This window comes from Mesorhizobium sp. LSHC420B00 (assembly GCF_000503055.1).
Taxonomy (GTDB): Bacteria; Pseudomonadota; Alphaproteobacteria; order Rhizobiales; family Rhizobiaceae; genus Mesorhizobium.
In genome coordinates, this window is record NZ_AYVY01000006.1 from 115343 (window position 1) to 210234 (window position 94892).

At 60.1% G+C, this 94892-nt stretch carries 88 protein-coding genes and 10 pseudogenes (1 of these 98 cut by a window edge); 37 read left to right on the forward strand and 61 right to left on the reverse strand.

The genetic code is table 11. The features are described 5' to 3' along the window. The 8 genes from X760_RS51810 to X760_RS51845 form a co-directional block, all read right to left on the reverse strand. Positions 1-133, reverse strand: the beginning of a protein-coding gene (locus X760_RS51810; RefSeq protein ID WP_023718630.1) for a MocE family 2Fe-2S type ferredoxin. Its footprint begins 176 nt before the window's first position; the window shows 133 of its 309 coding nt (coding positions 1-133); the start codon lies at positions 131-133; its stop codon lies off the left edge, out of view. A gap of 11 nt (positions 134-144) precedes the next feature. Next, positions 145-1104: a sugar phosphate isomerase/epimerase gene (locus tag X760_RS51815; RefSeq protein ID WP_023718631.1), complete on the reverse strand. Its 960-nt coding sequence runs from the start codon at positions 1102-1104 to the stop codon at positions 145-147. Beyond that, positions 1101-2105 (reverse strand): Gfo/Idh/MocA family oxidoreductase, encoded by a 1005-nt coding sequence (locus X760_RS51820; protein WP_023718632.1) that lies wholly within the window; start codon positions 2103-2105, stop codon positions 1101-1103. Before X760_RS51820 ends, X760_RS51815 begins: the two co-directional genes overlap by 4 nt. Before the next feature lie 86 nt (positions 2106-2191). Further along, positions 2192-3037, reverse strand: a complete 846-nt coding sequence (locus X760_RS51825; RefSeq protein ID WP_023718633.1) for an ATP-binding cassette domain-containing protein — start codon at positions 3035-3037, stop codon at positions 2192-2194. Between the two features lie 127 nt (positions 3038-3164). Further along, positions 3165-4184 (reverse strand): ABC transporter permease, encoded by a 1020-nt coding sequence (locus X760_RS51830; RefSeq protein WP_023718634.1) that lies wholly within the window; start codon positions 4182-4184, stop codon positions 3165-3167. Continuing rightward, on the reverse strand, positions 4184-5224 hold the full coding sequence (locus X760_RS51835) for an ABC transporter permease (protein ID WP_051409653.1): 1041 nt from the start codon (positions 5222-5224) through the stop codon (positions 4184-4186). Before X760_RS51835 ends, X760_RS51830 begins: the two co-directional genes overlap by 1 nt. Positions 5225-5337: 113 nt before the next feature. Further along, positions 5338-6303 carry a sugar ABC transporter substrate-binding protein gene (locus X760_RS51840; protein ID WP_023718636.1) on the reverse strand — a complete coding sequence of 322 codons (966 nt, stop codon included), beginning with the start codon at positions 6301-6303 and terminating at the stop codon, positions 5338-5340. A 97-nt stretch (positions 6304-6400) separates the two neighbouring features. Next, the gene (locus X760_RS51845) at positions 6401-7447 is read right to left on the reverse strand and encodes a sterol desaturase family protein (protein WP_023718637.1); all 1047 of its coding nucleotides are present in this window, start codon (positions 7445-7447) and stop codon (positions 6401-6403) included. Between the two features lie 172 nt (positions 7448-7619). Here X760_RS51845 and X760_RS51850 point away from each other — a divergent pair, with 172 nt between their 5' ends. Further along, on the forward strand, positions 7620-8654 hold the full coding sequence (locus tag X760_RS51850) for a LacI family DNA-binding transcriptional regulator (protein WP_031193893.1): 1035 nt from the start codon (positions 7620-7622) through the stop codon (positions 8652-8654). 218 nt (positions 8655-8872) lie between these two features. Here the strand turns inward: X760_RS51850 and X760_RS51855 are convergent, their stop codons facing one another. The 14 genes from X760_RS51855 to X760_RS51920 all read right to left on the reverse strand — a co-directional run bounded on the left by X760_RS51855 (position 8873) and on the right by X760_RS51920 (position 21046). Then, positions 8873-10075, reverse strand: coding sequence for an ABC transporter permease (locus tag X760_RS51855; protein ID WP_023718639.1), 1203 nt, complete (start codon positions 10073-10075; stop codon positions 8873-8875). 39 nt (positions 10076-10114) lie between these two features. After that, entirely contained in the window at positions 10115-10930 is an 816-nt protein-coding gene (locus tag X760_RS51860) for an ATP-binding cassette domain-containing protein (RefSeq protein WP_023718640.1), read from the reverse strand. Positions 10931-10991: 61 nt separating this feature from the next. Then, entirely contained in the window at positions 10992-12029 is a 1038-nt protein-coding gene (locus X760_RS51865) for a sugar ABC transporter substrate-binding protein (RefSeq protein ID WP_245278567.1), read from the reverse strand. Positions 12030-12335: 306 nt separating this feature from the next. Then, positions 12336-13286 carry a MurR/RpiR family transcriptional regulator gene (locus tag X760_RS51870; RefSeq protein WP_245278568.1) on the reverse strand — a complete coding sequence of 317 codons (951 nt, stop codon included), beginning with the start codon at positions 13284-13286 and terminating at the stop codon, positions 12336-12338. A gap of 117 nt (positions 13287-13403) precedes the next feature. Continuing rightward, positions 13404-14153, reverse strand: a complete 750-nt coding sequence (locus tag X760_RS51875; protein WP_051409654.1) for a GntR family transcriptional regulator — start codon at positions 14151-14153, stop codon at positions 13404-13406. A gap of 171 nt (positions 14154-14324) precedes the next feature. After that, positions 14325-14711, reverse strand: coding sequence for a Rid family hydrolase (locus X760_RS51880; protein WP_023718644.1), 387 nt, complete (start codon positions 14709-14711; stop codon positions 14325-14327). 104 nt (positions 14712-14815) lie between these two features. Next, positions 14816-15577 carry an SDR family NAD(P)-dependent oxidoreductase gene (locus X760_RS51885; RefSeq protein WP_023718645.1) on the reverse strand — a complete coding sequence of 254 codons (762 nt, stop codon included), beginning with the start codon at positions 15575-15577 and terminating at the stop codon, positions 14816-14818. Positions 15578-15613: 36 nt separating this feature from the next. After that, a complete protein-coding gene (locus X760_RS51890) occupies positions 15614-16372 on the reverse strand; it encodes an amino acid ABC transporter ATP-binding protein (protein WP_023718646.1) in 759 nt (252 codons plus the stop codon). Next, a complete protein-coding gene (locus X760_RS51895) occupies positions 16369-17025 on the reverse strand; it encodes an amino acid ABC transporter permease (protein ID WP_023718647.1) in 657 nt (218 codons plus the stop codon). The genes X760_RS51890 and X760_RS51895 overlap by 4 nt, the downstream gene beginning before the upstream one ends. Before the next feature lie 2 nt (positions 17026-17027). After that, a complete protein-coding gene (locus tag X760_RS51900) occupies positions 17028-17690 on the reverse strand; it encodes an amino acid ABC transporter permease (protein ID WP_031193898.1) in 663 nt (220 codons plus the stop codon). Positions 17691-17746: 56 nt separating this feature from the next. After that, positions 17747-18571, reverse strand: a complete 825-nt coding sequence (locus X760_RS51905; RefSeq protein ID WP_031193900.1) for a transporter substrate-binding domain-containing protein — start codon at positions 18569-18571, stop codon at positions 17747-17749. A 60-nt stretch (positions 18572-18631) separates the two neighbouring features. Beyond that, complete coding sequence (locus X760_RS51910; protein ID WP_023718650.1) at positions 18632-19723, reverse strand: LLM class flavin-dependent oxidoreductase; 1092 nt, start codon at positions 19721-19723, stop codon at positions 18632-18634. Between the two features lie 52 nt (positions 19724-19775). After that, positions 19776-20285 (reverse strand): flavin reductase family protein, encoded by a 510-nt coding sequence (locus X760_RS51915; protein ID WP_023718651.1) that lies wholly within the window; start codon positions 20283-20285, stop codon positions 19776-19778. 95 nt (positions 20286-20380) lie between these two features. Next, positions 20381-21046 carry an aldolase gene (locus X760_RS51920; RefSeq protein WP_023718652.1) on the reverse strand — a complete coding sequence of 222 codons (666 nt, stop codon included), beginning with the start codon at positions 21044-21046 and terminating at the stop codon, positions 20381-20383. Positions 21047-21200: 154 nt separating this feature from the next. On the opposite strand from X760_RS51920, the gene ltnD reads away from it, so the two are divergent. From ltnD to X760_RS74575, 5 genes and pseudogenes are all read left to right on the forward strand, one after another. Further along, positions 21201-22130 (forward strand): L-threonate dehydrogenase, encoded by a 930-nt coding sequence (gene ltnD / locus X760_RS51925; protein ID WP_023718653.1) that lies wholly within the window; start codon positions 21201-21203, stop codon positions 22128-22130. A gap of 13 nt (positions 22131-22143) precedes the next feature. Continuing rightward, the gene (gene otnI, locus X760_RS51930; RefSeq protein WP_023718654.1) at positions 22144-22926 is read left to right on the forward strand and encodes a 2-oxo-tetronate isomerase; all 783 of its coding nucleotides are present in this window, start codon (positions 22144-22146) and stop codon (positions 22924-22926) included. After that, positions 22923-24191 carry a 3-oxo-tetronate kinase gene (gene otnK / locus X760_RS51935; protein WP_023718655.1) on the forward strand — a complete coding sequence of 423 codons (1269 nt, stop codon included), beginning with the start codon at positions 22923-22925 and terminating at the stop codon, positions 24189-24191. Before otnI ends, otnK begins: the two co-directional genes overlap by 4 nt. 97 nt (positions 24192-24288) lie before the next feature. Further along, on the forward strand, positions 24289-25107 hold the full coding sequence (locus X760_RS51940) for an SDR family oxidoreductase (RefSeq protein ID WP_245278569.1): 819 nt from the start codon (positions 24289-24291) through the stop codon (positions 25105-25107). Then, positions 25097-25476: pseudogene (locus X760_RS74575) on the forward strand (SDR family oxidoreductase). Before X760_RS51940 ends, X760_RS74575 begins: the two are co-directional and overlap by 11 nt. A gap of 604 nt (positions 25477-26080) precedes the next feature. Here the strand turns inward: X760_RS74575 and X760_RS51945 are convergent. The 8 genes and pseudogenes from X760_RS51945 to X760_RS51970 all read right to left on the reverse strand — a co-directional run bounded on the left by X760_RS51945 (position 26081) and on the right by X760_RS51970 (position 33694). Beyond that, positions 26081-27268, reverse strand: a complete 1188-nt coding sequence (locus tag X760_RS51945) for a recombinase family protein (protein ID WP_245278570.1) — start codon at positions 27266-27268, stop codon at positions 26081-26083. Continuing rightward, positions 27240-27311 (reverse strand): annotated as a pseudogene (locus X760_RS79075) (hypothetical protein); the annotation flags it as partial. The pseudogene X760_RS79075 and the gene X760_RS51945, both read right to left, overlap by 29 nt. After that, entirely contained in the window at positions 27281-27799 is a 519-nt protein-coding gene (locus X760_RS77890; protein WP_023718660.1) for a recombinase family protein, read from the reverse strand. The gene X760_RS77890 and the pseudogene X760_RS79075, both read right to left, overlap by 31 nt. Before the next feature lie 812 nt (positions 27800-28611). Continuing rightward, positions 28612-29034 (reverse strand): aquaporin, encoded by a 423-nt coding sequence (locus X760_RS79080; protein ID WP_023718661.1) that lies wholly within the window; start codon positions 29032-29034, stop codon positions 28612-28614. 602 nt (positions 29035-29636) lie between these two features. Then, positions 29637-31280, reverse strand: a complete 1644-nt coding sequence (groL, locus tag X760_RS51955; protein WP_023718662.1) for a chaperonin GroEL — start codon at positions 31278-31280, stop codon at positions 29637-29639. A gap of 56 nt (positions 31281-31336) precedes the next feature. Continuing rightward, a complete protein-coding gene (gene hemA / locus X760_RS51960; RefSeq protein WP_051409649.1) occupies positions 31337-32593 on the reverse strand; it encodes a 5-aminolevulinate synthase in 1257 nt (418 codons plus the stop codon). 172 nt (positions 32594-32765) lie between these two features. Continuing rightward, positions 32766-33008: a hypothetical protein gene (locus X760_RS51965; RefSeq protein ID WP_023718664.1), complete on the reverse strand. Its 243-nt coding sequence runs from the start codon at positions 33006-33008 to the stop codon at positions 32766-32768. An 80-nt stretch (positions 33009-33088) separates the two neighbouring features. Further along, positions 33089-33694, reverse strand: coding sequence for an SCO family protein (locus X760_RS51970; RefSeq protein ID WP_023718665.1), 606 nt, complete (start codon positions 33692-33694; stop codon positions 33089-33091). Between the two features lie 181 nt (positions 33695-33875). Here X760_RS51970 and X760_RS51975 point away from each other — a divergent pair, with 181 nt between their 5' ends. The 6 genes from X760_RS51975 to X760_RS52000 all read left to right on the forward strand — a co-directional run bounded on the left by X760_RS51975 (position 33876) and on the right by X760_RS52000 (position 39923). Next, complete coding sequence (locus X760_RS51975; protein WP_031193906.1) at positions 33876-34589, forward strand: carboxypeptidase regulatory-like domain-containing protein; 714 nt, start codon at positions 33876-33878, stop codon at positions 34587-34589. Positions 34590-34679: 90 nt separating this feature from the next. Next, positions 34680-35825, forward strand: a complete 1146-nt coding sequence (locus X760_RS51980; RefSeq protein ID WP_023718667.1) for a metallophosphoesterase — start codon at positions 34680-34682, stop codon at positions 35823-35825. Positions 35826-35836: 11 nt separating this feature from the next. After that, positions 35837-36298, forward strand: a complete 462-nt coding sequence (locus X760_RS51985) for a hypothetical protein (protein ID WP_023718668.1) — start codon at positions 35837-35839, stop codon at positions 36296-36298. Positions 36299-36443: 145 nt separating this feature from the next. After that, complete coding sequence (locus X760_RS51990; RefSeq protein WP_023718669.1) at positions 36444-37886, forward strand: cbb3-type cytochrome c oxidase subunit I; 1443 nt, start codon at positions 36444-36446, stop codon at positions 37884-37886. Then, positions 37883-39547, forward strand: coding sequence for a cbb3-type cytochrome c oxidase subunit II (locus tag X760_RS51995; protein ID WP_023718670.1), 1665 nt, complete (start codon positions 37883-37885; stop codon positions 39545-39547). Before X760_RS51990 ends, X760_RS51995 begins: the two co-directional genes overlap by 4 nt. 151 nt (positions 39548-39698) lie before the next feature. Beyond that, on the forward strand, positions 39699-39923 hold the full coding sequence (locus X760_RS52000; RefSeq protein ID WP_023718671.1) for a hypothetical protein: 225 nt from the start codon (positions 39699-39701) through the stop codon (positions 39921-39923). 156 nt (positions 39924-40079) lie between these two features. Here X760_RS52000 and X760_RS77660 read toward each other — a convergent pair whose 3' ends face one another. After that, a complete protein-coding gene (locus X760_RS77660) occupies positions 40080-40280 on the reverse strand; it encodes a hypothetical protein (RefSeq protein ID WP_210164495.1) in 201 nt (66 codons plus the stop codon). On the opposite strand from X760_RS77660, the gene X760_RS52015 reads away from it, so the two are divergent. Together X760_RS52015 and X760_RS52020 are read left to right on the forward strand one after the other, a co-directional pair. After that, complete coding sequence (locus tag X760_RS52015; protein WP_031193909.1) at positions 40230-40958, forward strand: sulfite exporter TauE/SafE family protein; 729 nt, start codon at positions 40230-40232, stop codon at positions 40956-40958. The two genes, X760_RS77660 and X760_RS52015, sit on opposite strands and share 51 nt — an antisense overlap. Positions 40959-41014: 56 nt before the next feature. Then, a complete protein-coding gene (locus X760_RS52020) occupies positions 41015-43141 on the forward strand; it encodes a cation-translocating P-type ATPase (RefSeq protein WP_023718675.1) in 2127 nt (708 codons plus the stop codon). Positions 43142-43149: 8 nt separating this feature from the next. On the opposite strand, the gene X760_RS52025 is transcribed toward X760_RS52020, so the two are convergent. From X760_RS52025 to X760_RS52040, 4 genes are all read right to left on the reverse strand, one after another. Continuing rightward, complete coding sequence (locus tag X760_RS52025; protein ID WP_023718676.1) at positions 43150-44418, reverse strand: NAD(P)/FAD-dependent oxidoreductase; 1269 nt, start codon at positions 44416-44418, stop codon at positions 43150-43152. A gap of 6 nt (positions 44419-44424) precedes the next feature. Continuing rightward, entirely contained in the window at positions 44425-44730 is a 306-nt protein-coding gene (locus X760_RS52030; RefSeq protein WP_023718677.1) for a c-type cytochrome, read from the reverse strand. A 90-nt stretch (positions 44731-44820) separates the two neighbouring features. Beyond that, positions 44821-45123, reverse strand: a complete 303-nt coding sequence (gene soxZ / locus X760_RS52035) for a thiosulfate oxidation carrier complex protein SoxZ (protein ID WP_084642623.1) — start codon at positions 45121-45123, stop codon at positions 44821-44823. A gap of 39 nt (positions 45124-45162) precedes the next feature. Next, a complete protein-coding gene (locus X760_RS52040) occupies positions 45163-45612 on the reverse strand; it encodes a thiosulfate oxidation carrier protein SoxY (protein ID WP_023718679.1) in 450 nt (149 codons plus the stop codon). Between the two features lie 845 nt (positions 45613-46457). On the opposite strand from X760_RS52040, the gene X760_RS52045 reads away from it, so the two are divergent. The 3 genes and pseudogenes from X760_RS52045 to X760_RS52055 all read left to right on the forward strand — a co-directional run bounded on the left by X760_RS52045 (position 46458) and on the right by X760_RS52055 (position 48572). Continuing rightward, positions 46458-47231, forward strand: a complete 774-nt coding sequence (locus tag X760_RS52045) for a sulfite exporter TauE/SafE family protein (protein WP_023718680.1) — start codon at positions 46458-46460, stop codon at positions 47229-47231. Between the two features lie 29 nt (positions 47232-47260). Then, a pseudogene (locus tag X760_RS76255) lies at positions 47261-47374 on the forward strand (pyrroline-5-carboxylate reductase); the annotation flags it as partial. 226 nt (positions 47375-47600) lie between these two features. Then, positions 47601-48572 carry an oxygenase MpaB family protein gene (locus X760_RS52055; RefSeq protein WP_023718682.1) on the forward strand — a complete coding sequence of 324 codons (972 nt, stop codon included), beginning with the start codon at positions 47601-47603 and terminating at the stop codon, positions 48570-48572. 87 nt (positions 48573-48659) lie between these two features. Here X760_RS52055 and X760_RS52060 read toward each other — a convergent pair. From X760_RS52060 to X760_RS52070, 3 genes and pseudogenes are all read right to left on the reverse strand, one after another. Then, positions 48660-49861: pseudogene (locus tag X760_RS52060) on the reverse strand (IS256 family transposase). A 360-nt stretch (positions 49862-50221) separates the two neighbouring features. Beyond that, positions 50222-50620, reverse strand: a pseudogene (locus tag X760_RS52065) (mannitol dehydrogenase family protein); the annotation flags it as partial. A 10-nt stretch (positions 50621-50630) separates the two neighbouring features. Then, complete coding sequence (locus X760_RS52070) at positions 50631-51107, reverse strand: SDR family oxidoreductase (RefSeq protein ID WP_348633215.1); 477 nt, start codon at positions 51105-51107, stop codon at positions 50631-50633. A gap of 538 nt (positions 51108-51645) precedes the next feature. Between X760_RS52070 and X760_RS77895 the strand changes: the two genes are divergently transcribed. The 4 genes from X760_RS77895 (at position 51646) to X760_RS77905 (ending at position 53404) form a co-directional block, all read left to right on the forward strand. After that, on the forward strand, positions 51646-51897 hold the full coding sequence (locus tag X760_RS77895; RefSeq protein WP_031193920.1) for a hypothetical protein: 252 nt from the start codon (positions 51646-51648) through the stop codon (positions 51895-51897). A 66-nt stretch (positions 51898-51963) separates the two neighbouring features. Beyond that, a complete protein-coding gene (locus tag X760_RS52080) occupies positions 51964-52215 on the forward strand; it encodes a helix-turn-helix domain-containing protein (protein ID WP_023718689.1) in 252 nt (83 codons plus the stop codon). Next, on the forward strand, positions 52215-52688 hold the full coding sequence (locus X760_RS77900; protein WP_023718690.1) for a hypothetical protein: 474 nt from the start codon (positions 52215-52217) through the stop codon (positions 52686-52688). Before X760_RS52080 ends, X760_RS77900 begins: the two co-directional genes overlap by 1 nt. 221 nt (positions 52689-52909) lie before the next feature. After that, positions 52910-53404: a tyrosine-type recombinase/integrase gene (locus tag X760_RS77905; protein WP_245278575.1), complete on the forward strand. Its 495-nt coding sequence runs from the start codon at positions 52910-52912 to the stop codon at positions 53402-53404. 707 nt (positions 53405-54111) lie between these two features. Here X760_RS77905 and X760_RS52090 read toward each other — a convergent pair. From X760_RS52090 to X760_RS78825, 7 genes and pseudogenes are all read right to left on the reverse strand, one after another. Continuing rightward, entirely contained in the window at positions 54112-56313 is a 2202-nt protein-coding gene (locus tag X760_RS52090; RefSeq protein WP_023718693.1) for a xanthine dehydrogenase family protein molybdopterin-binding subunit, read from the reverse strand. 3 nt (positions 56314-56316) lie between these two features. After that, positions 56317-56774 (reverse strand): annotated as a pseudogene (locus tag X760_RS52095) ((2Fe-2S)-binding protein). A 237-nt stretch (positions 56775-57011) separates the two neighbouring features. Beyond that, positions 57012-57326: a DUF4917 family protein gene (locus tag X760_RS74600; RefSeq protein ID WP_084642609.1), complete on the reverse strand. Its 315-nt coding sequence runs from the start codon at positions 57324-57326 to the stop codon at positions 57012-57014. Between the two features lie 615 nt (positions 57327-57941). Further along, the gene (locus tag X760_RS52105; RefSeq protein WP_051409650.1) at positions 57942-59402 is read right to left on the reverse strand and encodes a mannose-1-phosphate guanylyltransferase/mannose-6-phosphate isomerase; all 1461 of its coding nucleotides are present in this window, start codon (positions 59400-59402) and stop codon (positions 57942-57944) included. A gap of 55 nt (positions 59403-59457) precedes the next feature. Continuing rightward, positions 59458-59661, reverse strand: a complete 204-nt coding sequence (locus X760_RS74605) for a hypothetical protein (RefSeq protein ID WP_348633214.1) — start codon at positions 59659-59661, stop codon at positions 59458-59460. A 110-nt stretch (positions 59662-59771) separates the two neighbouring features. Then, the gene (locus X760_RS52110) at positions 59772-60761 is read right to left on the reverse strand and encodes a nodulation protein NodZ (protein ID WP_023718699.1); all 990 of its coding nucleotides are present in this window, start codon (positions 60759-60761) and stop codon (positions 59772-59774) included. 784 nt (positions 60762-61545) lie between these two features. Beyond that, positions 61546-61674, reverse strand: coding sequence for a hypothetical protein (locus X760_RS78825; RefSeq protein ID WP_280940412.1), 129 nt, complete (start codon positions 61672-61674; stop codon positions 61546-61548). A 719-nt stretch (positions 61675-62393) separates the two neighbouring features. Here X760_RS78825 and X760_RS77910 point away from each other — a divergent pair. The 6 genes and pseudogenes from X760_RS77910 to X760_RS76260 all read left to right on the forward strand — a co-directional run. Continuing rightward, positions 62394-62707, forward strand: a pseudogene (locus X760_RS77910) (nodulation factor ABC transporter ATP-binding protein NodI); the annotation flags it as partial. Between the two features lie 134 nt (positions 62708-62841). Then, a complete protein-coding gene (gene gmd, locus X760_RS52120; protein ID WP_023718702.1) occupies positions 62842-63912 on the forward strand; it encodes a GDP-mannose 4,6-dehydratase in 1071 nt (356 codons plus the stop codon). An 897-nt stretch (positions 63913-64809) separates the two neighbouring features. Further along, a complete protein-coding gene (locus tag X760_RS52125) occupies positions 64810-65082 on the forward strand; it encodes a hypothetical protein (RefSeq protein WP_023680062.1) in 273 nt (90 codons plus the stop codon). A 123-nt stretch (positions 65083-65205) separates the two neighbouring features. Continuing rightward, positions 65206-65904, forward strand: coding sequence for a thermonuclease family protein (locus X760_RS0137720; protein WP_245278576.1), 699 nt, complete (start codon positions 65206-65208; stop codon positions 65902-65904). 332 nt (positions 65905-66236) lie between these two features. Then, positions 66237-66722 (forward strand): hypothetical protein, encoded by a 486-nt coding sequence (locus X760_RS52130; RefSeq protein ID WP_023718705.1) that lies wholly within the window; start codon positions 66237-66239, stop codon positions 66720-66722. A 585-nt stretch (positions 66723-67307) separates the two neighbouring features. Continuing rightward, positions 67308-67499 carry a hypothetical protein gene (locus X760_RS76260; protein WP_023718707.1) on the forward strand — a complete coding sequence of 64 codons (192 nt, stop codon included), beginning with the start codon at positions 67308-67310 and terminating at the stop codon, positions 67497-67499. 319 nt (positions 67500-67818) lie between these two features. Here the strand turns inward: X760_RS76260 and X760_RS74615 are convergent. Continuing rightward, positions 67819-68524 (reverse strand): annotated as a pseudogene (locus X760_RS74615) (transposase); the annotation flags it as partial. Between the two features lie 503 nt (positions 68525-69027). On the opposite strand from X760_RS74615, the gene X760_RS52150 reads away from it, so the two are divergent. From X760_RS52150 to X760_RS76265, 6 genes are all read left to right on the forward strand, one after another. Then, positions 69028-70206 (forward strand): SIR2 family protein, encoded by a 1179-nt coding sequence (locus X760_RS52150; protein WP_023718709.1) that lies wholly within the window; start codon positions 69028-69030, stop codon positions 70204-70206. Beyond that, entirely contained in the window at positions 70193-72091 is a 1899-nt protein-coding gene (locus X760_RS52155) for an ATP-binding protein (RefSeq protein WP_023718710.1), read from the forward strand. The genes X760_RS52150 and X760_RS52155 overlap by 14 nt, the downstream gene beginning before the upstream one ends. 3 nt (positions 72092-72094) lie before the next feature. Next, positions 72095-72313 (forward strand): KTSC domain-containing protein, encoded by a 219-nt coding sequence (locus X760_RS77915; protein ID WP_023718711.1) that lies wholly within the window; start codon positions 72095-72097, stop codon positions 72311-72313. Positions 72314-72333: 20 nt separating this feature from the next. After that, the gene (locus tag X760_RS52165) at positions 72334-73371 is read left to right on the forward strand and encodes a hypothetical protein (protein ID WP_023718712.1); all 1038 of its coding nucleotides are present in this window, start codon (positions 72334-72336) and stop codon (positions 73369-73371) included. 41 nt (positions 73372-73412) lie between these two features. Then, the gene (locus X760_RS52170) at positions 73413-74471 is read left to right on the forward strand and encodes a DUF4062 domain-containing protein (RefSeq protein ID WP_084642612.1); all 1059 of its coding nucleotides are present in this window, start codon (positions 73413-73415) and stop codon (positions 74469-74471) included. Between the two features lie 164 nt (positions 74472-74635). Next, positions 74636-74776, forward strand: a complete 141-nt coding sequence (locus X760_RS76265; RefSeq protein WP_156948058.1) for a hypothetical protein — start codon at positions 74636-74638, stop codon at positions 74774-74776. Positions 74777-75219: 443 nt separating this feature from the next. Here X760_RS76265 and X760_RS52175 read toward each other — a convergent pair whose 3' ends face one another. The 13 genes from X760_RS52175 to X760_RS52235 all read right to left on the reverse strand — a co-directional run bounded on the left by X760_RS52175 (position 75220) and on the right by X760_RS52235 (position 88275). Continuing rightward, a complete protein-coding gene (locus X760_RS52175) occupies positions 75220-75492 on the reverse strand; it encodes a DUF2274 domain-containing protein (protein ID WP_023718715.1) in 273 nt (90 codons plus the stop codon). Between the two features lie 11 nt (positions 75493-75503). Beyond that, entirely contained in the window at positions 75504-76721 is a 1218-nt protein-coding gene (locus tag X760_RS52180) for a TrbI/VirB10 family protein (RefSeq protein ID WP_023718716.1), read from the reverse strand. Positions 76722-76731: 10 nt separating this feature from the next. Further along, positions 76732-77760, reverse strand: a complete 1029-nt coding sequence (gene trbG, locus X760_RS52185; RefSeq protein WP_023718717.1) for a P-type conjugative transfer protein TrbG — start codon at positions 77758-77760, stop codon at positions 76732-76734. After that, positions 77750-78481, reverse strand: a complete 732-nt coding sequence (gene trbF, locus X760_RS52190) for a conjugal transfer protein TrbF (protein WP_031193931.1) — start codon at positions 78479-78481, stop codon at positions 77750-77752. The genes trbG and trbF overlap by 11 nt, the downstream gene beginning before the upstream one ends. Continuing rightward, the gene (gene trbL, locus X760_RS52195; RefSeq protein ID WP_023718719.1) at positions 78482-79804 is read right to left on the reverse strand and encodes a P-type conjugative transfer protein TrbL; all 1323 of its coding nucleotides are present in this window, start codon (positions 79802-79804) and stop codon (positions 78482-78484) included. A gap of 36 nt (positions 79805-79840) precedes the next feature. Further along, entirely contained in the window at positions 79841-80566 is a 726-nt protein-coding gene (gene trbJ / locus X760_RS52200) for a P-type conjugative transfer protein TrbJ (RefSeq protein ID WP_023718720.1), read from the reverse strand. Next, a complete protein-coding gene (trbE, locus tag X760_RS52205; RefSeq protein WP_023718721.1) occupies positions 80563-83013 on the reverse strand; it encodes a conjugal transfer protein TrbE in 2451 nt (816 codons plus the stop codon). Before trbE ends, trbJ begins: the two co-directional genes overlap by 4 nt. Then, complete coding sequence (locus X760_RS52210) at positions 83007-83279, reverse strand: VirB3 family type IV secretion system protein (RefSeq protein WP_023718722.1); 273 nt, start codon at positions 83277-83279, stop codon at positions 83007-83009. Before X760_RS52210 ends, trbE begins: the two co-directional genes overlap by 7 nt. Next, positions 83279-83587: a TrbC/VirB2 family protein gene (locus tag X760_RS52215; RefSeq protein ID WP_023680310.1), complete on the reverse strand. Its 309-nt coding sequence runs from the start codon at positions 83585-83587 to the stop codon at positions 83279-83281. Before X760_RS52215 ends, X760_RS52210 begins: the two co-directional genes overlap by 1 nt. A gap of 11 nt (positions 83588-83598) precedes the next feature. Further along, positions 83599-84567: a P-type conjugative transfer ATPase TrbB gene (gene trbB / locus X760_RS52220; protein WP_023718723.1), complete on the reverse strand. Its 969-nt coding sequence runs from the start codon at positions 84565-84567 to the stop codon at positions 83599-83601. Beyond that, a complete protein-coding gene (locus X760_RS52225) occupies positions 84564-84977 on the reverse strand; it encodes a CopG family transcriptional regulator (RefSeq protein WP_031193934.1) in 414 nt (137 codons plus the stop codon). Before X760_RS52225 ends, trbB begins: the two co-directional genes overlap by 4 nt. Positions 84978-85097: 120 nt before the next feature. After that, complete coding sequence (locus tag X760_RS52230) at positions 85098-87125, reverse strand: conjugal transfer protein TraG (RefSeq protein WP_031193936.1); 2028 nt, start codon at positions 87123-87125, stop codon at positions 85098-85100. A 976-nt stretch (positions 87126-88101) separates the two neighbouring features. Then, on the reverse strand, positions 88102-88275 hold the full coding sequence (locus X760_RS52235) for a hypothetical protein (protein ID WP_156948060.1): 174 nt from the start codon (positions 88273-88275) through the stop codon (positions 88102-88104). Positions 88276-89092: 817 nt separating this feature from the next. Between X760_RS52235 and X760_RS52245 the strand changes: the two genes are divergently transcribed. The 3 genes and pseudogenes from X760_RS52245 (at position 89093) to X760_RS52255 (ending at position 91033) form a co-directional block, all read left to right on the forward strand. Next, the gene (locus tag X760_RS52245) at positions 89093-89302 is read left to right on the forward strand and encodes a KTSC domain-containing protein (protein ID WP_036244607.1); all 210 of its coding nucleotides are present in this window, start codon (positions 89093-89095) and stop codon (positions 89300-89302) included. A gap of 343 nt (positions 89303-89645) precedes the next feature. Further along, the gene (locus X760_RS79085) at positions 89646-90245 is read left to right on the forward strand and encodes a hypothetical protein (protein ID WP_198030478.1); all 600 of its coding nucleotides are present in this window, start codon (positions 89646-89648) and stop codon (positions 90243-90245) included. Further along, positions 90170-91033: pseudogene (locus tag X760_RS52255) on the forward strand (transposase). The gene X760_RS79085 and the pseudogene X760_RS52255 overlap by 76 nt, the downstream one beginning before the upstream one ends. A gap of 344 nt (positions 91034-91377) precedes the next feature. Here X760_RS52255 and X760_RS52260 read toward each other — a convergent pair. Beyond that, a complete protein-coding gene (locus X760_RS52260; protein ID WP_031193942.1) occupies positions 91378-91980 on the reverse strand; it encodes a DUF4142 domain-containing protein in 603 nt (200 codons plus the stop codon). 56 nt (positions 91981-92036) lie between these two features. After that, a complete protein-coding gene (locus X760_RS52265) occupies positions 92037-93434 on the reverse strand; it encodes a cytochrome b6 (protein WP_023718734.1) in 1398 nt (465 codons plus the stop codon). Positions 93435-94073: 639 nt separating this feature from the next. On the opposite strand from X760_RS52265, the pseudogene X760_RS74625 reads away from it, so the two are divergent. Beyond that, positions 94074-94489 (forward strand): annotated as a pseudogene (locus X760_RS74625) (molybdopterin cofactor-binding domain-containing protein); the annotation flags it as partial. Positions 94490-94892 lie beyond the last annotated feature (403 nt).

Consider the following 94892-nt stretch of genomic DNA (forward strand, 5'->3'; position numbering starts at 1 on the left):
TGCAAAGCCCGTCTGTACAATAGAATTCGTCCGCGTCGTTGCGGAAGATTGCGAAGGTACGGTCGCCATTCTCGAAGCGTTTAGCTTCCTCGGCTTCGATTTCATCAGCGGCACAAGCGTCAACCCAGGGCATTGATTCTCTCCTCAGATATCTTGCGGTTTGAAGTCTGCGGGAGCGGACGGCATCACGCCCTGGAGCAGCGCGACGGACTTCTCGAGTCCCTCCAGCGAATTCAGAAGGACGTCTTCGTGCTCGATGGAAAGCCAGCCGTCATAGCCAGCCATCTTGAGTCGGTAGCAGAACTGCCGCCACCACTCCTCGCCGTGCCCGAACCCAAGTGTAATGTAGCTCCAGGACCGTGCCGGAATGTTCATCAGGCTCCCATTCTCAAGCAGCGAGGTCGTTGCCTGAACCGGCCGGTTGAGCATCGTATCCTTGGCGTGAACGTGATAGACGGCCTCGCCTAGCGCGTCGGCGGCAGCGAGAGGATCAGCGCCCATCCAGAACAGGTGCGAGGGGTCGAGATTGGCGCCTAGGACAGGTCCGACCGCTTCCCGCAGTTTCAGGAGCGAGGGCACGTTGTATACGCACTGATTGCCGTGGAGTTCGAGCGCGATGCGATCGACACCGTTTTCCTTCGCCAGCGCCGCGATCTCGGTCCAGAAGGGTATCAGCTTATCTTCCCATTGATATCTAAGGATGGTCTGCGTTTCCGGCGGCCAAGACGAGACGACCCAGTTCGGCATGCTGTCGCCAGCGCTGCCAGCCGGCAGACCGCTCATGGTGCAGACGGTGCGAATGCCCATCTCTCCGGCGACGCGGATCGTGTCTTTCAATCCTTGGCCTTGGGCCGGATCGGTCGGGTGCAGCGGATTGCCGTTTGCGTTGAGGCTGATGATCTCCAGGCCGCGTTCCTCGAAGGCTGCAGCAAACCGCTTCTGCGCTTCCCTGTTACCCAGCATGGACGAAAGCCGGAAATGCGGGGCGGTCGACCAGCCGCAGGCGTTTACTTCGATGCCGGATACCCCCATGCGCTGGGCATGATTAAGCACCGCGTCGAACGGCAGATTGCCGAGACTGTCTGAAACGAAACCCAGCTTCACGCGTAGAACTCCGGCTTTGCAATCATCTGCACAGGCGTACGACGGGCTTCCTTCAACGCACTCACGCCAGCCTCGGCAACGATTGCGGCGCAATAGCCGTCCCAGCAATCCGAGGCGGTCGTGGGGAACTCACCGGTCATGACAAAGCGAAGGAAGTCGCGGTTCTGGCGGCGATAGGCATCATAGTACCTGGTCCGCCAGTCGGCGTCGTAGCTTGTGCTTTGGGCAAGCGCCGACTCCCTGTGGGTGTAGGCAATGTTGTTCGTCGCCACCGCTCCGCGCTCGCCGATCAGTTCGGCGCGGACGTCATAGCCGTAGGCGGCGTTGTTGTTGATCTCGATATTGACGAGCTGCCCGTCCACCGTCTCCAGCACCATGACGACAGGTGCGACACGCGCGTCCGAGCGGCGCGGCTGGAACGCGGAAATAGAGGCATATTCTGTCCCGAGCACGTAACGCACGACGTCGAATTCGTGCGGTGCCGAATTCGTGATGGCCATAGCGCCGGTAAAATCGGCCGCAGGTGTCTCAACATTGCGGTGAAAATTGTGCATCATCAGCGCCCGGCCGAGATGACCATTATCGAGCGCTTGCTTCATTTCCTGATAGGAGCGGTCGTAACGCCGCATGAAGCCGAGCTGGACGAATTTCGCCCCTGCCTTCTGTTCGGTTTCCATCACGGCGATGCAGTCAGCGGACGATTGTGAAAGGGGCTTTTCGCACAGAACGCGCTTGCCCATGGCAATACAGGCCATCGAGAGAGGTGCATGCGTGAAATCGGGGCTCGCAATGATCACGGCGTCCACGTCGTGCCGCGCGATGGCGCCGTTGGGGTCGGTGGCAATGTCGACGGCACCACATGCATCGGCGACCAGGCGAGCGCGCTGCTGATCCATGTCGCAGATCAATTGGAGCTTTGCGCCTGGAAGCTCCTCGGCGACTATCTTGGCATGATCTGCGCCCATCAGGCCGGCGCCGATCACCGCAATGCGGATTGTCATCTTAGTCCTATTCTTTGCGTTTCTAATTTACCGGGCAGCGGCGCGCCGTGATGCGCAGCCGACTTGCCGGGGCTCCAGGGAAGGGTCTACGGAGCGGCTGATCCCTCCAGCACCTGGAAGGACGGCGGATGGCCTTCATGCTCGGCCATGTAACCTTCGACCTGGGCTTCCAGGCCGGCCATGGTCTCGCCGCCAGCCATCAGATCCGTGATCTCCTCGCGGGACCTTTGGCCCTTGCGGAAATCATCGGCGATGGCGCCGCGGATCAGCACCGCGAAATGGTCGCCGACAGTCATGGCGTGCATGACCTGATGGGTGATGAAGACCACCGCCAAGCCACGCTTCTTGGACTCATTGACGATACGCAGCACGTGGGAGGCCTGCTTGACGCCGAGCGCCGCGGTCGGCTCATCCAGGATCAGCACGCGCGCTCCAAAATACACAGCGCGGGCAATGGCAAGCGACTGGCGCTCTCCGCCCGACAGGCCGCCGACTAGGCGGTCACCGTCATCAATGCGGGTAATTCCGAAATCCCGGACCGCTTTCACCGCGATCTCGTTGGCGCGCTTGCGGTCGTAGATCTTGAACGGTCCCCAACCTTTGGTCGGCTCGACGCCGACGAAAAAGGACCGCCCGATGCTCATCAGCGGAAACGTGCCGCCGAACTGGTGCACCGTGGCGATGCCCCGTCCCTGCGCATCACTCGGCCCAGTAAAGGTCACCGGCTGACCATCCATCAGTATCTGGCCGCTGGTTGGTTTGTGGACCCCGGCCAGGGTTTTGATGAGGGTGGACTTGCCGGCGCCATTGTCGCCGAGAAGGCAAAGCACTTCGCCGGCGCGCACCCTCAGCGAAATATCGTGCAGGACATCGATCGGCCCGAAGGATTTGTTGACGCTTTTCAGCTCGAGAATGGCAGGTTTGTCGTTCATGGCGTGCGCACCTCTTCATCTGCGAACCGGCTTGGCTGATGCGGTTGATCGGCCAGGGTATTCATCGAAGCTCGATGCCTGTTGACGGAAGCGAGTTCAGGGCCCGGCTGCTGTAACAACTCGTTTCTCATGGGTTTGCTGGCTCCCGCGGCAGGCTTCGCTTACCCCGCGGTCTGAAGTACAAAGCCAAATCGCGGAACGACTGGTTCATCAGCACGGCCACCAAGAGCATCACACCGATGATCAGGTTCGACCAGTTTCGGTCGATCTGGGTGAAGTAGATGCCCTGGCTGACTATGGCGAAGGTGATGGTGCCGACGAAGATACCAACAACCGACCCGAAACCGCCGGTCAGCAATACGCCGCCCACCACCACGGACACGATGGCGTTGAAGATGAAGTTCATGCCGCCGGAGACTTGGGCGGAATTGAACAGGATCGCCTGGCAGATGCCAACAAAGGTGGCGCTGACTGCGGACAACACAAACAGCGCAATGGTCATGCGGTCTGTCGGAATTCCGGCGTTGCGGGCGCTGACACGATCGCCGCCCATTGCAAACAGCCAGTTGCCGTAACGGGTCTTGTGCAGAACGAAGCCGATGATCACGGCGAATGCGATCCACCAGATGATGATGACCTGGTGACTGCCACCGATTAACTGGCCGAACAGGAATTTGGCCCAGCCCGGCGCGGTCAGGGCAACGCTGGCAGTCCCGGTCAGAAGCACCGAAGCACTGAGCACCACCCCCTGCATGGCGACCAGCGTGGCCAGAGTAATGATTAGCGAGGGCACGGAGGTGCGGATCGTCAGCAGGCCGTTGACCAGGCCGACCGCCACGCCGACTGTCAGCGCCCCAGCAATTCCCACCCCAATGGGCAGTCCGTAATAGCCGGTGAGTATGGCGGTTGTCATGGAACCCGCGGGGATCAAAGCGCCGATGGAGATGTCGAGTTCGCCCGAGATCATCAGCAGCCCGACTGGAATGGCGACAATGCCCAGATTGGCCGCGAAATTGACCCAACTCGCTGCACCAACGAGCGTGCCCAAACTGGCGCCGCCGAACAGAACGAAGAACAGCACGACGCCGATAAGACTGAGGATCGAGCCGGCTTCGGGACGGCGCAGCACCGATTTGATTGCGTCCATCATGACTGCGGCCCCTTCTTCGACGAATAGCTGAGCGCCAGCTGCCGGAAGGTGTCGTTGGTCAGCACCGCGATCAAAAGAAGCGCGCCAATTATGACGCTACCGATGTTGGGATCCATGCTCGTGAAGTAGATGCCCTGGTTCACGATCGAGAAGGTAATCGTGCCAAACACGATGCCAACGATCGAGCCGAAGCCGCCCGTGAGCAGAACGCCCCCAATGACCACACACATGATAGAATTGAAGATGAAGGACTGACCGGCCAGAACCTGCGCACTCTGGTAAACCATCACCTCGCTGACCCCAACGAAAGCGGCGCTGAAGCCGGACAGCATGAACAGACCAATGGTCAGCCGTTTGGTCGGAATGCCGACATTACGCGCGCTCTCCTTGTCACCGCCGAGTGCATAGATCCAGTTGCCTATCGGGGAGATGTGCAATAGCCAGAACAAGCCAATCACGAACACCACCCACCATAGGATCGTGACTTGAAACATGCCGCCGAGATAGTCGCCGAAGATTAGCTTGGTGAGCGGGTCCGGCACGAGCGAGACGCCGGTGCTGCCGGCGATCTTGACGGTGAGACCTAGCGTCAGACCCATCGTGAGGAACATGGTGCCAATGGTGATTGTGAGCGACGGGATGGTGGTTCTCGTCACGAACAGCCCGTTGAGAAAGCCGACAGCGAGGCCGAGACCAAGCGCGGCCGTTATGCCAAGCCAGTTGGGCAACCCATAGTGACCCGAGACGATGGCAGCGGTGAGAGACGCCGCGGGGATCACGGCACCGACCGAGATGTCGAGTTCCCCGGCGATCATCAGCAACCCTATCGGCAGCGCGATGATCCCGATCTCAGACGCGATGTTCAACCAGCTGGCCGTGCCGGCTGCCGACGTGAAGGCACTTCCGCCGAACAGGCCAAAGAAAAGCAGAACTGCGACCAGCCCGAGGAACGAGCCCGCCTCTGGTCGACGCGCCAGCCGGCCGAGGGCTAGTCCGGACCGCGTGCGGTGAGGCGCCGGGGTTAATGTGGACGTCACGGGATGTGCCATTAGGGTAATCCGCGATCACGCGGCCGGCCGCGATGTGGCCGCCGCAGAGAGAGGGAAAAAGGGCCGCCCGCTGTAAAGCGAGGGCGGCCCAGGCGGGAGGATTATCGCGCCCCTGCTTTCACACCGGCGATGGTGGCGTCGACGTTTGTCTTGTCGATGATGCCTGGTCCCGTAAGGATTTCGCGGGTGGGCACCGCCAAGCCGTAATTGACGTGGCCGTTCAGGATCGCTACAGCTAGGTATCCCTGCAGGTAGCCTTGCTGGTCGATCGCGCAGGCTTGCTTGCCATCCTTGATGTTGTTCAGGATGGTTTCGTCAAAGTTCATGCCGCAGAGTTGCACTTTCCCAACCTTGCCGGCCTGGGTAAGGCCGTTCATGGCCGAGTTGGCGTCAACGTTGCCGATGGTAAAGACGGCATTCACGTCCTGGTGCTGCAGCAGATGGGCTTTGACCGCCTGGGCGACGGCCGTTGCCGAGCCGAAGGATGTAGCGGGCAATGGCAGGACGTCGGCTTCGCCACCGCCGTTCTTCATCCCCTCCTTGAAGCCGCCGCAGAAGGCCTCAATATTGGCGGCGCCGGGCAGCGTGTTGATGCAGACGCCCTTCTTGTTGCCGGCCTTGGTGAGGTACTCGCCAGCCGCGACACCGCCTTTGTAGTCGTCTGAGCCGACATAGTTCATGGCGCCAAGACGATCGGCCGCTTTCAGCCCGCCGGCGTTGTAGATGATCAGGGGAATGCCAGCATCCCTCACTGCCTTGAACGCCGGGTCCATCGCTTCCGGCACCCAGTCCGGGCCGACGATGGCGTCGGCCTTCTGATCGATGGCCTGACGGATCAATTCGGCGGCGTCCACGCCCAGATTGTCATAGTTCTGCGGCCCGAGCCAGGTGACCTTGCCACCTTGGGCCTCGACGACCTTGCCAGCGTCTTCAGCACCGCGCTTTACGATCGACCAAAACGGATCGTCCGGCTTGCCGCCAACCACGAAGATATTGGCAGCGAGCGTCGCGCCGGCGCTGAATCCAATCAGCACCGCTGTCGACACGAGTGTCTTGAAAAGCTTCATAATCTTCCTCCCAATTTACCCCGTGGGGTCTCAACAAAAAAGTCTTGCTGTCCCGGGCCCACTCCTCTCAGGCGCAGTCGAAACAGCGTTTGGATCGTTATTCCGCCGGCATTCCAGACGTGGGATCGCTGCGGCCTTCCTGCTGGCCACGCATTTTTTCCTTCTTCTTGCGGAAGCGGGCCTTCATGACCTCATCGGCTTCTTTGCTGCCGTCGTGCCAAGTGCCGAACAGCTTATCGAGGGGTACCAGCCCATCACCGCCGTAGTTCACCTCGAAATACTTGTGGTGTAGGTAGTGCACGTACGAATGGCTATCGAGTTTAACCTTGTCGGTGATTTCGAATGTCTCGAAGCCGAGGTGGCCGTTCACCGCTCCAAATCCCGCTCCGTGCAGCGTGAAGTAGGCGCAGACCGGATTAGAAAGGATCAACAGGTGCAGCCAGGCTTCAGCATGATAGAGGAAGCCTTCGCCTGGGTGCATCGACAGCGACGACCAGGGACTTGGATTGATCGAGTTATGGTGGACCGAATGCACCCATTTGTAGAGCGGCGGCCAATGGATCGCCCGGTGAAGGAAGAAGAAATAGACCTCATGCACGGCCGGCGCGATAAGCACCAGGAACGAGAGGTAAAGCCAATTCGTCGTCCATGGCAGCCAGACCGCCCAGCTGTTTGCATAGACCCACAGCATCACGATCTCGACCACTGTCCATAGTGGTATCGTGACGAAAAACGAGCGGGTGAAATTGTCGATGTTCTGGCTTTGAAACCAAAACACGTCAGACGGCGCGTCCGAAGGGAATTTTGGATTATATTTGAAGCGGTTCTGTTGCTTCCGCTGGAAGTAATAGCGCAGCTCGAAGAAGCCATAGAAAAGGAATATGCCGGCGGCGTTTAGGCCGTATAGCCAGAAGTAGTTGAGAACTGAGAAGGTCGCGAGGCTCTGCCAGCTTGGGATAAGGAAGTTCACCCAAATAATCGACGTGGCAATATGAAAGGCGTTCCACGGCCAGAGAAATTCAGGAATCCACGCCACCACCTTCTTTGCATTGAACGGATGATGCCAGATTGGCGCCGGCTCGGCCCGGCGATGCGGAGCCCAGTTACCGCGTTTATCGCGCGTTCCATACTGAAGGTCATCCATCGTAACAGCGCCTCCCTGCGGAGCTATTCCCAACTGGGCTCGTCCAAACATCGGCCCTCAATTGGGTGGCATTCATATCGGAGTCTTGATATTTCTAGAAGGCGAAAATAGTATCAAAGCGACATTTGTATCATTTAATATCAGTCATGATGATATAGATGGGATGGAGCTCATGAGGCGACCGACAATCCACGATCTCGCTACTGCGGCAGGCGTTTCGGTGGCGACCGTGAATCGAATTCTAAGTGGCACCGTTTCAGTACGCCCGAAGACCGCCCAACGAGTACAAAGCGCAGCGGAGGAAATTGGGTTTTACGGAATCGGAGCCATTGATGATCGGGCTCGTAAAATATCTCCACACTACCGATTGGGCTTCCTGCTTCAGCAGTCGACCCGTGATCTCTACCAATTGTTCGGGAAGAAGATTATTGCCGCCTGTCGCGAGCGTCGCGACGAGGTCATCGATCCAATAGTCGACTTCGTGGATCTGCTGACGCCGGAGACAATCGCGAGCGGTCTGATTGCGCTGGGCGATTCATGCGACGCCGTTGCGGTGGTCGCGGCAGATCATCCCATCATTGGCCAGGCCATCCGTTCGCTGAACGAGATGGGCAAACCGGTTGTCTCCTACATCACGGATCAGTCCGCGCCGGAAAGGGCCGCATATGTAGGCACCGACAACTGGAAGCTGGGGCGCACTGCAGCCTTCCTGATTACCCAAACCACTCACGGACCGGGTCGTATAGCGGTTTTCATAGGCAACCACCGGTATCAATGCCAGGATGTGTCAGACGCCAGTTTCCGTTCCTATTTGCGCGAGCACGCTCCACGGCTAGCGGTAGAGGAAAGCCGTCCGACCCACGAGGAAGCCAGTGAGGCCTATCGAATGGTGACTGAGCTTCTGAAATCGACTGACGATCTTGTCGGAATTCTGATCGTCGGCGGCGGAATAACTGGTGTACTTCGTGCCTTGAGGGAGGTGTCTCCTGAGCGGCGGTCGGGTATCAAAGTAGTATGCCGTGACATTGGACCCGAAACTCGAAAGGGACTGTCTGAGGGCCTGATCACTGCAGCTCTTTGCCACCCGCTCGAATCGACCTCGGCCCTTCTTGTCCAAACGATGATCGATGTCATTGGACCGCAAGCACCATTTGCCACCCTTCAGCGATCCATACCTTTTGAAATCGTCACGCCGGAGAATATCTGACGCAGATGTCAGCTACTGGCGCGGGCGTCCTGCGACCCGATAGGATGTCGCTTTCAGGTGACGCACAAACGGACCTCAACGGCTATATTTGGGCGCGGAGCGGCTATGCCCTGCTTCACCTGCGAGTCTGCTTCGGGTCAGATCGCGTCATCGAACCTTCGAAACTGAACGACCGCCAAGGTATCGAATTCGGTCGTTCAGAGTGGGTTTGAAGCAAATCAGAAATTCTGCTGACCCATGGCCTTTTCGATCAGCTTGTCGATTGATACCGCCAGCACGAGAAGCAGTCCCGTCACGATGAGGCGAACGTAGTTCTCGACGCCCATCAGGTTGAGCCCGTTCTGGACTGTTCCGATAACAAGCGCGCCCAACAGGGCCGCGTGAATGGAGCCGCGGCCGCCGAACAGGCTGACGCCGCCGATGACGGTGGCGGCAATTGATTCCAGCAGCAGCGTGCCGCCCCCTACTCCGCCACCGGAGAAGACGCCAACGCCTAGTGCCCGCGACGCGCCCAGTACGCCAGCCAGCGCAGCGATAGCGCCGGCAATAGCGAAGGCCGCCATCTTGATGCGCGCAACCTTGACGCCGGCCCGTCGCGCAGCCTCGTCATTGTTGCCGACCGCATAAAGATAGAGGCCGAACCGGGTTTCCTTGAGGATATACCCGCCTATCCCGAGCAGGATCGCAAAGATCAAAACCACAACTGGTATGCCCTGATGTGCGTTGAGGATCATCACGACGATGGCGCCAAAAATCGCGGCCGCGCCGAGCGGCAGCACAAATCGGCTGAACAGGGAAGCTTCCAGACCGGCGCGCTTTCTGCGGGCAATGCCCGACAGGACCAGAGCGGCAAACGCGACGAGCCCAATCGCCAGCGCGCTCCATGACGTGATCCCCGAAATCTTAGTCTCTGCAATCTTGTCGATACCGGTTCCCATCAAACCGTAGCGGGCGGTCGGAGGCAAAAGCACGAGTTGCAAGCCATTGAGAGCCAGTCCGAGCCCCAGCGTCACCACGAAGGACGGTACGCCGACAAACGTGACCCAGCGCGCCGAAAAGCTGCCGATAGCAGCACCCATTACGATTGCGACCGTCACCGCCAGCCAGGGCGAAACGCCGTAGTCGACAACCAGCTTGGCCATCAGGACCGATGTCACGCCGTTGATCGCTGCGACCGACAAGTCTATTTCCTTGACCAGCAGCACGAACATCAGACCGATCGCCATGATGCCCACAACCGTGCTCTGGACGAGCAGGTTCGACAGGTTCTGCGGTGTCAGGAAGACATTGCTCTGGAGCGCGAAGAACACCCACAGCGCCACCAGCCCGATTATGACGGGCAGCGCACGCATGTCGCTGTTGAGCACTTCGCCGATGGTGCGGCGTTTGACGTCACCGGAAGCGGCGGCCGAGTTTGCCATTCTTGACGTATCCTTCTGATACTTTTCGCCCCGCGGGGCTCAGCCAGCGAGGTTGACTGCCTCGTTGCCACCGACCATCGCGTTGACCACTTGCTCGCCTGTCACTTCACTCGATTTAAAACTCGCGACGTTCGCGCCCAGGCGCATGACCTCTATGCGGTCGGTGGCGTTGACGACGAAATTGTGGATGTCGTGGCTAACCACGACTATGCCGAGCCCTTCGTCGGCCAACGTGCGGACCAGGGCCGAGACCTGTTCGGCTGCGGAGTGGCTGAGTGCGGCTGTCGGCTCGTCGAATATGACGACCTTCGGCGTCCACAGAATGGAACGTGCGATGGCTATGTTCTGTCGCTGGCCGCCAGACATTGCTCCGACAGGACGCGTCAGTGACAGCTGGCCGAGTCGCATGCGCGTCAGCACCTCGCGGGCACGAACTTCGCACTCGGCACGCCGGATCCGTCGGCCGAACCATGTCGGACCGGTCAGCTCGCGCCCGAGAAACAGGTTCTGCACGGCGTCCAGATTGTTGCAGAGCGCTAGATCCTGATAGACGGTCTGGATCCCAAGGGCAGTGGCGTCGGCAGGATTGCCGATTTTCGCCGGTTGGCCTTCGATGGTGTACTCTCCAGAGTCGAAGCCGAAGACGCCCGCCATGATCTTGACGAGCGTGGACTTGCCGGCGCCGTTGTCGCCGACCAGGGCGACCACCTCGCCGGCGTGGACGTCCACCGAAGCCCCCTGAAGAGCATGGACCGACCCGAACGACTTACGGATATTGCGCATCGAAATTAGCGGCGTGGATTTATGCGCCGCACGAACATCGGCGCCGCCGCGGGTTGCTGCCGCTTTGACCATCAGGCTCCTCCCATCAGGTGACCGAAGGACAGCGAGCGCCGCTGTCCTTCGGTCGATCTCGCTATTTGTTGTTCTTCTTGCAGACTTCGGTGTCTTCGATGCCCTTGCAGATTTCTGGCCAGGTCCAGACGCCGGCGGTGACGACGTCCGAGAGATTATCCAAGGTGATGTTCTTCACCGGCAGGAAGACAGCCGGCACATCCATGAACTTGTTGTTCACTTTGCCGTTGATCAGATCCTTTGGCACTCCTTTGCCATCCAGGATCGAAGCCACGACGTCCGCCGCATAGGTCGCTTCAACCTTGAGATCCTTGAGCACGGAGTTGTCCTGCCATCCCTGTGCGACGTACCGCAACGCTTCAACGGTCGCGTCCTGTCCGCCGGTCACCAGCTTGTCGCCAGGCTTGGCCCCCTGGCTGATCAGAGCGGCAACCGAGCCTCCGGTGGTACCGTCATTCATGCCGAGGAAGACATCGACATCACCGCCATTGCGGGTCAGGCAGTCTTCGGCGAAAGATTGAGCCAGCGCCGGATCCCAGTTCTGCGTGTACTGCTCGCAGACGACCTTCACCTTGCCGGAATCGATCAACGGCTGAAGGAATTCGTTCTGGCCCTTTTCATACTGGCCTGTACCGTATTCGCCCTCATTACCCTTCACGCGCGCAACCTTGACCGGCGACTTCTTCATTGCGCTGATCAGCTCGGCGGCGCGCTTGCCTTGGGCTTGGCCAACTGACAATGAGTCGAAGACGACGTGCGCTTCGGCCTTGCCGCCGACCGCGTCGTGATCATAAAGGACCACCGGCACCTTCGCATCAGCTGCCGCCTTAAGACTGCCAGCGGCGAGGTTTGCGTCCGTCGCCGCGAGCACGATCACGCTGGCGCCTTGGGTGATGGCGTCTTCGACCAGCCGCTGCTGCCGCGCCGGATCCCCCTCGCCATTCTGCACGGTCACCTGAGCGTTCGGCGCCTTCTCCTTCATTGCCGCGACAAAGAACGGCGCGTCCCGGCTTGTGAAGCGAATTGTCGTGGTATTCGGCAGTAAAAAGAACACTTTCTTGGCATCTTGAGCATGTGCCGCCGCCAAGGCGCTTGCCATAGCGGTTGCCGTCAGAAATGCGGTCAGAAGTCGCTTCATAGTTTCCTCCCATGGAATACTCAGTTCGCCCCCCTTCACGACGGCACGGGGCACCCCCGAACCGGTTTAAGGATAGGCTGCAACGAAAATTGCAAGATATAAATATTCCGCAATGAACGATGTGTCAACGATGCGACAATGAAATCTTTGCATCATGCGAAACGCGCAATTTCTATTGCGACATCCAGGTTCGAGTGCACCTGGCGCGCTTGGTTCGCAACCGGAATGCCAAGGACGCGGAACGCCCGGGTTGTTGTCGGGGAACCGCTACTGCCCGGTGACGGTGGGTATGCGCGGACTGACAGCGTTGTTCTGCAGTCGCGCCGCGAGTGCAACCGTCAGCGCCTGGGCGAGGCACATTGGGGCGGCAAGCGAACGGGAAAAGGTATATTCATGCTCCGGTACGGCGAAGAGAACACTGGCGTTCTTGGCTAGCGGAGACAGCGTGCTGTCGGAAATAGCAATTATCGGAACTTCGCTGCGAGCGGCCTCTTCCACGACATTGACCACTTCATTGGCGTAGAAGCGAAAGGACACGGCAAACAAGACATCGGTCTTGCGGATCATGCGCGCCATATGCGTAGCAAGTCCGCCGCCGGGATCAAGCAGCACGCAACGTTTGCCCAGCATCGTCAAGATATAGCGGAGAAGTTCGACCACAGGCGTCGATCGCAACTGCCCGATCAGGTAGATCGCGTCGGCCTTTTCGAGAAGGGTCACTGCCTTGGCCAGATCCTCGGGTGGTATCTGTGTCAGCATGTCCTGAAGCGAGGCAATGTCGCGAACCACGAGGTCGCGCATGAATCCGACTTCGCTACGATCTGTTCGCGCTCCCAATTCGCCTTCCAGCGCCTTGATACGAGCCTCGAAGCCGGGCGCGGCGGTCGACAGGCGCTTCTGAAAGAGAGACTGGAGTTCCTTGAAGCCTTCATAACCGAGCGCCTGCGCAAAGCGCACGAAGCTTGAGGCATGCACTCCGCTGCTATCCCCAATTGCATTCACCGACCTGACAGCAACGTCGTTAGGATTCTGGGTGAGATAGAGCGCGATCTTTTGGTAGGATTTGCTCATTTCGTCGTAGCGGTCGTGGATGAGCCGGATGAGCTCTTCATAGTCACGCGGCGCTTCAGCGGTCGGTTTCATGTTGCACTCTTTCGCAATATTCATTGCACAATGACGCGTCTGCGTCGATTCTGCTAGTGAAATCAGGTGCAACATTGTTTAAGCAAAAGCGCGTGCATGTTGGCGATCAAGCCCGAGCCGCATCATGACCTAGATGCCGAAATCGGGAGGACAATCAACGCGCGAAGATGCTTCGTGCGAGGCCGTCCCTTGCTACCGACGTGAGGGTCGACCGGTCTTCACGCTGTTGCGGCTCGCCCCATCTGATTCACTGTCGGCAATCAGCGAAAGGTAGCGCTCGAGAGCCTTCGAGAACTTGGCTTGCCAGATCTCATGCGCCGTGCGGAGATCTCCGTCGCGCAAGCTTTCGAGTAGCTTGACGACATACTTCTCGGCGTCGCCCTTTCGGTCTGTATAGACAACGCCCAACTGATGGTTGAAGCGCCTCACATCTGCGGTCAGCTCGGAAAAGTAGCGGATGGTCCGCTGCAATCCCGTCGCGTCAATGATCGCTTGCTGGAACTCAAGATCGTTGCGAACGGTCTCGACCTGGCTATCGAGGTTAGCAAACTTGACGGCATTCTCAGCCAATTTTTCGAGACGCTTGAGGTCAACCGAAGCTAGGCGACCTGGTTCCGCGAGCAGATGGTCCAGGGCAATTTTTCCTAGAGCCATCCGGATATTGTAGACTTCGATGACGCTGTCTGCGTCCACCGCCCTGACAGATGCTCCCTTGTTCCGCTTGATCTCGACGAACCCCTCGCGAGCAAGCAGGCGCAATGCTTCCCGGACCGGATGCCGGGAGACGTTCAACATGTCGGTAAGCTGTTGCTCGACGAGCCGGTCGCCGGGCTTGAAGTGCCCGGCAATGATCGCGTTCCGGATTTGCTCCGCAGCGAACTGCGTGCTTTCCATCTGCGTCATGGGAGCCAGAATGGCGCCTGTTTCATTTGCGTGTCGCATCAGGATCCTCATAAGGCGACCGCAGGAGATCGGCTGCACAGNCCAGAATGGCGCCTGTTTCATTTGCGTGTCGCATCAGGATCCTCATAAGGCGACCGCAGGAGATCGGCTGCACAGGCATTCGGAATGTAGACTATATACGAATGCGATAATCTAATGAGAAGCCTGCCACTAAGCTATCCGTACGGAATAAGTGGAAAACGTTCTGTCCCGCCTGACTTGCCGTTTGAGCGAGACCACCAGGTTCTTCGCCGGAAGGGAGCCAGCACCACGATACGCAGTGAGCTCTATTTCGAAGAGATACTCAGGTCCGCCCAACGGACCACAGCTGACGCAGCTTGCCGGAGAGATGTCCCGGAACTTCTCGCCCATATAGGCCATGACTTCCGGGACGTCTTCCTGGCGCGGAATGAAGATGCGTCGCCGCACAACATCCGCAAGGCTGCTGCCGACCGCCTCAAGCGCGCCTTCGACGTTCTTCATCGCTTGCCTTGCCTGCTCGACGGCCGTCTCAGGCATCACACGGGTCTTGTAGTCGCGTCCTGCGGTCAGGGACATGAAGATCCAGTGTCGAGGGCGACGATCCGCGAATAGCCTTCCTTCTCTTCCAGGATGCTGCCGGACTTTAGCTTCACGAGTTCCATGCCGTTCTCCAGTGCTGATCAGATCGAGATGCCGCCATCGATCGCCACCGTCTGACCGGTGATCAGCGCGCCGGCGAAACCGAGGAAGACGATAAGCTCCGCGACATCCGCCGTGGTGCAGACTTTCTTCAGAGGTGTGCTGGCGAGGGTGCTCTGGCGACGCTCCACCGACCATTCAATCGCCCACGAACTTTCGACGACGCCGGGCGCCACCGCGTTGACCCGCACATCGGGCGCGAGCGCACGCGCCAGGTTCTTCGTCAGGTTGATGACCGCGGCCTTGGAGCCGCTATAGGCGATGGTGCTGGCCACGGCGCCGAAGCCGGCGATGGAAGCGGTGTTCACGATCGAACCTTTGGCCACCTTGAGAGCAGGCGCCGCGGCCTTCGAGCACCTGAAAACGCTCATCAGGTTGACGTTCAGCAGATTTGCCCAAAGCTCCTCCGTTATGCTGTCCAGGTCGTTGATCGGCACCGGGACCTTCACGCCCGGTATTCCCGCGTTGTTGACAAGCAGATCGAGACGGCCGAGCTTCGCCACCGCCTCGAGCACCATTGCCTTGGCCTGCCCGGCGTCGCCGACATCGCCTGGAGCACCGATAACGTCGAGCCCCTCTCTTTGGAGCCCAGCGAGAGCAGCCTCGCCCCTCTGGTCGGCCGGTAGATAGTTGATTGCGACCTTGGCGCCTGCCTTGGCCATCATGCGCGCGGTTTCGAGGCCGATGCCCGACGCGCCCCCGGTGACAAGCGCCGCCTTTCCCGTGAGATTGAACGAGATCATGAGTTACCCTTCGATGCTGCGTTTGGATGGAATTCGCTAGGCGACTGAGCTTCTGACGATTTCAAGGGGCTTGCGATTCTCGCGCCGCAGGAACTTCTGTGTCTGTTCTTTGCGGGGATTGTCGATCACCTCTTCGGCCGTGCCGATTTCGCAGACTTCGCCCTGGCAGAGAAAGGCCACGCGGTCCGCCGATTCCCGAGCGAAATTGATGTCGTGCGTGACAACCACCATCGTCATGCCTTCGCTCTTCAGGAGGCGCATGGTCTCAAGCACTTCGCCGACTAGTTCGGGATCCAGGGCGGAGGTGACCTCGTCGAAGAGCATGTAGCTCGGCTCCATTGCAAGCGCTCGGGCGATGGCGAGACGCTGCTGCTGGCCGCCTGAGAGCTGAGACGGCAAGCTGTCGCCCTTGTCGCCCAGCCCCACATGCTCGAGGTGCTTCTGCGCAAGTGCGCGCGCCACAGCGCGGCTTCGCTTTGAGACCACCCGGGGTGCCAGCGCGACATTTTCCAGCGCCGTGAGGTGCGGGAAGGCGTTGTACTGCTGGAAGACGATGCCCAGCTTGCTGCGCAGCTTGTTGATATCCGTCTTCGGATCGTGGACGCTGATGCCGTCTACGAGGATCTCGCCACCCTGGATCGGTTCGAGCCCGTTGATGCATTGCAGGAGCGTAGATTTTCCCGACCCGCTCGCGCCAATGAGGCAGACGAGTTCGCCCTTTTCGACCGTGAGATCGATGCCCTTGAGCACGATCACCGATCCGAAGGCCTTCTGGACGTTGCTGATGCGGATCATACGCGGACCTTTCTTTCGAGGTGCCGGCTGTACCGGGAAACAGGATAGCAGATAAGGAAATAGAAAAGCCCCGCACCCATCAGCAGCAGCCAGGTCTCATGTGTCCTGGTGATGAGTATCTGGGTGGAACGCATATATTCGATGTAGCCGACCACGCCTGCGAGAGCGCTGTCCTTGATCAGGCTGAGGACGAGCCCGATCCACGGAGCCAGACCCGTCCTGAATGCCAGGGGCATGGATATGTACAAGAGCTCCTGGTAGCCGTTCATGCCGAGCGAGCGAGCGCTCTTGCGGTATTGAACCGGGACTGAGAGCAGGCTCGCCCGGACCACCTCGGCAGTTACTGCCGACATCCAGGCACCAAGTGCGACGGTACCGAACCAAAAGGGTGAAGTGCCGAAGCCCAGGATCGATAGAAGGCTGTTGGCGAGTATCAGCTGGATGATCATCGGCACGCTGCGCAGGATGTCGATGAAGGGGGCCGTGGCGATCCTCACGGTCATTGACACGGTGCGCAACCAGCCAAGGACGATCCCGGCAAGGGTGCCGACAAGGGTTGCTGCGGCGGCCAGCCTGACGGTGTTGAGCAGCCCCTGAGCCAGGAAATAAGCATCCGACCAGGCGAGGCCTTGGTTTGCGAACTGAAACTGCACGCCTAGCTCCTGTATATGAGGCGGAAGGCCAGGTGGGACGAGAACTGCAGCCCTTTGGCGATGAGGTAATAGATCAGCGCCGTGACCAGAAAGAACTCGAATGTCCGGAAGGATGCGGACTGCGCGTACTGCGTGGCGCCCGAGAGCTCCTGCAGTCCGACCAGCATGCCAAACGAGGTGTTCAGCATTCCCCAGATGCCTTGAGTGACATAGGCGAGGAAGATCACCTTGAACATCTGTGGAAAGATCACATGGATGAAGCTCTGCGGGCTGGTCATGCCGAGTGAGCGCGAAGCCGACAGCTGCTGTCGCGGGATGGCGTTGAGACCACCCCTGAAGATTTCTGTCATGTATCCGGCGTTGTTGAAGGAAACGGAGATGAGGACGGCGGCGTAGCTGGGGATGTTGATGTGGAAGGCGCCCAGCCCGAAATAAAATAGATAGAGCTGAAAGACAGCAGGCGTGTTGCGCGACAGCTCCACCCACCAGGTCGAAAACCGGTAGGCCCATCCCTCGCCCTGCTGGCGCGCGACAGCCATGGGCATCGCAATGAGCGTGCCGATAATGAAGGCGAGAATGGTGATCTGGATCGTCACCCAGGCTCCGGCCAGCAGCAGGGGCAGTGAATCCCAGACTATGGACCAGTAGAACTGATAGCCGTTCATGCCAATCATCCCATGCTCATGCCGGCAGGGTTTTCCTGCCGGCATAAGCTCTATGCTTAGAAGTTAATGCCTTCAGCTGTCAGCGGCGGCAGCGGACCATTGCCGTAGTACTTGTGGTACACCTCGGCCCAACGCCCGTTCGAAACCTGAGTGAACACGAAAACCCGCGCCCAGTTCAGGAATTGTTGGTCGTCACGTTTGACGGCAATCGATCCGAAGTCGGCGAGAGGGGCAAGTCCGGCCATCACGAACTCTGGGAACTGACCACTTTGCGATAGCGAGTTGAAGACGGCGACATTGATCACGATGGCGTCGATCTTGCCCTGCTGCAGAGCCAGGAAGGTTTCCGCATCGCTCGCAAAGCCGGTGTAGGTCGCACCCGTACCCTCCCAGCCCTTGCCCAGCTCATCCTTGAAGAGTTGCTCAGGCGTGGTGCCAACGACACCACCAAGCTTCTTGGATGCCAGGTCAGAGTATTTGGCGATGCCGGTGTCCTTGCGGGTCACGACTGCCATGACGTTGTTGGTGTATGGCTGGGTGAACGCCACGGTCAGCGCACGTGCCGGGGTCGGCGTAGTCGAGGCGATAAGGACGTCGATGCGGTTCGAAACCAGCGCCGGGATACGATCCGGCGAAGGCGTCTCGATGATTTCCGGCTCTGCGCCAAGCGCCTTTGCCATGTCCTTGCAGTACGTCACGTCATACCCGTCGGGCTCGTTGTTCGAGTCGCGGAAGCCGGCAGGCGGACTGTCCAGCATGATGCCACAACGCAGCTTTTTGTTCTTGATGATCGTGTCGAGCGCGGAGTCGGCATGCGCCTGACCAGCCAGCGTGAATGTGGCGACCGCCGTAGCCAGCAGAGCCCTCATAACCATTTTCATTTCATTCCCCTTTTCTTTGTTGCAGACCAAGTAGTTTGTTGGCTGAGCAATTGAGACCGCTCAACTCGCCTTTCTCGCCAGCCTGGGTGTCACGCCGAGAGCTTCGATAGGTCCCACTTCCTTCTCGATCAGGGGCACGACTTCGTTCTTGAATCGAACGAGCGAGCGATGCGCCAACTCGATTGGCATGCAGCCGAAGGAGAAGTTGCAGGTGTAGTTGCTTGGATTGAGACGTTTGATGTCCGCGACCATCTTCTCGGCAACGGCGTGCGGATCGCCTACCACCATGTTGTCCGCATATTGGTCGAGCGTGTACTCGCCTTCGAACGTCTGGTTGCTGATGTAGCTGTTGTCGTCCAGCGGCGGCGAGGCTTGGCGCAGATAATGCGCCATACGCCCCACGTACCGGGCCCGCTCCGCCACGACCAATGCCTCGCTGCGGCTGTCGGTTATGGCCAGGTACTGCATGATCGCCAAGGGCTTGGTCGAAGGCTGCTCGCCGATGGATGTCCAGGCGTCGTTGAGCCCGTCGACCATCTTGTAGAGCACGGGCGATCCGAGCGTGCTGGCTGCAAGGAACGGGACCGCCTTCCACTTCTTGAAGCGATCGAGAAGCTTCGGGTGGGAGGAGGTCACAAAAATCGGGGGAAGAGGCTTCTGCTGGGTGCTGATCGCGAAGCTGGTCTTGGGGAGGGAAATGTACTTTCCCTTGTACTCGACCTCGCCATCGACGAGCGCTCTTTCGATGACGTCCCAATACTCAAGGAAAACGTCGACCCTGTCGTCCAGCACGATGTTGTAGCGATCAAACTCATAGCGCTGATAGCCGGTACCCAGGCCGATGACGAGGCGGCCCTCGGTCTGTGTGTCGGCGACCGCGATCTCCTGGGCGACACGAAGCGGATTGTAGAGCGGCAGCACGATAACGCCCGGGCCTAGCTTGATCCGCTTGGTCCATCCGGCCGCGTAGGAACACATCATCAGCGGCGACGGCGAACTCGAATAGTTGGCGAAATGGTGTTCGGCGAACCACGCGACATCGAAGCCGAGCTCATCGGCGGTCTCCACCATTTTGCGGGTATCGCGCATCACGCCCTGGGCACCGTCGGGATGATCGCGAAGCGTCATCAGGTTAAAAAGGCCAAGCTGCATTCATTTGCTCCTAAGATCCCTCGGCGACGGCTGTCGACGTTGGTAAACAGTCCTATCCAGCCTTCTGCAGGACCATGGGTGAAGTCAGCGCGTAGGCGCCGTTATGGTAGATCAGCGGGTCGACATCGGAGGCAAATGCCACCCCTGCGACCCGCCCGATGATGATGTCGTGCGTGGCATAGGAGATCGCCTGATCCATCTCGCAGAACAGGTTCGCCTGCGCGCTTGCCAGGTAGGGGATGCCGTCCTTTTCGGTCCACTCGCCAATGTCGAAACGCCTCTCGGACGGCCGTCCGCCACTGAAAGAGTTGGATATGTCAGCCTGCGAGGCCCGAAGCACGTTGATGCAGTATTGCCCCTCTTCCTTGAGCGGCACATTGATCGACGAGTTGCGGTTGACGCACGCAAGGATCGAAATGGGAGCGAAGCTGAGCGGCGTGACCGACGTGACGGTAATGCCATACCGGCGCCCGTCGTGCCTGCACGAGATCACGCAGACCGTCGACGCCACGCGCCGCATCGATTGCCGGAAATGCTCGGTACTCAGGTCCTGCGAGAGCATTATTTGCTTCCTTGTTCCCATCTTCAAAATTGCAGATTGTCTACAATCTGTCAATGTGTTTTTGGACCACCCCGCTCCAGACGAAACTGCCTTGTTTAATGGTGGTCGTGCGCTCCGTCAGGGCCCGGGAGCGGGAATTGCCTGGCCAGATCCTCGACTTGCTCCGCAGATAGATATCGCGGGTTGAGACCGCGCAGCAGAAGGTACAGCTTTGCTGTTTCCTCGAGTTCCTCGATCGCAAAGACGGCGCCCTCAAGGTCCTTGCCGGTCACGACCGGCCCATGGTTGGCCAGCAGGACCGACGTATATTTGCCGGCCAATCCCTTGATGGCCCCGGCGACCGCCGGATCGCCCGGCCTGAAATACGGCACCAGCGCCGTTCGGCCAGCGCGCATGAGATAGTACGGCGTCATCGGCGGCAGCACCGACTTCGGATCGATCTCGGGAAGCATCGTGACGGCGACCGAATGCGTCGAATGCAGATGCACCACAGCCCGAGATCCTTTGACTGTGTCGTAGAGCGCGGAATGCAGGGGGATCTCCTTCGTCGGCTTGTCGCCCGAGACAAGATTGCCCTTTGCGTCAAGGCGGGAAATGGACGCTGGATCCAGAAATCCGAGCGACGCGTTTGTCGGGGTCACAAGCCAGCCGCCTTCGTCGAGCTGAACAGAGATGTTTCCCGAGGAACCGGGGGTGAGTCCGCGATCGAACAGCGACCTGCCGAAGCGGACAATCTGTTCACAGAGTTTCGTCTGATCCATATCACCCGAGATTCTAGGCGCATGGCACGAAGCCAAACGCACTGAGCTTACCCACGGACGCCAACCTGAAAATCTCAAAAGTGCGGCGACAGCCCGTTGCAGATTGTAGATAATCTGCATTATGATTGGATTGAAAGCAAGAGGTTGGATACGCATGTCTGCTGGCAAAAGCGCGGAAAAATCAAACGTCGCCGTCATCGGGTTGGGCTCGATGGGGTTTGGCATGGCGAGTTCGCTTGTGCGACGCGGACACGCGGTCGTCGGCTACGATCCCTCCGCGACCGCTGCGGAAAGGCTGGTTGCAAGCGGCGCGCGGATAGCGGAATCACCGAGCGAAGCTGTTGCCAATGCGAGCGTCGTCCTCTGCGTCGTCGTGAACAGCGCGCAGACCGACGCGGTGCTTTTCGGCGACGGCGGCGTGTTCCCGGTGATGCCACCGGGCTCGGTATTCATTTCGTCAGCGACCATGGCGCCGTCGGAGGCAAAACGCCTGTCCTCGCGCCTCGCGGAGCGCGAAATCCTCTATCTCGACGCCCCGATCTCGGGCGGCGCAGCGAAAGCCGCGAACGGCGCCCTGACGATCATGGCGTCGGGCAGCCCGAATGCCTTCGCACGGGCGCGGCATGTCCTGGATGCGGTCGCGGCGAAGGTCTATCGCCTGGGCGACGAACCCGGCATCGGCGCTTCGGTGAAAATGATCAACCAGCATCTGGCAGGAATCCATATCGCGGCCGCATGCGAGGCCATGGTGCTCGCATCCAAGCTCGGCTTGGACCTCTCCACTGTCTACGAGGTCATAACCGCGTCCGCGGGAAACTCCTGGATGTTCGAGAACCGTGTCCCGCATATCCTCGATGGCGACTACAGGCCGCTGAGTTCGGTTGAAATATTCGTCAAGGATCTGGGCATTCTCCAGGACATGGCTCGGGCCGAACGATATCCCGTGCCGCTCGCAGCGGCGGCCCTCCAGATGTATCTCGCGACCTCGGGCGCAGGCATGGGACATGACGACGACGCGTCGGTTGCACGCACCTATGCCAAGTTGTCCGGCGCATCGCTGCCAACAGCCAAGGCGGCATCATGATCGATCTCGCCGCATGATACGCTTCGCCGCCAACCTCACCATGATGTTCACGGAATGGTCGTTCCTTGACCGCTTCGAGGCTGCCGCGGAAGCCGGCTTCGGAGCCGTGGAATTCCTGTTCCCCTATGAATTCGCACCCGAAACCGTAGGCAGCCGACTGAGGGCATGCGAACTCGAACTGGCGTTGTTTAATCTTCCTCCCGGAGACTGGGCTGCGGGCGAACGCGGCATCGCTGCCCTGCCGCATCGCTTCGAAGAGTTCCAGTCAGGCGTCGACAAGGCGCTGGACTACGCCCCGGCGACTGGCGTGCGCTCCCTCCACATGATGGCCGGCCTTGCGGACCCGTCAGACGCAGAAGCGTTGAGAAGCTACAGGCGTGCCGTGGACTTCGCCGGATCGAAGCTGGCCGCCCAAGGCCTGAACCTTCTGTTGGAACCGATCAACGGCCGCAGCATGCCCGGTTATTTCCTGAACGACTTTGCGCGTGCCGCAGCATTTATTGAGGAACTCGATCACCCGAACGTCAGGCTTCAGTTCGACGTGTTCCATCGACAGATCATGCATGGTGACATCACCGAGAGCTTCCGGCATCTGCAGCCGCTCATCGGGCACGTCCAGATAGCTGGGGTGCCTGCACGGCACGAGCCGGATACCGGCGAGGTCAACTATCGGCACTTCTTCGAACAGCTTGAGACGAGCAATTATTCCGGTTTCGTCGGCTGCGAGTATCAGCCCGCTGGCGAGACGAAAGCTGGCCTTGGCTGGTTTGCGCCGTATAGGGGGCGCAGGCAGTGACGGTCATTCTCGCAGCCATAGCCGACGACTACACCGGGGCCTCAGATCTTGCGAACACCTGGCGCAAATGCGGCCTTCGAACCGTCCAGACCATAGGAGTCCCGGTCGATAGCCGTCTGTTCGAAACGATTGATGCGCTTGTGGTCTCGCTGAAGATCCGTTCCGTGCCGGCTGTCGATGCGGTCGCAAGTGCGCTCGCCGCCGAGGAATTGCTCCGGCGGATCGGCGCCCGCCACGTCATGTACAAGATTTGCTCGACCTTCGATTCGACCGATGCGGGCAATATCGGTCCGGTTACCGATGCGTTCATGGAGCGGGCTGGACAGGACTGGACCGTGGTTACGCCGGCGTTTCCGGAAACCGGACGCACCGTCTACAAGGGGCACCTGTTCGTCAACGATGTCCCACTCAACGAAAGCGCCTTGCGGCACCATCCTTTGAATCCGATGCATGACGCCAATCTTACGCGTGTTCTTGCGAGGCAATCCAAGCACGCTGTTCACAGTCTCGACTGCCAGACGGTCGCACTTGGCCTGGAAAGCTGCAGAGCGAAGATCGCCGCAATGCCTGGCCGGCGGAAATCGATCATCGCCGACGCCATCCGGGACAGCGATCTCGATGTCCTCGGCCAATTGGCGTCCGGCGGCGCCGTTTCGACGGGTGCGTCCGGACTTGGCTACGGACTCGCAAGGGCCGCTCTGGCCGCACGCCCAGCCCGGGGATCAATGGCTAACCTTGCTGCTGTCGGTGGCCGATCGGCGGTCATTGCCGGCAGCTGTTCCGCCCGGACACTGGAGCAGATCGATGCCGCCGAAAGACATATGCCGGTGCTACGCCTTGATCCGCAGCGCATTGTCTCCGGCGGCGGCGGCGCCGTCGAAGAGGCCCTTGAATTCGCTCGACGGCAGCTCGCGGCTGGGCCAGTGCTCATCGCGTCCTCCGGCAGCCCCGATGCGGTTGCAGCCCTCCAGCGGCAGCACGGCAAGCACGAGGCCGGGCAGACGATCGAGAACGCCTTGGCGGAAATCGCCATCGGGCTCGTCGACGCCGGCGTTCGGCGGCTCGTGGTGGCGGGAGGCGAGACCTCGGGCGCCGTGGTGGACAAGCTGGCGATCGGCTCGTTCGAGGTCGGCGATGAACTTGCCCCCGGCGTCCCGATGCTGCGCACCATCGGATACCCGGGAGGCGAACTGATGATGGCACTCAAATCCGGCAATTTCGGCGACGTAAACTTCTTTGCGGAAGCGCTTGCGAGGCTCGATTGAAAACGAAGAGAGGATACGACGGCCGAAAGGAACGTGGGTCGGGCTGATCCGTCGGTTTCGGCTCTGGCCGCCTGATAGACAGGGTTGCTTTCTCTCTGTGAGCGACCCCCGAGCCAGCCGCTTACAATTTAGTACCAACATCAACGATCGGAGAACCATCATGACCAGTAGCTTTGAGGGCAAAACCGTCGTCGTGTCAGGAGCGGCGGGAGGTGTCGGCCGGGCTGCAGTTTCACTTTTCATCGAAAACGGTGCCAAGGTATGCGCAACAGATCTCAACCCGGCCGTCGACGAACTGGAACGAGACTCGCCCGATCATGTCGTCGCGGTTGCCGCTGATGTCACCAAGGTCGCTGACGTCGAGAAAATATTCACGACGGCAGAACAGCGGTTCGGTCCGGTCGACGTGCTCGTCAGCAACGCCGGCTTCATCATTTCGAAGTCCGCTCACGAAACCAGCGAGGATGAGTGGGACGCTGTCATGAATGCGAACGCCAAATCCTTCTTCCTGATGTCGAGGCGCGCGCTGCCTTCGATGCTCGCGCGTGGCCACGGTTCGATCGTCGCGACGGGATCCATTTCAAGCGTCGTCGGCTTGCCGCAACAGGCAGCCTATTGCGCGGCCAAAGGCGCCCTGCTTCAACTGGTACGACAGATGGCCGTAGATTATGCTTCCCGAGGCATCCGTGTGAACGCTGTTGGAGCAGGATCAATCAATACGCCGTTCCTGACTCGCTACCTCGAAGGCCTGGACGACCCAGCCGCAGGCGAGGCGGCCATCAAGAGCGCCCATCCCATTGGCCGCTGGGCCGAACCTAGTGAAATCGCCGATGCCCTTGTCTATCTTGCTGGTCCGAACGCGTCATTCGTGACAGGGCATATCTTGATGGCCGACGGCGGCTACAGTGCCCGGTAGCATCATTGTCATCTCAAGCCTCGCCGGCCTGCGTGGTGGCGAAGGTGCGGGGCAGAACATCAGCTACACCGTCGCCAAGCATGCGCAGGTCGGCGTGGTCTGCGCGGCGGCCCGGGCGCTCGCGCCGCGCGGCATCCGCGTCAATGCCTCAATCCAGGTCCGATCCACAACACGTTCCAGCACGAAATCGAGAACCGCATCAGCGCGATCAGCGGCGTCAATGTCACGGAGGCGGTGAACAAGGCCGTTCCGTTGCAGCGCCACTCCGACCCTGACGAGGTGGCCAGCGTCGCCCTCTATCTGGCATCCTCAATGAGCAGCTACGTTACCGGCCAGGTGCACGTGGTGGATGGTGGCCTGGGGAGTTGACCCGATGCGAGCGGGAACGGCCGATAGTGAACCTCACCATCGGGTGCGCACGACACTCCCATCGCTGACCTTGGATGCAAGAATTCGGAGAGCAAGCCCTGCCTCCCAAATTTGTAGTTGGATGGGCTCTCTATTGCGCGAATGGCTGGAGACGAACGCCTATCTCCCGGTGCGTCCCATCGAGGAGAGAATCGACGGGAGCGAATAGTAGCGATGACGCCGTCCTCATTCGTCTTTCCAAACGACGCACCGCGTTGATCTTCGCGCCGGCGGTCGTCGGCGCTCTAAGAAAGATGGCGTATAACCCGCAGTCCTGCGCGCGTCCGCAACAGTGGACAGTTGTCGCGCGCGGGACGGAGGAAATTCGCCCCCGCCGCGGGCGGTGAACGGGACAGCCGTAGGAGCGTCAGCATAGCGCCGGCCGCAGACCGAGACGCGGGACCGACTGTACCCGTCCGCGGCGGTCCGCATTTTTTGCGTCACGATGGAAGCCGACCGGGCGAAATCGCGCACAGTTCCAGTTCTCGACAAGTCCGGCGGCTGATCGGCGACGACGGTCTGCCTTCGGCGACCAAAGGCATTGTCGCCGCTCGACTTATCTCGCTCAGCCGCAGCAACGAAGCCGGAACTGGTGGTTCGATGAGTGGGGGGAAAGGCGGTAGCGCTCTCCCGCTACCACCCTAAACCCACTATCGTACGTAATAGTGGGATCTTGCCTGTGGCGCTCCTCGGCCACCGCGCGTTCTCCAGCATACCGCGCTTGGGGGAATGTGTTGCCGCCGATGAGGGCGGCAAGCTTGCCTTTGACCTCGATCTCAATATCCTGTCGCGGCCCTTTGGGATGAACCGTCACACAATGAACGAGCGCGCGGAAGCTCTTGACCAGCACGCCCCGATCGTCATCCGCCTCGGCGTGATGAGCTAAGACCGAAGCGAGCTCATCGACCGTTTTGACATACTTCTCTATCGCTGCCGGATGCAGAGTAAGGGTCGATGGCGCCTCTTCAAGACTGGCAAGTTCTGCCTCCGCCTCGATGCGTCGATCTTTCAACTCGGCGATACGCTCTCGGGCGTCGTCATCACCAATAATTCCCTTGACCACCAGGTCAATGCTGCGTTGTCGCTCGGCTTCAATCCGTGCGATCTTTGTCTCAAGGGTGACCCGAACGTTGGACGCACGGGCTGCTAGCCGTTGACGCTCTTCATTATAATTCCGGACGTAGATCTCAATGAGACGCGGGTCCTTCAGCTCGTCACGCATTCCATCCAATACAGCATTCTCCACGCTCCGCAGGTAAACTATGCGACGATTGGGACAGCTGCCGCTCTCACGAACTGTCGAGCAGCGGATTCGTGTTTTGCCAGTCTTGTCGCGATCGTGCACCGACATGCCCGAACCGCAGCAGCCACATCGCAACAGGCCCGAGAGGAGATGCGGTGGCCGACGTTTCACGTTCAATTTCAGACGAGATCTTTCTGTCTTCAAGTCCTGCGCGCGTCGCCATATCTCTTCGTCAACGATACGCAGGTGTGGGACATCAATCGTCTGCCACTGGTCGCGGCTATTCGGACGGGACAGACGCCTGCCGGTATCTGGGTCCTTAACCATCCGAACCTTGTTCCAGACGATGCGCCCAAAATAGAGCTCGTTCAAAATCAGCCCCGCGCCGCGTTGTGCGTTTCCGTTGATGGTAGAGGCGTTCCAACGAGTGCCGCGAGGCGGACAAAACCCCCTCGCGATTGAGATCTTGTGCGATTTCGCGTGGTGGCCGGCCAGAGGTGTAGGCCGCAAAGATCCGGCGAACTACCTCAGCCTCCTCTTCAACGATCTCCAGTCACCGGGACGCCCAAGAACTGCCCGATACCCGAATGCGCGACCGCCGGCGTGGCGCCCGTCGCGAACCACTCCGGCCATTCCTCGACGTACCTTTTTTGCGCCATCCTCGCGCTGCATCTGGCCCACCAAACCTCGTATTCCGATCAAGATTGCGTCAGCTGTGCCGTCGTGAACAGCTTGGATCTCGATCCCTAGGAATGACAGTCGTTTGTGCAGTCCAGCGAGATCCTCCATGTCGCGCGAAAGGCGATCGAGTGCCTCAACAATGACGACATCAAACTTTCGTTCGCGCGCCGCATCCATCAATCTCATGAGGCCGGCACGGCCAAACATCGAAGCTCCCGAGCGAGCTTTGTCCTCGTAAGCCGCAACCACATCAAGCTGATGCCGTGCTGCATACGCGCGACAAAGGACGATCTGGTCATCGGTGGATTTCTCGTTCTGCAGCTCGGTCGAGAACCGGGCGTAAATGGCTGCGCGTATCATTCACGAACCTCGCCGTTGCAGCCAATTGCTTCGACGACATCCAAGTTAGGTGTCGAAGCAGATAGCCTCACAGCGAGATGATCGCGCCTAGCGTCGGCAATCGCAAGAGCTTCCACGAACTGAACTAACGTGGGATCGAGCGCATGCTCCAACGCCTGACGCATGCAAGCACTTGGCCCCGCAGCATTCCGTTTGTTCTCCGACTGTTTCATCGGAGTGAAGGATGTGAGGCCGTGCGGTGCTAAGGAAGAGGGCCAGGCGCATGGTCGTACAGATCGGATGCGACGACGTGTGAAAAGGACAGCCGCCAGCAAGATCATCTGCTGAGTTTGTTGGACACTTGCCACCTGGATGCGGCCAACCCGCTGATTGTCGATCCGAAGCCATAGGTTCAAATCACGGACTGGCTTCGACCGTTGTCCTAGCTCGCCCCGACGGGTCGCACTGCGGCCGTCAGCCGGCAATTGCTATGAACTAGGAAACCATCATGCCTGAAAATATCAGACTAACTTCGAGAGACGTCCCCCTCATTCAGCTAGGCCTCTATCAGTGCCGCTTCCCGGTGAGCGAAGACCCGTCAGTACCCGGCGGTTATCGTTTTTGTGCTGGGCCAACTTCGCCGGATCGCGTCTACTGCGATCATCACCACAACATTGTGACCGCCGTGGACCCTCGTCGAGCCCGCTCGGGTCTCCACCTCGCTCAACGACGCGTCGCGTCAGTCTGACTGGCGGCGGCCTCCCGGCCAGGCGCTATGCGCCCCAAGGCCTTGGCTACGACCTTTCCGTCGGCTCGGTCTGGCCCATCCTCCCTTATGCCGTCTTCGCCGATGTATCCCCGGTCGCCCGATTGAGAACGACGACTTCTCGCCGAAGCGATCGCTTCGGAATGCCGTCGTAGCCCGACCGGAAGCTCAGTGTGCTTTTGTAGAGGTCGAGGTCCAATCCAACGTCTGGACTCCACTGGAGTGCCTGCACTCGAGAGCGATTGGCTCTGCGGCAGCCGATAAGGACCAAATGCGCCATCTGTAGACCTTCGTTGAGGACTGCGGCGATGTGGGAAACAGGATACAAAGTGGCCCTTGTGGGAGGCGTCCACGGCGTGACGGCCGGATTGAGGTGCGCGCCCGAGAGTGGCCCAATCGCGTAAGCCAGGGCGGTTACAGCGATGCCGAAGCTGAGGCCGATGCCAAGCGACCGAGCCGGCAGCAGCCCGCCAAAACCGCCTGTCACCACTGACGCGCAGCCGAAGACAAGAAGGTGCCGAAAAGCTCGGCGGCGACGCTTTCATGAGCATATCCCCTTGGAATTGTGAGGCCTCACTCTTCACGACTTGGAGCCGAATGCAGTGCGCCGCTGCGGCCATGGACCGGATTTGTTTGCCGCAGCGCAGCGGGTAGCCACTGCGCGCGCGGACAACCGTCCGCCACGACAGTAAGCGGAAGATGCGGCTGTGTGCAGCTAGATCTCTACCGCACACGGACGGATAGGATACCAAGCGACGCGCTTGCCGGGTGGCGTCAGACGCGGTTGGGGGGATTTTTTCGATCGAGACCCGATGATCCTGAACTTCGCGCAGGCCCGCGATAGTCTCGGCCAGAACGCGCGATGCAGCCCGGTCCTCTTTGGACGATAGGCACCCCAAAATTGAACCACCCCGCCTGTCACCGTCACGTCGGAATCGCCGACCGATGATCATGGCTCAGCCGGGAGTGCCTCCAGGAGTTGATCCCGAATACTGCTGTGTTGGCCGCGGTTCGGACGAGTGGGCTTTCTCTAGCAGTCGCCAGCGGCGATCCAGTCCGGACACTTCGGTGCTTCCGCCGCCCGCAATGCGCTCAGAAATCCATATCCATGTCGTGATGATGATGCTCGTGACCGGGAAGCTCCGGCGGCGGCGGGCCAGGCACTTCGGCCACCATGACTTCCGTTGTAAGGAGAAGACCCGCAACCGAGGCCGCGCCCTGGAGCGCCGTTCGCACCACCTTGGCCGGGTCGATGATGCCCTTTGACACCAGATCCCCGTACACGCCCGATTGGGCATCGTAGCCATAGGCGTTGTCGTCGTTTTCGAGGATCCCGGCGATGACGACCGAGCCTTCCAGGCCGGCATTGATCGCGATCTGCCGAGCCGGCCAGGTGATCGCCTTCCTGACGATCGCGATGCCGACCTGCTGGTCCTCGTTGCCGCCCTTGAGCTTCTTAAGCGCCCTGCCGGCGCGCAGCAAGGCGACCCCGCCGCCCGGGAGAATGCCCTCTGCGACCGCGGCTCTTGTCGCGTTCATCGCGTCATCGATGCGATCCTTCTTTTCCCTGACCTCGACTTCGGTGGCACCGCCGACCCGGATCACGGCGACGCCACCGGCGAGCCTGGCCAGCCGCTCCTGGAGCTCCTCGCGGTCGTAATCGGAGGTGGTTTCCGCAAGCTCGAGCTTGATCTCAGCGATGCGGGCCTCGATGCTTGCCCGCTTGCCGGCGCCGCCGACGATCGTGGTGTTTGCCTTGTCGATCATCACCTTCTTGGTGCGCCCGAGCATATCGAGGGAAGCATGCTCGAGCTTGATGCCCAAATCCTCCGAGATCACCGTTCCGCCGGCCATCAGCGCGAGATCCTGCAGCATCGCCTTGCGGCGGTTTCCGTAGGCCGGCGCCTTGACTGCTGCAACCTTGAGAGCGCCGCGCAACTTGTTGACCACCAGCGCCGCAATCACCTCACGCTCGACATCCTCGGCGATGATGAGCAGCGGCTTGCCGGCCTGCACCACCTTCTCCAGCAGCGGCAGTATTTCGTTCAGGCTGGACAGTTTCTTCTCACTGATGAGGACATAGGCATCCTGCATCTCGACCCGCATCTTTGCGCGATTGGTGATGAAATGGGGCGAGATGTAGCCGCGGTCGAACTGCATGCCCTCGACGAATTCGAGTTCGGTTTCGAGCGACGTCCCGTCCTCGACAGTGATCAGGCCGTCATTGCCGACCCTCTTCATGGCGTCGGCTAGGCAGCGGCCAATCTCCCTATCGCCGTTGGCCGAGATGGTGCCGACTTGCGCAATTTCGACGTTCGAGGTGACCTTCGTGGCGTTGTTCTTGAGTTCCGCGACGACGGCTTCGACCGCGAGATCGATGCCGCGCTTCAGGTCCATGGGATTCATGCCGGCGGCCACCGCCTTGGCGCCCTCCCGGACGATCGCATGCGCGATCACGACGGCGGTGGTCGTGCCGTCGCCGGCCTGATAGGAAGTTCTTGTTGCGATCTCGCGCACCATCTGGGCGCCCATGTTCTCGAACTTGTTGTCGAGTTCGATTTCTCTGGCGACGGTCACGCCGTCCTTCGTGACCCGCGGCGCGCCGTGCTCCCTACCGATCGCGACGTTGCGCCCTAGCGGGCCAAGCGTGACGCTCACCGCATTCGCCAGGGTGTCAATGCCGCGCAGCATTCTGTCGCGAGCCTCGAACGAGAACATGATTTCCTTGGCAGCCATTTCCTTGAACCTTAAGACCCGGAACGTCCGGGCAACGGCGAAGCTTCATTCGCCGCTCAGGCGAGATTGTCGCGTGGCAGCCCGAGCCGATTCCAGACATCGAACAGAGCTGCCGCGAGCCGATCAATCATGATGTCCTCATGACAGGGTGTCGGCGTGATGCGCAGCCGCTCAGTTCCCTTCGCCACGGTCGGATAATTGATCGGCTGGATATAGATGCCGTGCTCGCTCAGGAGCAGGTCGCTCGCCGCTTTGCAATGCGCCGGATCGCCGACAGCCACCGGAACGATATGGGTGTCGCCCAGGATGACCGGCAGCGCAGCGGCCCCTAGCGCCGCCTTGACCCGCCGGACGCGGTCCTGCTGGCGCTTGCGCTCCCACTGCGAGGCTTTCAGATGCCTGATCGCCGCTGTGGCCGCGGCGCAGATCGCCGGCGGCAACGCGGCGGTGAAGATGAAACCCGGAGCATAGGAACGAATCGCATCGATCAGCACAGCACTTCCCGTGATATAGCCGCCGAGGCAGCCGAAAGCCTTGGCGAGCGTGCCTTCGATCACATCGATCCGGTTCATGGCGCCGTCGCGCGCAGCGATGCCGGCGCCGCGGGGGCCGTAAATGCCCACAGCATGGACCTCGTCGAGATAGGTCATTGCGCCGTAACGATCGGCGATGTCGCAAATGCGATTGATTGGCGCGACGTCGCCGCCCATCGAATAGAGACTTTCGAAGACGATGAGTTTTGGCCGATCCGGACCCGCCGCCTTCAACAATTCCTCGAGATGATCGACGTCGTTATGGCGGAAGATGCTCTTCTCCTTACCGGACTGGCGGATGCCCTCGATCATCGAATTGTGGTTGAGCGCATCGGACAGGATCAGACAACCGGGGATCAGCTTGGCGATGGTCGAGATGCCAGTCTGGTTCGAAACATAGCCGGACGTGAGGACCAGTGCCGCCTCCTTGCCGTGGAGATCGGCAAGCTCGCCCTCGAGCTCTACGCGCGGATGGCTGGTGCCGGAGATATTGCGCGTCCCGCCGGCCCCCGTTCCCAGGCGGGTAGCAGTCTCCACCATCGCGGCGACCACCTTTGGGTGTTGCCCCATCCCGAGATAGTCGTTGGAGCACCAGATCACGACGTCCTTCGGTCCACGCGGGGAATGCCACACGGCATTGGGAAAGCGTCCGGCGATGCGCTCCAGGTCCGCGAACACACGGTAGCGCCATTCCCCCTGCAGACGCGCGATCGCATCCGCAAAGAAACCGTCATAACTCGTAATGCCTGGCTCCAAGATACCGCCTTGCCCATCGGCCATATCGCCCGCATCTCCGGTCATCGGAGGTCCAAATCGTCGCGGCGCAATGACGTTCTTTACGCCGCCAGATTTGCCGGTGTGCAACGCTGTGGGTTCCGCCATCGCCGATTCCCCTGCTTGCATACGAATTATGTCGAAGCGCGATCCACGCCGATCCCGCTCGCATCGTTCCTCACGACCCGCGTTCAGGAAGGTCGAAGTTGAGCTGCAACATTCGCGCTATGTTTATCAGAATCGTCTCGCAGACCTTATCTTGATTAGGATCCAGATATTTGACAGTCCAGTTTGCCCCGTTCTCCTTGGTTTCGAGCCGCTGAATCACAAAATCGGTGACGTCCCCGCATCCCGGCTCCTTATGAAGATCCGCGAGGATCAATGCCTTAAGCTCCGAAGCTTCCTTTGTATGTCTTTGCATGGCCGCTCTCCTTCCGGAAGACAACTTTCTATGGATCGATCAACTGCATAATCGTGATCTGCGTCATCCCAGGGATCGTGTCATCGCACCAGTTCACCCAACCTAGCGGCAATGCCGCTGCTTGGTGTGTCAGAGTCTAGCCCCTCCACGAATTGCCCCTGTGGGTTCATGATGTAGATGTAGGTGCCGTGATCCATTAGGTAGTCGTCACCGCCCGCTTCGCCCTGGCGCGCCACGCCGTAGGCGCCATATGCCTCCGAAACCGCAGCGATTTGTTGTGCGCTGCCGGTCAGCCCTACGATGCGCGGATCGAACGCCGCGGTAAAGCTTCCCATCACCTCAGGCGTGTCGCGTTCGGGATCGACGGTGATGAAGAGCGGTTGCAGTTTTGCGGCGTCGGGGCCGAGTTCCTCAATCGCCGCGGCGATTTCGGACAGAGTCGTCGGACAGATGTCGGGACAAGACGTATAGCCGAAGAAAACCAGCAGCCATTTGCCGCGATAAGTCTCATCGGTGACCGTCGTTCCGTCCGGCGCCGTGAGCGTGAATGGGCCACCGACCGTCACAGGCGCCGTGTCAGCTCGCACGAGCGGTTGGCAGATCGACAGGGCCGCTGCGAATATGATGCAGAAGAGGGGATGCGGACCGTAGGCCCAGGGGCGGAGGAGTCGATGCCGTCGCTTCATCAAGGACCTCCGGCACTTCGAGAATGACGCGCCAAAACCCCCGCGTGTGTTTGTGATTAACAAACTCGCCTAAACCAACCCACTTTATCATATTTTGTTGCTGGATGGCTAGACATGGCACTGGTTTGGCTCTATTTTTGAGAGTTGCCCCTCATCTCTCTTGAAGGAGGTGGCTTTTATGATGATTCGCGAATTGATGAGCGGACTAGCGGCGATCTCTTTCGTTGCGATAATGTCCGCGTCTGCGCAAGCCTACGAAGTGGGTCCGGTCACGGGAGGCGGAACGATCGAGGGTACGATCGTCTACCGCGGCGACGTGCCGACAACAAAGATCATCCCCACCAAGAATATCGAGGTGTGCGGCGACCCCCGCGAGGAGCCGCTGATCGAAGTCGGCAGCGATCAGGCCGTGCTGAACGCGGCGGTGCAGCTGGTCGACGTGGCACAGGGAAAGGCCTGGCCGCAGCCCGGAAAGCTGCCTGAACTTAACAACCTCAAATGTCGCTTTGAGCCCGCGGTGCAGATGATACCGGCCGGTTCGTTGGAGGTGGTCAACAGCGACCCAGTGCTCCACAACACCCACGGCTATTATGGCAAGCGCACCGCCTTCAACCTGGCGCTGCCCAATAAGGGCCAGCGCATACCGGTCGAACTGAAGCGTGCCGGCACTGTCCGCATCGATTGCGACGCGCATGGCTGGATGGAGGGCTGGGTCTATGTGGTGGACAATCCCTACTACGCGGTCACCGGCGCCGATGGCAAATTCAGCATAACCGATGTTCCGCCGGGGGACTACAAGCTCGTGGCGATCCATCCCTTCACCGGGCCCATCGAGCAGCCCGTCACGGTAGAGGAGAATAAGGCCACCAGTCTGACGATTGAACTGAAAAAATAACAAAATGGGCGACCCACTGATTCAACAGGGTCGCGTTCCTGCGAGAAGACCGACGCTTTAAGAAACGGTCTGCACTGAGGAGGAACCCTGATGTCTGACGAGCTTGACCGCATTCGGCGCGAAATGCATGCGGTGCTGCAGCAGCCTGGCGTACGCCCCGACGACTCGCTCCAAATCACCCGCCGCACCTTCATTCACAGATCGCTGCTGTTCGGCGCTGCTTCCGTCGGCCAGACCTTCGCGTGGTGGCCGCTGCTCAACACCATCGACGTCGCTCACGCCGCCGAAGCGCCCTTCAAGTTTGCCTGGATTTCGGACACCCATCTCTACGAGAGATCGCTCAACACGCGCTTCGTCGACAAGGTGGTGCGCGCCGTGCAAGAGGTCCAGGCCATGGATCCGCCGGCCGACTTCCTGATCTTCGGCGGCGACCTGGCCCAGCTCGGAAAGATCGAGGAACTTGAGCTTGGCGTTGAGCTCCTCAAGGATCTGACGATCAAGAAATACTACATCCCGGGCGAGCATGACTGGTATCTGGATATGGGCCAGAAGTGGGGCGAGTTGTTCGGCCAACCCAACTGGACCTTCGATCACAAGGGCGTGCGCTTCATTGGGCTCGATACGGTCAGCCGGGGACCGGACTACTGGACAGCGAAGAAGATGACGCCAGAGGAGCGCATGGGCCATATGGCTACCCTCGACGGCACGGTTGCCGGCGCGTGGGCCGGCGTCGGCCGCGACCAGCTCGACTGGATGCAGAAGACACTCGCCGACTGGGATAAGTCCAAACCGATCGTCATCTTCAGCCATAATCCGCTGTACGAGTACTACCCGCCCTGGAACTTCTGGGTGCGCGACTGGCGCGAAGTGAATGACGTGCTGAAGCCTTATACCAAGGTCACCAACATCCACGGTCACGTGCACCAGGTGCTCTACAACGAGATCGGCAGCATGCGCTCGATCGGCATGCTGGCGACCTCCTGGCCGTGGCCGTATGCGCCGGAAGGCTTGCCCAAGCTTACCAAGCCGATGATCCGTGTCGATCCGGGCGATCCCTTCGACGGGGTCGGTTGGGAAACCGTGAACGTCAACGCCGACGATAAGGTCGATGTCGAGTACATCATGTGGGGCCGCAAGGAGGTGTTCGTCCAGTCGCCGGAGGACCACGACAAGAGCATTGCGGAGGTCATACGGTCACGCATCGCCGACAAACAGTACCCATGGGCAAATCCATAACGGTGGTGGCTATGATAAACACATCGACATTCCTCTGCATTCTGAGGCGTTCCATCGTCGCCGGAGCAGTCGTCGCAGCTGCCGTCGTCGGGCCGGCCAGTGCCAACAAGGATCCGGTAACGCCAAAGCAGCTGAAACTCTATCAAGAAGCGTTCATGGAGGAGGTCAGGAAAGGAGACCTCCTGTTCCATGGTGATGCGGCGATGAAGGAGCAGTTGGGCGTCAAGCTGTCGACCACCGGGTGGGCCTGCGCCATGTGCCATCCGATGGCCTCCGATACCCACCCGCAGGCGTTCCCGAAGTTCCAGGCGTCGATGGCCAAGTTCGCGACACTGCGCGACATGATCAACTGGTGCATCGAGAAACCGAGCCAGGGCGAGAAGATCGATCCCGAATCGGAGGCGATGAAGGCGCTCGAGGCGTACATCACCTGGTCGAACAGCGGCTCGGTGTTGGTGCCAGGCAAATACTAGTCTCGTCGATAGCCGGGGCACCGGCTTCAGGGAGCGCGAAGCGAGTCCGCCATCGGAGTGACACCTCGATGGGGAACGGTGGGCTTAAAGCAGTCGTGCGGCCCTTGAACCGCGCGGGGAGGGCCATGCGTTGGCAGAGACTGCGATGGAGCTGCGCGGCAAGTTCGCGAATGTGGACCTGGATGCGCTGGTCGACAAACGGGTCGTGCGGACCTGGCTTTATTTCGGCATGTTCTGGCTGATGGTGACGCCATCCGTCGGCGTCATGATCTCGGGCACCTTCAACTACCCCGACTATCTCGGATCGGGGAACCTCGAGCTCACCTTCGGCCGGCTGCGCCCGGTCCACGTCAACGGTGTCATCTTCGGCGCCTTCTCGACGCTTTTCATCGGCCTTTGCTACTATCTCGTGCCGCGTCTGTCGGGGGTGCGGGTGATATGGTCGGAGTGGTCGGTTCTTCTCGCATGGGTCTGGAACGTCGCAACGCTTGCCGGTTTGGTCGGCTTGCTGCTCGGCGACAGTGACGGTTTGGAAGCCGGAGAGCTTCCGCTCTACGCGAAGGTCGCATTCTTCATCGTGGTGGCTGTTGCTACCGCGCAGTTCCTGATCACGATCAGTCGAAGGCTGGAGCCGGCGATCTATGTCGCGCTATGGTACCTGATCGCCACTTTCGTGTGGACGACGATGAACTTCGTGCTTGGAAGCTTCATCCTGCCATACACGATCTCGGGCATCAACAGCGCCGCCTTCCATGGCCTCTATCTCCACTACATCGTCGGGCTGTGGATAACGCCCGCGGGCTACGTGATCATCTACTATTTCCTGCCGGTCAGCGCGCGAAATCCGCTCTATGCCCATAAGCTCTCGCTGGTAGGCTTCTGGTCCCTGGCACTGTTCTACCCGTTCGTCGGCATCCACCATTACCTCTACAGCCCGATCGCGGACTGGGCCGAGACCTTGGCCGTCGTCACGTCGATGCTGCTGATCATTCCGGTGTGGACGGTGCTGGTGAACTTCTTCGGCACCATGATGGGCAGGTGGCATGAGTTCGGCAGGAACTTGCCGGCGAAGTTCCTGATCATGGGCTCGCTCATGTATCTCGTCGGCTGCTTCCAGGGCTCGACCGAGGCGCTGCGGCAGCTGCAGCAGCCGACCCATTTCACCGATTTCGTCATCTCGCATTCGCATCTCACCGTGTTCGGCACCTTCGTCGTCTGGGCGATGGGGGGCCTCCTCTATACTTGGCCGCGGCTGTTCGGGCGCGAACTCTGGTCCTTCAAGCTCGGCAACTGGTCGTTCTGGCTGATCACCGTCGGCATCACGACCATGGGCCTGGTCCTCACAGCCGGCGGGCTGCAGCAGGGTTATCAATGGATGAATGGGGTCGAATGGCTCGACTCGCTCGTCTGGGTGAAGCCCTACTGGCTGGCGCGGACCCTGGCAGGCATCAGCATGGATATCGGTATGTCGCTGCTGGTGGTGAATCTGATGCTGACCGCACTGACCAGCCCGGCGGCTGAGGCGCGACGCGCCCGCGGGCCGGTGGAGGCGCCTATCCCGGCCCCGGCGGGAGGGCCCGCGCAGTGAACGTTCGCTTCTTCGCGCTGTTCGCCGGCGTCTTCTGCATCACCCTTGCGGTGATCACGCAGGGCGTGCTGCCCTTCGTGGAGCCGTCCTCGCGAACTACGCGCGTGACCTCGGTGGTGCGCACGGATTTCGGCCAGCTGAAATGGACGGTTTCAGAAGCGACGGACTACACCGAGCAGCAGCGTCGCGGCCGCAACATTTACCTGCGCGAAGGCTGCTGGTACTGCCATTCGCAATTCGTGCGGCCGGTGACCGGCGAGATCCGCCGCTGGGGACCGGTCAGCGAGGCGGGCGAATACGCCTATGACGTGCCGCACCTGTTAGGCACACGCCGGATCGGACCGGACCTGACGCGCGTCGGCCTGAAATACAGCGACGAATGGCACCTGGCGCACTTCTACAATCCGCGGATGCTGGTGCCGGACTCGATAATGGCGCCGTATCGCGGCCTCTTCCACGAGCCCGATGCAGCCGTCCGTATCGTTGACGACGGCGCTGGCAATCGGACCCTGGAAAGGACAGAGGTCACCAAAGGCCTGTTCGACTTCGACAGCAAGCAAGCGATCCAGCTGACGCCCAATGCGTACGGGTTGCTGTTCGTGCCGCTGAAGGCGCGCGAAAGAAAGCCGATCATCCTGACGCCGAACGACGAATACACAGGCGAAACCGTCAGCATCGCGGCGGAGACGGAATCGCTGGCGGCGCTTGTTTCCTACGTCCAGAAGCTCGGCACGAACCGGGGTAAATGGCGCGATCTTTTCGAGCCGCAAAGCCTGGAGGTCATGGATGCGACGATGCCGCGCTCCGAGGAATGGATTGCTTATGGCAAGGAAGTCTATGAGCGCCGCTGCATCGGTTGCCACGGTGCCAAAGGCGACGGCAACGGGCCGGCCGCCACCTTTATGTTTAACCAGCGGCCCAGGAATTTCACGTCCGCAGTCTTCAAGTTCAGATTGACAAAGGAGCCCCTGCCCACGGACGGCGACATGCTGCGCACCATTACTCGCGGCATCCGCGGCACGGCAATGCCCCCTTGGTACGAACTGCCGCTCAACGATCGCCTGGCGGTGATCCAGTACATTAAGTATGAGCTAGCGGTTGACCGTTCCAATCCCGCCAGTCCTTACGCTTTCTTCGTCGAGGAACCGCCTGGCCCACCGTTGTATATCGGGCGCCCGCCGACCCCGTCCCAGACGATGCTGGACCGTGGCAAGGAGGTTTGGCAGGTGGCGAAGTGCTGGGAGTGCCACGGCCAAGCTGGCAAGGGCGACGGCGAGAAGGCGGCGGGCCTTAAGGATGATATCGGGTTCGCCACCGTGCCGGCCGACCTCACCAGCGGCCAGTTCAAGTCTGGCCCGGCCGTCGAAGACATCTTCCGGACGATAACTACCGGCCTCAGCGGCACGCCGATGCCGTCCTATCGGGATGCCTTTCCGGACGAGGACCGGTGGGCGCTTTCCTATTTCGTGGTGGCGCTTTCCGCCTATAAAGACCCGCTCTCGCTGCAGCCGCTGTCGATCAAGAAGGAGACCCGCGCGGCGCTGAACGATCTGAAACTGGTCGCTGACAAGCCGGAGCGAGCCTATGTGCCCGATCCGTCGGTGCCGGCGTCCGGCCCGCCAGCTCCGCCTGGCGAGGAACAGGCGCCCACCGGAGGTTAGCGCATGCTCGGTTTTGAAGTCACCGGACCCTATGCGGGCGCCATGCTGATGAGCCTGGCGGCCCTGTTCTTGTTCATCTGGGGCGTCCTATCCGGCGCGTTGAGCGGCACCGATAAAGCCGCCAACGGGTTTTTTGAAAGGGAAATGGAGAATGAGCGATCTGCAGAGCAGCGATCCGGAGAGCCCGACGCATCCGGAACTGGATGTGCGTCAAAGCTCGCACCCTGAACTGGAGGACTATGCCGGCGGCCTGATACAGGCGCGTGTGGGATTCATTCCGCTATGGCTTCTCGTCGTCTACGTGCTGCTGTTCGCCTGGGGGCTGTACTACATGTATGTTTATTGGGGCGGGCTCGGGCCCGGCCGTCTGTTCTAAGTAGGCGGTCGCAAGGGCCAGTAAGACAGGAGTGATGGAGACGATGATAGCCAAAATTCTCCTTGGGGTCGCCGCATTGAACCTCCTTTTCCTGTGCTTCGAGCTGGCGATAAACGTGCTTCGTCTTTATTTCGGCTGACATAGGAGCAGCGGATGCTACATGATACCGTCTTCAAGCTTGCTGACGCCGGCTTGCCGCAGATGCTTGGCTTCCTCATCTATGGCGGCTGCACCGTCGGCTTTATCCTCTTTCTTTTGTATCTTGTGCGGCAATAGCGCCGCGTCCGCGCCACTGCGCAAACGCCAATGATGTACTACCTCGTGATCTTCGCCGCTGGATTTGCAGGCAGCTTTCATTGCATCGGCATGTGCGGCGGCTTTGCCTGCGCGCTGGGCCGCGATCAGCGAGGGGGAGGCGCAACCGTCCTTCGCCACCTGCTCTATAATACCGGCCGATTGACAACCTATTGCTTTCTGGGCGGGCTCGCGGGCGCGATCGGTCAGGTCATCTGCACCACGCAAGGGCTAACGGCGGCGCCGCTCTTGAACGGCTCCCTCGACATCGCCCAACGAATTCTCGCGATCGTCGCTGGCCTGCTCATGATTGCCATGGCGTTGCAGTTCTTCGGCTTGCTGCAGGTCTTTCATCGCCTTGCGATCGGATTTGGCGGCAGCACATTTGCATTGTCCCTGCGCGGTCTGTTGACGGCCCGGAGCAGCGCCGCACCCCTCGCCTTTGGCGTTTTCAACGGCTTCCTGCCATGTCCCTTGGTCTATGCCTTCGCCGCTCAGGCGGCGAGCACCGCCGGAGCGCTTCCCGGGTTTCTCGTCATGGCATCGTTCGGACTGGGAACCTTCCCCGCGATGTTGATGATGGGCGGCGTTGGCCGGATACTCGGGCCAGCCTGGCGGCGGCGCGGCGTGCGGCTGGCTGGTGGCTTTATTCTTTTGCTCGGTCTCATCACGCTCGGCCGTGGTCTCCTGCCTTCCGACGCGCATATCGGCCTTGCCTGGCCGGGCGGGCATCCCGCATGACTGCGCATGGCGATATCCTCTGTAGCCATTGTTCGCTCCCCGTCGGTCTGCGCCCGATGGAGCGCAGGCTCAACGGTGAGGCTTGCGCGTTCTGCTGCTACGGCTGTTGTATCGCCTTTCAGGTGAAGAGCGGCAGACACGAAGAGTGGGAAGCCGCCTGGCTTCTGATCCAGCTCGGCGTCGGAGGCTTTCTCTCCATGAATATCATGATGTTCAGCCTCCTCCTCTATTCGGACGCGTTCACCGGCGTCGATGCGGGCGTGCTGCCGTGGATTCACTTTTTGCTCTGGATCTTCGCCACGCCGGCGGTGGTGATTCTCGGCGGACCCTATCTGCGCGACATGTGGCTCAATGGCATTCAGGGACGAGTGACGTCGTCGGCACTCATCGTGCTTGGCGTCGCTGCCGCTTACCTCTATTCGGCATTTGCCGTGTTCGAGGGCAGCACGCATGTCTATTTCGACACCGCCGTGATGGTGCTGATGCTATTCACAGTTGGCCGCTATCTCGAGGCTGTTGGCCGCGCCAGGGCGGCGCGCGACCTCGAACCTCTTCTGGCCGCAGAAAGCGAGAGCGCGACCGCGGTCGATGGCGCGGCAGAGATCCGCCGTCCGGTGCGGGAGGTGACGGCCGGCATGCTGGTGCGGGTCCGGCCAGGCGAGCGCATTCCGGTCGACGGCGTGGTTGTCGAGGGGGAATCGAACACCGATGAAGCCGTGATTACCGGAGAAAGCCGGCAAGTGACAAAGCGCGCCGGCTCCAAGGTGATTGCCGGCAGTATCAATATCGACGGCCCGCTCCTGATCCAAAGCAGCGGTGACGGAACCGCAACCCGCTGGGCACGGATTTGCCGGTCGGTGCGCGAAGCGCTGGGCCGTCGCAGTCCAACCCAGCGCCTTGCCGATCGCGTCGTTGGCGTGTCCGTGCCGCTCGTCCTCGCCCTCGGCGGGCTGACGATCGTTTACTGGGCCCAGTCATTGCCGTTCGATCGGGCGTTGCTGATTGGCCTCTCGGTGCTGGTGGTTGCCTGTCCTTGTGCAGTCGGCCTCGCTGCTCCGATGGCGATATCGCTCGGCATCGGCCGGCTGGCGCGGCACGGCTGCCTCGTCCGCGACCCCGGCGTGCTCGAGACCCTGGCGCGTGTACGGTTGCTCGCCTTCGACAAGACCGGCACTCTGACGGCGGGCAAAGCGCGTCTCGTCGGCGTCGACCGCGAGGAGGTCGGCATCGACGAAGTACTGGCGCGCGCCGCCGGTCTGGAGCGCCATTCCGAGCATGGTCTGGCGCGGGCCATCGCGGCAGCCGCCGCTCAGCGGGGCATCACGCCGCTCGTCACCCGCGAGGTCCGGATGGTTCCCGGCCGTGGCATCCGCGGCAGCGCCGAAGGCCGGCCCGTGGCGGCAGGGAACGGCAGATTGATGAATGATCTGGGCTGGCCGCTTCCCCCGTCGCTGGCCGAGCGTGCGCGGTCGCTGGAGGCGAGCGGTCATTCGGTGGTCTATGTCGGTTGGGGCGAGCGGGTTCACGCCGTGCTGTCGCTCGATGATTCGCCGCTTCCCGAGGCGCAGGCCGCGATCGCGGCCCTGCGTGAGCGCGGGCTCGACGCCACGCTGTTGACCGGCGACTTGGCGCAAGCGGCGGAGCGGATCGCGGCCCTGGTCGGGATCAAGGACGTCCAAGCGGGCCTTTCGCCGGAGGCCAAACGGCTGGCCCTGGATCGGCTCCGCCATGACCACGATGCGGTGGCAATGGTCGGCGATGGACTGAATGACGGGCCAGTTCTGGCCGCCGCAGATGTCGGTATTGCCGTCGGCTCCGCCACCGATCTCGCCCGCGAGACTGCGGCGCTCGTGCTGCCTGCGGACGGATTGTGGATGCTGCCCTGGATCGTCGACGTGGCCCGCGCGGTGCGCAGGACCATCTTGACCAACCTTATGTGGGCGTTCGGTTACAATCTCGTCGCCCTGACGTTCGCAGCATTCGGACTTCTGCAGCCAATCCTTGCGGCGGCGGTCATGGCCGGCTCGAGCATCCTCGTGGTGGTGAATTCGCTGCGGCTGGAGCGGCTGCCCGATCCTGTTGCAACGCTGATCCCGGAGCAACGATCCGGCGCCGAGGCGGAGCGCGCCCAGAATGGTGCCGGCATTTCCGCAATGGCCGGCCCGGCCGTCGAGCGGAGTTGAGTTTCGTTTCAGCCAAACACGTCGTGCGTGAAGGCGTCGTACCAGCCTTCCGCCGCGCGCGCTGCCTGCCGGCGGACCTCGGAGCTTTCCTCGACCTTGCTGACGAAGCTGATGACGCTCTTGAGCTTTCCGTCGACGGGCTTGAAGCTGATGGCGTTGCTGAACGCATCGTCGGGGGCGAGATAGGTGTAGCAGGTGTTGAACAAATGCGCCGGGAAACGCGCTGATCCGGTGAGATCGGCCGCGATGGCAAAGGCGCAGGCTTTGGCCTGGCTGTTGGCGCAGAAGGCGGATTTCGGCATATCCCCGCCGATGATCGCGTCGCCGACCAGATGGACGCCGGGCTGCAGCGCCGATTCGAAGGTGACCGGATCGACCGGACACCAGCCCGACTGATTGGCGAGCCCTGCCTGCTGCACCAAGCGCCCGGCCATTTGCGCCGGGATGACATTGGCCACCGCGGCCTTGAATGTTGCTCCCTCGGTGATCACCGACCGGGTCTTCGCGTCGATCGCCGTGACCCCGCCAGTGAACTGGGCCGGTAGCCATTCGATCATTCCCGGATAGTGGCGGTTCCAAGCGTCCTGGAACAGGTCCTGCGCGTTGAAGCTGTCTTTCGAATCGAGGATCAGAATTTTGGCCTTGGGTTTGCTGCGCTGGAAATAGGAGGCGATGAGCGAAGCGCGCTCATAGGGGGCGGGCGGACAGCGAAATGGATTCGGCGGGACGACGATGACGAATAGGCCGCCGTCCTCCATGCTTTCCAATTGCTGGCGCAACAGGCTGGTTTGCGGCCCTGCATTCCAGGCGTGCGGCATGATCTCCATCGCAGCTTCGTCATAGCCCCTAAGCGCCCGATCCCTGAATGCGATGCCTGGCGCAACAACGAGACGGTCGTAGCTGAGCTTCGAACCGTTGTTCAGCGCAACGGTTTTCGCCGCCGGGTGAATCGCTTCAGCGGACTCATGAATGACGGTGATGCCATATTGTTTTGCCAGCGCTTCATAACCATGACTGAGCGATTTGAACGGGCGGAGCCCGGCGAGATAGAGATTGCTGAAGAAGCAGGTCGTGTAGCTCTGTCGCGGTTCGACCAGGGTCACCTCGATAGCCGTGGCGCTGACGGCGAGATATCTGGCGACCGTTGCGCCGCCGATGCCGCCGCCGATCACGACGACACGCGCCTTGGCCTGGCCCCGCGCCTTCGGCTGGTTGAGCGCCGTTAGCAACGCTGCTCCAGTCAGGCGGCCGAACTCGCGACGCGTCCAGAATTTCATGGCGCGCTACTTTCCCTGCGCTGCGACATAGCGCGCGACGCTCGCGATCTCCTCGTCGCTGAGCGACAGCGCGATAGCGTGCATGATGTGATTTGGACTCTCGCTCGCCCGGTAGGCAAGCAGGGCGTTGGTGAGCCTCTCCTCACCAAGCCGGATGATGCTGGGAATGCCTGTGCCGCCGCCATCGAGGCGATGGCAGGACGCACAGGTCGCGGCGAGTTGAGCGCCTTGATCGGCCCCCGCCGCCGCGCCGGATTGGCTGACGAGAAGCACGAGGCCCGTGGCAATCGCAGATCTCGCGACGGGACGCATGCTGAATACCCGTCTGTTTCGGAGTTTTCCGGTCACGCTCCCACTCAACTTGTCACGCCATAACTCGCGCAGCTCGATTGCGTCGCCACCTCAACCGACCGTGAGCCGGTGCGACAACGTGTAGACGGCACCGCCGTCCTCCTCCCATACGAAATCGAGCCGGCCGCTCTCCGTCGCGCGCAGGGAAAATTCGAAGAACGGGTTAGCCGAAATCGCCTCGTGGAGATCGACGCTGAACACCACGGATTGGTTGTAGCGGCAGACAAACCTGTTGATGATCTTGCGCGGGATTACATTGCCTTGATCATCATGGCGCAGCCCTGTTTCCATCTCATGGCTGATGATGGTCTTGACCTGAAAAAACTCTCCCTTCGCCGCAGCGCTCGGCACGATCACGCGTGGTGTTGCGGTAGTCACTGTCTCTCTCCGTTCTCAGGCACAGCCATCTGTGGCGACACGGACCCACGTCGTGGTCATCAGCAAATTGCCGTCATTCATTTCGGCGACAGCGATGACATGCTGCGGTTTGGCAAGGCGGATGCGGGTCGACACGCGGGGCAGGCTGCGTTGGGGGACGAAATGGAAACTGGCGACTTCGATAAGCGGGTTCCGCGGCGCGAACACGCGCATTTGCCTCACATGGTCGGCCTCAGTCATGGGGCTGTCGATGTAAAGACTCATGGGCACGGTATAGCCGGTCGGGAAGTATGTCGGCATTATCAGGTGAAGGCGATCCGACACCGTGGCTGTCCGTCCGGTGAACTGTTCGACGAGATCCAGCGCTTCATCGTTCGCACGCGCGCTCTGCGGCGATAAGAGCGCGACTCCGGCAAACCCTGCACTCCCGGCGATCAACACATCCCGGCGCGTCAAGCTCATCATCCCGGTCTCCGCCTTTTTTGCGTCACTCCGAAGACACACATCAACAGCGGCAGGAGGCGGCGCAATCGGACACATCAGTGCGGCAGCTTTGAAGTTTAGCACCGCCAACCGCTGCGAGCAAATCTCTTAGAAGTGCCCAAGATCTCTTAGCCGCCCTCAAAACGGTCAAGACATTGCAGGAAAAGGACGCTCCTGCGTTTGTCGGATTTCTAAGCACGCTCTTGCCCGGCTATCAGACGCTCAAACTAACTGGAGCGCTCTGAACAGCGCCAGCGCAATGTCGGATTTACAAGCATGTGCGACATTCATGATAAGGCTGAAGAAGGACCGGTTAAGGTCATAAATTCCGGTTCCGGACTAATGGGTCGCACCGCACGATGTCGCGGCGTCGCCGAGCGATTTGGACCCACGCGCTGGCTCGTCTCAGTCTCGGCTAGTCCGACTAGAGATCAGGCGCACAACATTTCGGAGGACAACGTGCACCAGAAGCCGACATTGCACGTTGAAGGTCAGGTCAGCGTCTTGCTAGTGACCTTCAATTCAAGAAATGCCGAACTCTCGGTTGCTTATTATCCCCTGTCGCAAGAACGGGAATGCCCCTGAAGCCAGGTCATCGCCATTGCCACCAAACCGGGCGGGATTGGCGTCATTCATGGGCCTTGCGGCCATTATGCTATTAGGCCCGCGCTAAGGGCTGAGTTTCGCGGAACAAGCCGACGCATGGGTCCGTTTCCTGCGTGCCAAGAGCATCACGACTGCAGCTTGGTCGAGCTATAAAGCCTCGGTGTGCCACTGCACATGTGAGGCTTCGTTATGCGCGACGCTACTCATGCGCGGAGCCACTCATGGAAGAGTTCCTACTGTTCGCAGCCGTCGGGTTTCTGGCCCAGGCGGTCGATGGTGCTCTAGGGATGGCCTATGGCGTGATCTCTTCGACGGTGCTCCTCACCTTCGGGGTGCCACCGGCACAAGCATCAGCTTCAGTTCATGCTGCGGAATTGTTCACCACCGCCGCTTCCGGATCGGCTCATCTTTATCATCGCAACATCGATTGGAAACTGTTTTGGCGACTGATCCCCTTTGGTGTCGGCGGCGGTATGCTCGGCGCTTTCGTACTCACTTCGTTTGACGGAGATCAGGTCAAGCCATTCGTTACAGCATATCTGGCGGTTATTGGGAGCTGGTTACTATATCGGTCGTTTCATCGTATCCCCACCAACCCCGTGAAGCTGAAAATCGTGGCGCCGTTGGGCGCAACCGCCGGATTCCTGGACGCCGCAGGCGGTGGGGGCTGGGGTCCTGTTGCCACCACCGGTCTACTCGGCGCGGGTGGACAACCGCGATTCGTTATCGGCACGGTCAATGCGAGCGAGTTCCTGATTGCACTTTCAGTGTCGCTGAGCTTCCTCGCCACGATTGTAACCGGCCATTGGGAGCAAGCCGGCGAATTCCGCGACCTAACATCTGTTGCCGGACTGATCGTTGGAGGCGTTTTAGCGGCGCCGCTGGCGGGAAGGATGGTCAAGACATTGCGGGAGAGGACGCTCCTGCGGCTTGTGGGATTTCTGATCACGCTTTTGGCCGGCTACCAGACACTCGAACTAACTGGATTGCTCTGACCGTGAGACAGTCGAACGGAGGCAAGGAAATGAGCACTTCGACCAGGATCGGCATCGGAGCGGGCTGGCTGGGCGGCGCGATCGCCGGATTCATGCTCGATGCCGGTGTCGTCAAGCCACAAGATCTTGCCTTCTCCTATCGGCAGACGAGGCCCGACTGCGGCGGAAGCTCGCGCTGGATCGAGGTGACATGGATGACCACGCCCGAGCCTTGCTCCATCATCATTGGCAACAGGGCAGATCAAGCAGGGTTCATCGGCTTCGCGCGAGGATGATTTGGAACGACGGGAAGACCAAAGACGTTCGTGCATATTGCATCCGCTAGCCACAGGTCTAACGCTTGCTATTCTCAGTAGTTCGAGGCGTACCATGTTTCGCAACTCGGGCATCATTTCTCTGCCTCGCCCGCTTGAGCGTCGTGTGGACACTCTTGCCCAGTCGTTCATGCGCCAGCGGCTCGGATCTCAGATGGACTTCTCGACTCCGGAAGGCGAGCCGGCGCTGTTACCACCCAACTCGGTGTCCTGGCGCATTTTTAAGAACCCTGTTGCGCTGTTCATCGGCGGGGTAACGGCGGTGCTGCTCGAATTGGCAGAGCCGCGGGTTCGCGACGCCATTTGGCAGCACAGCAGCTTCCGCTCCCTCGCGCTCCGACGATTGCAGCGTACGGGCCTCGCTGCTTTGGTCACGGTCTACGGCCCCCGATCCAAGGCTAAGGCCATGATTGAAGATGTGGTCAGGATGCATGGGCGCGTTTCGGGTCGAACCAGCGAAGGCGAGCCATACCACGCCACCGACCCGGAGCTGCTGGACTGGGTGCAAGCGACGGCCGAGTTTGGTTTCATGGAGGCCTATCACGTCTATGTGCATCGTCTGCATTTTTTCGAACGGGACGCGATGTTTGCTGAGGCTCGCCCCGTGGCGCTTCTCTATGGTGCGGTCGGCGCGCCCACGTCTCAGGCCGAGCTTTACGCGCTGTTCGACGTGATGAGGCAAAGACTCGTCGCGTCGCCGATCGTGTCGGAGTTCCTGGAGATCATGGAAGAAGTTCCCGCCTTGCCGGGAGTTGCTCGACCCCTTCAGCGGCCGCTTCTGAAGGCGGCCGTCGAGATCCTACCCCAATGGGTCCGCAAGCGGTTGGAACTCGGCGACCGCTGGACCTTGAAGCCGTGGGAGCGTGCTGTTGTGAAGACGACGGGTGCAATCTGCGACAGCACCGTGCTTCATTCATCACCAGCCGTCCAGTCGTGCCGCCGCCTCGGCCTTTCCGAGAGCTATCTCTATCGCCGAACGGCATCCGAAAACCTACACAGAACCGGACAGTGTTCGTTCCTTGACTAAATGTCAGGCACGCGTCGTGATCGTGTCCCAGGGAGTGGTGTAGCTGACGGCTTGGTCGCCGCGCTCTCCGGCATGGGGCCGGGCTGATCAGCCTGCCACGGCTGGCAGGCTGATCAGAAGGATCATCGCTCATTTGGCTGATGGTTTCCAGCGTCATGTATCTGGCGCGCTGCACGGCCCATTCGTCGTTCTGTTCGAGCAGGATCGCGCCAACCAGGCGGACGATGGCGTCATCATTTGGGAAGATGCCGACGACCTCGGTGCGCCGCTTGATCTCGCCGTTGAGGCGCTCGATCGGGTTGGTCGAGTGCAGCTTGGCGCGGTGCTCCTTGGGGAAAGTCATGTAGGCAAGCACGTCGGACTCGGCGTCGTCCATGATTGTCGCCAGCTTCGGCACCTTCGGCCGGATCTGGTCGGCGACGGCGCGCCATTGCGTGCTTGCGGCCCCGGGCGTTTCCTGGGCGAAGGCGGTGGCGATGAAAGCGGAGACGACGCGGCGCCCGCTCTTGCCGGCATGGGCCAGCACGTTCCTCATGAAGTGGACGCGGCACCTCTGCCATGTCGCGCACAGCACCTTGGTGACGGCCGCCTTGATACCTTCATGGGCATCGGAGACGACGAGCTTGACGCCGCGCAGGCCACGGCGGGTCAGCTTGCGCAGGAACTCCGTCCAGATCGGCTCGGCCTCAGACGTGCCGACCTCCATGCCCAGCACCTCGCGCTGGCCGTCCGCGTTGACGCCGACAGCGATGATGACGACGACCGAGACGATGCGGCCGCCGCGGCGCACCTTCAGGTAGGTGGCGTCGATCCACAGATATGGCCAGTCGCCCTCGATGGGACTTTCAAGGAACGCTTTGACCTTGCCGTCGATCTCTTCGCACAGCCGGCTGACCTGGCTTTTTAGAGATGCCGCTCATGCCCATGGCCTTGACCAGGTCGTCGACCGAGCGGGTCGAGATCCCCTGGACGTAGGCCTCCTGGATGACGGCGGTCAGCGCCTTCTCGGCCATGCGGCGCGGTTCGAGGAAACCGGGGAAGTAGGAGCCCTTCCTGAGCTTGGGGATGCGCAGCTCGACGGTGCCGGCGCGCGTGTCCCAGTCGCGCTCGCGATAGCCGTTGCGCTGGGCCGTGCGCAACGGGCTCTTCTCGCCATAGGCGGCGCCGGTGGCGGCGCCAACCTCCAGCTCCATCAGCCGCTCGGCGGCAAAGCCGATCATCTCGCGCAAGAGATCGGAATCCGGAGTCTTCTCCACGAGCGCGCGCAGGTTCATCATGTCGTCGGTCATCGATGGTTCCTTCGAATCAGGTTGGTGTCAGCAACCCGACCTTACCGGCGAACTGTCGATGACCACCGCAAAGCCGCTCGCTCGCTACAGCGCTATCGAGGGCGCGCCCGCGAGCGGCTTCGCTACCGCCGAGCTACACCACCTGTGGGGACGCGACCCGCGTCGTGCAGACGTTCAGCTTCTAGTTAACGCGTCTTGAAGGCACGAACTCGATAGCCCACTGGACGGCGGGGCGTGACGCAGGCCCGCCAAGCAGACGCGAACAAACTACCGGGCGGCTGCGGGCAACAGTGAAGCCGTCGTACCGTCAAAACCGGCATGGGCCGGCTCGTGGCCGGAGCCGCCGCCCGAGATGACCGTGTAGCCCTTCTCGGTGACTGTCAAAGTCACGATCCTGATCCGCGGGTCCAAAAGCGCCTCCAGCAGCTGAGCGGGGCCCGCCGGTGCGACAAGAATATGGCCGATAGAACCGACTATCCGAAGGCTCGTCTGTTCATCTTGACGACTGACAACTGTGTACAAACCATCTTGGGGAGCAAGCGCGTCCCGCGTGTCCGAACTCCGGAGCAGGCTGCAATCGCCCCAATCGAGTTGTCCCGCGGCCAGGCAATCATCCGTATAGATTGCCTGATGGGCCCTGTGCCAGTTGCCGATACCGAGATGCACGATTCCGGGCGTCACACTCCGTCGATCGTACCGAGGAATTTGGACACCGGCTGATGCGAGCGCCAAATTGGCGTGAGAAAGACGATTTTCCATTGTATGCAGCTCAATCGAAATGGAGACCACCGTTCATATCGATAACCTCGCCCGTGATGAAACCGGCTAGAGGAGACGCGAGGAATGAAACGGTGTGGGCGACTTCTTGAGGTTCGCAAAATCTCCCGACCGGGATTTGAGCAAGCTGGGCCGCGCGCTGTTCGTCGTTGAGCTGTTCGGAAACCATCGGCGACATTACGTAGGCGGGCGCAATTGCATTCGAGGTCACGCCCTGGCCAGCGGTCTCGCGGGCAATTGAAAAGGTCAGCCCGATCATCGCGCTCTTCGAAACTGAATACGCCGTCCCTGCGGTCAAGCCTCCGCTTTTGGCGGCATAGGAGGAGATATTGATCACCCGACCCCACCGTTTCGAGCGCATCCCTGGAAGAAATATCTGGGCGAGAAGGAATGCGGCTTCTACGTTGACTATGTTGACCCTTCGCCATTCCTCGATCGAGGTATCTGCCATTTTGTGGTTCGACAGAATGCCAGCATTGCATTATCAATCAGTGCAAACAATATATAATCCTGGCATCACTTTTGTGAAATTATCAGCTTTATTACTTACCTCTACTTTCCAATATGCTTTCTGCGTGGGTGAGCGCTTCAAAGGCACCAGGCTTAGGCCAAAACTCCTGGTCCTCAAGAATCGGGACTTGCGGCTAAGTGGCGTGACGCCAATAGTAGAAGAAGGCATCCTCGATAGTGGGTGTCGCGATGTAGCGGTCTAGCGACTTGAACCCCCGACATCTGCACCGGAACATTCTGCCGCATCTTACCCTGTCCGATTTGCAGGTCGCTACTCGCCTTTCCCGAACGAGCCGGCGAGGCAGCTTCCGCACCACGCAACATCTCTTATCTAGGGCAACACGATCTCTTCATTACCGGATGGTGCGGGATGTGGATTTGTTGTGCCGACTGCAATATGGCCCCGTTTATCGGGACTGAGGCTTGTCGAAACAGTCAACCGTCTGGATTTGATATCGTTGTGCTGTTTCGATGCCGACGTTGTCGAGGCCGCGTCTATGAAGAGTGACACGCTTTCGTACCCACCCCGCGGCCTCTCTCGTGAGGAAGCAGCGCGCTATGTCGGTGTCGGATCGACACTATTCGACGACATGGTTGCTGACGGCCGCATGCCGAGGCCTAAGCACGTCAACAGTCGCGCGATCTGGGATCGTGTGGCGCTCGATATCGCTTTCTCCGCCCTGCCAGACAAAGACAATGGTCTGCAACAACTATTGGAGCGGAGCAAACGAGAGCCGACAAGGAGATAAGCAACTACGCACATTGCGTATACGCTGCAGGCGTAGTACAGTCACCGCCTGAGCGGATGAGATGATGTGAACGACAATGAAAAGCTCGCGCGAGAAGTGAAAGCCTGGCGGGCGAAGGGAGGATTCACCGCCGAGAGTGCAGCCAACGTCTTGGGAATACCGAAACGCACTCTTGAAGGTATAGAGCAAGGTCGGGGCTTCCCTTACCCGGTACTTCTGCGCGTTGCTATAGAAAGCAAGACCCTTTCGCTTCAGGCAATGCTGGAGGATTCCTCGCCTGTGAAGCAACGGCAGCGGAAAACTCAAAGTGAGATCTAATGGCCAGACCATTCAAAGATGTCCGCTACCCCGGCGTTTCGTCCCGCATCAAGAACGGAAAGCTCGTCTATCGCTATCGCGGCAAAGGAATGCCCGAAATTCGGCTTCCTGGCAGACCAGGCGATCCTGAGTTCGAAGCCGCCTATGAACAGGCAACGCAAGGCCAAGGTCAAAAGGCCGTCATCATTGACTTGCCCGGTCTGGCGTTGCCAAAGACATTTGGTCATGCTGCGCGCCGACTTGAAGCGACGATGGAATGGCTGGACTTCGACGAAGCGACGCAGCAGAAGAATGCCCGGCTTATTGAGCGCTTCCTTCAGATGCAGGTCGATCCTGCCTATCCGCTGACTTGGCGCAACACGCCGGTGGAACATCTCGATGCCGACCATTTGCGTGCGATTATCGAAAGTGTCTTTGCCACCAACCGGACGGTTGCCAAGCACCTGCTGGTGGCAATCAAGAAGCTCCTATGAGTGGCGATCGAAGTTGAGAAATGGATCAAGCCGCAGGACGATCCCTCGCTGTCGATCCGCGTCCGCATTCCAAAATCGACTGCCAATCCCGCCTGGCCGATCGCCATTCGTGAAAGTTCGAGGCGCACCATCCAATCGGATCAGCGCCGCGCACCTGCTATGCGCTCGGTTTCTGGCTCGGGAACCGACGCGGCGATATCGCCTCACTGGAATGGGACGATTTGGCCCTCGAGGAGATCGAATTGTTCGATGGCTCCTTGGAAACAATCGAAGCCTTCGACTTCCGACAGCAGAAAAATCGCAACCGTCATGGCGGGCGCGAGATGTTCATCCCTGTTGTGGACAAGCTGGCGCAAGCTTTAGTGCCATTAGATCGCTCTAAGGGTGGGACGGTATTGAAGCACGCCTATGGGCGTCCGTTCTCCAAAAAGAGCCTCACTGGCATGATGGCACCTTGGAACAAGCAGGCCGGCATCCCGGAGGGCTACACCCTGCACGGGCTGCGCCGTACCTTCGGCACGTATCTCGCCGAATGCAACATCCAAGCCCGCGCTATCATGGAGGCGATGGGGCATTCTTCAATGACGGTAACAGACCACTATGTGCGAGAGGCCAATAAGAAACGGATGGCTGTCGATATCGCCCGCGCCATCAACGAGCGGGAAGCCAAACGCGACGCCATGAAGCAACGGATACCTCTGCGCGTCATCAAATGAGTGAATCAACCCGACCAAGCGGAGGGTGGCACATCGGCCGCCCTTTTTTGGGCCCATAATAGGCCCAAAAACGTTTTGGGCCGAGGCGTATTTTCCTCAATAAAATCAATAGTTATGGTGGGCCCGGAGGGTATTCAGAAAGCCATAAAAATCAATTGGTAAGAGATCAGTGGGACTTCAGAGCATTCAAATCTTTTTCAATGTTTTTCAATGTTGTTGTCCCACTCAGAAGTGCCTCAGTCCACCAAGCCGACGCACTGAACGCCTCACTCGGAAGGGAGGTTTGCGCAAGGCGAAAGGAAGATCGCGTCGGTGTGCAGCCTACCTGAGAAAGGTCGCGGTAGCGCCAACTGCTGACGCTCAGCGCGAAGACATCAATGTCCTGTTATGGGGCCGTCAGAGGACCGGCCGCTTGTCGCGCCAAGAAGCGATAGCAGACATGCAACTAGGTGGTACAAAATCTCTAGCGTGACCCTTTCGAGACATTTGCGTGCGGCATTTGCGTCTCGAAAGCGGTTCTTTAGTGCTACCAGCACCAACGACCGTCGGCGGTCGTTCAGAACACGGGTTACCGTCTCTAAACCGTATATTGGACCGGGCAGCCGCCGGAAATTGATCGAATGGAGGTGATCGCATGTCAGGAGGCGTTCAAAAACGACCTACGACCGCGATCTTCATCGCGGCCGTTTTCATGGTGTCATTCCCGGCTATGCTGACAAGTTCTTTATGATCGGCAGCTTGCGGATCGTCTTGCCCGTCGCCGCCCGTAGCGCGTTGACGACGGCCGGGCCGATCGGCGGCACACCCGGCTCGCCAACGCCCGTGGGCGGCTCGTCGGACGGCACAATGTGCACCTCGACGCGCGGCATCTGCTCGATCCTGAGCGGCATATAGGTGTCGTAGTTCTCTTGGTCTACGACACCGCCCGTCAGGGTCAGCTCCTCCTGGAGGATCGCGCCTAGCCCGAAGCCGATACCGCCCTCCATCTGAGCGCGGATCTGGTCAGGATTTATCGCGGTGCCGCAATCTACCGCGCAGACGACGCGGTCGACTTTGAAATCATTTCCATCGTTGAAGGTGATCTCGACCACCTCGGCGACATAAGTCGAGAGGCTTTCATGCAGGGCCACGCCGCGGAAACGGCCTTCCGGCAGAGGCTTGTCCCAGCCTGCCTTCTCAGCAGCCAATTTCAGCACGCCGGCATGCCGTGGATGGTGACCGAGCATCGACATGCGGAAGTCGACCGGATCACGGTTCGCAGCGGCGGCGAGCTCATCGATCAGGGTTTCCATTGCGTAAGCGGTGTGGGTGGAGCCTACCGAACGCCACCACAGCACTGGGATGTTCACGTCCGTGGTGGTCAGCTCGACCTTCAGGTTCGGGATCGCATAGGGCAGGTTGGTGGCGCCCTCTACAGAGGTCGGATCGATGCCGTTCTCGATCATCGCCGCAAAGGGCGAACCGCCCGCGATCGATTGGCCCACGATGTGGTCATGGAGAGCGACGACATTGCCTTCCTTGTCGAGCCCCGCCTCGACTGCGTGCACATAGGCCGGCCGGTACCGCCCACCCCGCATGTCGTTCTCGCGGGTCCACTGCACCTTCACTGGCTTGCCGGGTCCCAGTGCACGCGCTGTGGAAACAGCTTCGATAATGAGATCTGCGTCCGAGACCGCTCGGCGGCCGAAGCTGCCGCCGGTCTTCATCACGTGCAGCCTCACCTTGTCCGGCGTGGTGCCGCCTACTTGAGCGGCAGCCGCCTGATAAAGGTCGGGCATCTGGTGTCCGCCCCAGACGTCGATGGTGCCGTCTTCGTTGATTCGGGCGGCCGCGTTGAGTGGCTCGATCGAAGCATGGACAAGATAGGGGAATTCGTAGTGCCCTTGGATGACTTTCTCAGCACTGGCCAACGCTGCGGGAGTGTTACCGTCGTCGCGCGCGGTGGCCGCGCCCGGATCGTCTGCTGCCTTAGTGTATTCGGCCATGATCTCGGCCGTGCCGCGCCTTTCGGCCTTCTCTTCGTTCCAGGTCACCTCCACGAGATCGCGGCCCTTGAGCGCCGTCCACATGTCCCTGCCGACCACGGCAATGCCGCGCGGCGTCTGGACGACATCGACAATGCCGTCGAGTGCCTTGGCCTTGGAGGCGTCGAAGCTCTCGATCTCAGCGCCGAACTTCGGCGGATGGATCATAACGGCCGTATTGAGTCCATCCATCTTGAGGTCGATCGTGTAGGTCTGCGCGCCATTGGTCTTGCCGGCGGAATCGTAGCGCTTGAGGCTGTCCGATCCGATCTGGGCCCACTTGTCGCGCGGCTTTAGCGGCACGTCGTCGGGAACCGGCATTCCCGCTGCGGCTTCAGCCAGGTCACCGAAGCGCGCCTGCATCCCTGAGGCGTGCGACACGACCCCGGAAGCGACTGTGATCTCGCCGGCTTGCACGTCCCACCGCTGCGCCGCGGCCGCCACCAGCATGGCCCGTGCGGCAGCACCCGCCTTGCGATAGCGCTCCCACGACGAGCTCATCGACGTGGAGCCACCGGTTCCCTGCGCGGCCCCGCCCCAGGCGAGATTGCCATAGAGCGCGGTATTGCCATATCCGCCGACCACGTGGACCTGCGCCCAGGCGCCGTCGAGCTCTTCCATAACCAGGGTGGCGATGCCGAAATAGGAGCCTTGTCCCATCTCGAACTGCGACGAGTGGATGACGATTCGGTTCTCCGGTGTGATCTCGACATAGGTCTGGAAGGGGTTCGCCTGGACCGCTGCAGGCGTCGTTTGTGCGTTGGCGGGCGCGGCCATCATTAGCCGGTAGCCCACGGCGAGGCCCGCGGTGGTGACGGCCGTGCCGAGGAGGAACTGGCGGCGCGTGGGCCCCACGGCATTATGCTTCGGGAGAAACTGCAACATGCCTCAAGTCTCCAGCCGGTTGGCGGTCTCGTGGATGGCCGCGCGGATGCGATGATAGGTGGCGCAGCGGCAGAGATTGCCGCTCATCGCCGAATCAATATCATCGTCCGTCGGCTTCCGCGTCTCTGTCAGGAGGGCCACGGCCGACATGATCTGGCCAGACTGGCAATAGCCGCATTGAGGTACGTCGAACTCGGCCCACACGGCCTGGACCGTTTCGCCGATCTTGCCCGACACGCCCTCAATGGTGGTGATCGAGGCTCCTTCGATGTCGCCGACTGCGGTCTGGCACGAGCGCGTCGGCATGCCGTTAACGTGAACCGTGCAAGCGCCGCACTGGCAAGGCCGCAACCGAATTTCGTTCCTGTGAGTCCGATGCCGTCACGGATCGCCCAGAGCAGCGGCATCTCTGGATCGACGTCGAGTGTTCGCGCCTCGCCATTGAGGGTAAATGCGACCATGGCTTGCTCTCCTTGTCCTGAGCTGGCTATCTCGTTGCCCCTCCGCCCGGCTAGAAACCGGACTCTTCTTGCTGAGGCATAGCGACCACAGACTAGGATCGCGCAGCTCGAGCAACAAGCCGCTAGCTGGCAATCGCGAGATCGTGAAGTGGCTCGTGTCGAAAGGCTGGAGGCAACTGAATGTCATTTTTGGGCCGACCGGCCGGTCAGTTTCCGGCTCGATGACCTGGTTGGCAGTCATTCCGCTTCTAACCCTAAACCCCAGACATGAACTGTAGCAGCATCATAAAAGACGACATCAAGCGGCGATTTTTCGTTGCGCTGCACCGCTAGCTCGTTCGCGTGGTTCATGATCCGCTGGTTATCCGCGGATGCTGGTTCACCATAGATGCCAACACAGAGCTTGCGAAACTTGCCACGCGCTATGCGGTTAAGGATGTGGTCGTCATTCGTAGCGAGCGAATGGCCGAAAATGAAGAAGCAATGGCTGGCGGTCTTCACATTCGCGGTGAACTGCTTGAAGCCTTGGTACAGGTGGGCATTGTGACGGATCTTCGCCTTCTTCTGGGCGCTGGTGGGCTGATGAAGGGCGGCTTAGGGTCATGATTTCCGGTTCATCGCGCTGCAATGACCGATGAGTCACAGACGCCGCATTTCGCGCTAGACCGCAGCTGCGGTATTCTCGATCATACGCTCACCCATCCTATTCGCACCTCGTTGCCCCCGTTCGCCGCACCTATCGATCGGAGGCTTCCAGCCTCGCGATAGCCGCGCTATGCGGCTGCACACAACCTGACGACGAACAGGAGCAAGATTGGACATACAAGCCAGCACAAGATCGCCCTCCCCCTGTCCTTGCTCGTTTTCATGCGAAAATAATCAACTGAGTGCTGCGGGGATAGCGAGGCCGATTTGGCCCACTTCAGAGCGAAGTCGGCCATAAGCCATTGACATTAAGCATTTTGGTGGGCGCGGGGTGCTTGGAAAGTCAGAAATATCAAAGGCTTATTCGACAGTGGGACTGTGTTGCGTTGCTACGCTCTCCGATCTTTTCCGTTTGATTTGTCCCACCCTGATGCCGATTGCGGTCATTCGCCGCTGCCTTGGTCAATTCCCGATTCCACAAGCATCCGGTCCTGAGTGGGCAGACGGCCTTCCTAGTGGCAATTAGCCAGCGACACGTTGACCTTTCTCGTCATGCGCGGGTGAAATCTGCGTTCGACCATATACGTCGTCGAAGCGAACGATATCATCCTCGCCGAGATAATCGCCGCTCTGCACTTCAATGATCACCAGGTCAATTCTGCCTGGGTTCTCCAGCCGATGCTTATGGCCGCAGGGGATGTAGGCTGATTCGTTTGTCGCCAGGAACAACTCCTGCTCGCCATTGACGATTTTCGCGGAGCCGCTGACCACGACCCAGTGCTCCGAACGATGATAGTGCATCTGCAGGCTCAGCCGCCGACCGGGCTTCACCTCGATGCGTTTGATCTTGAAGCGCTCGCCTTCCTCAAGAACCGTGTAGGTACCCCACGGCCGGTGTACCGTGCTATGGACCAGGTGAGCTTCATGTCCTGAAGCCTTGAGGCCCTCGAACAGCTTCTTGACGTCCTGAACGCGGTCGCGGGATGCGACAAGCAAAGCGTCCGGGGAATCGACGATCACCAGATCGCTGACACCGACCGTGCCGATGACGCGCTTGTCGGAGCTCACATAGCTGCCGGTCGTGTCGACCATATGCACATCGCCGCGTATCCTGTTCCCGCTTTCGTCGGGGGCGATCAAATCGGCCATTGCGTTCCAGGATCCGATGTCGTTCCAATCCATGTCGCAGGCAACCACGGCAAGTTTGTTCGTCTTCTCCATGACAGCGTGGTCGAGCGAGATTCGCGGGGCGGAGCCGAAATGCTCAGGCGCGAGTTCGATTTTGGCAAAGCCTTCGCCTTGACTGAAGCGCCCGTTCTCGTAGCTGTCGGAGACGGCCTGGATCACCGCGGGGCAATGCGATGCCATCTCGTCGAGCATGGTTTGTGCGCTAAAGCAGAAAATGCCGGCGTTCCAGAAGAAGCGCTTGGACGCGACATAGGCTTTGGCTGTGTCCAGATCCGGTTTTTCAACGAAACGGACGACTTTCTCACCATCCGCTTCGATATAGCCGAATGCCGTGTCCGGTCTGGTTGGGGCGATGCCCAATGTGGCGATCCGCCCGAGCTTCGCATGTTCGATGGCCCGGCACATGACGTCTAAAAATGCAGGCAGGTTGCCAACCATGTGATCGGCTGGGAAGACGCATAGAATCGCGTCAGGGCCTTGCGTTGCCTTGGCATGGATGGCGGCTGCCGCAACGGCTGCGGCCGTATCCCGGCCTTCAGGCTCGAGCAGAAAGGTGCGTGGCAGGACCACGGAATCTAGTTCGTCGAACTCGTCCTTGGTAAGGAAGAGGTGTTCCCCAGATGTCACGGCGACGAGTTCCACTACGCCCTTTATCGAACCGACGCGCAGCACAGTGTGCTGAATGAGAGAATGTCCATCTGCTACTTTAAGGAAAGGTTTGGGGTGCGATTGCCTCGAAGCGGGCCATAGCCGCGATCCGGCTCCACCGCTGATGATGACGGGAACCACTTTCATTAAACAACCTCGATTTCGTCTCTGGACGTCATTGCCCGCGCCCTTAGCGTCAGCGTCACGACCGCCGTCGCTCTAGGATGGTCTTGCGGCGCTCCGAGTAACAGCGAAGTTCTGGCGCGTTGCCGGACGGCCGCAGATGAATGATCTCGTCATTCTGTATTCGTGCCCTAAGGCCGTTGGTTTCATCGACGTCGGCAACAGTCCCGAATGGAGCCAAGAACTGCTGCAGTGTGTCCGGATCCTCAAGCCTGCGGATCAAGCTGAGCAGCTGCGGGACATTTAGCGTATGCCATGGCCCGCCTCTCGTGGATTGCGGTCGATGTCTCTATGCCTGTTCGTTCCATTTGCCGAATTGCTCAGGTAGCGGTCTTAATCAAGATGAGAGATTCTTTGGCTGCCTTCTATCAAAATCAAACGACTTGGGTCCTTCAGATCGAACTCAATTACCCGCGGTACGAAAAGGCGTGCATATCGTGTAAAGGCGCTCGTCGGAGGAAACCGAATTACAGTATCGCAGCGCCCGAGAAGATACATCTCAACGAGGGCGGAAATTGCGCCGTCGATCCCAAGTGCTGCAGTGTGTAAGGGGCCGTCTTGATCGGATCGGAAATGCTTGGGGACGGTGAGAAGATCGGGAAACTTGGCCGACAGATGATCCAGGATTTGCGCGCTGTCCGTGCACAAGAACAGCCGCACAGGCTTGGGGTGCGGTAACGCTTTAGCCTTATCAACCGCAGTGCACACTTGTCGAACGGCGAACTCCGGATTGGCCCAGTAGGGCGCATGGTCCATGATGTCTTCACCGTTACCATGTCGAACATGAACCCCGATGATGCTGTGCCCCTCAAAACATTCTTGGTAAATGGCATCTATGCGTGTTTGAATTTCAGACCGAGGCTTGACACTCTGGAAGACCTGCCGCTCGGCATCCTCATCGCAGCGCCACATCAAGCAAGCGTCACACACTACTGTGTTCGCTTCGACATCGTGTTCGGCCTGAAAGAGCTCGCCCAACTCGTCGCGCTCTTGGAAAATCTGCTCATCTGGGCGGTAAAGGCAGTTGATCGCTGGCCTATTCCACCACTCCGGGAAGAATGGACCCGGAAAGGAAAAGTCGTTGATCCGGTCGTCGCAAATAGCCGGTACGCCAGCGATGTCATTGATCGGTTGGAAGAACACCGGAAAGGCATTTGTGAAGGGTTGGTCGAGATAGCAGGACCCGCGCCAGTCGACGGCTAGCGTTCGTCCCGACCGCTGAGCGTAGCGCCAAGCGGCCGCCAGCGACCACAGACAATCACCGAACCCCGTACGCCTCTGAGAGACGACGAACCTGCGCTTTACCAATCCACTGACCTGCATTTTCGGAAATCTCGTTTCAGAGACGAGGTTGCATCTGGCTTGGGATCTCTTAATCGATACTAGTCGACCGTTACGCCGGGCGATTTGGTAGAGGCTGCGCGTGGGGCAGAAGAGCTCCCTCAGCACTGCCTATCCTTATCTTCTGTGACGCTCGCAAATCTTGACGCCGGGTACACTCGCTTCCGGTTTAAATTCAGCGTTCTCTAATGCGCCCGGCGACATGTGTAAAATTGATTGCGTGAATGTGGCCCATCCATGTGATGGATACTAAGGCGTTCCTTGACCATGAGCCTCTGCTGACGTGGGGCCGCGCTTAGCTAAGCGAAACAGCCGGTCGAGGCAGTCCACAAAGTCCCTTTTTCAGTCCAATTCTTAACTGCCTCAACGTAACATGTCATTTGCGGGCGTTTCCTGAAGGACGGATGTGCAGGACCCGCCAGCCGTCGAATGTCAGGCGCAGGCCATCCACGTCATTTATGGCCATCATGGCGTCGGTCCCACCGAAAGATGCGACACGGCGCCCTCTGACGCTTTCAAGTGCGCCAACATGGCGCAACTCCTGCCGGATAGCTTTCGAGCCGGCTGGACTGAGCGACTGGCACGCGATGCTGTGCGACGATGGCCGGGAGAGGAATTTTGGCGTCTGCAGCCATGTGGAGGATCGTTCCGACGGTTCTGCGGGTTCTCGGTGTCAGAGCCGACACCTGTGCGAACCCGCTCTCGTCCGTTTTCGACAGGCCCTTGAGGTTCATGACCCTGTTGTTCGCCGAGATCACCCGCCAGTTCAGCGATCCAGGTGAAGATCGGCACGCCGGTCGATGCGGCGATCATCGCCTCGGCCAGCGAAGATGATGAAGAGGGCCATTGGGTCAAGTACAAGCGCCGACCAGCGTTTCATTGCTTCAAAGCCCATTTCGGTGCCTACGCCGAGACGGCCCTTGTCGAGGAGATCGCCGTCACGGCGCCCACACCGAGGACGGCAACGCCGTTCCTGATGCTCTGCCCGACAATCCCGGCGAAGTGTTTGCCGACAGCGCCTACCGAGGCAATCATCTCGGCGACGCGGTGCGCGCCAAGGGTGGAAGGCCGCGCATCGTCGCAACCGCTATGTGGGGGCGCGACGAGGCCGAAAGCTCGACGCCTGGAACCAACCGATCCTTAGAATTTGTACTCGGATCGAGAAGATCTTCGGCACCTGTAGCCGGATGCGATGGCGAGGGCTGGCAAAGGCGGCCGTTCAAATTCGCCGCACTGCGATCGCCTACAGTATGAAACACAGTTTGATGGTCGCCTTCGTCCCGCCCATCGTTGAAGCCCAGCTACCGTTTTCGGGCTAGCGCGCCCGAAATTCCTTGGAGGTCAATACCCCTACCCGGCTTTTCGCCGCCGTCTCAGATGTGCGGTTCGCCCAAAGCCCCCGACTGCCACGAACTTTGTCTTCGCGCGGAGCGAAACCTCCGCCCACGACTTTGTGCCGCCGATGTGCCGCGCTGCCTGTCAAACAATCCATTTTATGGATGCACCTCATCCAAACAATCGATTTCACTGATCAAAACAATTTCCATTAGAAGACGCTGAAGCAGGCAAAGATTACTTGGTCAGCGCAAAAGAGGGATGGTGGAGTTCTAGTGTGGCTTGGACCCACATGCTCGCCATTTTATCTGGGAACGGCTACGTGCCCTGCTGGCGCAGGGCAATACGATTCTACTGGCCACCAACTTCGTGGAAGAAGCGGAGCGGCTATGCAACCGACTGTGCGTGCTTGAGAACGGATGTAGAATCCCAGAAGGGCGTCCTAACTCGCTGATTGATGAGCAAATCGGGTGCGACGTGATTGAAATCTATGTCGCTCACCCCGCGAGCTGAGTTCGGCACTCAGGCCGCATGTGCGACTTAGGCAGGTTAGCGGCGAGACTCTGTTTTGCTATGCCTCGAAGCCGGAGCAGGTGTGCTCGCTGGCTGACACTGTCAATGACGAGCTCCGCGCCGCATCTGTCGAAATCCTACCATAGGGTATGAGGCGGGCCGCCGGTGTGGCGAGCCAGATTCGAAACTTCAACTACCATAGAGCAGGAAGAAAATGGGCGAGAACAGGAAAGTTGCTCTGGTTACGGGCATAACGGGACAGGATGGTGCCTATCTCACGCGTCTTCTGCTGGAAAAAGGCTACGTCGTTCATGGGATTAAGCGACGTTCCTCTTCCTTCAACACGGGTCGCATCGAAGACATCTACCAAGACCCGCACGATCCCGATCCGCGCCTAATTTTGCATTACGGTGACCTCACTGATGCGACTAATCTCATCCGAGTAGTTCAGGAATCCCAGCCAGACGAGATTTACAACTTGGCCGCTCAGAGCCATGTCCAGGTGTCGTTCGAAACGCCGGAATACACAGCAAACGCCGACGGTATCGGAACATTGCGACTTCTTGAGGCGATCCGCCTCCTCGGTCTGAAGGACAAGACCCGCTTCTATCAGGCCTCGACTTCAGAGCTCTACGGCCTCGTGCAATCCGTACCGCAGAACGAAACAACGCCCTTTTATCCACGCAGCCCTTACGCCGCCGCCAAGCTCTACGCCTACTGGATCGTGGTCAACTATCGCGAGGCCTATGGTATCCATGCTTCCAACGGCATTCTCTTCAATCATGAAAGCCCACTGCGCGGCGAAACTTTTGTGACGCGCAAGATCACCCGCGCCGCCGCTGCTATCTACCTCGGCAAGCAGGACAAGCTTTATCTCGGCAATCTCGATGCTCAACGCGATTGGGGCCATGCGCGTGAGTACGTGCGTGGTATGTGGATGATGATGCAGCAGGATCAACCGGATGATTACGTGCTGGCGACGGGCAAGACGACCCCTGTCCGCCAATTCGTCGAATGGGTTTTCGAAGATGTCGGCGTCGAGCTCGAATGGCGTGGTGAGGGAGTCGACGAAAAGGGCTATGATGTCGAGACCGGCAGATGCCTAGTCCAGGTAGACCCACGCTACTTCCGCCCCACGGAAGTCGATCTTCTCCTGGGCGATGCCACAAAGGCGAAGGAGAAGCTCGGCTGGGTGCATGAGACATCCGTGCGCGAGCTCGCCGCGGAAATGGTGCGGGAAGACCTAAAGGTCATGCAGACATCGGTAATCATGAAGGAAGCATAATGTACGATCTGAAGGGAAAAGCCGTGTGGGTCGCGGGCCACAAGCATGGTGGGCAGCGCTGTTGTAGGCCGCCTCGCGTCTGAAGACTGCAAAGTTATGGCCGCCCTGACGTTTCCCCAAATTTTATCCAGTCGATTACCGGATAGCTATCTGCCTTCACCTACCTCGGCCTAGTGCAGAATCTTGGCCGAATGAACTCGGCGCTCTTGCTGCACACCAATGGTCCGTCCGCGCGAAGTGCGATCATACCGCCGCAGCTTACCTTCAAATCCGGCACTGGCGAGGATCTAGATCCAAGCCGACGGCGCCGGGCATCAAATAAAAAGCCGCCGACCGAAGCCAGCGGGCTTGATTGGGATGGCCCGCGCGGACGGTCAAGGCTGCGCCGGCCGACCATGGCGGAGGGACCACCTTGGTCAACGGCACGGCCCGATGACGCCGTGCCGATGTACCACAACATGCGGCGAGATAGAGCCTTCCGGCGTCGCGGAAAAAAAGCCCGCCGGTTTTGAGCCAGCGGGCAAGTTCTGGAGTGGCTGAGATCAACCCAGCATCAGTCAACGACCGGCGGAAGGGTTGGTTGCAGTGGATGCCAGCTAGCCGCAGCATGCTGTGAATCGTAGCAAAGTGAAAAACAAAACTCTGGACTTCTAGGTCGGACTCGCCCCAATATTTGTTTGGGGGATTCACATGAAAATTGGAGCACTCATCGCAAGTGCAGCCCTGTGCGTCAGCAGCTGCTCTACGAGCGCTGTCGTGTCGGACAGCGATCTCACGGCAATGAATACCGTTGCGCTATGTCACGTTCTCGCCAGCAGCACGGACGAACAGTATCGTAGCAGGGTAGCGGCCCTTCTAGTGCGCAGGGGCGCAACAGCAGAGAAGTGCACCAGGCTTGTGCAAACCGACAATGCTGTCGCGACAGGCATAGCAATCGCGGCTGTCGGCGGCGCAGCTGTGGGTGTCGCTGCCAACAACGGCTATGGAGGCGGAACATATTACCGGCCACCGCCACCACAAACCTATGGCGTCGCGTGGGACCAATTCTATGGCCAGAACTACAGCGTTATCTGGCGCTGCCGCGACCGGTCCACCGGGCGGTTCCTTGACGATTACTATTGCGCCGGCCTGCCCATGGTCGACAGCGCATGGCCGGGCTGGTCGGCGTAGCGGATGAGCAGGCCATACCGCAAATATCGATCCAATCGGTGGCAGAGACCCACCGGTGCCAAGCTGTGGCGGCGCCAACTTGCGAGCGTGCCGGCAATGCTCGGTCTTACGGCAGCGGCGGCGGTGGCCGCCTTCCTGGCGCCGTCGGGCGCGCAACGTAGCGACGATGCATCAAAGGCCAGCCCACGAAGGGCGGCGCCCGCCTCGCTTACCGGTGTCGCTTCCGTCATTGACGGCGATACGATCGAAATCCACGGCCAGCGCGTCCGCTTCAACGGCATCGACGCGCCAGAGAGCCGGCAGCTGTGCCGCGATGCGAATGGCGCCGAGTATCCTTGCGGCCGGCGATCGGCCGAAGCGCTGGACGCTTTCCTGGCCGCGTCGAGGCCGCTCGAATGCACATTCGTGACGTGGGACCGCTACCACCGCTTTGTCGGCGATTGTCGGCGCGCCGACGGCGCGGGCGTGGCCGCCTGGATGGTCAAGCACGGCCAGGCGCTGGATTGGCCTCACTACAGCCAGGGCGCCTATGGGGGGCAGCAGGCGCAAGCCCAAGCCTCAAAGATCGGCCTGTGGGCCGGGACGTTTCAGGCACCCTGGGAATGGCGCGCTGCGCACGCCGACGGCGCGGCGCCGTCGAGTCGCCCGCTGGGCATCATCAGCCGTAAGCTGGTCGCGCAGAGCGGCTATTCTTGCGAGCCGCGGAGAACGTGCAAGCAGATCGGTTCCTGCGACGAAGCCAACTGGTACCTGCAAAACTGCTCATGGGGCGGAAAACTCGATCGCGACAAGGATGGGATCCCATGCGAAACACTCTGCTAGCAAGATCGCTGCGGCAGCGATTGGCCTTACGACAGGCGTAGCTCTAGGTGTCCATGGCGTTTTCTGCGAGCGAATCCGTAACTGCCATGGATTTGACGCTCGCCAGTGCGCCTTTCTCATGGTGGCAATTGCTGAGCTCACCAAAATACCGATAGCCACCCTGCTTTTTAGTGCGTCCTGGTTCTGGAAGCCCATGATCTTGGTCTTCCTCCTCGTTCTGGCAGGCATAACCTTTGAGACGGTGTTTATGGGAATGGAGCGAGCGGGTGCTCTGCGCCAACTGCGTTACGAGGAACTCGTAAACAAAATCGACGCGCTGGACCCAGGAGGCTATGAAGCTGGCCTCGGCCGACGAACTTGGCCGAAAATCCGATCAGGTCGAACAGGCGCGTTCCGAAATTGAGCAGCTTGCGTCTCTTGCGGAAAAATCCCGGGCGACCTTTCAGTCGCAGATTGCCGAGGTCAATGCTGAATTGGAGGGAACGACCGCCCTTACTCCAGAAGCGTCGCGCGTTCGCGACCAAGTGGAGGAAAAAAGCGCGGTTCGATTGGCGTTGATTCAGCAGCGCGACGGAGAAGCAAAGGAAGCCGTTGATCAGTTCGAGCGTCAACGCGACAGCTTTGTTGAACGTATCAAGATGGCGCGCGATTCCGGCGATAGCGACTCGGCACGCCGGCTAGAATCAGAAGTGGCGAAACTTGCTAATCCACGCACTAAAATTATAGCCAAGTTCGACACTCAGATAGAGCCGCTCGACCAAGAGGTCGCCGCCCTGCGTGCAGGTTTCGATGTTTGCGGGCAAGCAGCCCTCCTATGACTGCCGACCAGAGGCAAAAACTTATGGATAGACGCTCGACGTTGGAACAGACGCGCGACAGTGATGCCGGGGCTTGGCAGCGCCGATTGGATGACGCTGGCAAACGGCTCGCAGAAGCGCAGGCCGCTGAGGCCAACAAGGCACACATCTCGGCCCAAAACCAGGTCAGACAAGACCTGATTGCCAAGGAACTCAGCGGTTTGGAGAAGGAGCGGATCCCCATGGCGCGAACAGATCAGGTCCGCCGTATTGCCTCCCGCTGGTACGGCAGCAAACCTGAACTGGAGACTGAGGCACAGGCCGGAATAATCTCTGTGATTTGGTTCGGCTCGCTCGCGCTCATCGCCGCGCTCGCGGGACCAATTACGGCAATGGTCGCTCTAGCGCTCCAGNATTTGGTTCGGCTCGCTCGCGCTCATCGCCGCGCTCGCGGGACCAATTACGGCAATGGTCGCTCTAGCGCTCCAGCGCATTGCCGCCCGAGAAGAGGACAATTCAGAGAGCAAGACTTCCAGGCTGCTCCGCAGAATGCTTCTGAGTTGGCGTTGGCGCCGAATTCGAACGATTAAGGTACCAGTCGAAGTTATGGTCGAGAAAGAGGTTGAGAAGCGGGTTGAGGTGCCTGTGGAAAAGGTGGTCAAAGAGATCCTCTATGTTCCGCTCTTCACGGACGACCCCGAAGTTCTTCGAAAAGCCCTGGACCAAGATTTGCCGCCTGAGGTCGCTGATCTCGTGACGGTATCAATGAAGGACCGCAAAAGTGCTCGTCAGGCATAACACCACGCTGCTTGAACAAGCCGTCGATCTCGCCGTCAAGAGGTCGGCAATTCCGACCCTGCAAGCTCAAGCCGCGGCTCAAGAGAAAACAGCTCGAGCGACCGCCATTCGCCGAATGGCGACAGGCGGGGCCATTGCAGTGGCGGCAGTCGGGATTGGGCTGGGCATCAAGCTTGGTCTCTGGGATAAAACCTTGCCGGAGCCAGTGGCTTTGCCGACCATAGAGCAGCCAAGCGATCTCACCTCCCCAACAGATGAGCCGCCTATTCCTGTTCCAACTCCAAAGCCAACTCAGGAGCAGGCGCCCCAAGGCGTCGCGTGCCTCTTCAACATCCTTGATCTGCTGGATCAGCAACTCGATGCGATCAAGCTCGCGGCTGATCTGCGCTATGAGCGCTGGCGGCAGTGGACGCCCATCTGCGGTAATGAGCGCGTCGAGACATCTGCGTCGATCGCCTTTCAACGGTTCGTATCCGGACACACCTTGGCTGAACAAAAGGCCCTTTATCCTGTTGACGTGCCTGATCGCTCGTTCGTCAGAGCCTTCCGCTCCCGCACCAACCGGCGACAGTCTTCCTCCTCCAGCGTTGGCACTCGCAACATGGCGCAAACCCTAGGCTCGCCGCGGTTGTAGGCCAGCAACGCTCGAACCAGTGCTTCCCCGTCAATCCTGTCGGTCTTGGCCCGCCGGCGGCGACGCGATGTGGCAATGGATGCCGGGTCAACGACATAACTCTCGATGCCTTCGCGTTCGAGGACCCGATGTATCCAGAATCCATCCAGACCAGCTTCCTTGATTGATATGACCCGGAAACGCTGCCCTGTCCGCACTTCCGCCTTTCGTTGCAGCTCTGCGAAGTGATCGAGCAAACCCGGAATGTCGCCCCCGACACGAGGTGTCTCGACATTCCCTCGCCCCCACCTGGCGAAAGCGAAGTCACGAGCCATTTTGAACGAGACAGTTCTAACGAGACAAATATTGCGGCAAGATCGACGCGGATAGCGGCCGTGGTGTTGGCTTGCATGCTGACCTCCAGGTGATGTTTGGCGGCTTCACTCTGGCAGAGCGCTGGTCGCCTTCCATCCCCATAGGATCTTCACGAGAGCGGACTGGCAGCACACAGTATGATGATGCTCAGAGGCGGCCGTTCCGCTGTTGGCCCGTGAGCTGACGTCAAAATTCCTTGGGCATGTCCGATAGTGTGAAAACCGTATTTCACACTGACGACATACACATCGAGGGAATTTGCGACATCTACGCACCCTACACCTGCACCCGGATCTCTTCGGCTCTCGGTGGACTTGAGTAACTTGGCCGACGATTTGGCGAGTTTGGCGAATTTCTCGTCAAGCTCGCCGACCTTTTCGAGGTGATTCTTCTTTGTCACCGCGCGGTCATCCAGACTTAGCTTGCCGCCAATACCCTCATCGCACTAATTGCTATAGGATCGTCAACTGCCTTGGCGCGAATCGTAGCAATCAGATACGGTGCTAAATAGTTCGTCGTGAGGGCGACGGGGGTAAATACTTGGAACACGAAGCTGTACGCCAGATACATTATATCCAGCAGGCTCTATCCCAAAACAAGAGAGCGGTCGGCTTCTTCATTGGAGCCGGATGTCCGCTATCGATCCGGTTGGCCGACGGCTCGGCCTTGATCCCTGACGTCGCCGGCCTAACCAAAGTGATTAGCGAGACCTTCGCCGTCGGGGCGCACAAGGAAGCATGGAAGAAGTTGCTCACGGCCGTGATCGAGGACGATGGCGGAGCCAATAATATTGAATATATCTTAAGCTACATCCGGCAACTGGCCGCCGTTGCTGGTCCTAGTACAGTCAGAGGGCTCGACCGAACAACGCTCGATCAGCTGGATGCCGAGATTTGCGCCGTCATCAGTGAACAAGTGGATAAGGCCCTGCCGGATCGCAGTTCTGCGTATCACGACTTGGCGATCTGGGCCCGATCGATCCGACGCGCCAAACCGGTTCAGATATTTACTACCAACTACGATCTCTTGGTCGAACAAGCGCTCGAAGAGTCCGCCACACCTTATTTCGATGGCTTCGTCGGAACTCGGAAGGCGTTTTTTGACCTTGGGGCCGTAGAAGATGAAAACCTGCTTCCAGCTCGCTGGGCGCGCTTATGGAAAATACACGGCTCGCTCAATTGGCGCTTGACGGGTGATGGCAAGAGAGTCGTGCGGTCAGACAACCGCGACACGAGCACCTCGTATCTGATCTATCCGTCGCATCTTAAATACGATCAGAGCCGGAAGATGCCCTATCTGGCAATGCTCGACCGATTGAAGGCCTTCATCCTTCAGCCGAATGCAATCCTGTTCATGTCGGGCTATTCGTTTAGCGATGAGCACATTAATGACGTCATCTGCAGGTCTCTGGAAGCCAATCCGACCGCCCAGGTCTTCGGCCTTATATACGGTGATCCCGCTGATGTTCGTTACAAGAAGGCTCGCGAGTGCGGACTTCAGCTGCCGAACCTGAGCATCTTGGGCGATCATTCGGCTATAATCGGGCGAATTGAAGGGCTCTGGAAGGCCCTCGCTGATGACGTTTCCTCTTCTATACCACCGGGCATAGTCATCAAAGCGGCCGACGGAAAGACAAAAGTCGGCTTAGGTAATTTCGCTCATTTCGGCTTTTTGATCCGTTATCTCACCGGTGAGGTGACCGAAGATGACGCCGTCTGAATCGGCCCTCGCGACGGTCATTGGCACGGTTCAGGACGTCAGTGGAACGACTGTGAGCGTTACGCTCGGTTCCGGGCAGCATTCGGGGCTGACCTTTGTCAGGGGCCAAGGCTACCGCATCGGCCAGATCGGCAGCTTCGTCAAGATCCCGGTCGGCTATACAGAATTATTCGGAATCGTCAGTCAGGTGGGAGCCAGTGCTGTCCCTGCCTCCAGGGTCGGAGAGCAGGCAGAAAGTCATCGGTGGATGACGGTGCAGCTGATCGGGGAAGGTCATAAGTCCGAGAGCTTCCAGCGGGGCATCTCCCAGTACCCCACCATCGACGACGAGGTTCACCTCGTCTCCGAGACCGATCTTCAGGCGATCTACGGCCGCGTGGGCGCGCTCAACAACTACGTAAGAGTAGGACACATTACGGGAAGCGAGTCGATCGACGCCCTTGTCGACATCAATAAACTGGTCACGCGCCACTCGGCAATCGTCGGAACCACGGGATCGGGCAAGTCGACGACCGTCGCAGGCATCCTATCCGCGCTGTCGGATCCAGGCCGGTTTCCATCATCAAGGATCGTTGTTCTCGATCTTCATGGAGAATACCCAAAAGCGCTGGGGGATCGGGCGAACATTTTTCGAATCAATCCAAACGCCAAGGCCGCCAACGAGCTTCCGCTCCGCATCCCCTATTGGGCTCTGAATTTCGATGAAATGCTCCGCCTGACCTTTGGGGCTCTACCGGCAGACGGCAAGGCGCGGAACGTCATCCTAGAACGCGTGATCGCAGCCAAAGGCGCGTTCCTGCGCACCTACCCACTTGCCGGGATTGACGAAGCCAGTGTCGGCGGAGACAGCCCTGTTCCCTTCTCTCTGAACAAACTCTGGTATGACCTGTATTGCGCCGAGTTCGGAACTTACAATCCCGCGCTCGGCAATCCATCTGATCCGAGCTCGTGGATGTATGAGAAGGATGGCGCGGGCAACGATATGGTGGGCGACGCGATGAAGGGCGTCGCTCCTCGCTTCCGCAGGGTCAAGGATATCAAGGGGGACGATGAGAAGATCCGCTATCTTCCGGACCCTCTCAATCTCGCCAGCGCGCTTGAAAATTTAGGGTCCAAGCTCCGGGTGTCACGGTTCGACTTTCTTCTGAAGGCGGGTGATTGGCATCCTGCCCTGGACGGAAAGGTCGAAAAAGACCTAATGGAGTTGATGAAGCAATGGATTGGGGGCGCTCGCAACACCAGCATCATCGACCTGTCCGGCGTGCCGTCATCCATGACCAACGACATCATCGGGGTCGTGCTGCGCGTCCTCTACGATGCACTGTTCTGGGCTCGAAACCTCTCCGAGGGAGGGCGAGAACGTCCGTTGCTGATAGTCATGGAAGAGGCTCACAACTATCTCAACGGCGCTAACGACGGCCTGGCGGCGAGCATCGTGCAGCGGATAGTCAAGGAAGGGCGAAAATACGGCATCGGTGCAATGATTGTCAGCCAGCGCCCCGCCGAAATCGATCCGACCATCCTCTCTCAGTGCGGAACTTTTTTCGCGCTACGGCTGAGCAACGCGACCGATCGCTCACACGTGACCGGCACGCTCTCGGACAATCTTGAGGGTCTGACGAACATGTTGCCTATCTTGCGGACGGGAGAAGCCATAGTGCTAGGCGAAGCCGTCAACATGCCGATGCGAGCAACTATCCAGGCCCCGCCCAAGGACCGCAGGCCCGACAGCCAGGATCCACTGGTCTGCGACGTCCAGATGCCAGAGGATTCCCAATCGCCGGGCGGATGGAATATTCACCTCAACGCGGACGCATCATACGACGATTTCGTTCGTGTCTGGCGGCAACAGAATCCTTCCCTCACAAACTCCAACGAGGCCTAGATCATGGCATTCCGAGACTTTGCACCATTCACTTCCTCCAGCATCCAGGCATTGCGATACGATGAGGGGACGCAGGTTCTGCAGGTTCTGTTCAATAATGGAGGCGTGTACGAATATTACGGTGTGCCGGCACGTATGGCTGAGGAGTTCGAACGGTCCGAGTCAAAAGGCGTCTTTCTAGCCGCGAACTTGAAGGGACACTACCGCTACAGCCGCGTCTGAACCCTGGAGGCCCCAACCGCATGGCAACCGTCTCGCTCGACCAGAAACGACGCCGGGTCGAAATCTCGTCCTTTGAGCTAGCAAACGAGGTGGTGTTCGCCTTCTTCAACCGGTTGCCTGCAGCCGATCGTGATGAAAAGCTGCATCGAGCGCTCTACATCGGTGTCCTTGCTCTGATGGAGGACCGGCTGTCTTCGTTCCTCTCTCAAACTGCAAACAGTCTCGGCACCGAACTGGAAAGCCTGAAGCTGATCTTCGATATGAAGCAAGAGCTTTTCTACAAAAGCGCCGCCAAGGGTGCGCACGCTGAGATTGAGATCGCGGACTTCCTCAACGACCTCATCAAATCACGCCGGTTTGAAGACACCGTGCATCTAACCGGAAGCAGCACAGGACTGCTTCCGCGGAACAAGACGGGGGATATCCTGTGCGAGATAGCGGGGCGTCCGGGCGCGCGCATCGCTATCGAGTGCAAGTTCGACAAGGGTATTCGGCTCGGCGACATCCGATCCAAGGACGTCTTCTCCAAGTCTTTCGACACCGCCTGGAGCCAACTTCTGGAGACCCAAGCCAACCGCGACGGACAGGCCGGCATCATCGTTCTGGACGCTACTTTGGCTGACAATTCGGTGCTCGCCGAAGTCAACGACCTGAAGTTCATTCCCGGTGTCGGTTTTGTGGTGATTGTGGATTCAGCCCGCGGCGACTACCGCAACTTGGCGATCGCCTATGCGTTGGCGCGGGACCTTGTTCTGCGACCCAAGAGCGATGACATCGATTTGGAAATACTCGCCCTCATCGTTAGCCGGACTGCGAAGGATCTTTCTGACGCGGCAGCCATCCGCTCGCTTGTCCTTTCCAATATCGAGACTGCCAAAGCGATTCTGGCGCGGCTAGAAAAGAGCATTTCCCTGATGGAATTCAACGGCCGGTATCTGGCGAAATTCATGAAGGACGGAACCCTGTCGAAACAGGATCTAATCAGCTTCTACTCCGGAGAGGAGGTTAGGGAGCGCTATCGTGTGGTAGAACAGGAAATCAGAGCCCTGGGCACTTAAGCAGCGTAGAGAGACTAGAGCGCTTGACGCCGCCCGTTTTAATGGCGGGTGACAGATTGCGTTCTTCGGATGGGAGAGTGCCGGTGTCCAGCAGGTTACGTGTGTTCATTAGTAGCACGATGAATGATCTCGGCGATGCGCGTCGGGCCGTGTCTGCACGGCTCAGCTCTCTCAACCTTGAACCCGTCAATGCCGAAAACATGCATCCCGATGGTAGCGCCAGTTGGGACGTCATCCGCGCAGAGATTGAGGCATCTCACCTCTTCGTCTTGCTGAGTGGAGACAGCTACGGTTGGATCCCGCCGACCGGCCCTGGAGGCGGCGAAGGACGATCGGTAACGCATATGGAGGCTCTGTACGCCAAAACGATCGGGCTGCCGATTCTTCCCTTCTTCAAGAAGATCCCGTACGGATCGTCCAACACCACGGTGGAGGCAATAGCGCGCGACTCGTTTCGCCGGGAGGTCGGAGATTGGGAGGCTGGCCGTTTCAGGCAAGAGTTCGAGTGGATTGATGAACTCGAGCGCAAGGTAGGAGACGCTTTGCTTGATCTTTTCCACCGCTCGGTCTTGAAGGAGATGGCCGAGAAGCGGCTCACTGGCATCCGGACACTTACGGGGGCCTCTGGACGGAAATTCGACAGGATGCCGATTCCTACCGGCTTCGTCGGTCTCGACCCGGTGCTCTTAGCTGGCGCAGGCATATCGGTGTCTGCTGGACTGCCGACGGCTAACGTGATGATTGAACTCTTCGGCGCGCGTTTGTCGCTTGGCATCGACGGGGACCGTATCCTCGCGAGGCACCGCTTCGCGGACGTCGCTTCTGCCGTTGAGCGCCGGTTCGGCCGAGCGGAGCTGGAAAGGACTGTGGTTCAAGCATTCGATATGGTGCAAGGTGTGGCGCCGACGCTTGGCCATCTGGCGGCGGTCTCAAGCTTCCGCCACATCGTCACCACTAATTACGACGACCTGTTCGAGCGGGCCAGCGTCGCACGAGGCGTGCCCTACACAGTCCGATCATCGAACGGTGAGGTTCGTGGGGACGGAGAGCAACTCACCATATTTCAGGTCGATGGGTCCGTCGGTAGCCCCTCTCATTGATTGTCACCGAAGAGGACGCAGCCCACGCTCGCCTCGACAGTCCATACTGGAGTAGCATCGCCCAAGTGATCGGGAATCGACCAGTGATTGTTGTTGGCCACTCACTCCGGGATGAAAATGCGAGACGCGTGTTGGTAGAGCGCGGTAGTGGAGCCGGGCTCTACGTGTCAATCGCCAGTGATCCGATGGACGAGATCCTGCGCGATCGGTTCGGACTTGCGGAATGTGTCGGCACTGCGGACGACTTCCTGCAGTCCTACGAGTACGCCCATAGGCAGGCGGAGAGCGGAGCCCTCACCCTGTAGCAATCGTTGCGTCGGCGCGCTACGATCTATACGACCATCCAAAGGCCACGCTAGAAAAACTCGGACGGGTTGGACTGCAAGCGGCCCAAAACAAAGCCCTCACTGTCTGGCGCTGTCTTTGGATCAATTCCATAGTAGAAATGTTCCCCAAGAGCCTCCTATGGATAATTCGATCTACTAAATTGAGTCGTTCCTTAGAGAAGACCGTCTCAGTGTGAAAGTCCCATTTCACACTCTCGGACGATTCGAAGGAATTGTAGCGTCTGCTTTTAGGAGCCTGCATAACAGTCCGCAACGACCGACAACGGGCGCAGAGCCGGCATTGGTTCGGGGCAGATCAGCTCGTCTTTTGTGCCCTGTGTTTCGGCTTGCCGCCGGCAAGTTGCTTCAATGCATTTGCCCGCCTAGAAAGGTGCCCCCTCGGACTCACTGGTCGCTGTCACTTATTCGGACCCTGAAATTGGCTGCCGCCGCGATTTCTCTGACTTGTCGACGACAGGGAGCCCTTCCTTTCTGGCCTTGGCAAACGCTCGATCGCTCTCCAGGAACTCCGCCAGCATGAACGGGATGAGTTCCGCTACCGATTCGGACTCGCCATAGGTCTGACGATAAAGCGCCGCATAGTCCTTCAGTGCTTGGTTCAGGTCTGCACTTACGCTTATGGTGATCTTCGAAGGTGTCCGATCCGGAAGTTTGCCGAGTTTCAGATTGGTCATGATGACTCCAGTCAATGCGGGTACGGTCGCAGCACAAGATCCTTGTGCACGATGACGCGCAGTGGCCAACCAGGGCGGACGGTGATCGTGGGCTGAATATTGAGGTTCTTCTCGGTGATGCGCTGGCCAGCTTGACTGACGTTCTGCTGAGCGGATTCGCGGATTGCTTTGACCAGGTCGCTTTCGTCTTGCCCGAGGCTCAGCTCGGTGCCGACCCCCAGCAACGTGGCCAGCGCAACGCCTTTCATCAGCTGCCAGGTGTGGAAATCCACCTTGTCCTCAAGCCCGGCATAGCCGGCGGTGTCCGTCGCCGGCAGATTGTCGATTTCGATCGAAGAGCCGTCGGGCAGCAGTATCCGTTGCCAGACCAGCAGCGCGCGCCTTTGTCCAAAGGCAACAACGCTGTCATAGGTGCCAATCAGGCGAGAGCCTTGCGGAATGAGCAAGGTGCTGCCGGTGACTGTGTCGTGCACATTCTCGGTGACCTGTGCGACGACGAGGCCGGGCAAGTCGGAATTGATGCCAGTGATCAGGCTCGCTGCGATGACGCTGCCGGCCATCAGCTGATAGGGCGAAGCCGGCGTCTGCAGTGCATGCAGATTGTAGATTCCACTTGTGTTCCGCTGGCTGACAAAATCGAGCTTGCGCTGTTGATTGTTTTGGTCGCCCTCGGCCGGTGCAACGGAAGCTGAATCGCGTGCGGCATCGGATTGTGGAGCCGTTGCCTCAAAGGGTGGACGCCCGCCCTGCCCGTTGCCGGCGGCATCTGCTTGCCGGGGTCGATTTTCGATCCGGAAGAAGACTTGCGATTCGCGCGCCTCGATCGCCTGCTGTGCAAGGCGCTGCTCCTCCGCCGAAACCTCCTGGCCCGGCGCGATGCCCAGCTGGCGTTGGTGCTCAAGGATGGGGCGGCCGAGGTCGCCGGGCAGCGGTGGTCCAAGCACCGGAGGCTTGGGCTTGATCGCGGAATAGTCCTTAGGCAGCCTTTCAATTGCCTCCGCGGTTGGCTTCCGCTCAGTGTTGTAAAGCTCTTCAGCCTGCTCTTTGATGCGCAGCGCCGGTCCCTGCAGCGCCATCATGGTGACGCCTAGAACGGTCCCGGAACCAACAGCAGCAATGGCGACAATAATGCCGCGCTTGAAGCGCACAGCGCGGCGAGGCGAGGCCCGCAGCTGCAGCTGTTCTGGATCGAGTTTCGGTGAAGCATCGGAGCGGGAAGTATCCGTCATGGGCCGTCCCTCACCTGCTGGAACGCGAAAAGAGCAATTTCCGCAGCGGCGCTTGCCTGCCGTCGGTCCTCGTGATGCGCACCACCTGTTGCTGCTTGGCGCCGAGGCGCAGTTCGGCCGCGGCGAAGAGGCGATCGACAATGTAATAGTTGCCGCGTATGCGGTAGTTGACGAGCTGGTTGTCCCCGTCAGCACCGACGATGAAGAGCGGCGGGGCCTCACCCTGATCGATGCGGCGCGGAAACTCGATATAGACCTTGCTGCCATCATCGAACGCGCGCGTCGGCCTCCAGGGCGGCATGTCGCCGGTAATCGAATAGCGGAAGCGAATATTTTCGAGAGCCACATTCGACGCCACTGGCATAGCGGCGTCGGCCTGCGCATCGCGCCGGCGTAGCGCGATAATCTGGTCCTCGCTGTAAGTCCAGGAGATTGCCGCCATGGCGGTCTTATCCGTGCTTTGAAGCTGCAGGTGATAGCTTCGCCGGTCCGTGGTGATCACCAGATTGGTGGCAAGTCCTGGCGCGAAGGGCTTCACCAGCACATGGGTGCGCTGGTCATCGCCGGAGCCACTGACGGTGTCGCCAATTACCCAGCGCACTGTATCGCCGGCCGACACGGATTGGAGTTTCTCGCCTGACTGCAGAGCGATATCGCTGACGCGCTCCGGTGCGGCATAGAGCTGGTAGAGCGCGCCTTCGGCAAAGGGGTAAACCTGCACCGCATTCACATAGCCATGTTTGGTGGGTTGCTGCGTCGCCGCCTTGTTGGCATCGGCGACACGTTCTTCAGGCGAGCGCCTGTCTTCAGCAGCCTTGCCCGGCTCGGGCTGCAACTGGCCGGGCAGCGGTAGCGGTTTCGGCACTTCCACGACCTTGACGGGCTTCTCCGGCGCCTTCTCAATCGCGGCCGGCTTGAAGTCAGCATGGTCATAGGAAATCTGCGGCGGCGGCACCGGCTTCGAGGCACAGGCCGAAAGTACCGCGGTCGACGCCAACAGGATCAGGACGGTGCGGAGCGATGGGGCTCTATTTGTCATTGGCGGGCTCCTTCGGGGAAACGATTGTCGGCGCGGCGCTGTCCAGCTCGCGCGACCAGTCGATGGCATTGATGAAGACGCCGAGCGGGTTTTTGCGCAGCTGATCGGTATTGTTCGGCGGCCGGATCACAATGGTGAGGATCCCGGTCCAACGCGTTGTGCTGGCGAGGCTGCCGCGCTCAAAGACCTGCTCGGTCCATTTGACTTGAAAGGAGTTGTCGGACGCTCGAACCACGCTCGTCACCTGCACCGAGACGCTGCGCGTGCCGATCTTGCCGAACGGGTCATTGGCCTTAGCGTACTCATTGAGAAAGAGGGCTGCACGGTCGGTGGCGAAGTCGTAGGCCGAGAGCCAATTCTGCCGCACCAGCACCGCATCGGTGGAGACGGAGCGGATATTCTGGATGAAATGGCCGAGATGCCAGGCAATCTGGGCATCGTCGGGCTCGTAGGTTTGGATTGCCGGCGCGACAGCCCGTGTTTCACCGAAGCGGTCGACCTCGACAACATAAGGCACGACGCGGCCCTGCATCGACTGCCACAAGAGTCCACCAGAGAGCCCGATGGCCAGAGCGAGGCAGCCAAAGGCCATCAGGCGCCAGTTCCTTGCCTGCACGCGCGCAGCGCCGATGCGCTCGTCCCAAAGTTGGGCGGCCTTCTGGTATGGTGTGACGGGGTGGGGCGTCTTCCCGTAACGCTGAACAGGTCGCTTGAAGAGCATCTAGTCTTCCTTATCGTTGAGAGAGGGGTTGGCCCCGCTTCCACCCCGATCGCCATCGCGGACGGCCTGCGTGGCGGCGTGGCGATGGGCGCGCGCGGTCTGTTGGGAACGCAAGCGCCTCGCCCACGCCGGCGCGGCATTGGCACCTGACGCGGCAGGGTTTCCGGTCATTGATGCGGTCGGCGTGCCGCCCGTCGCGGTCCAAGCGGCATCGCGGCCGGCATCGGCGCTGCGCCGGAATGGTTCTGTTGCAGATCGCATTCCCCGCATCGCGGCGCCGCCAGCTGCGCCGGCAACGCCCTGCAGTCCAGCAGCTACGCCGGCGAGGCCGGACTCGGGCGATGTTGCACGCCCCATCTGCCAAGCTGTGGAAGCAGCCGATCCCATGGCCGTGCCGGCTCGAACGGCGGCGAGACCGCCGCCGGTTGCCATGCGCGCGCCGGCAAGCGCCGCACCTCCGGCAACGAGCGTTGATCCGCCAGCCGCCGCGGTGGTTCCGAGTGCGGCTCCCGCGCCAAGCTGCGGCGCGCCCGAGACAAGACCCGAGGCAATTCCCGGCCCGAAAATGCCGAGCCCAAGCAGCGCCAGCGCACCCAGCACCTGAGACATGGCCGCGGCCAAGTCCGGCTCCTTGCCTTGCAGCGCGGAAGCGAACTCGCCGAAGAGCGTAGAGCCGATGCCTACGATGACAGCAAGCACCATGACCTTAATGCCGGACGAAATCACATTGCCGAGCACGCGCTCGGCCAGAAACGCCGAGCGGTTCCAGAGCGCGAAGGGCACCAGAACAAAACCGGCCAATGTGGTGAGTTTGAACTCCAGGATGGTGATGAAGAGCTGAATTGAAAGAATGAAGAAGGCGATGAGGACCAGAAACCAGGCGAGAAGCAGCACGAAGATGGTCAGCGCGTTGCCAAAGATCTCGGGGAAGCCGACTAGCTGGCTCGCTTGATTGAGCAGCGGCCAGGCGCCCTCGAAGCCGGCCGCGGCAATGCGGCCTGGCCGCAGGAGACTGTCGGCGGACAGATTGCCGGCCGATGCGTTGATGCCGAGCCCGGCAAAGGAATGGTAGATGATGTCGGCGAGGTTCTTAAAATTGTTCAGGATGAAGGCGAAGGCGCCGACATAGAGCACTTTTCGGACAAGCCGGCCAAGAACATTGGGCTCGCCGCCGAACGCCCAGACCAGGCCTGCCAGCGTGATGTCGATGCCGATCAGGATGGTGGTGAGAAAGGCGACGTCGCCCGAAAGCAGACCGAACCCGCTATCAATATAGCGGGTAAAAGTCTCCATGAAGCGATCAATGACGCCGAGGTCATTCATGTCGCCGCCTTCCTCGTTGTCTTGAAGAACTGCTGATCAGTTGCCGGGATAGGCCGTACCGGTGCCCAGGAAACGCTTCGTCGTCTCGCGGGCGGCTTCCTCGGACTGCGCCTTGCGGGCAGCATCTTCGGCTTCAGCCCGGAACTGGGTCGCGAGCAGCGTCTGAATCTGGATCTGCTGCTTGGTCGAAAGCGCGATCAGCTGATTGGTGGCCTGGCTTGCCTCAAGGGCACCTGCCGCGCCCTGACTGCGGTTGACGAGATCGGTAAGCAGGTCGCCGTCGGCCCGCACGTTCTCCACGATCTGCGACTGCGCGCTCATGGTTTGGCGGAACGCCTGCATGGCGTTTTGCCAGCGCTCGCGCGCGGCGCTCGCCACATCGCTGACCTTGATTGTGGCGTCGTAGCTTTCCGGATATTGCACACGCCACTGGTTCTGAAGCTTGTCGAGATCGAAGCTCAGGCCGCTGGCCTGGGTCATCAGGCCGTCGATCCGTTGGAGCGAGCCTGTGAGCTGGCCGACGGAAGAAAAATCCAAGCGCTGAAGATTCCGCGCCATGTTCTGCAGCATCGTCGCCTGGTTCTGAAGCGACTGGATCTGGTTGTTTATCTGCTCCAGGGAACGTGCCGCTGTCAGCACGTTCTGCGCATAATTCGACGGATCGAACACGATTAGGGCGTGGGCCGGCTGGACGTAGTCGGCCATCGGTTTTGCGATTAGGGAAACGGTGATCAGGCTGGTGAGAAGACGGCGCCGCATCATGACGATTGCTCCTTGTCTGGTTGAGGGAATTGCTGGAGAAGCTCGGCAGCCCAATCGAGGCCGCGCGCACTCAGGAACCGGGAAGCAAAGCTGTCCTGCCCGTGCTCTGACAGGACGCTGTCGATCAAAGCTTGCGTGGCCGGATCAGAGGCGCCGCAGAGCGCAAGAGCGATCGGGCCGAGCCCGAGCTCGAAGAGGCGGTTGCCGCGGCGCGACTGCAGATAATACTGGCGCTTCGGTGTGGCACGGGCGACCAATTCGATCTGCCGCTCGTTCAGGCCGAAGTGCTCATAGGCTGCCCGCGCCTGCGGTTCCACGGCACGGTCATTGGGGAGAAAAATGCGCTGTGGGCAGCTCTCGATGATCGCCGGCGCGATGGAAGAGCCAGCGATGTCTGCAAGTGACTGCGTGGCGAAAATGACGGAGACGTTCTTCTTTCGCAGCACCTTCAGCCATTCACGGATGCGGGCGGCAAAGAGAGGGTTGTCGAGATAGACCCACGCCTCGTCGAGCATCAGCAGCGTCGGCCGTCCGTCGAACCGCTCCTCGAGACGATGGAACAGATAGGTGAGCACCGGGAGCACAGCGCCTTGGCTGTGCATCAGCTCTTCGGTCTCGAAACACTGCACATCCGACAAAGCCAGCCGATCTTCATCGGCATCGAGCAGCCGGCCGAAGGGACCGTCGAGCGTGTAGGGCATCAACGCGGCCTTGAGCCCATTGGACTGAAGCAGAACCGACAAGCCCGTCAGCGTGCGTTCCTGCACCGGCGCAGTGGCAAGGCTGATGAGGGCCGACCAGATCGCCTCCTTTACCTCCGGCGTAACGGTGACATTCTCATGGGCAACGAGGCCGGCGATCCATTCCGCCGCCCAGCTGCGAGTAGCCTGGTCGCCGATATTGCTCAGTGGCTGGAAGGCAAGCGCACCATCCGCGCCCAGAGCGTGGTGTTCTCCGCCCATGGCCAGTGTTGCCGCACGAGCCGAATTGCCCTTGTCGAAGACATAGACCTGCGCCCCGGCATAGCGTCGAAACTGCAGAGCGACTAGCGCAAGCAGAACCGACTTGCCGGCACCGGTCGGACCAACGACCAGCATGTGGCCGACATCGCCGACGTGGGTGGAAAGCCGAAACGGTGTCGACCCGTTGGTCTCTGCGAAGAGAAGCGGCGGGGATTCGGTCCCAGTCACGTTGGTGAGATGCTCGTTATCCACCGGACCGGCCCACGCCGACGACAGCGGCATGACATGGGCAAGATTCAGCGTGTGAACGAGCGGCTGGCGAACGTTAGCGTAGACATGACCGGGCAACGAGCCGAGCCACGCCTCGACCGCATTGATGCTTTCACGGATCGTGGTGAAGCCGAGCCCATTGACTATGCGCTCAACCGCTCGGAGCTTTTCCGCGGCGGTCTGCCGGTCCTGGTCCCATACCGTCACCGTTGTGGTGAGATAGCCGAAGCCGACGTGATCGCCGCCCAATGCCTGAAGGGCGGCATCCGCATCGAGCGCCTTGTTGTCGGCGTCACTATCGACGAGGGGGACGGGTTCGTTGGTCACGACCTCGCGCAGGATGGCTGCGATCGATTTGCGCTTGGCAAACCACTGACGGCGCAACCGGGTCAGTGTCTTTGTGGCTTCCGTCTTGTCGAGCGGGATGAAGCGCGTCATCCAGCGGTAGGCGAAATCCTGATGGTTGAGCGCGTCGAGGATCCCTGGCCGGGTGACGTTCGGGAAACCAAGGATGGTGAGGGTGCACAGATGCTGCTCACCCAGCATCGGCTCCAGGCCGCCGGTAAGCGGCGCGTCAACCAGAACACCGTCGAGATACATTGGCGTTTCCGGCATGGCGACCGGATGGCGGTAGGTCGAGATTGTGCCGTGCAGATAGGTTAGCGTCTCGGCATCATCGAGGGCGCGCACTTCCGGCATGAAGCCGGACAGCAAATCCAGGACGCGGTCGGTCTCGTCGCGAAACCACGCCAGCTCCTGGCGCCAGTCTCTAGCCCCTCCCGAGTGATGCGAGTCGACCAGTGCGCTTTCCGCCCGCGCCTGGCCATCTGGCGCCGGCATGAAGACCAAGGTCAGATGATAGCGACTCTCGAAGTGCGCCACCTTGCCCTCGAAGGCCGCCCGCCGTTCCTCATCGACCAGCCATGAGGCAGCATCGGGAAAAGCCGAGCTCGGATAGCCCAGCGCTTCAATGCGCTCGGCCTCGAAAAACAACCCCCATCCGGAGCCCAACCTTCGTAGCGCATTGTTGGCTCGCGCGCAGATGCCGACCAACTCGGCTTCGGTCGCGCTTTCAAGGTCGGGGCCACGGAACCGGAGGGTTCGCTGGAAGCTACTGTCTTTATTGAGCACGATGCCGGGCGCGACCAAAGCGGCCCAGGGCAGATGGTCGGCAAGCCGATCGGCTTTGCCGCGATACTCCGAAAGGTTCAGCATGCAAGCCACCCCTTCAGGCGAAGATGACGGACAAGCACGCTGGCGAAGTCCGGATCGCGGCGAGCGGCAAAGACCGCGAGGGTGTGGCCGGTGATCCAGAGCGCCAGTCCGGCGATCCACTGCTGCAGGCCAAGGCCTATTGCCGCGGCCACCGTGCCGTTGAGGATCGCCACCGCTCGCGGCGCGCCGCCCAGCAGGATCGTCTCAGTCAATGCCCTGTGAACGGGGACTTCGAAACCCTCGATATGCTGCTCTCCGGTGGCCATCAGACGAGTGCCCCGCCGCCGAAGGAGAAGAAGGAGAGAAAGAAGCTCGATGCCGCGAAGGCGATCGACAGGCCGAAGACAATCTGGATCAGCCGGCGAAAACCGCCTGCCGTGTCACCGAAAGCAAGGGTCAGGCCGGTGGTGATGATGATGATCACCGCGACGATCTTGGCGACCGGTCCCTGCACCGACTCAAGGATCTGCTGCAGCGGCTGTTCCCAAGGCATGCCGGAGCCCGCTGCGTGGGCCGGGACGGTGAGAAGAAACGCGAGCGCGGTGGACGAAAGGAAGCGAAGCTTCTTGAGCATGAGGTGACCTTTCAAAACTGCTGGAGTTGCGGAAGCGTGAGCGGGGTGACGGCGTAATCACCGCTGCTGTCGAGACCGGTGACCTCAGCGATCGCGTCAATGCGGCGCGAGGATCCGCGCCCAGCGATGAAGACGATCAGATCTACCGCATCAGCGATGAGGCGGCGGGGAACGGTGACGACGGCTTCCTGGGCGAGCTGCTCGATACGGTAGAGAGCGGAACGCGCCGAATTGGCGTGAACCGTCGCGATGCCGCCGGGATGCCCGGTGTTCCATGCCTTCAGCATGTCCAGGGCTTCCGCGCCCCTGACTTCGCCCACGATGATGCGGTCGGGTCTGAGCCGCAGGGTCGAGCGCACGAGATCGGCGAGCGTGACCGACCCCCGCCTCGTCCTCAAGGCAACGCAATCCTTCGCCGCGCATTGCAGTTCGCGCGTGTCCTCGATCAGGATCACCCGCTCGTCGCAATCGGCGACTTGTGCCAGCAGCGCATTGGCAAGTGTTGTCTTGCCCGACGACGTGCCGCCGGCGACCAGGATGTTGCGCCGCTCACGGACCGCCTTCTTCAGCGCATCGGCCTGCGGCGGCAGCATGACCCGGTCGGCGACATAGTCGGCCAACGTGTAGAGTTTCGCCGCAGGCGTTCGGATGGCGAAGCATGGCCCCAGCACGACAGGCGGCAGCAGACCCTCGAAGCGCTCGCCCGATGGCAATTCGGCGCTGACAATCGGATTGTCAGCATGCGCCTCGGCGCGCACGTGGGAGGCGACCAGGCGGATGATGCGTTCGGCCTCAGAAGGATGCATGTGCACGCCGGTGTCGACCCGGCCTTCACCCAACCGGTCGAGCCGCAGCGCACCGTCGGGATTGACCATCACCTCAATGACGGTCGGATCGGCAAGGGCTTCGGTGATCGCCGGACCCATGGCGGTGCGCAGCATGACGCGGCGGCGATGGTCGGCTTCCGGATGAGAACTCATCCTTCCCCTCCCGTGCGATCGTCGGTGCCAAGTGACCGTTTCCCGGAAGCGATTTGGCGGCCGACCTGTTCGACGAATTTGTCGAAGCGCTCCTGGGCAATCGCTTGCGTGGCCCTGTCCGGCACCGGCGTGTGAGCATGAAGCGTGATCGAAAAGCGGATGAAGAGCGCCAGGCTCTCCAGGATCATCTCGACATCGCGCCTGACATGTCCGAGGTCGCGGGAAAGACGGTCGAGCCTCTTGCCGTAGCGCTGGTCGAGTTCATTCTCCCCACGCCGCTCGATAAAGGTCTCGACCGCGTGCGCCACAATGGCCGATTTGGTGGTCGATGGATTGCGGCTGAGGTTCTCCAGCTTCTCGCTCAACTCGGGTTCAAGCAAAAACTGGTGACGAATGCGGTGGGGCTTCATGCTGCTCGTTCCCTCTGACCGGCGCTGATGCACCGGCGACGGGAACGAGCATCGTCGAGATCCTCGAAATCGCTTACGGCCGTTATCTACGCTGAGATGCGCCCGCGTATGGCGCGCCGTTCAGAAGCCGGGCACGATGTCCTTGTCGTCGCCCATTCTCTCATTGAGGCCGTACGCACGTGCCGCGGTGGAAATCCGATCCATGACGCGCTTGTCGGCGAGCGTCTCGCAGTCATCGTCTGCGGGCGTGAACAGATCGCCCTGATCAGGCTCCTGGGCGACGAGGGTCCGTTCTTCGCGCAGGCCCGGATGGCGCTGCTGCTGGACACCTCCGTCTTCGATTGCCGCGCCGGCACTGTCGTCATCGCCAGCAAGACGCCGATCCACGCCGCGCACCTGTCCGCTCCAATCGTCCGGGCGCGACGTGGGCCGATCCGCGTAGGCACCGTCGCGCAGCACCGGCGAAGGCAGCACTCGCTTCGTGAAATTCGGATCCTGGTAATAACGCAACTTCTTGGCGCGAATCGGCGGCAATCCCGAAACCAGGATTAGTTGGTCAGCCTGCGGCAACTGCATCACCTCACCCGGCGTCAGCAGGGGGCGAGCGGTCTCTTGGCGGCTTACCATGACGTGGGACAACCAGGGCGCCAACCGATGGCCGGCATAGTTGCGCATCGATCTGAGTTCCGTCGCGGTACCGAGCGCGTCCGAGATGCGTTTGGCCGTGCGCTCGTCATTTGAGGAAAAGGCAATCCGCACATGGCAATTGTCGAGAATGGCGTTGTTCTCGCCATAGGCCTTGGAGATTTGGTTCAATGATTGCGCGATCAGATAAGCGCGGATGCCATAGCCTGCCATGAAGGCGAGCGCAGTCTCGAAGAAGTCGAGCCGACCGAGCGCCGGGAATTCATCCAGCATCATCAGGAGCTGATGCTTGCGGCTCTTCTTTGGATCGCCCTCCAGGCGCTCGGTCAGCCGCCGGCCGATTTGATTGAGCACCAATCGCACCAGGGGCTTAGTGCGCGAGATATCCGACGGCGGCACGACCAGATACAGCGACATCGGTCGCTCGGCATCCACAAGGTCGGCAATGCGCCAGTCGCAGGCCGATGTTGCCGCGGCCACCCTTGGATCACGATAGAGCCCGAGAAACGACATGGCGGTCGAGAGAACGCCTGAGCGCTCGTTCTCTGACTTGTTCAGCACCTCACGAGCCGCCGAGGCCACGACCGGATGGACCTGAGGCTTGTCCACCGTGCCGAGGTGGTTTGTGGTCATCATCCGCTGCAGTGTCGCAGCGAATGAGCGTTGCGGGTCCGACAGGAAGGTGGCGACACGGGCGAGTGTCTTTTCCTCTTCGGCGTAGAGCACGTGCAAGATGGCGCCAACTAGAAGTGAATGACTGGTCTTCTCCCAATGGTTCCGCCGCTCCAGCGCGCCTTCCGGATCGACGAGAATGTCGGCGATGTTCTGAACGTCGCGGACCTCATCTGGACCTTTGCGCACTTCCAGCAGCGGGTTGTACCGCGCCGATCTCGGATCGGTCGGATTGAACAAGAGACAGTGCGAGAACTTCGACCTCCAGCCAGAGGTCAGCTGCCAGTTCTCGCCTTTGATGTCGTGAATGACGGCCGAGCCGGTCCAGGAAAGAAGGGTTGGAACAACGAGTCCGACGCCCTTGCCCGAACGTGTCGGCGCAAAGGCCATGACGTGTTCCGGTCCGTCATGGCGCAGATAGCGATAATTCAGTCCGCCAAGGAAAACGCCGGCCGGCTGAAACAGCCCCGCCTTCTCGATTTCCAGCTTCATGGCCCATCGTGAGGACCCATAGGTGGTGACCAACCCCCGCTGCCGTGCGCGCCAGAGGGACCCAGCTATCGCGGCGGCACAGCCCAGGAACCCACTGGCTCCGGCAAGTATGCCAGCCTTGTCAAAGACCTCAGGCGCATAGGCGTCAAATTGGAACCACCATTCGAACAGTTTCCACGGCTGGTAGATCGGCCAGCCGACTGTCACAAACCATGGCGCGCCGAGTGGCGGCTGATAGGAGAGCATGTGGGCGCACCATTGGGTTGCAGTCCACACGCCAAGAATGACAATTGCGAATACGACAGCGATCTGCCCAATCAGCAACTTCGTGGGTGTCAATGGCTTGCTCCGCTCTTCTGGCCAGACGGACCAAACATCGCGCCGAGCGATGAGAATTCGAACGGCCGCTACGTGCGACTAGGTGCGATGACAAGGTTGATAGGCATTGTTCAGCTGCGAACAGCGAAAATCCCCCGCAGCAACCGATCGGCGGTGCCAGGTACGCGGTTTGGTCGCAGAAGATGTTGGGGCTTCAGGCGCGGGCACATTGAAGATGTGCTGACAGACAAACCTTTGGAGCCGACGCGTTTGTGCGAGTAGCGAGCTGAAGGGCTCGGCGAGAAGTCGTCGTTCTCAATCGGGCGACGGGGGGATACATCGGCGAAGACGGCATAAGGGAGGATGGGCCAGACCGAGCCGACGGAATGGGCGTAGCCAAGGCCTTGGAGCGCATAGCGCCTGGCCGGGAGGCCGCCGCCCGTCAGACTTACGCGGCGCGTCGTTGAGCGAGGTGGAGACCCGAACGGGCTCCACGAGGGTCCACGGCGGTCACAATGTTGTGGTGGTGATCGCAGTAGACGCGATCCGGCGAAGTTGGCCCAGCACAAAAACGATAACCGCCGGGTACAGAAGCGTCTTCGCTCACCGGGAAGCGGCACTGATAGAGGCCTAGCTGAATGAGGGGGACATCTCTCGAAGTTGGTCTGATATTTTCAGGCATGATGGTTTCCTAGTTCGTAGCAATTACCAGCTGACGGCCGCAGTGCGACCCGTCGGGGGACGAGCTTCTCTCGTTTTGGAGGGCTATGGGTCACCATATGGTGTTGGTAGCACCATCAATGAAGCCCTACGCCCTGCTTCTGAAGCCAATAGTTTGCGACTTAAGGCCACACGCGCGAACGCATTAGCAATCTACCATCGTTTCCCCGAGGCACTCGCCCGCCGCGGTTTGCCGGCGGCGGGGTGGCACTGGCTTGTGGGGCCCTAGGCCCACTCGCGGCGCTCGCACTCGATCTCGGTGCGGGTTTCCCTTGTCTCATCGCCCTGTCAGCGCCTTGCAAATGAGCGAAACCAAGCTGTCGCGCGCTCGCTCGTGGAGTGCACCTTTCGGCCGCCATGCAAGGAAATCATCAACGCTCATCCAATCAGCCGGGTTTGTGTCGGCGTCTGGCTGGCTGAATTCCACATACAGATGCAGTTCGTCCGGCACGAAGACGACCCTCCACGATNCTTCAAAGCCAAGCCCGCGCACCGTCACCGATAAGAGCTTTAGCTATCGCGTTGGGGGCATCATCGCGGCGCCTTCGGAACGTCGAATAGGCCCACCCGCGGCGTTCACACTCGATCTCGGCGCGGGTCTTCGCTTGTCTCCTCGCCCTGTCAGCGCCCTGCAAATGAGCGAAACCAAGCTGTCGCGCGCTCGCTTGTGGAGTGCGCCTTTCGGCCGCCATGCAAGGAAATCATCAACGCTCATCCAATCAACCGGGTTTGTGTCGGCGTCTGGCTGGCTGAATTCCACATACAGATGCAGTTCGTCCGGCACGAAGACGACCCTCCACAATCCTTTGATGTCATTGGCAAGGTTGTAGGCGANATACAGATGCAGTTCGTCCGGCACGAAGACGACCCTCCACAATCCTTTGATGTCATTGGCAAGGTTGTAGGCGAGGACGGTCATGGCGGGGCACTCCTTTCGCCGTGGAGCGTGCCTATCTCACGGGAAAATTCCATCACCAGAAGTTAGTATTGACGCTCGCGCTTTCTCAGAAATCCAACGTCCGCGTGATGCCGAAAGGTGCAGCCAGGTTTTGTGTATCTAGATTGGGAACACGGGACCGCCGCGAAAGTTCGGTGCACCCAGCGAATCCTCCCCCTCCAGGTATTGCTGCAGATCGGTATCCCGATCGGCCNCCGCCGCGAAAGTTCGGTGCACCCAGCGAATCCTCCCCCTCCAGGTATTGCTGCAGATCGGTATCCCGATCGGCCCGCGCTCCCCGCAAGGGCGCGGGCCTCGGCCTGTGGTGCTCATGCCATCTACATCGATCCGCAAGATGGAATATGATCTGGATAGAAGGACGTGGTTCGTCGCCAGCGGCAAGCGGTACGAGTTTGAGGGGGTACCGCCGGAAACCTTTGCCGCGTTCCGGGCCGCGTTCGCCAAGGGCCGCTATTTCAACGAGCACATCCGCAACAATTTCCGCTACCGTCTGGTTGCGAGCGATAGCGACCCGGGATGACCTGACCTGCCGGCGGGTCAATCGTCCTGTCGCTCCAACCGGCGGTTGGTGGACGCGTTGCCGCTGTTGCGCTTAGGGTTGGTTACGGTCCGCGCTCACTTGGCAAGCCCAACCCCCCCGCATCCCCCCGCCTGGTGCAAAGCGTTTGATCGGTCCCGCCGTTCTGGCAGTGCGGCGGGACTTTTTNTTTTTGCGGTCCAGGTGGAACATCGGCGCGCGGGGAAGGCGCGGTGCACGCAGCACCCTTTTCTCATCCAACGTACGTCGCTGGCGCTGAAGGGTCTCAACGTCGGTTTGCCGCCGGAGCTCAACTAGTGGACTATTGCTCGACCGGAAGCGGCTCGTGCTGCGGCTCAGCGTGGTGGAACACCTGTCCAAGATCGCGCGCGTCGAACGTTTGGCCGCAGACTGGGCAGTAGATAAAGTGCTTCGATTCGTCCTCTACCGGCCCGTCATGCGGCCTGCCCTTATAGCCTGTGGCGATGTTGTCGGTTCTAATCCGGGGCATCGACAAGTGCCTTTGGTCGTTTTGGCGGCCGATATTTCTCGCTTGTCACGGTCGACCGTGACTAGTGGCCCGAGGTCGACCGTCGGTGTCCTCGTCGATGCGCGTGACCTCGCCTTTCAGGTCAATTTGCTGGCCTCGGTTCACCTTGGTGTGGTCGATGATGGAATGTGGGAACTCGTAACCTGGGATAGAGACGCTTACGCGGTCCTCTGTTATCCGCCTTCGAACCGTGGCAGTAATCGCCACTTGGTCACCAATGCCTATTCCCCGAGCCATGCCATGGATTCTGGTGCGGGCAGTGTCTTCTTCAAGAGGCTTCTAATATACGCCAGCCATCCTAAGGCTGAAGCAATGTCGGATTGGATGTGTCGCAGCGAGAGACCAGCGTTTGCGTCGACGATGATGCTGGAAGGCCTATCTTCCAAGGGAAGGTGAAGTCCGATCCGGGAGCACTGACCGAGTTGCTCCGCAAACGGGCACCTCACGCCGAGCGCATCCGATTCGAGACGGGCCATGTCCAGCTGGCTCTGGCATGAGCTCAAGCGGGTCGGATTGCCGGTCGTCTGCATTGATGCTCGGCATGCGAAGGCGGCACTTCAGTTCGAATGAACAAAAGTGATGAGAACGATGCCCGCGGCCTGGCCGAGCTGGTTCACGTCGGTTGGTATCGGGAAGTGAAGGTCAAAAGCGCGGAGAGTCAGGCCACCAGATCCATGCTCGTCGCACGGTCAAGACTTGTTGAGATCCGGCGCGATCTCGAAAACCAGACACGGTCCATGCTGAAGGAATACGGGCTGCAGTTCAGTCGATCGATTGGGTCACAGTTCCGGCGAAAGGTTTGGGAGCTGGTTGCTGACGGGCATCCGCTTCGGTCGTTGGTTCAGGCCCTTCTATCTGTCCACGAGCAGGTCTGCTGTGAACAGGAGAAGCTCGATCGGCAAGTCCGGCATCTCGCTCGTGAAGACGACGGCGAAACGGATATCAATGGCCGCGTCTCACGCTGGGACGATCGACTGTTGCGAACCTATCTCTACGAAGCAGCCAGTGTCCTCCTGCACCGGACGAAGAAATGGTCCACGCTGAAAGCCTGGGGGATGCGTCTGTCGAGGCGGATCGGCTTGAAGAAGGCAAAGGTGGCGGTCGCACGGAAGATCGCGGTTCTGCTTCATTGCATTTGGGTCGACGGCACCAGCTTCGAGTGGGGCAGCGAAAAGATGGCGTAACAGATCCGCACTCGATCCCAATCGCGGGCCCTTTGCGGAACTCGTGATGTCCCCCGCCGGGACGGTGGTTGCGGCGACCTCGGTCAAACGGCTGACAGCAGTTCATCTGCATCTCGTTGGAAACGTTGAGGCGCCCGACCCGAACATCATCATGAGGCACTCGACCTCGGAAAGGACCATGACCCCGGCGATGGCAGTGCGAGATCCGGATTGACAACCACCCGCAATTAAAGGGCCGTTTGACAGGCGGAGCTCGCCGAATGGCCACAACAGCTAAGATTGACGCGTTTGGCGGCTCGCGTGCAATCGTAAGCACTGTTCACGTTGCAGATGTGGCCGGCAGTTTACTTGCTCTTTTGCGCTTCCGCTGCGAGCAAGGCTTGTCCCGCCAGTTCCGCGTGCAGCGTGCGCGCCATATCGAGGTGCTCGAGCACCTTTGGTAGGTTGTCTGAGGCGAAGTGCTGGAGCTCTGGATCTTCGCCGGAGCCAATCTCCCAAGCCAGAAGCTGCGCTGTTTTCTGGTGGTCGAGGATCTGCGCAGCCAGATAAGCAAGATCGAACGCGACGCCGTCCTGCTTTTCGAGATCAGCGCGGATTTTCTTATGATCAGGGTCGAGCTCTTCGGGAAGCGGAATCTCGCTCTTGTCCGCGACGGATTTCAGCTGTTTATTTGCCTCGTCGTGATCTTCGACCATTCGATTTGCAAATGCGCTCACCCCATCATGGCTTGTCTTTTCGGCCGCGAGCCGACCCAGTTCCACCTCGGCCCTGCCGCCAGCCGTGACCAGCTGGGCGAAAAGCCGATCCTGATAATTCGTCTGGTTCGGCGCTGGAACTCCGGGCTTCTCCATCCTCGTGTCGGGAGCAAGGCCGGCCGGATTGCCGATCTGCGCCATCGCACAACAAGGCGACAGCCCCACGGCGAAGGTGATTGCGGCAGCACGCATGAGTGTCCTCCATTCCGCGCCGAAGGCGGGCCCCCGGCAGCGGCTCTTTCGCTCGTTCAGAGAGTGAGCAGGTAAGCCACGAGTGAATCCTTTTCCGGCTGGTCAAGCTTCGTTCCGAGCACCAAGTTGAAGAACTCAACGGTATCGCCAAGCGTCATTAGGCGGCCGTCATGCAGATAGGGCGGAGAATCCTTGATCCCGCGCAGTGTGAAGGTCTTTATCGGCCCATCCGGTATGGCGACCTGGTCGTTGAAGGTCTCGCCGATCTTGTAGAACCGCTCGAGCTTCAGGTCGTGCATGTTGTTGTCCATGAATGACAACCCTGGAACATGACACTCGGCGCAGCGGCCCTTGCCCATGAACACCTGCTCGCCCTTGAGCTCCTGCGCACTTGCGGTGGCCGGGTCAAGCCGCCCGAACGGGTCGAGCTTCGGCGCCGGCGGAAAATCGATGATATTCTGCATCTGCGCCATCATCGCCACCTGGTTCGTGCGGTCGGGCAGATTCACCCCTTTGCGGGTGGCGCTCACGTGATCGCCGTTGAAGTAGGCGGTGCGCTGCTCGAATTCCGTGAAGTCCTCGACTGAGCGCAGCGAGCGCTTGGAGCCATGAATCTGCTGATTGAACAGGCCGCGTAGGCTGGTTGTGTCGAGCCGAAAGCGCTCGGCTTGTGGCCGGACGTCCGGCGTCAGGTGAAAGGCTGCGTTGGTATGGAAATTCGCATGGCAGTCGAGGCATGCCACACCCATGCTTTGCATCGCGACCTTTCTGTCCTCGGTCTGATTGAATTCCTCCTGCGGGAAGGGCGTCAGCAACAGACGCAGTCCTTCCATTTGTACGGGTGTGATGATGCCGTTCATATATTCGTAGAAGTTGCGGATCGTCAGCAGATCACCGCGCGACACATCCCCCAGTTCGGGATGCGTGGTGAGGAATATCGGAGGTGGAAATTCCGGCGTAAGATAGTCGGGCAGGTCGAAATCGACGTCGAAGCGCCGCAGATCGCGCCCTTCATCGGCGCCGATCTCTCTGATCTGGTTTTCCGGAAAGACCTGGCCTCCGGTCGCCTGCTTGACGTGCGGCAGCGGCAGGAAGCCGTTCGGCAACAAACCACGGTCGCGGATTTCTTGGGGAGTCTTGGCGGCCAGGCTGTCCCAGGTCTCGCCTGCCGGGAGTTTGACCCTGACGCCCTCCTGCACCACTTTCCGGCCGCCCGACATCATGACGCCCCGCATCGGCCGGTCCGCCAGGTTGTAACGGCTTTCGAGCAACTTGCGCTGCCGCTCGATCACGGCGGGTTTTTGCGCTTCGTCATTCTCCTTCACCGCAGAAAAGGGCAGGCTTGGCAATGGACGATAGGTCAGATCTGGCGGCAGCGGATCGGAAGCAGCGGTAAGCGTGACCGCGGCGGCGCCAAGCAGCGCCGGCAAGCCAAGGTTGAAGACACGTGACATATCCCCTCCCAAGATTATGAAAGTCTCAATACGAACAGACCGCCCCAACTCCCACGTGCGATGTTTGTTCCCGTGACTCCAACCAAACCGGACCGCGTCGTTGATGAGCTCGGGCGAGCCGCCGTGATACTAAGACGACTGGAATTGCAGAGCGGTAATCCTCCTTGACCAAGGCCAACGCAACGGCTGGTTCGTGTCGAGCTTCATCACGACGTTTGCAGTCATTTCTGGGATATTGGCCGCGGCGATCCGACCGTCGAAATACGCCTGCTGTTCACTCGCCAATTTGGTGCATGTTTCTTGGTTATGATGGCAGTCGGCGCCGTCATGTTCAGCACAACGCAGATCATGCCACAGCTGCAACAAACGGCATTGGCCTACACAGGGGACGCTGTCGGGCCTCTCGATAATGCCGGGCGGCATCGCCATGCTGCGGGTATGTGGTGGCTACGTTCGCCCTATGGCATATGACGTCGCTCACCCCGACGCCAGCTACTACTTTTTGCCTTTTGGGCGCGTCTTCCTGATGATCGGACTGCGTTCCTGATCATCCCTATTTCGACCGCGGCTTACGTCGGTCTCCCTGCGCAAAGACCAATCAGGCGTCAGCGCTGATCAACGTCGCCCGCAACATCGGCGGCTCGCGCCTCGATTTCGCTGGTGGCGGCGGAGGAACTCGGTATCCCCTATGAGCAGGTCAAGGCGGTGGTCGCCGATACCTCCAGCCTCGGCTACAACGATATGACGGACGGCAGCCGCGGCGCCTTCTCGTCTTCGATGGCGGCGATCTCCGCCGCCCGCAGCGCCATCAAGATCCTGCGGGACCGCGCCACGCAGACGTGGGACATCCCGGTCGACGACCTGGCCTGGGAAAAGGGCCACGCGATCGCCAGGGGCGCGACGCACGGCAACCTTTCGCCGCTGTCGCTGGAGGACGCCGCGTCGGGGAGACCGGCGGACCGATCGCCGGCCACAGTGAGCTCGTCGCCCACGGCGCCGGCGTCTCCTTCGCCACCCACATCTGCCATATCGAGGTGGATTCCGAGACCGGCTCGTGGCCTGCGGCTCGGTCGTCCTCGTCATGTTGTCGGTCTATGCCTAACCCGGCCCTGTAGTCCTCGATCACGCCGTGGACCGTCGCCGGATCGTGGATCGAGGCGAGAAATCAGCGTAAGCCTCCGCGCCCATCTCCGCGGGATCACCGCCGTATCATGCGTCTGGATTGGCAAGGATAGCCTGCTCCGGCTTTGGCTGAGCGAAGAAGAACCAATGCCACCAAGCCGATGCGAACCGAGCGTCACATCGCGCCAGCGCATGCCGATCGGAATGGCTTGCCGGCTGACGGATGCCGGATGATCCATTGCTGTCCGAAATGCGGTGTACGCCCCACGGTCCTGACCCGCAAGTCCGAAGCGATCGAAGCCCAGATAGTACATAAGGGCTAAGCAATCGCGGGCA

What these genes read in the sequence shown, in the direction of transcription:
- X760_RS51905 (WP_031193900.1), bottom strand. Translation starts at nt 18,571, where the DNA reads ATGAAAATGGTTATGAGGGCTCTGCTGGCTACGGCGGTCGCCACATTC.
- X760_RS52175 (WP_023718715.1), bottom strand. Translation starts at nt 75,492, where the DNA reads ATGACCAATCTGAAACTCGGCAAACTTCCGGATCGGACACCTTCGAAG.
- X760_RS77915 (WP_023718711.1), top strand. Translation starts at nt 72,095, where the DNA reads ATGGCATTCCGAGACTTTGCACCATTCACTTCCTCCAGCATCCAGGCA.
- X760_RS51885 (WP_023718645.1), bottom strand. Translation starts at nt 15,577, where the DNA reads ATGATCTCGTTCAATCTCACGGGAAAGGCGGCGCTTGTCACCGGGGGC.
- trbL (WP_023718719.1), bottom strand. Translation starts at nt 79,804, where the DNA reads ATGAATGACCTCGGCGTCATTGATCGCTTCATGGAGACTTTTACCCGC.
- X760_RS51910 (WP_023718650.1), bottom strand. Translation starts at nt 19,723, where the DNA reads ATGCAGCTTGGCCTTTTTAACCTGATGACGCTTCGCGATCATCCCGAC.
- X760_RS52105 (WP_051409650.1), bottom strand. Translation starts at nt 59,402, where the DNA reads ATGAAAGTGGTTCCCGTCATCATCAGCGGTGGAGCCGGATCGCGGCTA.
- X760_RS52210 (WP_023718722.1), bottom strand. Translation starts at nt 83,279, where the DNA reads ATGGCCACCGGAGAGCAGCATATCGAGGGTTTCGAAGTCCCCGTTCAC.
- X760_RS51985 (WP_023718668.1), top strand. Translation starts at nt 35,837, where the DNA reads ATGATAAACACATCGACATTCCTCTGCATTCTGAGGCGTTCCATCGTC.
- X760_RS51880 (WP_023718644.1), bottom strand. Translation starts at nt 14,711, where the DNA reads ATGTCCCTGACCGCAGGACGCGACTACAAGACCCGTGTGATGCCTGAG.
- X760_RS52215 (WP_023680310.1), bottom strand. Translation starts at nt 83,587, where the DNA reads ATGCTCAAGAAGCTTCGCTTCCTTTCGTCCACCGCGCTCGCGTTTCTT.
- gmd (WP_023718702.1), top strand. Translation starts at nt 62,842, where the DNA reads ATGGGCGAGAACAGGAAAGTTGCTCTGGTTACGGGCATAACGGGACAG.
- X760_RS51840 (WP_023718636.1), bottom strand. Translation starts at nt 6,303, where the DNA reads ATGAAGCTTTTCAAGACACTCGTGTCGACAGCGGTGCTGATTGGATTC.
- X760_RS52025 (WP_023718676.1), bottom strand. Translation starts at nt 44,418, where the DNA reads ATGAAATTCTGGACGCGTCGCGAGTTCGGCCGCCTGACTGGAGCAGCG.
- X760_RS77660 (WP_210164495.1), bottom strand. Translation starts at nt 40,280, where the DNA reads ATGAAAGCTGCCTGCAAATCCAGCGGCGAAGATCACGAGGTAGTACAT.
- X760_RS52155 (WP_023718710.1), top strand. Translation starts at nt 70,193, where the DNA reads ATGACGCCGTCTGAATCGGCCCTCGCGACGGTCATTGGCACGGTTCAG.
- X760_RS51825 (WP_023718633.1), bottom strand. Translation starts at nt 3,037, where the DNA reads ATGAACGACAAACCTGCCATTCTCGAGCTGAAAAGCGTCAACAAATCC.
- X760_RS77895 (WP_031193920.1), top strand. Translation starts at nt 51,646, where the DNA reads ATGAAGAGTGACACGCTTTCGTACCCACCCCGCGGCCTCTCTCGTGAG.
- X760_RS51965 (WP_023718664.1), bottom strand. Translation starts at nt 33,008, where the DNA reads ATGCAAAGACATACAAAGGAAGCTTCGGAGCTTAAGGCATTGATCCTC.
- trbJ (WP_023718720.1), bottom strand. Translation starts at nt 80,566, where the DNA reads ATGATGCGGCGCCGTCTTCTCACCAGCCTGATCACCGTTTCCCTAATC.
- X760_RS52040 (WP_023718679.1), bottom strand. Translation starts at nt 45,612, where the DNA reads ATGATGAGCTTGACGCGCCGGGATGTGTTGATCGCCGGGAGTGCAGGG.
- X760_RS51975 (WP_031193906.1), top strand. Translation starts at nt 33,876, where the DNA reads ATGATTCGCGAATTGATGAGCGGACTAGCGGCGATCTCTTTCGTTGCG.
- X760_RS52020 (WP_023718675.1), top strand. Translation starts at nt 41,015, where the DNA reads ATGGAGCGCAGGCTCAACGGTGAGGCTTGCGCGTTCTGCTGCTACGGC.
- X760_RS52055 (WP_023718682.1), top strand. Translation starts at nt 47,601, where the DNA reads ATGTTTCGCAACTCGGGCATCATTTCTCTGCCTCGCCCGCTTGAGCGT.
- X760_RS51980 (WP_023718667.1), top strand. Translation starts at nt 34,680, where the DNA reads ATGTCTGACGAGCTTGACCGCATTCGGCGCGAAATGCATGCGGTGCTG.
- trbB (WP_023718723.1), bottom strand. Translation starts at nt 84,567, where the DNA reads ATGAGTTCTCATCCGGAAGCCGACCATCGCCGCCGCGTCATGCTGCGC.
- X760_RS76260 (WP_023718707.1), top strand. Translation starts at nt 67,308, where the DNA reads ATGGTCGAGAAAGAGGTTGAGAAGCGGGTTGAGGTGCCTGTGGAAAAG.
- trbE (WP_023718721.1), bottom strand. Translation starts at nt 83,013, where the DNA reads ATGCTGAACCTTTCGGAGTATCGCGGCAAAGCCGATCGGCTTGCCGAC.
- otnI (WP_023718654.1), top strand. Translation starts at nt 22,144, where the DNA reads ATGATACGCTTCGCCGCCAACCTCACCATGATGTTCACGGAATGGTCG.
- X760_RS52265 (WP_023718734.1), bottom strand. Translation starts at nt 93,434, where the DNA reads ATGTCACGTGTCTTCAACCTTGGCTTGCCGGCGCTGCTTGGCGCCGCC.
- ltnD (WP_023718653.1), top strand. Translation starts at nt 21,201, where the DNA reads ATGTCTGCTGGCAAAAGCGCGGAAAAATCAAACGTCGCCGTCATCGGG.
- X760_RS51850 (WP_031193893.1), top strand. Translation starts at nt 7,620, where the DNA reads ATGAGGCGACCGACAATCCACGATCTCGCTACTGCGGCAGGCGTTTCG.
- groL (WP_023718662.1), bottom strand. Translation starts at nt 31,280, where the DNA reads ATGGCTGCCAAGGAAATCATGTTCTCGTTCGAGGCTCGCGACAGAATG.
- X760_RS52045 (WP_023718680.1), top strand. Translation starts at nt 46,458, where the DNA reads ATGGAAGAGTTCCTACTGTTCGCAGCCGTCGGGTTTCTGGCCCAGGCG.
- X760_RS51870 (WP_245278568.1), bottom strand. Translation starts at nt 13,286, where the DNA reads ATGTTGCACCTGATTTCACTAGCAGAATCGACGCAGACGCGTCATTGT.
- X760_RS52245 (WP_036244607.1), top strand. Translation starts at nt 89,093, where the DNA reads ATGCCATCTACATCGATCCGCAAGATGGAATATGATCTGGATAGAAGG.
- X760_RS51820 (WP_023718632.1), bottom strand. Translation starts at nt 2,105, where the DNA reads ATGACAATCCGCATTGCGGTGATCGGCGCCGGCCTGATGGGCGCAGAT.
- X760_RS52015 (WP_031193909.1), top strand. Translation starts at nt 40,230, where the DNA reads ATGATGTACTACCTCGTGATCTTCGCCGCTGGATTTGCAGGCAGCTTT.
- X760_RS51990 (WP_023718669.1), top strand. Translation starts at nt 36,444, where the DNA reads ATGGAGCTGCGCGGCAAGTTCGCGAATGTGGACCTGGATGCGCTGGTC.
- X760_RS51920 (WP_023718652.1), bottom strand. Translation starts at nt 21,046, where the DNA reads ATGGATCAGACGAAACTCTGTGAACAGATTGTCCGCTTCGGCAGGTCG.
- X760_RS52090 (WP_023718693.1), bottom strand. Translation starts at nt 56,313, where the DNA reads ATGTTGCAGTTTCTCCCGAAGCATAATGCCGTGGGGCCCACGCGCCGC.
- X760_RS77890 (WP_023718660.1), bottom strand. Translation starts at nt 27,799, where the DNA reads ATGATACGCGCAGCCATTTACGCCCGGTTCTCGACCGAGCTGCAGAAC.
- X760_RS52225 (WP_031193934.1), bottom strand. Translation starts at nt 84,977, where the DNA reads ATGAAGCCCCACCGCATTCGTCACCAGTTTTTGCTTGAACCCGAGTTG.
- X760_RS52260 (WP_031193942.1), bottom strand. Translation starts at nt 91,980, where the DNA reads ATGCGTGCTGCCGCAATCACCTTCGCCGTGGGGCTGTCGCCTTGTTGT.
- X760_RS51855 (WP_023718639.1), bottom strand. Translation starts at nt 10,075, where the DNA reads ATGGCAAACTCGGCCGCCGCTTCCGGTGACGTCAAACGCCGCACCATC.
- X760_RS52180 (WP_023718716.1), bottom strand. Translation starts at nt 76,721, where the DNA reads ATGACGGATACTTCCCGCTCCGATGCTTCACCGAAACTCGATCCAGAA.
- X760_RS51970 (WP_023718665.1), bottom strand. Translation starts at nt 33,694, where the DNA reads ATGAAGCGACGGCATCGACTCCTCCGCCCCTGGGCCTACGGTCCGCAT.
- trbF (WP_031193931.1), bottom strand. Translation starts at nt 78,481, where the DNA reads ATGCTCTTCAAGCGACCTGTTCAGCGTTACGGGAAGACGCCCCACCCC.
- X760_RS52030 (WP_023718677.1), bottom strand. Translation starts at nt 44,730, where the DNA reads ATGCGTCCCGTCGCGAGATCTGCGATTGCCACGGGCCTCGTGCTTCTC.
- X760_RS52165 (WP_023718712.1), top strand. Translation starts at nt 72,334, where the DNA reads ATGGCAACCGTCTCGCTCGACCAGAAACGACGCCGGGTCGAAATCTCG.
- X760_RS51860 (WP_023718640.1), bottom strand. Translation starts at nt 10,930, where the DNA reads ATGGTCAAAGCGGCAGCAACCCGCGGCGGCGCCGATGTTCGTGCGGCG.
- X760_RS52000 (WP_023718671.1), top strand. Translation starts at nt 39,699, where the DNA reads ATGAGCGATCTGCAGAGCAGCGATCCGGAGAGCCCGACGCATCCGGAA.
- X760_RS52110 (WP_023718699.1), bottom strand. Translation starts at nt 60,761, where the DNA reads ATGCAGGTCAGTGGATTGGTAAAGCGCAGGTTCGTCGTCTCTCAGAGG.
- trbG (WP_023718717.1), bottom strand. Translation starts at nt 77,760, where the DNA reads ATGACAAATAGAGCCCCATCGCTCCGCACCGTCCTGATCCTGTTGGCG.
- X760_RS52170 (WP_084642612.1), top strand. Translation starts at nt 73,413, where the DNA reads ATGGCGGGTGACAGATTGCGTTCTTCGGATGGGAGAGTGCCGGTGTCC.
- hemA (WP_051409649.1), bottom strand. Translation starts at nt 32,593, where the DNA reads ATGGCCGATGGGCAAGGCGGTATCTTGGAGCCAGGCATTACGAGTTAT.
- X760_RS51865 (WP_245278567.1), bottom strand. Translation starts at nt 12,029, where the DNA reads ATGGCAAGCGCCTTGGCGGCGGCACATGCTCAAGATGCCAAGAAAGTG.
- X760_RS51890 (WP_023718646.1), bottom strand. Translation starts at nt 16,372, where the DNA reads ATGATCCGCATCAGCAACGTCCAGAAGGCCTTCGGATCGGTGATCGTG.
- X760_RS51830 (WP_023718634.1), bottom strand. Translation starts at nt 4,184, where the DNA reads ATGGACGCAATCAAATCGGTGCTGCGCCGTCCCGAAGCCGGCTCGATC.
- X760_RS51875 (WP_051409654.1), bottom strand. Translation starts at nt 14,153, where the DNA reads ATGCGACACGCAAATGAAACAGGCGCCATTCTGGCTCCCATGACGCAG.
- X760_RS51845 (WP_023718637.1), bottom strand. Translation starts at nt 7,447, where the DNA reads ATGGATGACCTTCAGTATGGAACGCGCGATAAACGCGGTAACTGGGCT.
- X760_RS78825 (WP_280940412.1), bottom strand. Translation starts at nt 61,674, where the DNA reads ATGGGCTTTGAAGCAATGAAACGCTGGTCGGCGCTTGTACTTGACCCA.
- X760_RS51900 (WP_031193898.1), bottom strand. Translation starts at nt 17,690, where the DNA reads ATGAACGGCTATCAGTTCTACTGGTCCATAGTCTGGGATTCACTGCCC.
- X760_RS52130 (WP_023718705.1), top strand. Translation starts at nt 66,237, where the DNA reads ATGAAGCTGGCCTCGGCCGACGAACTTGGCCGAAAATCCGATCAGGTC.
- X760_RS77900 (WP_023718690.1), top strand. Translation starts at nt 52,215, where the DNA reads ATGGCCAGACCATTCAAAGATGTCCGCTACCCCGGCGTTTCGTCCCGC.
- X760_RS51915 (WP_023718651.1), bottom strand. Translation starts at nt 20,285, where the DNA reads ATGCTCTCGCAGGACCTGAGTACCGAGCATTTCCGGCAATCGATGCGG.